The organism is Microbacterium sp. AG157 (assembly GCF_003385695.1).
GTDB classification, from domain to species: Bacteria; Actinomycetota; Actinomycetes; order Actinomycetales; family Microbacteriaceae; genus Microbacterium; species Microbacterium testaceum.
Window position 1 is genome coordinate 115,344 of record NZ_QRDK01000003.1, and the last position, 115,343, is coordinate 230,686.

General features: G+C 71.2%; 91 protein-coding genes (2 of these 91 cut by a window edge). 30 read left to right on the top strand and 61 right to left on the bottom strand.

What is annotated here, in order from left to right:
- Positions 1-145 carry the 5' portion of a Sec-independent protein translocase subunit TatA gene (locus tag DEU35_RS09980; RefSeq protein ID WP_103208363.1) on the bottom strand. 95 nt of this gene lie to the left of the window's left edge, so only the first 145 of its 240 coding nucleotides appear in the window; the start codon lies at positions 143-145; its stop codon lies off the left edge, out of view.
- A 417-nt stretch (positions 146-562) separates the two neighbouring features.
- Between DEU35_RS09980 and DEU35_RS09985 the strand changes: the two genes are divergently transcribed.
- The 4 genes from DEU35_RS09985 to DEU35_RS10000 all read left to right on the top strand — a co-directional run bounded on the left by DEU35_RS09985 (position 563) and on the right by DEU35_RS10000 (position 7,757).
- Positions 563-4,096, top strand: a complete 3,534-nt coding sequence (locus tag DEU35_RS09985) for a PQQ-dependent sugar dehydrogenase (RefSeq protein WP_116239415.1) — start codon at positions 563-565, stop codon at positions 4,094-4,096.
- Between the two features lie 134 nt (positions 4,097-4,230).
- On the top strand, positions 4,231-5,211 hold the full coding sequence (locus tag DEU35_RS09990) for a sugar phosphate isomerase/epimerase (RefSeq protein ID WP_116239702.1): 981 nt from the start codon (positions 4,231-4,233) through the stop codon (positions 5,209-5,211).
- Between the two features lie 17 nt (positions 5,212-5,228).
- Positions 5,229-6,500 (top strand): hypothetical protein, encoded by a 1,272-nt coding sequence (locus DEU35_RS09995; RefSeq protein WP_116239416.1) that lies wholly within the window; start codon positions 5,229-5,231, stop codon positions 6,498-6,500.
- 75 nt (positions 6,501-6,575) lie between these two features.
- Entirely contained in the window at positions 6,576-7,757 is a 1,182-nt protein-coding gene (locus DEU35_RS10000) for an NEW3 domain-containing protein (protein ID WP_116239417.1), read from the top strand.
- Positions 7,758-8,045: 288 nt separating this feature from the next.
- On the opposite strand, the gene DEU35_RS10005 is transcribed toward DEU35_RS10000, so the two are convergent.
- The 3 genes from DEU35_RS10005 to DEU35_RS10015 all read right to left on the bottom strand — a co-directional run bounded on the left by DEU35_RS10005 (position 8,046) and on the right by DEU35_RS10015 (position 11,848).
- Positions 8,046-9,227 (bottom strand): ROK family transcriptional regulator, encoded by a 1,182-nt coding sequence (locus tag DEU35_RS10005; RefSeq protein ID WP_103208612.1) that lies wholly within the window; start codon positions 9,225-9,227, stop codon positions 8,046-8,048.
- 99 nt (positions 9,228-9,326) lie between these two features.
- Positions 9,327-10,376: an ABC transporter permease gene (locus DEU35_RS10010; RefSeq protein WP_103208353.1), complete on the bottom strand. Its 1,050-nt coding sequence runs from the start codon at positions 10,374-10,376 to the stop codon at positions 9,327-9,329.
- On the bottom strand, positions 10,373-11,848 hold the full coding sequence (locus DEU35_RS10015) for a sugar ABC transporter ATP-binding protein (protein WP_103208351.1): 1,476 nt from the start codon (positions 11,846-11,848) through the stop codon (positions 10,373-10,375). Before DEU35_RS10015 ends, DEU35_RS10010 begins: the two co-directional genes overlap by 4 nt.
- 299 nt (positions 11,849-12,147) lie before the next feature.
- Here DEU35_RS10015 and DEU35_RS10020 point away from each other — a divergent pair, with 299 nt between their 5' ends.
- The 3 genes from DEU35_RS10020 (at position 12,148) to DEU35_RS10030 (ending at position 15,521) form a co-directional block, all read left to right on the top strand.
- Positions 12,148-13,197 carry a substrate-binding domain-containing protein gene (locus tag DEU35_RS10020; RefSeq protein WP_103208348.1) on the top strand — a complete coding sequence of 350 codons (1,050 nt, stop codon included), beginning with the start codon at positions 12,148-12,150 and terminating at the stop codon, positions 13,195-13,197.
- A gap of 90 nt (positions 13,198-13,287) precedes the next feature.
- Entirely contained in the window at positions 13,288-14,478 is a 1,191-nt protein-coding gene (locus tag DEU35_RS10025; RefSeq protein WP_103208610.1) for a Gfo/Idh/MocA family protein, read from the top strand.
- A gap of 38 nt (positions 14,479-14,516) precedes the next feature.
- Positions 14,517-15,521, top strand: coding sequence for a sugar phosphate isomerase/epimerase (locus DEU35_RS10030; protein ID WP_116239418.1), 1,005 nt, complete (start codon positions 14,517-14,519; stop codon positions 15,519-15,521).
- 243 nt (positions 15,522-15,764) lie between these two features.
- On the opposite strand, the gene DEU35_RS10035 is transcribed toward DEU35_RS10030, so the two are convergent.
- The 6 genes from DEU35_RS10035 to DEU35_RS10060 are packed head-to-tail and all read right to left on the bottom strand — an operon-like array spanning position 15,765 to position 23,000.
- A complete protein-coding gene (locus DEU35_RS10035; RefSeq protein WP_116239419.1) occupies positions 15,765-17,147 on the bottom strand; it encodes a nucleotide pyrophosphatase/phosphodiesterase family protein in 1,383 nt (460 codons plus the stop codon).
- Positions 17,144-18,307: a metabolite traffic protein EboE gene (gene eboE / locus DEU35_RS10040; RefSeq protein ID WP_116239420.1), complete on the bottom strand. Its 1,164-nt coding sequence runs from the start codon at positions 18,305-18,307 to the stop codon at positions 17,144-17,146. The genes DEU35_RS10035 and eboE overlap by 4 nt, the downstream gene beginning before the upstream one ends.
- Positions 18,308-18,309: 2 nt before the next feature.
- The gene (locus DEU35_RS10045) at positions 18,310-19,194 is read right to left on the bottom strand and encodes a TatD family hydrolase (protein ID WP_116239421.1); all 885 of its coding nucleotides are present in this window, start codon (positions 19,192-19,194) and stop codon (positions 18,310-18,312) included.
- 1 nt (position 19,195) lies between these two features.
- The gene (locus DEU35_RS17535; RefSeq protein WP_220340850.1) at positions 19,196-20,941 is read right to left on the bottom strand and encodes an EboA domain-containing protein; all 1,746 of its coding nucleotides are present in this window, start codon (positions 20,939-20,941) and stop codon (positions 19,196-19,198) included.
- Positions 20,938-21,804, bottom strand: coding sequence for an SCO3242 family prenyltransferase (locus tag DEU35_RS10055; protein ID WP_116239703.1), 867 nt, complete (start codon positions 21,802-21,804; stop codon positions 20,938-20,940). Before DEU35_RS10055 ends, DEU35_RS17535 begins: the two co-directional genes overlap by 4 nt.
- On the bottom strand, positions 21,801-23,000 hold the full coding sequence (locus DEU35_RS10060; RefSeq protein WP_116239422.1) for an inositol-3-phosphate synthase: 1,200 nt from the start codon (positions 22,998-23,000) through the stop codon (positions 21,801-21,803). The genes DEU35_RS10055 and DEU35_RS10060 overlap by 4 nt, the downstream gene beginning before the upstream one ends.
- 294 nt (positions 23,001-23,294) lie before the next feature.
- Between DEU35_RS10060 and DEU35_RS10065 the strand changes: the two genes are divergently transcribed.
- The gene (locus DEU35_RS10065; RefSeq protein WP_116239423.1) at positions 23,295-24,032 is read left to right on the top strand and encodes a ferritin-like domain-containing protein; all 738 of its coding nucleotides are present in this window, start codon (positions 23,295-23,297) and stop codon (positions 24,030-24,032) included.
- 94 nt (positions 24,033-24,126) lie between these two features.
- Here DEU35_RS10065 and DEU35_RS10070 read toward each other — a convergent pair whose 3' ends face one another.
- Together DEU35_RS10070 and DEU35_RS10075 are read right to left on the bottom strand one after the other, a co-directional pair.
- Positions 24,127-25,098 carry an acetylxylan esterase gene (locus DEU35_RS10070; RefSeq protein ID WP_116239424.1) on the bottom strand — a complete coding sequence of 324 codons (972 nt, stop codon included), beginning with the start codon at positions 25,096-25,098 and terminating at the stop codon, positions 24,127-24,129.
- Positions 25,095-26,093, bottom strand: a complete 999-nt coding sequence (locus tag DEU35_RS10075; protein WP_103208331.1) for an acetylxylan esterase — start codon at positions 26,091-26,093, stop codon at positions 25,095-25,097. The genes DEU35_RS10070 and DEU35_RS10075 overlap by 4 nt, the downstream gene beginning before the upstream one ends.
- A gap of 47 nt (positions 26,094-26,140) precedes the next feature.
- Here DEU35_RS10075 and DEU35_RS10080 point away from each other — a divergent pair, with 47 nt between their 5' ends.
- Positions 26,141-26,935 carry a DeoR/GlpR family DNA-binding transcription regulator gene (locus DEU35_RS10080; RefSeq protein ID WP_115917053.1) on the top strand — a complete coding sequence of 265 codons (795 nt, stop codon included), beginning with the start codon at positions 26,141-26,143 and terminating at the stop codon, positions 26,933-26,935.
- A 44-nt stretch (positions 26,936-26,979) separates the two neighbouring features.
- Here the strand turns inward: DEU35_RS10080 and DEU35_RS10085 are convergent, their stop codons facing one another.
- The 10 genes from DEU35_RS10085 to DEU35_RS10130 all read right to left on the bottom strand — a co-directional run bounded on the left by DEU35_RS10085 (position 26,980) and on the right by DEU35_RS10130 (position 40,427).
- On the bottom strand, positions 26,980-27,873 hold the full coding sequence (locus tag DEU35_RS10085; RefSeq protein WP_103208326.1) for a LacI family DNA-binding transcriptional regulator: 894 nt from the start codon (positions 27,871-27,873) through the stop codon (positions 26,980-26,982).
- A gap of 85 nt (positions 27,874-27,958) precedes the next feature.
- Positions 27,959-30,214 (bottom strand): FAD-dependent oxidoreductase, encoded by a 2,256-nt coding sequence (locus tag DEU35_RS10090; RefSeq protein ID WP_116239425.1) that lies wholly within the window; start codon positions 30,212-30,214, stop codon positions 27,959-27,961.
- A 65-nt stretch (positions 30,215-30,279) separates the two neighbouring features.
- Positions 30,280-32,100 (bottom strand): BNR-4 repeat-containing protein, encoded by a 1,821-nt coding sequence (locus DEU35_RS10095; protein ID WP_116239426.1) that lies wholly within the window; start codon positions 32,098-32,100, stop codon positions 30,280-30,282.
- A 1-nt stretch (position 32,101) separates the two neighbouring features.
- Positions 32,102-33,421, bottom strand: a complete 1,320-nt coding sequence (locus DEU35_RS10100; RefSeq protein WP_103208319.1) for an extracellular solute-binding protein — start codon at positions 33,419-33,421, stop codon at positions 32,102-32,104.
- A gap of 45 nt (positions 33,422-33,466) precedes the next feature.
- Entirely contained in the window at positions 33,467-34,396 is a 930-nt protein-coding gene (locus DEU35_RS10105) for a carbohydrate ABC transporter permease (protein ID WP_103208317.1), read from the bottom strand.
- On the bottom strand, positions 34,393-35,241 hold the full coding sequence (locus tag DEU35_RS10110) for a carbohydrate ABC transporter permease (RefSeq protein WP_103208315.1): 849 nt from the start codon (positions 35,239-35,241) through the stop codon (positions 34,393-34,395). Before DEU35_RS10110 ends, DEU35_RS10105 begins: the two co-directional genes overlap by 4 nt.
- A gap of 346 nt (positions 35,242-35,587) precedes the next feature.
- Entirely contained in the window at positions 35,588-36,436 is an 849-nt protein-coding gene (locus DEU35_RS10115) for an alpha/beta fold hydrolase (protein WP_116239427.1), read from the bottom strand.
- Between the two features lie 34 nt (positions 36,437-36,470).
- On the bottom strand, positions 36,471-37,112 hold the full coding sequence (locus tag DEU35_RS10120; RefSeq protein ID WP_103208311.1) for a carboxylesterase: 642 nt from the start codon (positions 37,110-37,112) through the stop codon (positions 36,471-36,473).
- A complete protein-coding gene (locus DEU35_RS10125; protein ID WP_146035552.1) occupies positions 37,109-38,431 on the bottom strand; it encodes a hypothetical protein in 1,323 nt (440 codons plus the stop codon). The genes DEU35_RS10120 and DEU35_RS10125 overlap by 4 nt, the downstream gene beginning before the upstream one ends.
- A gap of 211 nt (positions 38,432-38,642) precedes the next feature.
- Positions 38,643-40,427: a sigma-70 family RNA polymerase sigma factor gene (locus DEU35_RS10130; RefSeq protein ID WP_116239429.1), complete on the bottom strand. Its 1,785-nt coding sequence runs from the start codon at positions 40,425-40,427 to the stop codon at positions 38,643-38,645.
- Between the two features lie 278 nt (positions 40,428-40,705).
- Here DEU35_RS10130 and DEU35_RS10135 point away from each other — a divergent pair, with 278 nt between their 5' ends.
- The 4 genes from DEU35_RS10135 to DEU35_RS10150 all read left to right on the top strand — a co-directional run bounded on the left by DEU35_RS10135 (position 40,706) and on the right by DEU35_RS10150 (position 44,328).
- Positions 40,706-41,167 carry a MarR family winged helix-turn-helix transcriptional regulator gene (locus DEU35_RS10135; protein WP_246078316.1) on the top strand — a complete coding sequence of 154 codons (462 nt, stop codon included), beginning with the start codon at positions 40,706-40,708 and terminating at the stop codon, positions 41,165-41,167.
- Positions 41,164-42,537 (top strand): MFS transporter, encoded by a 1,374-nt coding sequence (locus DEU35_RS10140; RefSeq protein WP_116239430.1) that lies wholly within the window; start codon positions 41,164-41,166, stop codon positions 42,535-42,537. The genes DEU35_RS10135 and DEU35_RS10140 overlap by 4 nt, the downstream gene beginning before the upstream one ends.
- A 188-nt stretch (positions 42,538-42,725) precedes the next feature.
- Positions 42,726-43,316 (top strand): SipW-dependent-type signal peptide-containing protein, encoded by a 591-nt coding sequence (locus DEU35_RS10145; RefSeq protein WP_103208298.1) that lies wholly within the window; start codon positions 42,726-42,728, stop codon positions 43,314-43,316.
- A 4-nt stretch (positions 43,317-43,320) separates the two neighbouring features.
- Positions 43,321-44,328, top strand: a complete 1,008-nt coding sequence (locus DEU35_RS10150; protein WP_116239431.1) for a S24/S26 family peptidase — start codon at positions 43,321-43,323, stop codon at positions 44,326-44,328.
- Here the strand turns inward: DEU35_RS10150 and DEU35_RS10155 are convergent, their stop codons facing one another.
- The 8 genes from DEU35_RS10155 to DEU35_RS10190 form a co-directional block, all read right to left on the bottom strand.
- Positions 44,329-45,585, bottom strand: coding sequence for an alpha-hydroxy acid oxidase (locus DEU35_RS10155; protein ID WP_116239432.1), 1,257 nt, complete (start codon positions 45,583-45,585; stop codon positions 44,329-44,331).
- A gap of 357 nt (positions 45,586-45,942) precedes the next feature.
- The gene (locus DEU35_RS10160; protein WP_103208291.1) at positions 45,943-46,788 is read right to left on the bottom strand and encodes a transglutaminase family protein; all 846 of its coding nucleotides are present in this window, start codon (positions 46,786-46,788) and stop codon (positions 45,943-45,945) included.
- On the bottom strand, positions 46,785-47,717 hold the full coding sequence (locus tag DEU35_RS10165) for an alpha-E domain-containing protein (protein WP_103208289.1): 933 nt from the start codon (positions 47,715-47,717) through the stop codon (positions 46,785-46,787). The genes DEU35_RS10160 and DEU35_RS10165 overlap by 4 nt, the downstream gene beginning before the upstream one ends.
- Entirely contained in the window at positions 47,711-49,441 is a 1,731-nt protein-coding gene (locus DEU35_RS10170; RefSeq protein ID WP_116239433.1) for a circularly permuted type 2 ATP-grasp protein, read from the bottom strand. The genes DEU35_RS10165 and DEU35_RS10170 overlap by 7 nt, the downstream gene beginning before the upstream one ends.
- A 98-nt stretch (positions 49,442-49,539) precedes the next feature.
- Positions 49,540-50,721, bottom strand: a complete 1,182-nt coding sequence (locus DEU35_RS10175; RefSeq protein WP_103208285.1) for a zinc-dependent alcohol dehydrogenase — start codon at positions 50,719-50,721, stop codon at positions 49,540-49,542.
- 89 nt (positions 50,722-50,810) lie between these two features.
- Positions 50,811-51,521 (bottom strand): glycosyltransferase family 2 protein, encoded by a 711-nt coding sequence (locus DEU35_RS10180; protein ID WP_258027917.1) that lies wholly within the window; start codon positions 51,519-51,521, stop codon positions 50,811-50,813.
- Positions 51,522-51,526: 5 nt separating this feature from the next.
- Positions 51,527-52,894, bottom strand: coding sequence for a bifunctional PIG-L family deacetylase/class I SAM-dependent methyltransferase (locus DEU35_RS10185; protein WP_116239434.1), 1,368 nt, complete (start codon positions 52,892-52,894; stop codon positions 51,527-51,529).
- Positions 52,888-53,916: an acyl-CoA dehydrogenase gene (locus DEU35_RS10190; protein WP_116239435.1), complete on the bottom strand. Its 1,029-nt coding sequence runs from the start codon at positions 53,914-53,916 to the stop codon at positions 52,888-52,890. Before DEU35_RS10190 ends, DEU35_RS10185 begins: the two co-directional genes overlap by 7 nt.
- A gap of 163 nt (positions 53,917-54,079) precedes the next feature.
- Here DEU35_RS10190 and DEU35_RS10195 point away from each other — a divergent pair, with 163 nt between their 5' ends.
- On the top strand, positions 54,080-55,618 hold the full coding sequence (locus DEU35_RS10195) for a molybdopterin-dependent oxidoreductase (RefSeq protein ID WP_103208276.1): 1,539 nt from the start codon (positions 54,080-54,082) through the stop codon (positions 55,616-55,618).
- 123 nt (positions 55,619-55,741) lie between these two features.
- On the opposite strand, the gene rocD is transcribed toward DEU35_RS10195, so the two are convergent.
- The 4 genes from rocD to DEU35_RS10215 all read right to left on the bottom strand — a co-directional run bounded on the left by rocD (position 55,742) and on the right by DEU35_RS10215 (position 63,883).
- Complete coding sequence (gene rocD / locus DEU35_RS10200) at positions 55,742-56,959, bottom strand: ornithine--oxo-acid transaminase (protein ID WP_116239436.1); 1,218 nt, start codon at positions 56,957-56,959, stop codon at positions 55,742-55,744.
- A complete protein-coding gene (ddaH, locus tag DEU35_RS10205) occupies positions 56,956-57,840 on the bottom strand; it encodes a dimethylargininase (RefSeq protein WP_103208273.1) in 885 nt (294 codons plus the stop codon). The genes rocD and ddaH overlap by 4 nt, the downstream gene beginning before the upstream one ends.
- 272 nt (positions 57,841-58,112) lie before the next feature.
- Complete coding sequence (locus DEU35_RS10210) at positions 58,113-59,627, bottom strand: alpha-N-arabinofuranosidase (RefSeq protein WP_116239437.1); 1,515 nt, start codon at positions 59,625-59,627, stop codon at positions 58,113-58,115.
- Between the two features lie 545 nt (positions 59,628-60,172).
- The gene (locus tag DEU35_RS10215) at positions 60,173-63,883 is read right to left on the bottom strand and encodes an aldehyde dehydrogenase family protein (protein ID WP_116239438.1); all 3,711 of its coding nucleotides are present in this window, start codon (positions 63,881-63,883) and stop codon (positions 60,173-60,175) included.
- A gap of 256 nt (positions 63,884-64,139) precedes the next feature.
- On the opposite strand from DEU35_RS10215, the gene DEU35_RS10220 reads away from it, so the two are divergent.
- Positions 64,140-65,243 carry a S1 family peptidase gene (locus tag DEU35_RS10220; RefSeq protein ID WP_258027915.1) on the top strand — a complete coding sequence of 368 codons (1,104 nt, stop codon included), beginning with the start codon at positions 64,140-64,142 and terminating at the stop codon, positions 65,241-65,243.
- A gap of 175 nt (positions 65,244-65,418) precedes the next feature.
- Here DEU35_RS10220 and DEU35_RS10225 read toward each other — a convergent pair whose 3' ends face one another.
- Entirely contained in the window at positions 65,419-70,914 is a 5,496-nt protein-coding gene (locus tag DEU35_RS10225; RefSeq protein ID WP_116239439.1) for an alpha-L-arabinofuranosidase C-terminal domain-containing protein, read from the bottom strand.
- A 288-nt stretch (positions 70,915-71,202) separates the two neighbouring features.
- Between DEU35_RS10225 and DEU35_RS10230 the strand changes: the two genes are divergently transcribed.
- Complete coding sequence (locus DEU35_RS10230) at positions 71,203-72,300, top strand: S1 family peptidase (RefSeq protein ID WP_116239440.1); 1,098 nt, start codon at positions 71,203-71,205, stop codon at positions 72,298-72,300.
- A gap of 68 nt (positions 72,301-72,368) precedes the next feature.
- Positions 72,369-73,346: an acetylxylan esterase gene (locus tag DEU35_RS10235; RefSeq protein ID WP_174799710.1), complete on the top strand. Its 978-nt coding sequence runs from the start codon at positions 72,369-72,371 to the stop codon at positions 73,344-73,346.
- 80 nt (positions 73,347-73,426) lie between these two features.
- Here DEU35_RS10235 and DEU35_RS10240 read toward each other — a convergent pair whose 3' ends face one another.
- The gene (locus DEU35_RS10240; protein ID WP_103208260.1) at positions 73,427-73,987 is read right to left on the bottom strand and encodes an acyl-CoA thioesterase; all 561 of its coding nucleotides are present in this window, start codon (positions 73,985-73,987) and stop codon (positions 73,427-73,429) included.
- A 142-nt stretch (positions 73,988-74,129) separates the two neighbouring features.
- Between DEU35_RS10240 and DEU35_RS10245 the strand changes: the two genes are divergently transcribed.
- Together DEU35_RS10245 and cofE are read left to right on the top strand one after the other, a co-directional pair.
- A complete protein-coding gene (locus tag DEU35_RS10245) occupies positions 74,130-74,636 on the top strand; it encodes a GNAT family N-acetyltransferase (protein WP_103208257.1) in 507 nt (168 codons plus the stop codon).
- 1 nt (position 74,637) lies between these two features.
- Positions 74,638-75,420 (top strand): coenzyme F420-0:L-glutamate ligase, encoded by a 783-nt coding sequence (cofE, locus tag DEU35_RS10250; protein WP_116239441.1) that lies wholly within the window; start codon positions 74,638-74,640, stop codon positions 75,418-75,420.
- A gap of 99 nt (positions 75,421-75,519) precedes the next feature.
- Here cofE and DEU35_RS10255 read toward each other — a convergent pair whose 3' ends face one another.
- Genes DEU35_RS10255 through DEU35_RS10275 form a run of 5 tightly spaced genes read right to left on the bottom strand, consistent with a single transcriptional unit; the run spans position 75,520 to position 79,586 of the window.
- The gene (locus DEU35_RS10255; protein ID WP_116239442.1) at positions 75,520-76,128 is read right to left on the bottom strand and encodes an energy-coupling factor transporter transmembrane protein EcfT; all 609 of its coding nucleotides are present in this window, start codon (positions 76,126-76,128) and stop codon (positions 75,520-75,522) included.
- The gene (locus DEU35_RS10260; RefSeq protein ID WP_116239443.1) at positions 76,122-76,820 is read right to left on the bottom strand and encodes an energy-coupling factor ABC transporter ATP-binding protein; all 699 of its coding nucleotides are present in this window, start codon (positions 76,818-76,820) and stop codon (positions 76,122-76,124) included. The genes DEU35_RS10255 and DEU35_RS10260 overlap by 7 nt, the downstream gene beginning before the upstream one ends.
- Positions 76,817-77,923, bottom strand: coding sequence for a thiolase family protein (locus tag DEU35_RS10265; RefSeq protein ID WP_116239444.1), 1,107 nt, complete (start codon positions 77,921-77,923; stop codon positions 76,817-76,819). The genes DEU35_RS10260 and DEU35_RS10265 overlap by 4 nt, the downstream gene beginning before the upstream one ends.
- Positions 77,911-78,987 (bottom strand): class I adenylate-forming enzyme family protein, encoded by a 1,077-nt coding sequence (locus DEU35_RS10270; protein ID WP_116239705.1) that lies wholly within the window; start codon positions 78,985-78,987, stop codon positions 77,911-77,913. The genes DEU35_RS10265 and DEU35_RS10270 overlap by 13 nt, the downstream gene beginning before the upstream one ends.
- Positions 78,984-79,586: a biotin transporter BioY gene (locus DEU35_RS10275; RefSeq protein WP_103208245.1), complete on the bottom strand. Its 603-nt coding sequence runs from the start codon at positions 79,584-79,586 to the stop codon at positions 78,984-78,986. The genes DEU35_RS10270 and DEU35_RS10275 overlap by 4 nt, the downstream gene beginning before the upstream one ends.
- Positions 79,587-79,640: 54 nt before the next feature.
- On the opposite strand from DEU35_RS10275, the gene DEU35_RS10280 reads away from it, so the two are divergent.
- Positions 79,641-80,192 (top strand): TetR/AcrR family transcriptional regulator C-terminal domain-containing protein, encoded by a 552-nt coding sequence (locus DEU35_RS10280; protein WP_116239445.1) that lies wholly within the window; start codon positions 79,641-79,643, stop codon positions 80,190-80,192.
- Positions 80,193-80,358: 166 nt separating this feature from the next.
- On the opposite strand, the gene DEU35_RS10285 is transcribed toward DEU35_RS10280, so the two are convergent.
- The 3 genes from DEU35_RS10285 to DEU35_RS10295 form a co-directional block, all read right to left on the bottom strand.
- Positions 80,359-81,642: a cytochrome b/b6 domain-containing protein gene (locus tag DEU35_RS10285; RefSeq protein WP_258873500.1), complete on the bottom strand. Its 1,284-nt coding sequence runs from the start codon at positions 81,640-81,642 to the stop codon at positions 80,359-80,361.
- Between the two features lie 621 nt (positions 81,643-82,263).
- The gene (locus DEU35_RS10290) at positions 82,264-83,229 is read right to left on the bottom strand and encodes an electron transfer flavoprotein subunit alpha/FixB family protein (protein ID WP_116239447.1); all 966 of its coding nucleotides are present in this window, start codon (positions 83,227-83,229) and stop codon (positions 82,264-82,266) included.
- Complete coding sequence (locus DEU35_RS10295) at positions 83,229-84,005, bottom strand: electron transfer flavoprotein subunit beta/FixA family protein (protein ID WP_116239448.1); 777 nt, start codon at positions 84,003-84,005, stop codon at positions 83,229-83,231. Before DEU35_RS10295 ends, DEU35_RS10290 begins: the two co-directional genes overlap by 1 nt.
- A 144-nt stretch (positions 84,006-84,149) precedes the next feature.
- Between DEU35_RS10295 and DEU35_RS10300 the strand changes: the two genes are divergently transcribed.
- Entirely contained in the window at positions 84,150-84,677 is a 528-nt protein-coding gene (locus tag DEU35_RS10300) for a MarR family winged helix-turn-helix transcriptional regulator (protein ID WP_116239449.1), read from the top strand.
- 4 nt (positions 84,678-84,681) lie between these two features.
- On the opposite strand, the gene DEU35_RS10305 is transcribed toward DEU35_RS10300, so the two are convergent.
- The 3 genes from DEU35_RS10305 to DEU35_RS10315 form a co-directional block, all read right to left on the bottom strand.
- Positions 84,682-85,470 carry an enoyl-CoA hydratase-related protein gene (locus DEU35_RS10305; protein ID WP_103208233.1) on the bottom strand — a complete coding sequence of 263 codons (789 nt, stop codon included), beginning with the start codon at positions 85,468-85,470 and terminating at the stop codon, positions 84,682-84,684.
- A 214-nt stretch (positions 85,471-85,684) separates the two neighbouring features.
- The gene (locus tag DEU35_RS10310; RefSeq protein ID WP_103208230.1) at positions 85,685-86,863 is read right to left on the bottom strand and encodes an acyl-CoA dehydrogenase family protein; all 1,179 of its coding nucleotides are present in this window, start codon (positions 86,861-86,863) and stop codon (positions 85,685-85,687) included.
- An 80-nt stretch (positions 86,864-86,943) separates the two neighbouring features.
- Positions 86,944-87,681 (bottom strand): VIT family protein, encoded by a 738-nt coding sequence (locus tag DEU35_RS10315; protein ID WP_116239450.1) that lies wholly within the window; start codon positions 87,679-87,681, stop codon positions 86,944-86,946.
- A 160-nt stretch (positions 87,682-87,841) separates the two neighbouring features.
- On the opposite strand from DEU35_RS10315, the gene DEU35_RS10320 reads away from it, so the two are divergent.
- Positions 87,842-91,579: a choice-of-anchor I family protein gene (locus tag DEU35_RS10320; RefSeq protein ID WP_116239451.1), complete on the top strand. Its 3,738-nt coding sequence runs from the start codon at positions 87,842-87,844 to the stop codon at positions 91,577-91,579.
- 137 nt (positions 91,580-91,716) lie between these two features.
- Here DEU35_RS10320 and DEU35_RS10325 read toward each other — a convergent pair whose 3' ends face one another.
- Positions 91,717-92,433: a Type 1 glutamine amidotransferase-like domain-containing protein gene (locus DEU35_RS10325; protein WP_116239452.1), complete on the bottom strand. Its 717-nt coding sequence runs from the start codon at positions 92,431-92,433 to the stop codon at positions 91,717-91,719.
- Between the two features lie 49 nt (positions 92,434-92,482).
- Between DEU35_RS10325 and DEU35_RS10330 the strand changes: the two genes are divergently transcribed.
- On the top strand, positions 92,483-92,920 hold the full coding sequence (locus tag DEU35_RS10330) for a GNAT family N-acetyltransferase (RefSeq protein ID WP_103208219.1): 438 nt from the start codon (positions 92,483-92,485) through the stop codon (positions 92,918-92,920).
- 187 nt (positions 92,921-93,107) lie between these two features.
- Here DEU35_RS10330 and DEU35_RS10335 read toward each other — a convergent pair whose 3' ends face one another.
- The 5 genes from DEU35_RS10335 to DEU35_RS10355 form a co-directional block, all read right to left on the bottom strand.
- The gene (locus DEU35_RS10335) at positions 93,108-94,286 is read right to left on the bottom strand and encodes a thiolase family protein (protein ID WP_218026374.1); all 1,179 of its coding nucleotides are present in this window, start codon (positions 94,284-94,286) and stop codon (positions 93,108-93,110) included.
- Positions 94,286-95,470 carry a bifunctional 2-methylcitrate synthase/citrate synthase gene (locus DEU35_RS10340; RefSeq protein WP_116239453.1) on the bottom strand — a complete coding sequence of 395 codons (1,185 nt, stop codon included), beginning with the start codon at positions 95,468-95,470 and terminating at the stop codon, positions 94,286-94,288. The genes DEU35_RS10335 and DEU35_RS10340 overlap by 1 nt, the downstream gene beginning before the upstream one ends.
- 201 nt (positions 95,471-95,671) lie before the next feature.
- The gene (prpB, locus tag DEU35_RS10345; protein WP_116239454.1) at positions 95,672-96,571 is read right to left on the bottom strand and encodes a methylisocitrate lyase; all 900 of its coding nucleotides are present in this window, start codon (positions 96,569-96,571) and stop codon (positions 95,672-95,674) included.
- 130 nt (positions 96,572-96,701) lie between these two features.
- Positions 96,702-98,228: an MmgE/PrpD family protein gene (locus DEU35_RS10350; protein WP_103208209.1), complete on the bottom strand. Its 1,527-nt coding sequence runs from the start codon at positions 98,226-98,228 to the stop codon at positions 96,702-96,704.
- Positions 98,225-98,854 (bottom strand): GntR family transcriptional regulator, encoded by a 630-nt coding sequence (locus DEU35_RS10355; protein WP_116239455.1) that lies wholly within the window; start codon positions 98,852-98,854, stop codon positions 98,225-98,227. Before DEU35_RS10355 ends, DEU35_RS10350 begins: the two co-directional genes overlap by 4 nt.
- Positions 98,855-98,997: 143 nt before the next feature.
- Here DEU35_RS10355 and DEU35_RS10360 point away from each other — a divergent pair, with 143 nt between their 5' ends.
- Entirely contained in the window at positions 98,998-99,312 is a 315-nt protein-coding gene (locus DEU35_RS10360; RefSeq protein WP_116239456.1) for a YbjQ family protein, read from the top strand.
- Between the two features lie 17 nt (positions 99,313-99,329).
- Here DEU35_RS10360 and DEU35_RS10365 read toward each other — a convergent pair whose 3' ends face one another.
- Positions 99,330-99,899, bottom strand: a complete 570-nt coding sequence (locus DEU35_RS10365) for a TetR/AcrR family transcriptional regulator (RefSeq protein ID WP_258027912.1) — start codon at positions 99,897-99,899, stop codon at positions 99,330-99,332.
- A 113-nt stretch (positions 99,900-100,012) separates the two neighbouring features.
- Here DEU35_RS10365 and DEU35_RS10370 point away from each other — a divergent pair, with 113 nt between their 5' ends.
- Positions 100,013-100,987, top strand: a complete 975-nt coding sequence (locus DEU35_RS10370) for a zinc-binding dehydrogenase (RefSeq protein ID WP_116239457.1) — start codon at positions 100,013-100,015, stop codon at positions 100,985-100,987.
- 466 nt (positions 100,988-101,453) lie between these two features.
- Here DEU35_RS10370 and DEU35_RS10375 read toward each other — a convergent pair whose 3' ends face one another.
- The 5 genes from DEU35_RS10375 to DEU35_RS10395 all read right to left on the bottom strand — a co-directional run bounded on the left by DEU35_RS10375 (position 101,454) and on the right by DEU35_RS10395 (position 106,661).
- The gene (locus DEU35_RS10375; RefSeq protein ID WP_116239458.1) at positions 101,454-101,933 is read right to left on the bottom strand and encodes an NUDIX domain-containing protein; all 480 of its coding nucleotides are present in this window, start codon (positions 101,931-101,933) and stop codon (positions 101,454-101,456) included.
- On the bottom strand, positions 101,933-103,558 hold the full coding sequence (locus DEU35_RS10380) for a DUF4407 domain-containing protein (protein WP_116239459.1): 1,626 nt from the start codon (positions 103,556-103,558) through the stop codon (positions 101,933-101,935). Before DEU35_RS10380 ends, DEU35_RS10375 begins: the two co-directional genes overlap by 1 nt.
- A 263-nt stretch (positions 103,559-103,821) precedes the next feature.
- Positions 103,822-104,835: an aldo/keto reductase family protein gene (locus DEU35_RS10385; protein WP_116239460.1), complete on the bottom strand. Its 1,014-nt coding sequence runs from the start codon at positions 104,833-104,835 to the stop codon at positions 103,822-103,824.
- Between the two features lie 150 nt (positions 104,836-104,985).
- Positions 104,986-105,789, bottom strand: coding sequence for an ABC transporter permease (locus DEU35_RS10390; protein WP_258873502.1), 804 nt, complete (start codon positions 105,787-105,789; stop codon positions 104,986-104,988).
- Complete coding sequence (locus tag DEU35_RS10395) at positions 105,786-106,661, bottom strand: ABC transporter ATP-binding protein (protein ID WP_116239461.1); 876 nt, start codon at positions 106,659-106,661, stop codon at positions 105,786-105,788. The genes DEU35_RS10390 and DEU35_RS10395 overlap by 4 nt, the downstream gene beginning before the upstream one ends.
- Positions 106,662-106,907: 246 nt before the next feature.
- Here DEU35_RS10395 and DEU35_RS10400 point away from each other — a divergent pair, with 246 nt between their 5' ends.
- Genes DEU35_RS10400 through DEU35_RS10415 form a run of 4 tightly spaced genes read left to right on the top strand, consistent with a single transcriptional unit; the run spans position 106,908 to position 112,910 of the window.
- The gene (locus DEU35_RS10400) at positions 106,908-108,380 is read left to right on the top strand and encodes a glycosyltransferase family 2 protein (RefSeq protein WP_258873504.1); all 1,473 of its coding nucleotides are present in this window, start codon (positions 106,908-106,910) and stop codon (positions 108,378-108,380) included.
- Positions 108,377-110,362, top strand: a complete 1,986-nt coding sequence (locus DEU35_RS10405; RefSeq protein ID WP_116239462.1) for a phospholipid carrier-dependent glycosyltransferase — start codon at positions 108,377-108,379, stop codon at positions 110,360-110,362. Before DEU35_RS10400 ends, DEU35_RS10405 begins: the two co-directional genes overlap by 4 nt.
- 29 nt (positions 110,363-110,391) lie before the next feature.
- The gene (locus tag DEU35_RS10410) at positions 110,392-111,273 is read left to right on the top strand and encodes a DUF4397 domain-containing protein (protein WP_116239463.1); all 882 of its coding nucleotides are present in this window, start codon (positions 110,392-110,394) and stop codon (positions 111,271-111,273) included.
- Complete coding sequence (locus tag DEU35_RS10415) at positions 111,270-112,910, top strand: class F sortase (protein WP_116239464.1); 1,641 nt, start codon at positions 111,270-111,272, stop codon at positions 112,908-112,910. The genes DEU35_RS10410 and DEU35_RS10415 overlap by 4 nt, the downstream gene beginning before the upstream one ends.
- Positions 112,911-113,004: 94 nt before the next feature.
- Here DEU35_RS10415 and DEU35_RS10420 read toward each other — a convergent pair whose 3' ends face one another.
- The gene (locus DEU35_RS10420; RefSeq protein ID WP_258873505.1) at positions 113,005-113,352 is read right to left on the bottom strand and encodes a response regulator transcription factor; all 348 of its coding nucleotides are present in this window, start codon (positions 113,350-113,352) and stop codon (positions 113,005-113,007) included.
- Between the two features lie 185 nt (positions 113,353-113,537).
- On the opposite strand from DEU35_RS10420, the gene DEU35_RS10425 reads away from it, so the two are divergent.
- Complete coding sequence (locus DEU35_RS10425; protein WP_258873506.1) at positions 113,538-115,166, top strand: cell wall metabolism sensor histidine kinase WalK; 1,629 nt, start codon at positions 113,538-113,540, stop codon at positions 115,164-115,166.
- Between the two features lie 170 nt (positions 115,167-115,336).
- On the opposite strand, the gene rlmN is transcribed toward DEU35_RS10425, so the two are convergent.
- A protein-coding gene (gene rlmN, locus DEU35_RS10430) for a 23S rRNA (adenine(2503)-C(2))-methyltransferase RlmN (protein WP_116239467.1) crosses the window boundary here: on the bottom strand, positions 115,337-115,343 show its 3' portion. It continues 1,277 nt past the right edge of the window; only the last 7 of its 1,284 coding nucleotides appear in the window; its start codon lies off the right edge, out of view — the gene reads right to left on this strand; it ends in the stop codon at positions 115,337-115,339.

A 115,343-nucleotide genomic window follows, 5' to 3' on the forward strand; every position in this document is an offset into this window, starting at 1 on the left:
CCTTCATCGCCTTCAGCTCGCCCTTGAACAGCCGGGCCGATCTGCCGACACTCTGGGCGAGGGCCGGCAGCTTGGCCGCGCCGAACAAGAGGACGATCACCGCGAGAACGATCAGCAGATGCCATCCGGTCAGTCCATGGAGCATGGGGCCTCCTCGGCCGTGTCGGCCGCTCTGCCGACGGGTGGGGGATCGGCGCTCGTCGCACCGTTCGGCGATGCTAGCCCGCGACGAAGGCAGACCACAAGACTCGTGTTAGCCGTTCTTTTGTTGTGCGCACATTACGCATCTTTTGATTGACCTATGGAAAAACATCCGTCAAGATGACGACGAGCGACGTCCCGCACCGCAGGACGCCTCATCCCCCCGAGGCTCGCCGCGCGAACCGCCCTGAGAGGCGATGATCGGCGACCCCTCCCACTCGACGAAGAGTAAGGAGCACGCACCGCGTGTGGCCGACCGCCACCGCATGAAGAGCCCGGGCCGCCACGACCAGCCGTTGAGACCGACTGAGTGGCGACCCGGTGAAAACAACTCGAACGCATTCACAGGAGCTGTTTCACGATGAACTCTACTTCTCGGCATCCGGTCGTCCGGTCCCGGTTGACGGCGGTCCTCGCGGCCACCGCGCTGGGCCTGGGCGCCATCGCCGCAGCGCCCGTCCCCGCCTTCGCGCACGACGGGCACGACCACGGCACGACCGACCCCGGGGGCGACCACGGCGACCCCACCGACCCCGGCACCCCCGACCCCGGCGACACCGGCGAGAACGGCGGCGCTCTGGACTGGAGCAACTACGAGCGCGTGCTGCTGACCAAGGACGTGGGCGAGCCCATCGACCTCGCGGTCCTGCCCGACAAGCGCGTGCTGCACACCGCCCGCAACGGCGACGTGCGCCTGACCGACCCGGCGACGGGCGTCACGCGCGTCACCAACACGCTCGACGTCTACGCCAACTCCGAGGACGGCCTGCAGACGGTCGCCCTCGACCCGAACTTCGCCGAGAACAACTGGGTGTACCTCGTGTACTCCCCGCGCGACGCGGACGGCGACGGCGTGGCCGACACCCCGGCGGGCAACTCCCCCAACACGCTCCCCGCGGGCGCCGACGAGTCGTACTGGGACCAGTGGGTCGGCGTGAACCGTCTCGCCCGCTTCCAGTGGAACGGAGACGCCCTCGACCTCGCGAGCGAGCAGGTCGTCCTCGACGTCGAGGTCCAGCGCGGGCAGTGCTGCCACGTCGGTGCCGACATCGGCTTCGACGGCGACGGCAACCTCTACCTGAGCACGGGCGACAACACCCCGGCATCCACCCCGGGAGCCAACGGCTTCGCGCCCAACAACGACGCCCCCGGTTACAACCCCGGCTTCGACTCGCGCCGCGGCGCCGGCAACACCAACGACCTGCGCGGCAAGATCCTGCGCATCCACGTCGAGGACGACGGCTCGTACACGATCCCCGAGGGCAACCTCTTCGCCCCCGGAACCGAGCTCACCCGCCCCGAGATCTTCGTGATGGGCGTGCGCAACCCCTTCCGCATCGAGGTCGACATCGAGACCAACTCGCTGTCGTGGGGCGACTACGGCCCCGACGCGACGAAGGCCGTCGCCGAGACCGCGGGCCGCGGACCCATGGGCCTGGTGGAGTGGAACGCCATCAGCCTCGACGAGCCGCAGAACGCCGGCTGGCCCTACGTGCACGCCGACAACCAGGCGTACAACGACTGGGACTTCGCCACGGCGACGCCGGGTGCGTTCTTCGACCCGGACAACCTCAAGAACGAGTCGCGGTGGAACACCGGTCTCACCGATCTTCCCCCCGCGCAGCCCGCGACCCTCTGGTACGGCGACAACCCCGGCGACCAGCCGTGGGACGAGCTGGTGAACTTCGGAGCCGGTAACGGCCAGGGCCCCATGGGCGGCCCCGTCTACCACTACGACGAGAACAACCCCTCGCCCACGAAGCTCCCCCAGCACTGGGACCGCAAGGCGTTCATGGGCGAGTTCTCGCAGGACTACATCGCCGCGTTCACGCTCGACTGGGACACCTTCGAGGTCAGCGCGATCGAGGACTTCCTGCCCAACGCCGCTCTGAGCACCCTCGGTCAGCCGCCGCACGACAACCCCATGGACATGGAGATCGGGCCCGACGGCTCGATGTACGTGCTCGACTACGGCGACGGCTTCTTCCGCGCGAACCCCGATGCAGGCCTGTACCGCATCGACTACGTGGCCGGGAACAAGTCGCCCCAGGCGCGCTTCACCGCGACGCCCACCTCGTCGTCGCAGGCGCCCCTGACCGTCGAGTTCGACGCGTCGACCTCGACCGACCCCGACGGAGACACCCTCACCTACGAGTGGGACTTCGACGGCGACGGGGACTACGACGCCACCGGCGTCACCGCGTCGTACACGTACACCGAGCTGGGCAACTACAGCGCTCGCCTGCGCGTGTCCGACCCGGGTGGACGCTTCGGCCTGACCTCGCGCACCATCTCGGTGGGCAACCAGGCACCCGAGGTGACCGTGGCCTTCCCCGGCAACGGCGCGTTCTTCGACTGGGGTCAGGCGATCCCCTTCCAGGTGACGACGACGGATGCCGAGGACGGCGACGCCACGGACTGCTCGCGCGTGACGTGGACCTACGGTCTCGGCCACGACGAGCACGCCCACCCCGAGGTCTCGGGCACGGGCTGCACCGGCGTCTTCCGCACCGACCCGAACTCGCCCGAGCACGGCCCCGGCGCCCTGCTCTACGGCGCGGTCGTGGTCACCTACACCGACGCGGGCGCCAACGGACTGCCGGCGGCCACGGGCGAGGCGACCGTTCGCCTGAACCCCAAGCTGCAGCAGGCCGAGCACGCGATCCGCCGCGAGGGCGTCACGACGTACGCCGACGCCGGCGCCTCGGGCGGAAACGCCGTCCGCGGCCTCGGAGCGGGCGACTTCCTCGCCTTCGACCCGGTGAACTTCGCCGGGATCGACGGCGCCGTGGTCCGCGCGAGCGGTGCGGGAGAGGTGCAACTGCGCTGGGGCGCGGCCGACGCCGAGCCCTTCGCGACCGCCACCATCCCCGCGGGGAACGGCTGGCAGGACGTCGAGATCGCCCTCGACGCCCCCGAGGGCACCGGAGCGCTCTACGTCACCTCGGCCGACGAACTCGCCGTCGATGCGCTGACGATGGTCGGCGACGGCGTCGGAGACGTCACACCCCCGACGGTCGCGCACACGCTGGCCCCCGCCACCCCCACGGGTGTCGGCGGCGTGTTCAACGAGCCGGTGCGTTTCTCGGTGCAGGCCGCCGACAACGGCACGCTCGCGAGCGTCGAGTACTCCCGCGACAAAGGCGCGACCTGGGTGACCCTCGCGGCGAACCAGCAGTACGGGGTCACGTTCGACCAGGACGGCGCCTACGACATCCGCTACCGCGCCACCGACACCGGCGGCAACGTCTCGGAGCTCGGTTCGGTCTCGTTCACGATCGACCTCGACGCTCCCGATGAGCCGACCGTCGACACCCGCACGCTCGTCTCGCTCGGCTCCCCGCGCGTCACCTACGGCGCCCCCGGCGACGTGACGGTGTCGGTGCGCGGAGAGGGCGGCGCCCCCACGGGCGAGGTCGTGCTCACGGTCGGCGAGACCGAACTCGGTCGCGCGACGCTGGACGCCGACGGCAACGCCGTCGTCGTCCTCCCGGCGGACCTCCCGGTCGGCACGCACACCCTGCGGGCCACCTACGGGGCCGACGAGACCTTCAAGGGATCGGCCGGCATCGGTCGTCTCACGGTCTCGCAGGCGAAGTCGACGACCTCGGTCGCCGTCTCGCCGACGCCGGTCAAGCCCGCCGTGGCCGCCACCGCCACGGTCCAGGTGGCCTCGTCGACGGGCATCGTCCCGACCGGCGACGCCACGGTGACGATCCGCCGCAACAACGCGGTCGTCACCACCCTCACCGGCACGCTCGGCGCAGACGGCACCGTCCAGGTGACCCTGCCCAAGCTCAGCGCGGAGGGCACCTACCAGGTGCAGGCCTCTTACACCGGTTCGACCGGGATCGCGAAGAGCAGCGGCAGCGCGACCCTGACCGTCAAGAAGTAACACCCCGGTGGGGGTCGCGCACCGCGGCCCCCACCACCCCCACGGTCGTCCCCGGCCCCGGGGCGGACCCACCTCGAAGGAGAGTCATGAGTCACCACCACGACCACGCGCACCCCACGGTGCCGGATCGGCCCATGAGCCGGCGCACCCTGCTCAAGGCCCTGGCGGCATCGTCCGTCGCCATCGGCATCGGCGCCGCCGCCATGCCCGCCGCCGCCTCGGCATCCACCGCTCTCGGCGCCCGCGCCGCGGCGGCCGCTCCCCCGGTCAGCGCCGGCAAGCGCCTCGTCCCCGTCAACCGCATCGGCATCCAGCTCTACACCGTCCGAGACAAGGTCAGCTCGCTGGGCTTCCGTGCGGTGTTCGAGGAGCTGGCTCGCATCGGCTACTCGGAGATCGAGTTCGCGGGCTACACGCAGGGAGGCGTCGGCGCCATCACCCCGCAGGAGATCCGCCAGCTGCTCGACGACAACGGCCTGCGCGCGACCGGTGCCCACGTCAACCTCACCCCGGCCAACATCGACCAGCAGCTCGAGATCGCGCACGTGCTGGGCATGCCGCACCTGGGTCAGGGCGGGCCCATCGCCGGCGGGTACGGCGGACCCCTCGCCAAGGATGCCTGGATGCAGGCCATCGGCACGTGGAACCAGATGGGCGAGAAGGGGCGCGCAGCGGGAATCAAGCTCTACCTGCACAACCACGCGCAGGAATGGGGTTTCACGACCGACACGAACGAGCGCATCTACGACCTGTACTGGGCGAACCTCAACCCCGAGACGGTGTTCTTCGAGATGGACGTCTACTGGGCGCACGTCGGAAAGCACCTGTACCCGGGGTTCGAGCCGATCGACTACATCAAGCGCGACCCCCGTCGCTTCCCGATCCTCCATCTGAAGGACGGCAAGCTCAACCCGAGCAGCGCCAACGGGTACGACATCGTCGAGTTCGGCGCCGGGAACATCGATTACACGGCGTTCCTGTCGCAGCTGCGCGACCGCGGCCAGCGCTTCGGCATGTTCGAACAGGACAACGCCTCCACGGTGCCGGTCAACCCCGGTGACTCGCTCGCCAACGCCGACCGCAGCTACGACAACATCGCAGCCCTGCGCGGCTGAGCGACGAGGAAGAACCGATGAACAGAATCACGAAACTCACCACCGTCGGACTCCTCGTCATCGGGGGCAGCGTCGTCGCCGTCCCCGCGTACGCGGCCGACCTCACCTGCACCGACGACCTGGGCAGCCAGACCGTCTCGGGAAACCTGATCGTCCCCGGCGGAGCGGACTGCGTCCTGGGCGGAGCGACCGTCGAAGGCGACATCGTCGTCGAGGCGGGCGGGTGGCTGGATGCCACCTCGGTCACCGTCACCGGAGACGTCGTCGCCACCGACGCGTACGGCGTCTCGCTCGACGGCACGAGCGTCGCCGGCGACATCAGCGCCTACTCCGCCGACACCACGGTGGGCTTCCTCTACGTCAACGACCTGAAGGTCGGGGGCTCGGTGGAGGCCGGCGGCATCGACGTGGAGGTCGTCGACAGCGCGATCTCGGGCTCGCTTCTCACCCAGCGGGCGAACTACGTCGACGTCGTGCGCTCCTCGGTCGGCGCCGATGTGTCGGTCGACGGCTCGGGCTGGGGTGTGTCGATGACGGGAGCCGTCGTCAAGGGCGACGTCACCGTGAGCGGCAGCTCGCGCGACGTGCTGATCGGCGCCACCGCCGACGGCGGCTCCGACGCGTTCGCCAACTCGATCGGCGGGAATCTCTCGCTCACCGGGAACACCGCGAACCTGCGCGTGGCGAACACCACGGTGTACGGGGCTCTCGCACTCGACGGCAACTCCCCCGCCGCCGCGTTCGGTGCGGGCGTCCGCGCCGGTTCGACCACGGGCGACTACACGGGTGAGGCGCCGACCGCGCCTCCTGCCGGTGACCAGGCCATCGCGGTGACGGTTCCCGACCAGGGCTCGGGCGAGCTCACGTGGTCGATCGAGGGCACCTCGCGCCTGGTCGACCTGGGAGTGGCGACCGAGAACCTCGACCACTACGCCGCCTCCGGTGAGATCGTGCCGATCCGCGTGCAGGACACGCGGGCCGGCAACCCCGGGTGGTCGCTGACCGCTCAGGTGTCGAACTTCACCGCCGGCGGCCAGGAAGTGTCGAGCAAGTACCTCGGCTGGACGCCCGAGGTCCTCGAGACGCAGGGCGGTGCCGTCGCCGGCGCTCCCGTGCCCTCCGGCTTCGACAGCGGCCAGGGCCTGTCGGTCGCCCGCACCCTCGCTCAGGCGAACGACGGCCACGAGCGCGGCTCCTCGCTCGTGGGCGCCGACCTGGATCTCAAGCTCCCGCTCGAGACCCCCCGCGGTACCTACACCGCGACCGTGACGCTGACCGCCCTCAGCTGATCCCCCCTCCTGCCGGGGTCGCGCTCCCCGAGAACGCGGCCCCGGCGGGACCCCTTCCACACGAAAGCCACGCCCATGTCCCCGGCGAAGACCTCCCCCCGTTCCCTCCGTATTCTCGTGTCGTTCCTCGCCGGCCTCGCGCTGCTGCTGGGAACCCCCGTCGCCGCCTCCGCGGCCGCCGCTCCTTCCGCCGAGACCACGGTGACGTGGAGCGTCAAGCCCGCCGACACCGCGCAAGGGCGCGACCGGCCCAACTACGCGTACGACCTGCTGCCCGGGGGCACGGTCGGCGACGCCCTGTACGTCGCCAACCGCAGCCCCCAGCCGATCACCCTGCGCGTCTACGCCGCGGACGGCTTCCTCACCGAAGACGGAGCCCTCGACATCCTCGCCGGAGGCGCGGAGTCCACCGACCTCGGCAGCTGGGTCTCGATCGAATCGTCCGAGCTCACCCTCGACAGTGGCGCGAGCGCCGAGGTGCCCTTCACCGTCGCCGTCCCCGCCGACGCAGCTCCCGGCGACTACGCCGCCGGCATCGTGGCATCCATGCTCGTCACCGCCGACAACGGCACCGTCACCGAACGCCGTCTCGGCTCGCGCGTGCACCTGCGCGTGCAGGGCGACCTCGCCCCCTCTCTCGCCGTGGGCGAGGTGGCCGTCGACTACCACGGCACCGCGAACCCCGCCGAGGCCGGCTCCGCCACCGTCACCTACACCCTGACCAACACCGGCAACACCCGCCTCGACCCGAACGTCGAGGTCGCCCTGGGCGGTCCCTTCGGCTGGGCGCGCGTGACCGCGGCCGACGACGCCCCCGAGCTGCTCCCCGGCAGCTCGCTGGAGCGCACCGTCGAGGTCGCCGGGGTCGTGCCCCTCGTGCTGCTCTCGGCCGATGTGACGGCGACCTCGCAGGTGGTCTCGCGCACGCTCGCCGGCGCCGAGCCCTCCACCCTCGACCCCCTCGTCTCGCAGGGCGCCGCCGCCACCGCCGCCGTGCCGTGGACCGCGCTCGCGATCCTCGCCGTCATCGTCCTGCTCGTCGCCTGGCGCATCGTCGCGGCCCGGCGCCGCAGGGCCGCTCACGCGCGCGAGATCGCCGCCGCGGTGGCCGCCGCGCGGGCGGATGCCGCGGGGACGGATGCCGACGCGGACGCGGACGCCGGTCGCGAGACGGTGCCCGCGGGTGCCGTCGCCGAACCCGGTTCATCGAACGACGACGTCGGCCCCGCGACCCGCGCCTCGCGCCGGTCGCCCTGAGACCCGCTCGCGGCGTGGAGAGGGACACTCCGCGCCGCGAGCGACCCACGACGCCCGTCGTGCTGCGGCACGGTGGGCGTTGTTCGTGCCGCGGGCCCGCGTGCCGCGCGCACGACAGCGGACTCCACGCGATACGCCGGGTCGCCGGCATCCGGAACCGACGTGTCAGGGGAACACTCCGCCGCTGGGTACGGGGCACCGGGGCCCACGGACCGTCGCGACCCGCGGCGAGCGCGGCGCGCTCGACAGCGGACTCCACCGCGATCCGCGGCGCCCCGCCCGCGCGGGTCAGGCGCGTAGGAACGCGGCGTTCAGCGACTCGGGCGCCAGGGCGTGCTCGACGGCGAGCATGCTCGCGCCGATGACGGCGGCCTTCTCGGCGGCGACCGACTGCACGATCGACAGGTATTCGGTGGCGAGGGGCGTGGAGCGGGTGTAGACGACCTCGCGGACTCCCGCGATGAGGTGCTCGCCGACGCGGGCCATGGAGCCGCCGATCGCGATGACCGAGGGGTTCATGAGGCTCACGCAGGTGGTGAGCACCTCGCCGATGTCGCGGCCCGCCTGACGCACGGCCTGGATCGCGTCGATGTTGCCGCGCTTGACGAGGTCGACCACGTCGGAGCCGGTGTGGGCCTCGATCCCCTGCGCGCGCAGGGCACGGGCGATGGCGGGGCCGGATGCCAGGGCCTCGAGGCACCCGCGATTGCCGCACTGGCACGGGATGTCGGCGCCGCGCGCGACCTGGACGTGGCCGATGTCGCCGGCGATTCCCTGGGCGCCGCGCTGCAGGTGGCCGTCGGAGATGATGCCGGTGCCGATACCGGTGGCCACCTTCACGAACATGAAGTGGTCGACCGCGGGCCAGGCGATGCTGCGTTCGCCCAGGGCCATGATGTTGACGTCGTTGTCGACGAGGACCGGGACGGGCATGTGCTGGTAGATCCAGCCCGGAATGTCGAAGCGATCCCAGCCGGGCATGATCGGGGGGTTCACCGGCTGGCCGGTGGAGTGCTCGACGGGCCCCGGAACGCCGATGCCCATCGCGGCGACGTCGGAGGCCGAACGACCGGACTCGGTCAGCAGCGCGGTCGCCGTCTCGACGAGCCAGGTCAGCACGGGCTCGGGGCCGGTGGCGATGTCGATCTCGCCGGTGCGCTCGCTGAGCACCTTGCCGGTGAGGTCGGCGATCGCGACGGTCGCGTGCGACGCACCGAGGTCGACGGCGACGACGACCTTGGCCGCGGGGTTGATGGCGAACTGCGACGGGGGTCGACCGCCGGTGGACACCGCGTCGGCGACGGGGGTGATGAGGCCCATCCGCATGAGCTCGTCGACGCGGACGGCGACGGTCGATCGGGCGAGGCCAGTCGACTTGGCCAACTCCGCTCGCGTACGCGGTACGCCGTCTCGCAGCAGCTGGAACAACTGGCTCACGCCATTGACCGACTGCACGGAATCTGTCGTCATCCTCTTCACGCCCTCAGTACACCATTAGTAGCAATGCATTCCATCCACATGCCGACGGCGACTACGCGAATCACGCAGCCGCCGTCGGCATAAGTGTCGTCAGCCCCGTCCCGGGGGACGGGAGAAGCGCTGCTGCAGGAGCACCGCGACCACGATGATGACACCTTTCGCCACCGCCTGGACGGAAGACGAGAGATTGTTCTGGATGAACACGTTCGACAACGTCGCGAAGATGAGGACGCCGAACACCGTACCGGTGATCGTGCCCCGGCCGCCGACGAGCAGCGTGCCGCCCACGACGACCGCCGCGATGGCATCCAACTCGTAGAGCTGACCGTGCGTGGACGTGCCGGCCGTGGTGCGGCCGAGGATCATGACGGCCGCGATTCCCGCGCACAGACCCGTGATGGCGTAGAGCCACATCGTGTGGCGGCGCACGTCGATGCCGGCGAGGCGCGCGGCCTCGCGATTGCCGCCGACGGCCACGGTGCGCCGACCGAAGGTCGTGCGGTTCAAGAGCACCCAGCCGAGGGCCGCGACGATCGCGAAGATCCAGATGAGGATGTCGACGCCGAGGATGTCGGCGTTCATGAAGGTGATGAAGCCGCGGTCCTGCACGACGAGCGTGCGACGCTCGGCGAGGATCTCGGCCAGGCCTCGGGCACCAACGAGCATCGCGAGGGTGGCCATGAACGCCACGACGTTCCCGTAGGCGATGACGATGCCGTTGATGAGGCCCGCACCGACCCCCACCGCGAGCGCGATGACGACCATGACGCTCCAGTGCAGGTTGTCGGCGAGATCCTGGACCGCGGCGAGGGTCGCGACGACCGAGGCGAGGCCCATGACGGAGCCGACCGAAAGGTCGATGCCGCCCGCGATGATCACGAGGGTCATGCCGATGCTGATGACGCCGATGATCGAGGCCTGGCGGAGGATGACGAGCAGGTTGTCGACGCTGGTGAACGATCCGGGAGCGGTGACGGCGCCGACGATCACGATCACGAGCAGCGCGACGACGAGGCCGATGTTGCGACCGGCCGAGCCGGAGAGGAACCGGCGCCAGGCCGGCGCGGGAGCCGGAGCCGCGACAGCCCCGGTCTCTGTGGGGACCGTGCGCGCACGGGTCGGGGTGGTCTGCTCGCTCACGCGGCGGATCCTTTCATGACGAGATCGAGCACGCCGTGCTCGTCGATCTGGTGGGAGGGGAGGGTGCTCAGGATGCGGCCGTCGGCGACGACGAGGACGACGTCGGCGAGGCCGAGCACCTCTTCGATCTCGCTGGAGACGACGACGACGGCGTTGCCCGCGGCGGCGAGATCGCGGATGAGGGCGTAGATCTCGGCGCGAGCGCCGACGTCGACGCCGCGGGTGGGTTCGTCGAGCAGCAGCACCTCGGTGCCGTGCACGAGCCAGCGCGCGAGGAGGATCTTCTGCTGGTTGCCGCCGGACAGGGTGCGGGCGGGACGATCGGGGTCGGCGGGACGCAGTTCGAAGGCGTCGATCTGCTCCCGGGCGATCTTGCGGGCGGCGCGGTCGTCGAGGAAGCCGCCCTTGGCGAAGCGCTTCATCGAGGCGAGGGCGATGTTGACGAAGATCGGCTCGTCGAGGACGAGGCCCTGACTCTTGCGCTCCTCGGGGGACAGACCGATGCCGGCGTGCACGGCGGCTCGCACCGATCCGCGCGAGAGTGTCTTCTCGCGCACGCGCACGGTACCCGCGGTCGCGCGTCGGGCCCCGTAGACGGTCTCGAGGATCTCGGATCGACCCGAGCCGACCAGTCCCGCCAGCCCCACGACCTCGCCGGCGCGCACCGAGAACGACACGTCGGAGAAGACCCCGTCCAGGCCCAGGCCCTGCACGTCGAGCACGACCGGAGCATCGGATGCCACGGGCACGCGCTCCGGGAAGACGTTGGCGACCTCGCGCCCGGTCATGAGCCGAATGAGCTCCGCCTTGGGGGTGTCGGCGGCGGAGAGGCCGACCGCGGTGGTGCGTCCGTCTTTCAGGACGGTGATGCGGTCGCCGATCTCGCGGATCTCTTCGAGGCGGTGCGTGATGTAGACCACGGCGATGCCGGCGGCGGTCAGTTCGCGCACGACCGCGAAGAGGTTCTTGACCTCTTCGGTGTCGAGCACGGCCGAGGGCTCGTCCATGATGATGAGCTTGATGTCGTGCGACAGGGCGCGGGCCATGCTCACGATCTGCTTGTTCGCGGCGCTGAGCGAGCCCACCTCGGTGTTCGGTGAGAGGGTGGCGTGGCCGAGGCGTCGCAGCAGCTCCTTCGTCTGGCGGGCGGCCTCGGCGCGCTGCGTGAAGCCGCCGCGGGCGAGTTCGTGGCCCAGGAAGATGTTCTCGGCGATGGTGAGGCCGTCGACGACGTCGAGTTCCTGGTACATCGTCGCGATGCCGAGCTCGATGGCCGCGTCGGGGTCGGCGATCTCGACGCTCTCACCGAGCCAGACGATCTCGCCCTCGTCGGGGCGGTGCACTCCCGCGAGCGTCTTGATGAGAGTCGACTTGCCCGCGCCGTTCTGGCCCAGCACGCAGTGCACCTCTCCGGCGACGATGTCGAGATCGACACCGCGCAGGGCGCGAACGCCGGCGAAGGACTTGGTCACGCCTCGGACGGTGAGTAATGACGACTGATGGTCAACTTTGATCACGCGGCGAACATAACACGCCGCCTCGTCGTCGCGCGACCCGAATCAGGCCCGCGAGCTCTCGCCGGCCTCCCGCGTGCACGCGATCCACTTCCCCGCGGAAAGACGTCGTGGCCGGACTTATGCAGATTAAAAAACAAAAGATGCTCATCTGGACGACACTTCTGCTAGCTTGAGCCGCGTCAGAGTGGACCCTTCCTTCCGGAATGACCCGGGGCCGCGATGACCCCAGCTGCATCACATTTCAAGGAGGAAACATGCGCTCACAGTGGAAGTCGCGTTCGCGACTCGTCCTGACCGGCATCGCCGTCGTCGCCTCGGTCGGCCTGCTCGCCGGTTGCACCGGTTCGGGCGGCGACAACGACAGCATCGTCGGCCAGGGCACCACGACCGAGGAGAACGCCGCCACGGGCGACACCGTCACCATCGGCTTCTCCGGCCCCGCCGCCGACCACGGTTGGCTCGGCGCCATCAACTCCGGTGCGCTCGCCGCCGCCGAGAGCTTCCCCGACGTCGACCTGAAGGTCGCCGAGGGCACGAACGACGTCAACGCGCAGATCGCCGCTGTCGAGACGTTCATCAACGACGGCGTGGACGCCATCGTGCTCCTGCCGAGCGACGGCGCCGCGCTCACCGAGGTCGCGATCAAGGCGATGAACGCGGGCATCCCGGTCATCAACGTCGACCGCGAGTTCTCGAGCCCCTTCGCCGCTCGTTCGACGATCCTCGGCGACAACTACGGCATGGGCGTCAGCGCCGGCACCTACATCTGCGAGCAGCTCGAGGGCAACAGCAACGCCATCGTCGGCGAGATCGCGGGCATCGACTCGCTGCCCCTCACCCAGGACCGCTCCGCGGGCTTCGCCGACGCTCTGTCGGACTGCGGCCTCAAGGTCGGGCCGCGCGTCGCCGCGGACTTCACCGTGCAGGGCGGCGAGGCCTCGACCTCGCAGCTGCTGTCGGCCAACCCGAAGATCGACGCTCTGTGGAACCACGACGACGACCAGGGCATCGGCGTGCTCGCGGCCATCACGGCGGCCGGTCGCGACGAGTTCCTCATGGTGGGCGGCGCGGGCAGCCGGAACGCGATGGAGTCCATCCAGGCCGACGACAGTGTGCTGAAGGCGACGGTCATCTACCCGTCGACGCAGGCCGCCGACGGCATCGCGCTGGCACGCCTCATCGCCCAGGGCAAGACCGCGGGAGACCTCATCACGCCCAGCGTTCCCAACCGCATCGTGTTGGACGCCCCCGTGGTGACGAAGGACAACGTCGCGTCCTTCATCGACCTCGCGTTCCAGTCCTGACCGATCCGGGGCGTCCGCGTTCATCGCGGGCGCCCCGTCCCTCGTCCCCCAGAGAAAGACCTCATCGTGACCCAGCCCCTTCGCATCGCCATGATCGGTGCGGGATTCATGGGCGCCGCGCATTCCCAGGGATGGCGCGTCGCCCCTCGTTTCTTCGACCTCCCCCTCGCCCCCGAGATGAGCGTGCTCGTCGGGCGCGACATCGCCCGCACACGGGCGGCCGCCGACACCTGGGGCTGGCTCGAGAGTGCGACCGACTGGCGCGAGGTCATCCACCGCTCCGACATCGACGTCGTCGACATCGTGACGCCCGGCGACTCGCACGCCGAGATCGCCATCGCCGCCCTCGCCGCCGGCAAGCACGTCATCTGCGAGAAGCCCCTCGCCAACACCGTCGATGAAGCCCGCCGCATGGCCGAAGCCGCCGCGGCCGCGTCCGCCAGCGGCATCCGTTCCATGGTCGGCTTCACCTATCGGCGGCTTCCGGCCACCACCTTCGCTCGCGACCTCGTCGCCGCCGGGCGCCTCGGCGACATCCGCCAGGTGCGCGCCGAGTACCTGCAGGACTGGCTGAGCGACGCCGAGGCCCCGCTCACGTGGCGCCTGCAGAAGGACCGCGCCGGCTCCGGTGCCCTCGGCGACATCGGCGCCCATGCCGTCGACCTCACCGAGTTCATGACCGGGCAGCGGGTGACCCGCGTCGCCGGCATCCTCGAGACGATCGTCGCCGAGCGTCCCGTCCTCGCCTCCTCGTCCGGCCTCTCGGGGTCGGCGGGCACCGAGCGCGGATCCGTCACCGTCGACGACCTCGCCCTCTTCACCGGCCGCCTCGAGAGCGGCGCCCTCGCCTCGTTCGAGGCCTCGCGCTTCCGCCTGGGCCGCAAGAACGCCCTGCGCATCGAGATCGCGGGTTCGCTCGGCTCCCTGTCGTTCGACCTCGAGAGCCCGAACGAACTGCAGTTCTACGACGCCACCGCACCGTCCACCGAGCAGGGCTTCCGTCGAATCCTCGTCACCGAACCCGAGCACCCCTACGTCGCGGCGTGGTGGCCCACCGGCCACATGCTCGGCTACGAGCACGGCTTCTCGCACCAGGCGAAGGACTTCGTCGAAGCTGTCGCCGCGGGCACCGCACCGACCCCGTCGTTTGCCGACGGCCTGCACGTGCAGGAGGTTCTCGACGCCGTCGCACGCAGCTCCGAGAGCGAGGGCGTGTGGACCGGGGTCGACGCCGATCTCGCCGCCGCCCCTGCCGCCGACCGCGCGTTCGCGGCATCCTGAACCCGATCCCGCACCCGCACCGACGAAAGGACGACGCGATGACGCGACCGATCACTCTCTTCACCGGCCAGTGGGCCGATCTGCCCTTCGAGGAGGTTGCCCGTCTCGCCGGCGAATGGGGCTACGACGGCCTCGAGATCGCCTGCTGGGGAGACCACCTCGACCCCTGGCGCTGGGACGACGAGGCCTACGTGCAGGACAAGCTCGCCGTCCTCGAGCGCAACGGCCTGAAGGTCTGGACCATCTCGAACCACCTCAAAGGACAGGTGGTCTGCGACGATCCCATCGACCAGCGACACCGCGACATCGTCTCGGACCGCGTGTGGGGCGACGGCGACCCCGAGGGCGTACGCCAGCGCGCCGCCGAGGAGCTGAAGAACACCGCGCGCCTCGCCGCCAAGCTCGGGGTGAAAACGGTCACGGGCTTCACCGGATCGAGCATCTGGAAGTACGTCGCGATGTTCCCGCCCGCCACCGCAGCGATGGTGGATGCCGGCTATCAGGACTTCGCGGACCGGTGGAACCCGATCCTCGACGTGTTCGACGAGGTCGGCGTCCGATTCGCCCACGAGGTGCACCCCTCGGAGATCGCGTACGACTACTGGACGACGAAGCGCGCGCTCGAAGCCATCGGCCACCGCGCGGCGTTCGGGCTGAACTGGGACCCCTCGCACATGGTGTGGCAGGACATCGACCCGGTCGCGTTCCTGTGGGACTTCCAGGACAAGATCTTCCACGTGCACTGCAAGGACACCAAGAAGCGACTGGGCAACGGCCGCAACGGCCGACTGTCGTCGCACCTGCCGTGGGCCGACCCGCGCCGCGGCTGGGACTTCATCTCGACCGGCCACGGCGACGTGCCCTGGGAAGACGCGTTCCGCATGCTGAACGCGATCGGCTACGACGGTCCGCTGTCGGTCGAGTGGGAGGACGCGGGCATGGACCGCCTGGTCGGAGCGCCCGAGGCGCTCGGCTTCGTGCGGAAGCTGTCGTCGTACGAGCCGTCGGGGGCGGCGTTCGACGCGGCGTTCAGCCAGCGCTGATCCGGGGGGATCGGTCGGAAGCGAAACGAGGGGCCGGATGCCATGGCATCCGGCCCCTCCGCATGTGCGGGCCGTCCCCTTCGTCAAGGCGGACGCGCGGATCGCGCGACCCGCGGGGCGGCAGGGTCGCGCGCCACCGGAACAGCGGGATGCCACCGGAGCAGGACGCATCCGCCCCGAACGACCGGTTCTCGGCGCATCCCTGTTCTCGATGCACCGCCCGCGCCGCAGGCAACCCGCGCGTCAGACGCCCAGCCCGCGCAGCACCAGGTCGCGCACGCCCGCGGCAGGCAGCGCCTCGGTGTCGGGCAGCAGGCCGGCGTCGCTCGTGACGAGCATCGGCCCGTCGCGGCGCGACGACGACAGGCGCCCATGCGTCCCCCGGACGCACGACGGATCGAGCGGCACCGTGCTCATCGCGTAGCGCAGGCCCAGCCTCTTCTTCACGAGGTTCGCCCCGGCCTTGGCCTTCGCGAGCCGGTCGGCCGGGTCGAAGAACAGCTCGGCGGGGTCGTACCCCGGCTTGCGGTGGATGTCGACGCCCCGGGCGTACTCGGGCGCGCGGTCGTCGTCGAGCCAGAAGTAGTAGGTGAACCACGCCCCGGGCTCGGCCACGACGACCAGTTCGCCCGACCGCTCGTGGTCGAGGCCGTACCGCGCCTGCGCCTCGCGATCGAGCACCTCATCGACGCCCTCGAGCCCGCGCAACAGTGCCGTGACGCGCGGGAGGTCGGCGGCATCCGGAACGTACACGTGAGCGACCTGATGGTCGGCGACGGCGAACGCCCGTGAGGTCCAGGGGTCGAGCTGCTCGCGACCGTCCTGCACGTAGACCTCGAGCAGCCCGTCGCGGCGGAGGGCGCGGTTGATGTCGACCGGTCGGGACGCCTGCTCGATGCCGTACTCCGACACCGCGACGACCGTGTAGCCGCGCTCGGCCGCGTCGTCGAGCAGCGGGGCGATCGCGTCGTCGAGTTCGCGGGCCGCGCGGGCGGCTTCGGCGCCGTTCGGCCCGAAGCGCTGCAGGTCGTAGTCGAGGTGCGGCAGGTACGCCATCGCCAGGTCGGGCGCCGGACCCCACCGCTCGGTGATGACGCCGCGCGTCGCCTCGGCGAGCCACGCGCTGCTCTGGATGGTCGCGGTCGGCCCCCAGTACTGGAACAGCGGGAACTCCCCCAGCGCCCCCACGAGCTGGTCGTGCAGGGCCGCCGGTCGCACGTAGGCGTCGGGGCTCTTCCGCCCGTCGGCGTGGTAGATCGGGCGCGGCGTCACGGTGATGTCGGTCGTCGCCCCCATCGCGAACCACCAGCCGAGGTTGGCGGTCGTCAGCTCGGGGCGCGAGCGGCGGGCGGTCTCCCACACCTTCTCGCCCGCGACGAGCTTGTTGTGCTGGCGCCACAGCAGCGGGTCGCCGAGACCGCGGAAGTGCCAGCCGTTGCCGACGATCCCGTGCTCGCGCGGCATGGTGCCGGTGAGCATCGTCGATTGCACGCTGCACGTGACGGCCGGGAGGATCGTGTCGAGTCCGAGGTGGCCGCCCGCGCGACCGAGGGCGGTGAGCCGGGGCATCGCGGCGAGCGCGCGCGGCGTGAGCCCCACGATGTCCAGCAGCAGAACCTTGCTCATGCGCGGCTCCTTTCGTCGGTTCCGGATGCCGGGACCCCGGCGACGGCGCGCGGCAGGTGCGCGTGCACCCACCGCAGTTCGGCGGCGATGCCGCTGACGAGCGTCTCGGGCTGCAGGTCGTCGGGCAGTACCGACCAGGTGTAGGTCTCGACGTCGAGGTGCGCCGCGTCGCCGTGGGGCGCCGCGAGGACCGCATCGACGGCCGCGAGAAGCACCTCGGTCGTGGCGCGAAGCGGCGATGCGGGCCGGGCGTGCAGGGGGATGTGAACGTGCACGCGCCACGCGCGGTCGGTCGGCCACGGGTCGGTGGCGTCGAGCACCTCGGGCAGGTCGTCGGCCCGCCGCGTGCCCGCGGCCTCGCGCACCTGGTGCACGTAGCGCTCCTCGGCGAAGGGCCGCAGCGCCTCCGCCGTGCGGGGGTCGGCGGGATCGGGCACCTCGAGGGCGACCGAGGCCTGCACCTTGACGATCCGGATGCCGGCGGCGGTGGCCGCGGCGACTGCTCCGGCGGGGTCGGCGAACGAGACGGCGAGGTGGCAGGTGTCGAGGCACAGCCCGAGGCGCCCCTCGTGCGTGAGGTGCGGGCGCGCGTCGAGCCACGCGATCACGTCGGCGACGTCGTCGAGGATGCAGCCGGGCTCGGGCTCGATCGCGACGCGCACGGTGCGGCCGGTCTCGCGTTCGAGGGCGGCGAGGCCTTCGACCAGCCGCTCCAGGTTGTCGTGCGCGGCGCGGTCGGCCGCGGCATCCCACCCTGCTCTCCACCCGAGCGGGAGCGTCGAGATGCTCCCCTCGCCCCCGTCGGGGAGCAGGGCCGCGAGGGCGCGCGCGCAGTCCAGCGTGTACCGCAGCCGCTCGGGCGTGGTCCAGTCGGGGCGGTAGACCGCGAGCTTGACGACATCATCGTGGAACCCGCGGTACGGGAAGGCGTTCATGGTCCGCAGCTCCAGACCGTTGTGCTCGAGGGCGTCGGCGAGAACCGCCCGTGCCTGCGGGTCGTCGGAGAGGGCGGATGCCACGCCCACCGGCATCCACAGTCCGACGCCGAGGCGGTCGAGGCCCGCCGCCCGCCGGATCGGGCCCGCGTGCTCGTCGAGCTGGCGGACGATGCCCGGGAGGTCTTCGGCGGGGTGGACGTTGGTGCAGTACGACAGCTCCACCCTCAGGCCCCCTGGCGCGACGCCATGCCGCGCAGCACCGAATTGCCCTCGAACAGCTCGGGGCCCTGGTTCGCGGGGGCGAAGCCCTCGATCGGGTCGGTGTTCACACGGCCGCTCTGCGCGTAGAAGTCACGGGGATTGCGCCACAGGACGCGGTCGACGTCGTCGTCGCTGAAGCCGGCGTCGAGCATGGCGAGGCCCGTCTTCGCGGTCTTGAGCGGGTCGGAGCGGCCCCAGTCGGCCGCGGAGTTGACGATCACCCGGTCCAGGCCGATGCGCCGCATGATCGCGACCACGCGCTGTTCGTCCATCTTCGTGTCGGGGTAGATCGAGAAGCCCATCCAGGCGCCGCTGTCGGCGACCGCGTCGACGCAGGTCTCGTTGAGATGGTCGACGAGCACACGCTCCATCGCGATGCCCGACTCGGCGACCACGTCGAGCGTGCGCTGCGTGCCGACGGTCTTGTCGCGGTGCGGGGTGTGCACGAGGACGGGGAGGGCGAACTCGATGCCGAGGGCGAGGTGCTGACGGAGGATCTCGTCTTCTTCGGGGGTCATCGAGTCGTACCCGGTCTCACCGACGGCGACGACCCCGTCCTTGGCGAGGTAGGTCGGCAGCTCGGCCATCACCTCGCGGCAGCGCGCGTCGTTCGCCTCTTTGGGGTTCAACGCGATCGTGCAGTGGTGGCGGATGCCGAACTGCGCGGCGCGGAACCTCTCCCACCCGATCAGGGCGTCGAAGTAGTCGAGGAACGACCCCACGCTCGTGCGAGGTTGACCGAGCCAGAACGCCGGTTCCACGAGCGCGCGCACGCCCGCGTCGTACATGGCCTCGTAATCGTCGGTGGTGCGCGCCGACATGTGGATGTGGGGGTCGAAGATGCGCATGTCAGGCCCTTTCGCGAGCACGCAGGAGGAGCAGGTCGTCGGGCACGGGCCGGCCCGCGGCGCGACGCTCGGCCGCGAAGCGCTCGGCCATCGCGGCGAGTTCGTCGTCGGCGCGGACCTCCAGGCCCGAGACGACGGAGAGGGGGATGCCGAGGAACACGCACTTCAGCACGCCGTGGCGCCACGTGTGATCGTCGAGGTGCTCCGCGGCGAAGGTCCCGAGCGCGGCGGCGACGAGCCGGGTGTCGTTGGCACGGAGGGCGTCGACGACCAGCTCGAGACCGGCTTCGCGCCACGCGGCGGCGGGTGCGGCGAGCGCGTCGAGTCCGCGCAGCACGCCGCGGCGTTCGGCGTCGTCTCCGCGTCGGTACAGCGCGACCGCCACGGCGGGGTCGGCGCCGCTGTCGGCCAGGGTCGCGATGATCGCGGCGCGCGCGGCATCGTCGGCGGTCGGCGCGAAGGGCTCGGCGGAGAGGGGGTCGCGCCCCACCTCGCGCCCCGCCGAGGCGAACAGGTGCGGGGCGCGGGTGGCATCCGTCCGTATCTGCTCGATGGCGCGGGTGGTCCAGGTGTGTGCCGGCGGGGCCGCGGGTCCGGGAGCGGAGGAGATTCCGGGGGCGGAGGGCTCTGCGGAGGCCCGGGGCCCTCCCCCGGCCGAATCTCCTCCCCCCGCAGCCCCCACGGGACCCGCCCCGGGAGCGGAGGAGATTCGGGGAGCGGAGGACTCTGCGAGGGACCGGGGCCCTCCCCCGGCCGAAACTCCTCCCCCCGTAGCCCCCACGGGACCCGCCCCGGGAGCGGAGGAGATTCGGGCAGCGGAGGACTCTGCGGAGGACCAGGGCCCTCCCCCGGCCGAAACTCCTCCCCCCGCAGGCCCCGCGCTCGCCGTGCCCGCCGCGCCTTCCGCGGGCGCCGTTCGCTCCGCCGCCGCGACCAGCGCCGCCATGCTCGCGCGGGCCAGTTCCGGGGCCGCGTGCGCGTGCCGCGGCAGCTCGACCGCGATCACTCCGGCGTAGTCGATCTCGCGCAGCGTCGAGAGGGCGGCATCCAGATCGAGCTCACCCTCTCCGAAAGGCAGGTGCTCGTGCGCGGCGGGCAGCATGTCGTCGGCTTGGACGTTGCGCAGCAGCCCGCCCGCGGCGCGCAGGGCCCCGACCACTCCCGCCGGCTCGACGACCACGCAGTGCCCGAGATCGACGGTCAGGCCCAGGTTCGCGGGGTGGCCGAGGCGGGCGCGGAGCGCGAGAGCATCGGCCACGGTCTCGACGAGCATGCCGGGTTCGGGCTCGAGGGCGAGGGTGACGCCCGCGTCGGCGGCGAACGCGGTGATCTCGAGCAGACGCTCCTCGAGCAGCACGCGGGCCTGCTCGACCGAGACGTCGTCGGGCACGACTCCGCTCCACAGCGACACGCAGTCGGCATCGAGGACCGCGGCGATCTCGATGGCCCGGCGCAGGAAGGCCATCCGCGACCCGGCCTCGCGGTCGACCAGGGTCGGCCGGTGTTTGCGCAGCGGGTCGAGAAGGTAGCGGGCCCCCGTCTCGACGACCACACGCAGGCCGCGGCGACGCAGGTCGGCGGCGAGCGCCTGGGTCTGCGCGCGCCAGTCGGCGGCGAAGGGGTCGAGGTGCGGGTGACCGAGCGTGAGGGCCACGGCGCCGTAGCCGTGATGCTGCAGCACGTCGAGAGCGGCGGGCAGCGGGTGGTCGGTGAAGCCGTTGGTGCCGTATCCCCAGGTCCAGCTCATGTGATGTCTCCCGTCGATCGGCGGCGGCCGAGCACGCGGCCGAGGGTCTCGACGCCCAGCAGGGCGGCGGTGGCGAGCGGCGAGCCCGCGCGGGCGGCGAGGGCCGACTGCAGGGGGACGACCGAGCGGATGCCGGCGCGGGTCGCGTCTCGCGCTTCGGCGGCTCCGGGCCGGCGGGCCACGCGCAGCTGCCCGGGCAGGACCGCGGCGAGGTAGCGAGCCGCCCCGAGGAGGGCGGCGGGGCGGTTTCCCCGACCGAGCAGACCGGATGCCGCGACGGCGACGCTCACGGCCACGGCGGCGCGCCCGGTGGTCACGGTCGATCCGTCGACCTCGCCCCGCGAGATCGCGGTGACGGCGACGGTGTGCGCGGCGACGGCGCCCGCGGGAACCAGCGCCGAGCGCCACCCCGGGCCCGCGGCGCCCATCATCACGTCGAGCCCCCGGCACGCGGCCATGACCACGGGGCCTGCCGCGGTGGGCTTGAACACGGTGTCGTAGGCCCACAGCGCCCCGGCGAGAGCGATCGCGACCAGACCCGAGGAGCGACCGGCGACGAAGGCCGAGCCGACGCCCAGAACGGTGAGTCCCGCGCCGACCGCGAGGGCGCGGTCACGTCTGATCCGCCCCGAGGGAATGGGGCGTTCCGGGCGTTCGAGCGCGTCGAGGTCGGCATCCGCCCAGTCGTTCAGAGCCATGCCGGCGCTGTACAGGCAGACCGACGATGCCGCGAGGGCACCGATCCGCAGGGGGGCGGCCGCACCCGGCCCGCGCGCACTCAGCGCCCCGACGAGTGCGTCGCCGAGGACGGTGAGCGAGGCGGGGGCGCGGACGAGGTCGAGGTAGTCCGCGGCCCGGGTCACGGTGCGGCGACCCGAGCTGCCGCGACGGCGGCGGCGGTCTCGTGCACCCACGAGACGAAGCGGGCGGTCTGCTCGCCGAAGCCGTGGACGTCGCTGCCCCACGGGTCTTTGAAGAAGCAGCCGAGGGCGGTGACGACACCGGCGTGGCCGGCGCGGGTCGCGAGCGACAACGCACGGACGAGGTCGATGACCAGGGGCGCGGCGAGAGCGGAGTCGTACGCGCTCCACGTGGTCTGCAGCGTCACGCGGCTGCCGAGGAAACCGGTCGCGCTGACGTGGTCCCACGCGGTCTTGACGTCGCCGAGGTCGGGCACGTTGTCGATGTGCAGCGGGGTCACGACGTCGTCGCCGACCAGGGCGTGCAGGCCGCGATTCTTCGACACGAGCTTGGAGCGCACCGCCTCGGGATCGGCCAGGGTCGCGCCGTCGCCGCCGCCGAGCAGGTTCGTGCCGGCCCAGGACTGCACGCGGAAACCGCGGGCCGTGAACATCGGGGCCAGCACCGTGCGCAGCAGCGTCTCGCCGGTCTTGCCGTCCTGACCGGCGTAGGCGATGCCCGCGCGTTCGGCGCGGTCGCGCAGGACGGGGAGGTTGAGAGATGCCGAGGGGGTGAAGGCCGCGTAGGCGGCTCCGGCCGCGATCGCGGCGAGGGCGGCGCGCGAGCTGGGCGGCAGGACCCGCACGCCCGGCGTCGTGAGAGCCGTCTGCAGCAGCTCCTCGTCCTCGAATCCCGGGTGGTAGGGCGGCAGGGGCTCGGTGGACGAGACGTCGATCACGACGACCTCGCGCAACTCGTAGCGCTCGCGGAAGTCGATGATGTCGGCCGCGAGGAGGTCGATCTCCTCCTGCTGGGTCGCCGTCATCGTGGGGACGGGGCGGAGGTTCTGCTCGGTCTCGCGCAGGCGCTCGACGACCCGATCGACGAGTGCCGCGGGGAACATGCCCCCGGCGGCGAGCTGCCGCGCACGCTCTTCGAGCGGGGTGGTCGCGATGTCGTGTCCGCCGACGACGATGTCGGCGATCGCGGGGAACTCGTCGACGCGCACCGCGTCGGTCTCGGTCGTGAGGCCCACGGGGGTGGCGGCCCCCGTGGCGAGGGCGTGGATGCCGAGGGTCGCGGTCGTGGCGAGGGAGCCTCGCGCACCGATGAACCAGGCGCCGACGTCGGCGGTGCGGCGGGTGTCCGAAGTGTTCACGTGGGGGTCCGTTCTTCGTTGAGGGACGTCGATTGCCGGGCACGCGCGACGGCGCGACTCCGCGGGTGGGAGGTGTTCGGGTGGGACGCTCCCGTGGGGGGAGGGGGCGGCCCGGGGGTGATCGAGGGGGGACTCGTCGTCGAGGTGTCCTGGTCCTTCCGACAGTAGTGAGGCTTTTGCAGAAAGGCAACCAAAAGTTGTCGCATCAGGGCGCAATATTCGGAGCCAATTCGACGCCGGCCGCGGGGCGCATGTCGAGGCGGACCCGCGAGCCTCGCCTGCGACACTGCTCTCATGACGGCCAGCGACGACACGACAGCACCCGACACCGAGTTCGAGAAGTGGGTGACGCACTTCACCTCGAACCGTCGACGGCACGACGCGATCGAGGCGGAGATCGACGGGGAGACTCCCGCTCGCCTACCGAGCGAAGTCCGGGCCGCCCTCGTGCGGTCGTTTCAAAGGTTCGAGCTGGGTGAGGGTGGCGACGGGCTCCATCTGCTCCGCAAGGCAGCGGGCTGTAGTCCCGCCCAACGGGAGGCCCTGAGGCTCCTGGTGGCGGAGGAGCAGGAACACTCGGCGCTGTTCCGACGCGGCCTTCGGCACCTCGGGGCCGGCACGTTGACCGCTCATTGGTCCGACCTCGTCTTCACGCGACTTCGGCGCGCGCTCGGGCTGCGCACCGAGCTGGCCCTGTTCCTGACGGCCGAAGCCGTCGCCATGCCCTACTTCGTCGTCCTTGCGCGTTCCGGGCCCGACCCCGTGATCCGCGGAATCGGCATGCGCATCGCGCGGGACGAAGAGCATCACCTCGCTTTTCAGATCGCTCAGCTCCGGGGAGGGCTCGCCTCCCTCGCGACACCCGTGCGGGCGCTCGTCCTGCTCCTGTGGTGGGTGGTCGCCGTCGGAGCGGCGACCGTCGTGGCCATCGACCACGGATCCGCTCTGCGCGCGTGCGGCCTCCCCGTGCGGCGCTATTGGGGAGCAGCGCTGCGCTCTTTCCGTCGGGCCGTCGAGGCGACGGTGTCCTGAGCGGCGGCGCCGGTCACGCCCGCTGGTCTCGAACCCGACTCTCGTCCCGCGTCACTGTTCACTCCGCGCCGTCGCAGCGCTCCGGGGCGCCGCGTCAGCCGTGCACGGCGAGCGCGCGCAGCACCTCGAGCTGGTGCACCGGACCGCCACCCTCGTGGCCGTTCCACGGGTAGACGCGGATGCTCTTCTCACCCGCGTAGTGGTTGTACGCCGCATACACGGTCGACGGCGGGCACACGGCATCCCGAAGTCCGACCGAGAACAGCGCGGTGACATTCGCCCTCGCGGCGAAGTTCACGCCGTCGAAGTAGGAGAGCGTGCGGAAGACCTCCTCTTCCTGCCCGCGCCGGGTCTGCAGGTAGGTGACGATCTCGCTGTAGGGCGCGGCGTCGGTGATCGCGACGGCCCGACGCATGGCGCTCAGGAACGGGAAGTCGATCGCGGCGAACCGCAGCCCCTCGCTCAGCGCCGTCGCGGCGAGGGCGATGCCCCCACCCTGGCTGCCGCCCCACACGCTCACGCGCGTCGCGTCGATGGCCGGGTGCGCGCGCACGGCGTCGATCGCGAGCACCGCGTCGCAGAACACGCGCCGGTAGTACGAGCGGGCGGGGTCGTCGAGGCCCTCGGTGACGCGACCGGCGACGTGCGGAGCGCCGCCCACGGGGTCGGCGGTCGCACCGGGGAGCGCCCCGCTGGTCTGGCCTCGCGTGTCCATGACCATCACCGCGAAGCCGGCGGAGGGCAGGAGCGTGTGCTGGTGCGCGAGGCCGCGGCCCGAGTTGTAGCCGATGTATTGCACGACGCACGGCAGGGGGCCGGAGGCCCCGCGCGGGCGCAGCAGCCACGCCCGCACCTCGTGTCCCGCGAACCCCGCGAAGACGACGTCGTCGACCTCGACGCCGATCACACCGCTGTCGGCGGCGTCGACCGGGGTGAATCGCGCGGGCCATGCCGCCGCGCGCGCCTCGGCGAGCGTCTCGGTCCAGAACCGGTCGAAGTCGACGGGCTCCTCGCGTTCCGGGCAGAACGCCTCGAGCTCGGCCAGGGGCAGATCGAACTGGGTCACGGGTTCTCCTTCTCCCCGACGAGGCGCGAGAGCACCCCGTCGATGTGAGCGCGCGTGGCGGCGAAAGCCCGTATCCGGACCTCGTCGAGACCGGCGTACTCGCGATGGCCGTAGGGCTGCACGTCGAGCTCGAGCTCGGCCCCCGGCGCCTCGTCGATCGCATTCGCGACCGCGAACTGGCCGGGCGGGGGAACGTGGCGGTCGCGCAGCGCGCACTCCACGCGAACCGGCACGCGCAGGAAGGTCGCCGCCGTCGAAGCGTCGAAGAAGCGCAACACCTCGCGCGCCTCGGGGTGGGTGGCGACGTGGGCGCGCACCCGCTCCCCGCTGCCCTCGCACGGCAGGCGCAATCGCAGGTCGTACTGGCCGAAGCTCGGCACGATCAGCGTCGCGCCGACGAATCGGTCGTCCCACGGCAGGGCCAGCGCGCCGATCCCGCCCCCGAAGCTCTCGCCCACGTAATACAGGGGAACGGACCCGGCGAGCGCCCGCAGCGCCGACCCGGCGTGCCAGAGGTCGACGGCGCACCTGCCGAGGACGTACTCCTCGATCGAGTGGATGCCGTGGAGCACATGCCCCTCGGCGGGCGTCGGCGCCCCGAGACCGGCGTTGAGCACCCCTTGCCCCCGGGCGACGGGGAAGAACACCGCCGCATCGTCCGGGACGCGGTCGACGTCGGGCGCCTCTCGACCGCCGTAGCCGTGGCCGTGCACGATGCCCACGCGGGGCGGCACCCCGTCGACGGTCGTGGCGAACCACCCGCGCAGGCGCAGGCCGTCGGCGACGGTGTGCTCGACCAGGAACAGGGCACGGCCGGCGACCCGCCCCAGGGGGCTCATGCGGGGGTCGGGGTCGACCCGCATCGCCTCCGCCGCCCAGGCCCGCCAGCGCTCGGCGAACCCGACGGGCGGAGCGACCGGTGGCACCGCGCGCAGGGCCGGCAGCTCGAAGCCGTAGGCTCCATCGCCCGCGGGATCGGCGATGACGCCGTTCACGAGCGGACCGCCGTGGAAGACTGGAGGCCCGAACGAGAGGAGCGATCGTGCTCGCCGCCGAACGCCGATCCCGCCTCCTGGCCGAGGTCCGCCGCCAGGGCGCCGCCGCGGTCCCCGACCTGGCCGTGACCCTCGGCGTCAGCGAGATGACCGTCCGGCGCGATCTCGACGTGCTGGCGGCCGACGGCCGCGTCGACAAGGTGCGCGGCGGAGCCCGCAGCCCGCAGCCCGGAATCGGCGGCTCTCGCGACCTCGCCACGCAGGCCCGCCGCAACGGCGACGGCAAGCGTGCCATCGCCCGCCGCGCCGCCGAACTCGTCGAGGCGGGCATGTCGGTGGGTCTGGGCGGCGGATCCACGACCTGGGCGCTCGCCCGCGAGCTGCGCGGGATCGACGACCTCACGATCGTCACGAACTCGCTGCCCGTCGCCGACGTCTTCGCCCGCCCCGACCGGGCGGACGAGCCCTACACCCAGACCGTCGTGCTCACCGGCGGCGTCCGCACCCCGGCCGACGCGCTCGTCGGTCCGGTCGCGGTCGCTTCGCTCGAGCACCTCCATTGCGACATCGTCTTCCTCGGCGTCCGTGGGATCGACCTCACCGCGGGGTTGACGACCTCGAACCTGCTCGAGGCCGAGACGAACCGCGCGCTGGTCGCTGCGGGGGCCCGGGCGGTCGTGCTCGCCGACCACACGAAGTGGGGGGCGGTGGGACTCACCACGATCGTCGACCTGAACGAGGTCGACCTCGTCGTCACCGACGCGGGGCTCTCCCCCGAAGCCGAAGAGACACTGCGCGCGCACGTCGCCGAGCTCTGGGTGGCCGCCGACGGCGACGACTGAGACGCGCCCGCGTCCTCGAGAAGACCGGGCGGCGACAGCCGCGCTCACCGTGCCGTGCTCGCTCGCGCGATGACCGTGGCGTCGACCACGATGTGCCGGACCGGGACGTCGGCGCCCGGGCGAGCCGCCATCTGACGCTCGAGCTCGGCGAACGCCGCCTCGACGATGCCGTGGTCGTCGGGGGCGACCGACGACAGCGCCGGCACCGAGAACTGCGCCGCGTGCACGTTGTCGATACCGATCACCGCGACATCGCCGGGCACCGCGAGCCCGCGCTCGTGCAGCGCCGCCAGCACGCCGAAGGCCACGGAATCGTTCGAGCACACCACGCCGTCGAAGGCGATGCCGGAGTCGTGCAGACGCCGCAGCGCCTCCGCACCCTCTTCCGAGGTGAAGGCGTCGACCGGCACGATCAGGCCGGGCTCGTCGGCCAAGCCCAGGCGCGACACGGCGTCGCGGTAGCCGGCGAAGCGTTGGTCCGCGGCATCCGAGGGACGGGACACGCGAGGACCCAGGAAGGCGACCCGACCGCACCCGGAGGAGGCGAGGTGCGCCGTCGCCAGGTCCGCCGTGCGACGGTTGTCGATCGAGACGTGGGTGAAGGGGCTCACGGCGATGTGCTCGCCGAGCAGGACGAGGGGGCCCGGGTCGGTGCGCCGCGTCAGGTCTCCGACGGTCAAGGACCGAGGGATGTGGATCAGGCCGTCGGTCGCCGGGAGCCCCACCCCGTTCGCGACATCGATCTCTCGCTGGTGGTCGCCCTCGGTCTGCTGGATGAGGATCGACAGCCCGCGCGCCTCGGCGCCGCGTGCCAGCAGGGTCGTCAGCTCGGCGAAGTACGGCTCTTCGAGATTCGGCACCGCCAGCGCGACGATTCCCGTGCGCTCGCGACGCGACAGGGGGGAGATCCGCCGCGTCGCCGAGGGCGTGTCGGTCATGGCGGGGCTCCTCGTCGAGGACCGGGCGGTGCTCGCGCGCGCCGCGGGGCGGTCTGTTCTGGGGGCTACGGTATCGCGCGGCATGTCACTCCTGAACACGGAAGGCCACGATGCGGGCCTCCGGCGCGCCGTGGGTCGCCGTCACCACCACTCGCGCGGCGCTGATCGCGCCGAGCCCCTCGGGGAGCGGGTGCCGGCGGCGGCGACGTCTGTTCTGCGTCACCACCGCGACCTCGACCCATTCCTGCGCCCCGGCCGTCTGCGCCTCGACCCGGTAGGCCTCGACGAGCGAGGGCATCACGAGGTGGGGATCGCGATGGTGGTGGAGGGTGTTGAGCTCGACATCGGGGTCGTCGTCGAAGACCAGCACGACCTCGCGCGCGACGACCGGCTGCTCCCAGTCGAGACGGAGCCATGCGTCGCCCTCGGCCAGAGGAGCCGAGGCCCAGAGGTTCGGACCACCGAAGGGGCGCTGGTAGCCGCCGACCGCCCGCTCGGGCGCCAGCGCCTCTGACGGCGTGGGCACACCGAACTGCACCGACCGCCCCCGCAACGGCTTGGTCGGCCATTGCACGAGCAGCTCGTCGAGGCTCACCTGGACGTTCTGGTCGTCGGCATCCGAGGTGTGCACGAGGGTCAGGATGCCGGGAGGAAGCTCGTCCGACACGAACACGCTCACGCCGGGTCGGGCGCGCACGACGACGACCGCGTTGGCCGGGGCCTGCGGCTCCCACCGCACCGGGGCGTGCACCCACTGCGCCTGGCCCGCGGTCACGGCGACGGTGACCGCGTGCTCGAGGTGCTCGGGGACGACGTTCTGCGGGAGCCCCGTCGACCACACCTCGACCTCGAGATCGACGTCGTGCTCGGCGGTGACCCGCAGGTCGAAGCCATCGAGACGCGGGTGCACGGGCACGACGATGCCGAGGTCGTGCTCGAGCGGATGGGGCCGGACCGAAGCCGCCTCGCTCGGTCCGAGACCCGCGCGCACGCCCGAGGCCGTCACCCGCGCCGAGGCGGCGAGGTTCTGCGGGTCGGTGTCGGCCACGCCGATGAGCGGGGCGTCCTGTCGCAACAGCAGCTGCCGGAGTTCTTCACGGTGATTCTCGTAGAGCCCGCGGGGGCTCGTGTGATGAGCGAGGGCGAGGGATGCCGCGGTCCCCGCCGCCTCGCCCATCGCGGCGCACGTGGCCATGACGCGCGCGGCGCCGAACGCGATGTGGGTGGCCGAGACGTCGCGCCCCGCCATGAAGAGGTTCTCGACGTCGGCGGAGTAGAGGGAGCGGAACGGGATCTCGAAGACGCCGTTCGAGAAGCGCTGCACGGCGCCCGCACCGGTCGAGTACATCCCTTCTTTGGGGTGCAGGTCGATCGACCAGCCCCCGAAGGCCACGCCGTCGTCGAAGCGCGTCTGCTCGATGATGTCGCGCTGGTGCAGCGTGTAGTCGCCGACGAGGCGGCGGTACTCGCGCTTGCCGGGGACGTTGCCGATCCACTCCAGGTCGAGGTTGTCGGCGTCGAACTCGCCCGAGTTCTTGATGTGGTCCCAGATGCCCAGGATCACCGAGCGCAGTTCGTCGCGGATGCGCTCGTTGTCGTGCACGATGTCGAGCTCGCCGCCCCACTCGATCCACCAGTAGTGCGCTCCGCTGTCACCGCTTCGGATGATGCGCGACGACGGGATCGGGGTCTCGAGGATCGACTTCGCCGAATCGGGTGCGACGAAACGCACCGGATGCCCCACGTCCTTCGTGTAGAACAACAGCGTCGAGCCGAGGAAGGTGCGCTCGGCCTCTTCCGGCGCCCAGTCCTCGTCGAACTCCACCCGCGACTCCTTGCCGAGCCGCGCCCTCGCCCCGGAGAGGTGGCCGACGAGTCCGTCACCGGTGCAGTCGAGGAAGACCGGGGCGACGAAGCGCGTCTCGGTCTCGGCTCCCATGGTCCATCCCGTCACCGACTCGATGCGCCGCGCACCCTCGGGGCCGGTGGCGGCCACGTCGCGCACGTCGGTGTTGAGGTAGAGCGAGATGTTCGGCTCGGCACGCACGGCATCCAGCACCACGTCGTCCCAGTGGATGGGATTGCCGTCGGGGTTGCGGTACTGGTTCTCGAGGTACAGCTCGCCGATGATGCCGTTCTCGCGCGCCCAGCGCTGATTGCCGTGCGCGGTCGCCCCGCACACCCAGACACGGACCTCCGACGAGGAGTTCCCGCCCAGGACCGGTCGGTTGTTGATGAGGGCGACGCGCCGGTCGAGCCGGGCGGCGGCGATGGCGGCGGCGACTCCGGCGAGTCCTCCGCCGACGACGACCACGTCGTAGTCGGCCGTGTGTGAACGCATTCTGCGGGTGTCCTTCCTGGGGACGCGGGGGCGTCCGAATGTGATGCGGGGAGAGATCGACGGGCTCAGTCCACGGCGATCGCCTCGATCTCGAAGACCCGGGCGACGTCGGTGGTGGATGCCGACGGGTCGCTGATGAGCAGCCGCACGCCGTCCGCGACGACGCCGCCGGCCGGAACGGTCACGAGGCGCTGCGTGTTCGCGGTGACGGAGCCGAGACTCGTCCAGCCCGTGGGGGTGTGCACCTGCACCTCGAAGGAGCGCAGGACGGCGGCGGAGCCCGAGTCGGCGCTGTAACCGCTGCGCACGCGCACCTCGTCGAGCGTCGCCGGCGCGGTCAGGCTCAGCGAGATCCACGGAGCGGTGTCACCGACCGCCGAGATCCACCGGCTGGCGTCGCTGCAGACGCCGTCGACGGCGAGTGCGGGGCCGGTGCCGGCGCGCAGGCTCGACGAGGCGGTGGCCGTCGCGCCCAGCGCGACGTTCACGCCGCCCGGGTCGTCGCGGAGGTCCGAGACGAGGGTCGACAGCGAGGTGGCGGGACCGACGGCCGCGTCTCGAGGAACGACGGCGCGGGCGAGACGGGCGGGGGCCGCCGCAGGAGCGGAGAGGTAGACGACGTCGGCGTCATCGGTCGATCGCGTCTGCGCCCGCAGGCGCTGCTGACCCAGACGGGACTCACCGACAGCGGCATAGGTCCACGCGGCGGCCGCGTCGGCGCGCTCGGCGACGATTGCGCGGCTGCGCACCTCGCCGCAGACCTGGGCGGTGACGACGGTGTAGAGGCGCGTCGTCGACCCGGCGCGGGTGAGGTCGACGGCAGCCGACGTGGCGACGCCGTCGCCGAGGGCCGCGGAGTCCACGACCTTCTCGTCGATCCAGGACGATCCGTCCCACCGCACGAAGCGGGCGTCGTAGGCCGTGCGGTCCTTCTCGACGAAGCGGTAACCGATGCCCGCGAGAGCGGAGCCGTCGAGGGCGAGCTTCGCGGACTGCACCGCCGGGGTGTAGCTGCGGATCGTCTCGCCGGTGAGGAACGGTCGCCAGACGATCGCGCCCGTCGAGGCGGGGGTGATCGGGCCGGGGACCGTGGTGCCGGCAGCGTCCGCGAGCGACCCCGTCGCCGGATCGTAGACGGCGTACGAGCCGAGGTGGCGCGCGGGGTCGGCGGGGAACGGACCCCACTCCCACAGCACGTGCACGCGACCGTCGGGCGAGACCTCGAGGTCGTCGGGGTAGAAGGAGTAGCCCTTCGCCGCGGCGATGGTCGTCTCGCGCCCCCATGAGCCGGCATTCCGGTCGTAGTGGTAGAGCACGCCCTCGCGCGCACCGTCGGCATCCGTCCCGGTCCGCACCAGCACCCACGCGTCGCCGTCGGCTCCGCGGGCGGTCACGGGGTAGGTGATGTCGACGTCGAGATCGGGCATGGTCGAGGTGCGATCCACCATCGTGCTCACGTCGCCCGCGGTGTCGGAGCGGAAATAGTTCCACTGCTCGTTGTGCATCGAGACGAAGGCATGGATGACCCCGTCACCGTCGACGACGATGGAGGGCTGGTTGTGACCGTTGTCGTCGACGAAGGTGACGCACGCCGCTCCCGGGGAGGTGCGCAGGCACCCCTCGGCCCACGTGCCGTCGGCCGCACGCGAGGCGAGATGCACCTCGTGCCGCGCGGCCTGGGCCGCGGGGGCGTTGAAGGCGAAGTAGGTCACGTCCCCCACGACATCGAGGGGGTTCCACCACGCCGCCTGGTTCGACGAGTCGACCGCGAACGGGAGCTCTTCGACCGTCGGCACCCCACCGACGGCGTGTGCCGACGGCGCGACGACGAGCCCGAGGGTCAGCGCGGCGATCGCCGCCGCGCTCCCTCCGCGCAGAAACCGCACGTCAGCCGACCAGCTTCTGCGCGGCCTCGCCGGCCCGCTTCATCGCGTCCGCCGGCGAAGCGGATCCGATCAGCACGGCCTGGACGTTGTCGGCGATCGCCGACTCGATCTGCGAGTACGCGGTGAACTTCCACAGCGGGTTCGAGCTGGCCGTGGCCGTGATGCGCTCGCTGAACTGCGCGCCGAAGGTGTCGGCGGCGACCTCCGACGACGAGAGCGCCTCGGTGGTCGCCGGCGGCAGACCGCGCAGGGCGTAGTCGGCCAGGATCGCGTCGAGGTCGGACGTGGCGTACTGGGCGAAGTCGCCCGCGGTGGCCGCACCCGTTCCGTTGACCACGGCGATCGCGCCGCCCCAGACGAGCGCGCGCGGCGTGTCACCCGCCTTCAGCACCGGGCGCGACACGGGGGCGAGCTTGCTCGCGAGACTCGCGTCGGGCGATTCCTTCGTCACCGCGGCGCGGCCCACGGGGGCGTCGTCGTACATCGCGGCGCGCCCCTGTGCGAACAGGCTCCGCGCGTCGAAGCGATCGACGTCGGCGGCGATCAGGCCCTGGTCGTAGAGCCCCTTGTACCAGGTGACCGCTTCGATGCTGGCGTCGTCGCCGATCGTGACGGTGTCGCCGTCGACCAGCGGGCTGCCGAAGGTCTGCATCCAGATGAGGATGTCCTTCAGCTGCGCGGCCTTGGTCGAGGCGGCGTACGGGATGAGGCCGTTTCCGAGGCCCTTGAGCGCGACCAGGGTCTTCTCGAACTCGTCCACCGTCGTCGGGAACGCATCGGGGGCGACGCCGACCTTGCCGAGCGTCTCGGAGTTGGCGACGAGGCCGATCGCGCCGATGGTCCACGGCAGGGCGTACTGAACGCCGTCGAAGGTGGCCGCCTGCAGGGCCGAAGAGGTGTAGCCGCGACCGGACGCCAGGGCCGAGACGTCCTGCAGCTTGCCGGTGGCCGCGAGGCTTCCGAGCCAAGCGACGTCGACGTGCGCGGCGCCGGTGAACTGACCGCCCGTGACCTGCAGCATGAGCTGGTTGATGTACTCGTTGTACGGGAACGCCGTGCGCTTGATCGCGATGCCGCGAGCCTTCTCGTACGCCGCGAGGGTGCCCTCGAGCGCCGGCTTCGCCGACTCCTCGGTGAGCGACCACGACGAGAACGCGAAGTCGGTGGGATCGGCGCCGTTCAGGCCGGCCGCGCCCGCGGCGGGCCCGGCGCTGCCGGTGGGTACGCATCCGGCCAGGGCCGCGGCGGCGGCACCGATGCCGAACATCTGCAGCGCGCGACGGCGGGTGATCAACGGGTGGGGAAGCGATGAAGCTGACATAGGTGTCCTCCTTGACAGGTGAGCAGAAGAAAGGGAGTGGAGCGGTCAGCCCTTGACGGCACCGGCCGTCATACCGCTGACGAGGAAGCGCTGCAGCAGCATGAAGGCGATCGCCACGGGAAGCGACACCACGAGCGAGGCGGCCATGAGCTCGGGCCACGCCGTTGCCGCTTCGCCGACATAGGTGTTGACGAGGCCCGGGGGCAGCGTCTGCTTGTCGGGGCCGGCGAGGGTCAGGGCGAAGATGAAGTCGTTCCAACCGCGGACGAAGGCGAACAGGCCCGCGGCGACCAGACCGGGGGCCGCCAGCGGGAGCACGATCGAGTGGATCGTGCGCAGGCGCGAAGCGCCGTCGACCCGGGCCGCCTCGATCAGCTCGTCGGGGATGGTGTCGAAGAAGCCCTTCAGCATCCAGACGCACAGCGGCAGCGTGAAGGTCGTGAACGACAGCACCAGCGCCGTGTAGGTGTTGAGCAGACCGTAGGCGCTGAACACGCTGTAGAGGGTGACGAGCAGCAGGGCCTGCGGGAACATCTGAGAGGCCAGCACGAAGTACATCAGCTGGCGGCGCCCGCGGTACCGGAACTTCGAGAACGAGTACCCCATGTAGGCCGAGACGATCACCGACAGCAGAGCGGTGATGACCGAGACGATCACGCTGTTCTGCAGGTAGGTGAACAGCTGCGGGTTGGAGGTCAGCGAGGTGTAGGCGTCGAAGGTGATCTCGGTGGGGAACAGCTTCGGCGGGTACGAGAAGACCTGGTCCCGCGGGGTCAACGAGGTGGCGAGCAGCCAGTAGACCGGAAGCAGGGCGAAGCCGCCGCAGACGATCAGCGCGGCCCACGAGGCGAGTCGGACACCCGGGCGGTCGGAGCGCAGCCCCGAGCTCGGGCGACGACGACGCTCGGGCGCCGGAGCGACCACGGGCGGCACGTCGGGGGCGGGGGTGACGGTGGGCAGTGCGGTGCTGGTCATCGCTTCTCGCCCCTCTCGGAGAATCGGACGTAGACGACGACGAGCGCCATGAGCAGGATGAGCCAGAGCAGGCCGAGCGCACCGGCGTGACCGAGATCGAAGCCGTGGAAGGCCGTCTCGTACACCGAGGTCGCGAAGGTCTCGGTGGATCCGGCCGGACCTCCGCCGGTGAGCACGTAGATGATGTCAAAGTGCTGGAAGTTCCAGATGAACTCCAGCAGCAGCACGAGGCCGATGATCCCGCCGATCTGCGGGACGGTGATCGAGAAGAATCGGCGCACGGTACCGGCCCCGTCCATCTCGGCGGCCTCGTGCAGCTCCTTCGGTACCGTCTGCAGGCCGGCCAGGAGCATGACCATCATCCAGGGGAACGACTGCCAGGTCTTGGCCACGATCACGGCGAACATCGCGGTCCCGGGCTGGGCGAGCCACGCCTGCGGACTGACCCCGAGCGGCTCGAGGATCGCGTTCATCACGCCGTAGTTGGCGTTGAAGATCCACATCCACAGGAACGAGACGACGACCCCCGGAACGAGCCAGGGGATGAGCATGAGCCCGCGGAAGACCTTCGACCCGCGAATCTGCGTGTTCAGGGCCAGCGCCAGCGCGAAGCCGATGACGAACGGGGCGATCGTGGTGCCGAGCGTGAAGACCAGCGTCTGCCACAGCAGGCGAAGGAAGTCGTCCTGCAGCACGTCGACGATGTTCTGGAACCCGACGAACTCGCGACCGGGCAGCACCAGGCTCTGCCTGAAGAAGGCGGTCACCAAGGCCGAGACGAGGGGATACGCCACGACGACGGCCATGAGCGCCATGCCCGGCACCACCAACAGGACGGCGAACATGCCGTTGCCGAGCCGCTCCGGGCGCGAAGCCCGAGCCTGAACCCGCCTCGGCGATCTGTTGAGTTTGTCTGGTTCTGTTACTAATTGTGAGTTCGTCATCGTCACGTCCGTGTGCGCTTTCCTCAGCATTGAGGGACCCAGGGGCCCGTTTGCGGCGCCTCGCGCCGTCATCGACCGCTTCAGCTTGGCCGCTCACGGCCGCGGGGTCAATTCGTGAGAGGTAACGCTTGAATCACGGCGTGTTCGTACATGTTCGTACATGTTATTAACGTGTGAAATAGCACACGCGATGGACCGCGCGCGAACACAGCGACCCCGCGACGAAGAGCGGCGTGCGCCATCCGGGTCAGCGGCGCGATGGCATCCGTTCATCGAGCCAGGCCAGCAGGTCGGCCCGCACCTCGGCCTGGCACGTCTCGGCGAAGATCTCGTGCCGGGCACCCGGGTACACGAGCGTCGTGACGTCCGTCAACCCGGAACGACGCGTGTAGGCGTCCGCGAGCTTGTGCACGCTGCGCGGCCCACCGACGGTGTCGTCGCGACCGACCATGAGCAACAGGGGCACATCGCGCTCGAGGTCGCGTCGCGGTCGACCGAGAAGCTTCACCGTCTCGATGGGCCCGAACAGCCGCGCGAGCGGCGTGGAGGTCGTGAGCGGATCGGCGACGAAATCGAGACCCACCTGCTCGTCGCTCGACAGCCACTCCATGCCCGAGCCGCGCAGGTGCTTCCACGGGGCGTTCAGGTCGCCGGCGTTCAGCGAGCCGGGGACCCGCAGGGCCGAGCCGGTCATCACGACGGCGTCGAAGGCCTGGGGATGCCGATCCAGCAGCATCTGCGCGAGGAACGAGCCCCAGGAGTGACCGAGCAGCACCAGGGGAAGCGCCGGGTGCTCCTCGCGGATGCGCTGCGTCAGCGTCCAGACGGCGTCTCGGGCGGCTCCGAGCCCGCCGGGCCCGAGCCGGCCGAGCTTGCGGTGGTCATCGTCCCATTGGCGCAGACCCGTCCGGCCGTGACCCCGGTGATCGTCCGCGTAGACCGTGTACCCCGCGTCGACGAGCGCCTCGATCAGAGCGCCGTACCGCCCCGCGTGCTCCCCCACACCATGCAACAGCTGCACCACCGCCCGCGGCCCGGTCGCTTCGTGCACGTCGTAGACGATCGGGATGCCATAGGCGTCGACGAACTCGGGCATGGGGGGAGTCTAGGGCGGTGCCGCTCCGGTGACGCTAGGGCGTCGGCGTCGCCTGCGCGATGACCACGAGGTTGTCCCGCGCCGCGGTCCCCTCGCGCGGGACGCACGTGATCACGATGAGCCGCCCAGCCGCAGGGATCCACAGGTCTTCGTCGAAGGCCAGATCGGGTTTCGGGACACGGCGCACCTGCGTCACCGTGTACCTCGTGGTCGCGACGTCGATGAGGTCGCCGGCCCCGACCATCGTCGTGCCGGTGGTCGGGTCGATGAACGCGTTCCCCGGGGCGGATCCGCCCGACAGTGCGTGCATGGCCACCACCACGGTGCCGGTCGACGCGTCATCCAACGCCACGCTTCGATCGCGCACGACGTACGCCGAGGTGAATCCCGGCGGAGTGACCTCGCCGTCGACCGAGTCCAGCGACCCGAGGGCGACGTCGAGTCCGTGCGAAGCCGCGCGCAGCCGCATCCCCTCGTCATCGACGGCCCGCGACCGCGATGCCGGGGGTGGGCTCGCCCCCGGCTCGAACGCGACCGCGGCTCCCTCGAGATCGCGCGGCGTCGCCGACGCATCGGTCCCGGAGCCGACGAGGCTCCCGGCGACGACGGCGACGACGCCCGCGCACGCGAGGATGCCGACGACTGCCCACCGATGACCTCGGCGACGCGGCTTCACCGGCGTGCCCGCGACCGGAACGTGAGCAGGACGGCGAGACCGATCGCGGCCAACAGCGCGGTCAGGCCGGCGAACACCAGCAGACCCATCAGCCGCGACTCCGTGCTCACGGTGCCTCCGGTGTGGGCCGAGAGGCCGAGGGGTGCGGGCGCCGCAACCACCGACGGGGTCGGCGTGGCGATCGGCGTGGGTGCGGGGATCGGCGTGGGCGTCGCGCTCGGCACCGGCGTCGCGCTCGACACCGGCGTCGCGCTCGGCACCGGCGTGGGCGATGCACTCGGCGCAGGTGCCTGCCCTCCGCCCGTCCCCCCGCCCCCGTGGCGCACGACCTGACCGGTCACGGCGGTGTCGCTCGCGCCCGCGATGCTGATCTCGGCGCGGTTCTCGTAGCGTCCCGCGACTCCCTGATCGGTGACCCGAGCGGCGAAGCGCACGTCGTAGTAATGCCCGGCCTGCGCCGTGAACGTCACGGTGCGATCGGTCGCGGCGTACGTCGAACGGTCGACGGGTGCCCAGGCGCCGGGTGATTCCCGACCGTCGGCACCGGTGACCAGGCGAGGAGACGACCAGAGCTCGGCGTAGCGCACGCCGTTCAACTCGGCGAGGAGTTCTTGGTTCTCGGCGAGCACGTCGGTCACGGTGACGACCTCTCCCCCCGACAACCCGTCACGACCCGAACCGATCTGTACGACCCAGACGATGGTGCCGGCGGCGGCGTCGTACATACCCCACTTCCCCGCGCCGCGCCCGGGGAAGGCGCAGTTCTCGGTGCACACCCCGGGGCCGGTGCCCGTACCCGGATCGGGCGACGGCTGCACATCGATGGCGAGGGTATGGCCGCCGACATCGTAGGTGACGAGCCCTCCCCCGCCGGGCTCGTTGCGCACCGTCACCCAGAAGAAGAACGTGCCGTGCAGGTTCTCGGGGTGCGCCGTCAGGTAGTCCGCGGCGAACGTGCACTCCAGGGTCGACGCGTCGACGACGCATCGCCCCATGACCGCCCCCTGAGGATCGAGCAGCGGGAATCCGTCCGACCGGCCGGCGAGCTCCGGGGGCAGGGCCAGCGTGAACCCCGCGGGAACGGTCGGGTGGTCGGGCAACGACCAGGTACCGCGGATCTCGGCCGACGATCCCGACGCCACTGTCTCACTGGTGAAGTCCAGAGAGTCGATCGATGCCGTGGTGGCTCGCTCGACCGCGGCTCCCGACGCTGGGGCCGGCAAGGTGAACGAGGCACCGACGATGCCGAGAGCGGCCAATGCGGCCAACGACACGCGCGCCCAGGTGCGCGGTCTCACGGGCAAGGGGAATGAGGTCACGATGACTCCAATGCAGGACTGGTCTCAACTCCCGCACCGTCTCGAACGGTACGGCTTCCCCTGAGAGAGACGGCCCGACGTGTTTCATCACGCGATACGACCGAAGATTCTCGAGACGGCCCGTCACCGCGTCATCGCTCCGCGACAGCACCCCGTCATCGCACGGTGCCTGCAGACGGGGTCGCGCACCCTACGCGCCTGACGGTGTCGCTCAGCCGACGGGCGAGACCGTGAACGTCACCCGCGTCGTACCCGCGGCGCTTGCGTCGAGCCGCTGGTAGGCGACCTCGAGCTCGTGAATCCCCGGGGCGAGACCGATGAGCCCCGACGCCGTCGACCGCCCGATCCGTCGATCGAGAACTGCGGATGCCGGAATCTCCAGGCCGCGCGCCAGTTCCCGACCATCGAGACGGACCACGAGCCTGCTCGAGGCCCACCCGCGAACGCGGAGGGCGACGGGATCGACCCCCGACGCTGTCCCCTCCGTGGGCGCCTCGACGAGAGGAACGAACGCGAAGGGCGCAGACGACACAGTCGGCGAACGCCTCCCCTGCGGATCGATCGCGACGGCCGCCACTGCGGCATCCGTGGGGCGCAGATCCTCGATCCGCATCGACCATGCTCCGGATGCCGGCACCTCCGTCTCGACAGCGGCCTCAGGGCGGCCCTCGGGCCAGATGCGCACGCGCGCCCCCGGTGCTGCACGCCCCTCGATGAGCGGCGCGACGGTCGCCGCGGGATCCCACTCGTCATTCAGCGTCGGAGCCTCGGGCGCGAGGGCGGCCTCCGTCTCGGATGCGTCCGAGGGGGAAGCTTCCTCTGACGAGGACTCCACGGTCGATTGTCCGTCTTGCTGCGGAGCGAGCGGCGCGACGGGGGCCGATGGTTCCGGTGCCGCCGGCGACGGAACGGGGAGAGGCTGATCGGGCTCGGCGATCACGACGGTGTCCTCCGGGTCGGTGGCCGGCCCGACGACGTTCTCCGGGATCGATGCGTCGTCGAGGATGACCGGTGGAACGTCCGTCGGGTTCGCCCCCTCCGTGGTCACGCCGCCGTCGACGACGGAGCTCGCCGACGAGCCGAAGGACGCCGTCACGGCAACCCCCGCACCCGCCCCCGCCCCGACCAGGGCGACGATCGACGCGGCAACGACGAGCGACCGGCCCGGGGTCGTTCTCCGCTCCCCGGGAACTGTCTTCGCTTCGGGCACAGGACGCGCGCCCCACCCGACCGCAGCCGTGGCGGACAGTCCCCCGATGAGGAGAAGCAGAGCCGGCAGCACGCGCGCGACCGAGCGCACCTCCTCGACGAGCGGCGGGCACCAGGGGCACGTGGACACATGATCCTCGAACGACCGACGATCCCGGGCCGAGGCGGTTCCCTCTTCGACGGCACCGAAGACGGCGAGTGCGCGGCGGCAGTCGTCGGGGCGTCCCTCGAGTTCGAGGTGGGCTTGCATCCAGGCCGCGCGCAACGAGCGGCGCGCCCGGTAGGCCAGCGCCGACGTCGCGTGCGGCGAGAGCCCGAGCAGAGGAGCGACCCGGCGCGGCGGGAGGCGCTCGACGTCGACGTACCAGAGCACTGTCTGCCAGCGCTCCGGCAAGGCGCGAAACGCCCGCCCGAGCAGCGACTCACCGAGGCGGGTCGCGAACATCGCCGCGGGGTCGTTCTCGATCGTCGCTTCGTCGATGGAGTCGAGCTCCACGGCATCGGCGAAGCGTTGTCCGCGACGATGCTCCCGCGATGCGAGGTTGCGCACGACCGTGTACAGATAGGGCCGCATGAGCTCTTCGGGCCCGGAGCCCCGACGCAGCGCGAGCATGGTGCGCTCGAACGCCTCCGACGTGAGGTCGTCCGCCATCGATGGAGACGACACCACCGCTGCCAGCTTCGTGACGGGCTTGTGGTGCCGACGCCACAGCAGAGCGACGGCTTCGTCGTCTCCCCGGCGGATCCGAGCGATGAGCGCACGGTCGCTCGTTTCCGATACCGACATGCGCTTCCCCCTGCCACCGATTCGCGGCAGCCACCCGCGGTGTCGAGCGTCACCCCCCTCCGAACCGGCACGGGAGGACTTTCGGCCGCCAGACGTTCACGATAACGAAATTCACCTGATGGGTGAATGTGAGGGTGAAATTGCGCGACGAAAGGGGGGATCGCGGGTGACGGGAGGGCCGACAGCGATCCGTTCCGATGCGCACCACGAGCGCGACGCCGTTTCCCGGCAGCCCCATACCCTTAGCAAGGCTAATGAGATACCCTAAGAAAAGGAATATGAACGATCGCGTCGACGAATCCCCCCTTCCCGACCAGAATTCCGACCACAGCGCCGCAGCATCCGAGCTGCGCATGGCGACGTTCCGCCTCGCGCGACGCCTCCGGGCGCAGCGAGCAATCGACACCATGAGCGACGGGCAGTTCGCCGTCCTCGCCGCATTGACCGTGCACGGAGCGCACACGCTCGGCCAGCTGGCCGACCGCGAGCGCGTCACGGCTCCGTCGATGAATCGCACGGTGTCGCAGCTCGAGGAAGTGGGGTACCTGACGCGCATTCCCGACGAGGTCGATCGACGCCGCGTCACCATCGACCTCACCGATCTCGGACGCCGGATCGTCGACGAGACGGTCCGACGCCGGGACGCCTTCGTCGAGGAGGCTCTCGCCGAGCTCTCCCCCGAAGAACGACAGGTGCTGGCCCGCGCCACCACGATCATGAGGAAGGTGGCTGACAGATGAGCACGTCGATGTTCCGGTCGCTGTCGATCTTCAACTACCGCGTCTGGTTCATCGGAGCCCTCGTCTCGAACGTCGGCGCCTGGATGCAGTCCACGGCCCAGAACTGGGTGGTGCTGACGCAGCTCACGAACAACGACGCCGCCGCCATGGGCGTCACCATGGCCCTGCAGTTCGCTCCCCCGCTGCTCCTGGTCAGCGTCACCGGGTGGGTCGCCGACCGGTTCGACCGTCGCAGGCTCATCATGTGCACCCAGAGCGCCCTGCTGCTGCTGGCCGTGTCCCTGGGCATCCTGCTGCTGAGCGGAGCGATGACCCTGCCGTTGATGTTCGGGTTCGCGCTCGCGCTCGGAGTCGTCACGGCCTTCGACAACCCGGCGCGCCAGGCCTTCGTCTCCGACCTCGTCTCTCAAGAGAACGCGTCGAACGCCGTCGCCCTCAACGCCGCCTCGTTCAACATGGCGCGCCTGATCGGCCCGGCCGCCGCCGGCGTCATGATCGTGCTCGTCGGCACGGGCTGGGTCTTCCTCGTGAACGCCTTCACCTTCCTGGCGATGCTCGGCGCCCTGTTCCTCATGCGCCCGCACGAGCTCGTCGCCCGCCAACGCCGCGGAGGCCCCGCGCGTCTGGCCGACGGCTTCCGCTACGTGGCCCGGCGCCCCGATCTCGTGGTCATCTTCGTCATGGTGTTCCTGCTCGGGGCGTTCGGCATGAACTTCCCGATCTTCGCGTCCACGATGGCGCTCGAGTTCGGCCGCGGTGCCGACGGGTTCGGCCTGCTGAGCTCCTTCGTCGCCATCGGCTCCCTCGCCGGAGCACTCCTGGCCGCGCGCCGCGAGCGCGCCCGCATGCGCGTGGTCGTCCTCGGCTCGGGCGGCTTCGCCGTGGCATCCGCCCTCTCGGTCTTCGCTCCCAGCTACGGGGCCTATGCGGCCACGCTCGTACTGACCGGCTTCTGCGTCGTCACAACGCTGACGACCGCGAACGGCTACGTGCAGACCACGACCGACCCCGTGCTGCGCGGCCGCGTGCTGGCGCTGTACATGGCGATCCTCCTCGGCGGCACGCCCGTGGGGGCACCGATCGTCGGCGCCGTGGCGGCGGAGTTCGGCCCCCGCGTGGCGATCGGCCTGGCCGCGATCGTGGCCGTCATCGCGTGCGGGATCGGAGCGACCTGGACGGCGATGTCAGGCCGCCTGCACCGCCACGAGACCAAGCGCTTCCGCCTCACGCTCGACGAGACGCGCCCGATCACGACCATCGCGCCCGAACCCGAGGACTTCAGCGACGAGGTCGCCGGCACGACGCCGATCCCGCTGCCCCCGGGCGAGCGGTCGCCGCGCGCGACACCCCGCCCGCGCCACGGCGGCTGACACAGCTTCGCCCCAGCGGCGTCCCACGGGCGAGCGTCGGCGCGCGAACCGGGTGAGTCCATTCAGTCGCACTTCTGCCACGACGACGCAGGCGTTGTCAAGCCAACGGGCGCACCCGTCCGAGGCCCAGCAGCTCCCCTATTGTGCGGGTGTCCAATACGCACATCGATCTCGTGGGGAGATCCATCATGCCGAAGTTCACACGCCGTTCCTCTCGCATCGCCACCGCGATCGCCCTTCCCGCGGCTGTCGTCGCGGCGGGGCTGCTGGTGTCGACGAGTTCGTACGCCGCCTTCTCCGACACCGCCTCCAATGAACGCAACGGCTGGCGGGCGGGGACCGTCCAGCTCGACGACGACGCCGCCGGCCGCGCCTTGTTCACGGCCGGCAACGCCAAGCCGGGCGACGGGGCGACGACCTGCATCGCCGTCACCTCGACCGGAACCCTGGCCTCGCAGGTACGCCTCTACGCCGCGGATGCCTCGGGATCCGCGGGCCTGGCCGACCACCTGATCCTGCGCGTCGAGCAGGGAACCGGCGGCGGTTACGGCACCTGCAACGGCTTCACCTCGCAGAGCACCGTCTTCGACGGCCGCCTCTCGGGCTTCACCGGGGCACACACCTCGTACCGGTCGGGAGCAGCCACGTGGAGCCCGGGCGGGGGCGGAAGCGAGACGCGCACCTTCCGCATCACGTGGAGGCTCGCCGACGACGCGCCGAACGCGGTCCAGGGCGGCACCGCCTCGACCGCGTTCGTCTGGGAAGCGCAGAACAGCTGAGTCCGTGCGCTCCCGTCGCATCCTCCTCGTCGCGGGGGTGGCGGCGGCGCGGGCGGTCGTGGCGCTGGTGCTGGCGTTGGCGTTCTGGGCGGCGGCTCCCGTGGCCCTGGGGTGGCCGCCGACCACTGTGATGACGGCGTCCATGACGCCGGCCATCGAGGTGGGTGATGTCGTCGTGTCGCGGCCCGCCCCGCGGGAGGCGCTCCTTCCGGGACGTGTCGTGCTGGCGATCGACCCGGACTGGACCGACCGCCTGCGCCTGCACCGCGTCGCCGAGCTCGACCCCGACGGTGGCCTCGTCACGAAGGGCGACGCCAACCCCGACGCCGACTCGACGCCGCTGCACCCCGATGCCGTTCTCGGCATCGGGGTGCTGCGGGTGCCCGGGATCGGGCTGCCGATCGTGTGGCTGCGCACCGGAGAGGTCGTCCCGCTCGCGGTGAGTGTCGCGGGGTTCGCTCTGTGTCTCGCTGTCGCGCTGCGCCGGGGCGCCGACGACGACCCCGACGAGCCGAGTCCGCCGCGAGACGCCGCCGCGCACGCGCAACCGCTCACGCGTCGCGCTCTTCGCGCCCGCTCGTCGAGAACCCGCCGGCTCGGCCGCGCCCTCGGCCTCGCGGTCGCCGTCGCCCTGACCGGGGCGGCCGTGAGCACCCCGGCCTCGGCGTCGTTCAGCGGCGAGGCCGCGGCATCCGGAACCGTCACGGCCGGGCGCGCGACCGGCCCCTGGTCGCTCGGCTGTGACAACGACGGCGGAGCCGTGGTGACGTGGGCGTACGACGGGTGGGAGCCCCGCAGCTTCGACCTGCTGGTCGACGGGCGGGTCGTGGTCGATGACATCCCACCGTGGTTCCGAGCCGTTCGCGTGCCCAACGACGGCTCGTACTCCCTCTTCCGCACCGACACGGTGACGGTGCGGACGAACATCGGCGCGCACTGGTCGGCCGAGTCGAGCGAGAGCGTGCCCGTCGGCGGCGTCCTGTTCGGTTTCGGGCGGCCCTTCTGCCGGTGATCAGACGCGGGCGTCCTGCCCCTGTCCCCCCACCGGCACGAGGCGCGTCAGCTGCGTCACGTGCCGCGGCTCCAGCTCGGCGAGGGAGGAGACACCGAGCAGGGTCATCGTGCGCTCGATCTCGCTGCGCAAGATCGCGATCGTCCGGTCGACCCCCTGACGCCCGCCTGCCATGAGGCCGTAGAGGTACGCCCGTCCGATCAGGGTGAAGGTCGCCCCCAGAGCGACGGATGCCACGATGTCGGCGCCGTTCATGATGCCGGTGTCGACCATGACCGTCGCATCCTTGCCGACCTCGCGTACGACCTTCGGCAGCAGGTGGAAGGGGATGGGCGCACGGTCGAGCTGACGACCGCCGTGGTTCGACAGCACGATGCCGTCGACGCCGAGATCGACCAGACGCGCGGCGTCCTGGACGTTCTGCACGCCCTTGACGACGATCTTGCCGGGCCACATCCCGCGGATGATGTCGAGGTCGTCGTAGCCGATGGTGGGGTCCATCGCGGCGTTCAGCAGCTCGCCGACGGTTCCGCCCGTCGTGCTCAGCGACGCGAATTCGAGCTTCGGGGTGGTGAGGAAGTCGATCCACCACCAGGGGCGCGGGATCGCGTTGACGATGGTTCCGACGGTCAGCTGCGGCGGAATGGAGAAGCCGTTGCGCTTGTCGCGCAGGCGCGCCCCGGCGATGGGGGTGTCGACGGTGAACATGAGGGTGTCGAAGCCCGCCCGGGCGGCGCGTTCGACGAGCCCGTACGAGATCTCGCGCTGGCGCATCACGTACAGCTGGAACCAGTTGCGACCGACCGGGTTCGCGGCCTTGACGTCTTCGATCGAGGTGGTGCCGAGGGTCGAGAGGGTGAACGGGATGCCGGCGGCGGCCGCCGCAGACGCGCCCGCCGTCTCACCCTCGGTCTGCATGAGACGCGTGAAACCGGTGGGCGCGATGCCGAAGGGCAGCGCGGAGGGGGCGCCGAGGATCTCGCACGAGGTGTCGACGTCGGCGGCGGGCCGCAGGATGTCGGGGTGGAACTCGACGTCTTCGAACGCGCGGCGGGCGCGGTCGAGCGAGAGCTCGCCCTCGGCGGCACCGTCGGTGTAATCGAAGGCGGCCTTGGGTGTGCGCCTCTTGGCGATGGTCCGGAGGTCGGCGATGGTCAGCGCCGCGTCCAGGCGGCGCTTGCGCGCGTCGAATTCGGGCTTCTTGAACTGCATGAGCTCGAGGAGCTCGTTGACCTTGGGGAGCTGTCGCTGGACCATGGGAGACCCTCTCGTACGGTGTGGTCAGACCACACTACGCGCGAGAGAGCCCCCCGACCAGGGCCCGTGTGCGAGCACCGCCTCAACGCCCTCGACCGCACACCGCCCCGCGAGGAGTGGGCGCGCTACGCCGACCGCGGCGAGACCGCCGGCCTGCTCACCCTGTGCTGTGACGCCCAGCCGTTGCGAGACGCGCCGGCATTCGCGATCACCTGCGGCAATCCGTTCCGTCGTGCCGTGCCGTCACGCGGACGTCGTGTTCGACACACCGGTTCAGGATGCCGGCGCCCGGGCGGAGTGTCGAGCACGGACTCCGCATGACGGCCCGCGTCCGAGCCCGCGGCGTCGCCTCGGCGCTCAGGTCTCGCGCGTGATCGTGACCTTGACCTTCAGGTTGCTCTTGCCGGGGCCGGCGTACACACCGCGCAGCGGGGGCACGTCGTTGTAGTCGCGTCCGCGGCCCACCAGCACGTGCCGGTCGCCGATCTCGATGTTGTTGGTGGGGTCGAAGCCCTGCCAGTCGCCGGCGAACCACTCGACCCACGCGTGCGACTCCCCCGTCACCGCTTCGCCGACCTCGGCGGAGGGCTTCGGGTGCAGGTAGCCCGACACGTAGCGGGCCGGGATGCCGACCTCGCGCAGGGCCCCGATCGCGATGTGCGCGATGTCCTGGCAGACGCCTTTTCGCGCCTCCCACGCGTCGACCGCCGTGGAGTGCACGCCGGTGACGCCCTGCATGTAGTCGATGGCGTCGCCGATCGCCTCGGCGATCGCGTGCGCCGCGGGGCCCGGCCGGTCGTGCTGCGCCGCGATCGAGCGGGCGAGCTCCGCCACCTCGGGGTGCGGGGTCGTGCGACGGGTCTGCGTCAACTGCTCGACGGTCGTGATCGAGCGGGAGGCCTCGGCGGCCAGTTGCTCCCATGTGATGTCGGCGTGTTCGATGGGGCGCGGACGCACCTCGACGAGGGAGCGCGCGGTGATCGTGAGCGCCCCGTGCGGCGACAGCACATCGAACGCCGCCACCCGCGTGCCGAAGTAGTCGACGTACTGGTTGACCGAGGTCGACGGCTCGATGTCGAGCGACGAGCTCAGCACGAACTGGCTGTCGGTCGAGTGCGGGAGCATGCGGGCCTCGTTGTACGACGCGACGACGTCGCCCGGGTAGACGAACCCGGTCTGGTGTTCGATGCGAAGGCGTTTCATGAGATCTCCCCGATCCAGCTCGGCTCGGCCTGCGTCGGGAAGAAGCGCGACCGGATCGCCTCCGACGCTTCGCGGGTCACGGTCTGCACGCGCTGCATGTGCTCGGGCAGCTCCGCCAGGATGTCGCTGACCGGGCGGTACTCGAGATCGTTGCGGATCTGTCCGAGGGCCCGGAGAACGGTGTTGGAGTGGCCGACGCGGTCGGCGCGCGGATCGATGGCGCTCATGCAGTCCTCGGCGCGCTGGATCGAGTAGATGATCGAGCGCGGGAAGAGACGGTCGAGCAGGAGGAACTCGGCGGCATTGCGCGCGCTCGGCATCCCCCGGTACGTGCGCAGGTACGCCTCGTACGCGCCGCACGAGCGGAGGATCGTCGTCCACGACGGGCCCGACACCTCGGTGAGCGAGCGCGTCGCCAGCAGGCGCGCGGTCATATCGGTGCGCTCGATGCTGCGCCCGAGGGTGAAGAACTGCCAGGCCTCGTCGCGGTTCGTCGAGGAGTCGACGATGCCGATCGCCAGGGCCGCGCGCTCGCGCACCCACTGGAAGAACTCGTGCACCTTCTCGGTCTGCAGCCGTCGCGGCATCCGGGCGTTCGTGGTGTTGAGGATCTCCCACAGCTCGGTCGAGACGATCTCGCGCGCACGCCGGGCGTTCTCGCGCGCCGCGGTGAGCGAGTAGGCGATGCTCGAGGGGTTCATCCGATCGACCGCGAGACGGGCGAGGACATCGTCTCGTCGCACGGAGTCGACGTTCTCGGGCCACGCCGAACCCATGACGCTCAGGAGCGATCGGCACGCGGTGTCTTCGTCGATCCATGGATCTTCGAGCAGCAGCTGCAGGTGCACGTCGAGGATGCGAGCGGTTCCGTCGCTGCGCTCGATGTAGCGCCCGATCCAGAACAGCGATTCGGCGATACGACTCAGCACCCCGGCACCTCCTGCGACTGCTGCTGCTGCTCGGCCTGCGGACCGTGCTGCACCGCGGCATCCTGCTGCTGCTGCTCCTGCTGCTCTTTGCCGGAGGGGCCGTTACCCGGACGGGGGTCGCGGGGCGAGGTCGCGGGAGCGGGTTGGCCGTCGTAGATGATCGGAATCGCCTCGGTCACCGCGGCCTGGTCGGCGACGAGACCCGAGACGCCGTTGCCCTGACCGTACTCGACGTGGGAGGGCGCCGAGCCGCCGACGATCCAGGTGTCCTTCGAACCGCCGCCCTGACTGGAGTTCACCACGAGCTGCCCCTCGGGCAGCGCGACGCGGGTCAGGCCACCGGGGAGCACCCAGATGTCGTCTCCGTCGTTGACCGCGAAGGGGCGCAGGTCGGCGTGACGCGGACGCATTCCGTCTTCGACGAGGGTCGGGATGGTCGAGAGCATCACGACGGGCTGCGCGATCCATCCGCGCGGGTCGGCGAGCAAGCGCTTGCGCAGGGCGTCGAGCTCGGCGGGCGAGGCGTCGGGCCCCACGACCAGCCCCTTGCCACCCGAGCCGTCGACCGGCTTGACCACGAGTTCGGGCAGACGGTCGAGCACCTCTTCGAGGGCGCCCGGGTCTTCGAGACGCCAGGTGTCGACGTTCTTGAGAATGGGCTCTTCGGCGAGGTAGTACCGGATGAGATCCGGCACATACGTGTAGAGCAGCTTGTCGTCGGCGACGCCGTTGCCCACGGCATTGGCGATCGTGACGTTGCCCAGGCGCGCGGCGAGCATGAGGCCGGGCGCGCCCAGCATCGAGTCGGCGCGGAACTGCAGCGGGTCGAGGAAATCGTCGTCGACGCGGCGATAGATGACATCGACGCGCTGCGGGCCGCGAGTGGTGCGCATGAACACCTTGCCGCCGATGCACAGCAGGTCGCGGCCCTCGACGAGCTCGACGCCCATGAGGCGCGCGAGCAGCGTGTGCTCGAAGTACGCCGAGTTGTAGACGCCCGGCGTGAGCACGACGATGTTCGGGTCGTCGATCCCGGGCGGGGCCGACGCGCGGAGGGCGGCGAGCAGCTTGTTCGGATAGTCGCCGACGGGGCGCACCCGCATCGACACGAACAGCTCGGGAAGCGTCTGCGCCATGACGCGGCGGTTCGAGATCACGTACGAGACGCCGGAGGGCACGCGCACGTTGTCTTCGAGCACGCGCATCTCGCCGTGCTCGTCGCGGATGAGGTCGATGCCCGACACCTGGATCCGCACGCCGTTGGCGCTGCGGATGCCGGCCGCCTGACGGTAGAAGTACTGCGACGACGAGATGAGACCCGCGGGCAGGATGCCGTCGCGGACGCAGTGCTGATTGCCGTACGCGTCGTCGAGGAACGCCTCGAGGGCCTTGACGCGCTGCTTCACGCCGGCCTCGATGCGCGACCACTCGTCGTAGGCGATGACCCGGGGCACGGCATCCAGGGGGAACGGTCGTTCCTCGCCCGCGAAGTCGAACGTGACACCCTGCGCGAGATACGAACTGGCGAGCGACTCGGTGCGTCCGCGCAGCTCCTCCTGCGTCATCTGCGCGAGCGTCTGGTACAGCTCCCGGTACGCCTCACGAGACGGGGCGGCTTCTCCGGGACTCGCCGGAACGCCGAACATCTCGTCGAACGCCGGGATGCCGGAAGCGGTCTTGCGCGGCGCCAGCGTGGAGCCGTAACCGTCGAACAGGTCACCCATGCGACGACTCTACTCAGCGCCGTGTTGCGGACACGTTTCCCACCCGCGCTCTTGCGCCGCCGAGCACGGCGTGCGCACGAGCGGCTCCGTCGAACGGCTCAGGTGCCGGGGCGCAGCACCACCTTGATGCAGCCGTCCTGCTTCTTCTGGAACGTCTCGTACAGGCCCGGGGCGTCATCGAGCGGGGCGTGGTGCGTGACGAGGTCCATCACACCGAGCGGGTCGGCGGGGTCCTCGACCAGCGGCAGCAGGTCGTCGACCCAGCGCTTGACGTTGCACTGGCCCATCCGGAGGGCGATCTGCTTGTCGAACATCGTCTTCATCGGCAGCACGTCGGCCTCTCCGGCGTACACCCCGCTCAACGACACCGTGCCGCCGCGGCGGACGAGGTCGATCGAGGCGTACACCGCCGCCAAGCGGTCGAGCCCGGCCTTGTCCATGAGCTTCTGCGCGAGCGCGTCGGGGAGAAGGCCCACGGCCTTCTGCGCCAGCTCGACGCCCCCGTTGCCGTGGGCCTCCATGCCGACGGCATCCACCACACCGTCGGCCCCACGCCCCTCGGTGAGGTCGACCAGTTCGTCGACCACCGTGTCGGTCAGGTCGTAGGTCAGGATGCCGTGCCGCTCGGCCATGGCGCGCCGCTCGGGCTCGGGCTCGACCGCGAGCACGCGGTAGCCCAGGTGCACGCCGATACGGGCGGCGAACTGCCCCACCGGGCCGAGGCCCATCACCGCGAGCGTGCCGCCCTCGGGGACGTTCGCGTACTGCACGCCCTGCCACGCCGTGGGCACGATGTCGCTGAGGAAGAGGTAGCGATCGTCGGGCAGGTCGTCTCCGACGCGGATGTGGTTGTAATCGGCCAGCGGGACGCGCAAGTACTCGGCCTGACCGCCCGGTACCTGACCGTAGAGCTTCGTGTAGCCGAAGAGCGCCGCGCCGCTGCCGTACTCGCGCACCTGCGTTGTCTCGCACTGCGACTGCAGGCCGCGGCGGCACAGGAAGCAGTGGCCGCACGAGATGTTGAAGGGCACGACGATGCGGTCGCCGACGGCGAGATTCGTCACGGCCGAGCCCACCTCGACGACGACGCCCATCGGCTCGTGTCCGAGCACGTCGCCCTTGTCGATGAAGGGGCCGAACAGTTCGTACAGGTGCAGGTCGGAGCCGCAGATCGCGGTCGAGGTGATCTTCACGATCGCGTCGGTCGGCTCGAGGATCTCGGGGTCGGGGACCTCCTCGACGCTCACGTTGCGCGTGCCCTGCCAGGTCAGTGCCTTCATGGTGGTGCCTCTCGTTCCGGGGGGGGACGATCAGTCTGCGCCGCGAGCGCGCAACCGGCGAGGTGGTTGACGAGCCCCCGCGCGATGCGTCAGGCGCCGGGGGCCGCCAGGGGTGGAGCATCGACCCAGGAGTGCACCCGCGCGAGGAACGCGGCGTAGCCGGCGGGCGTGCGCCCCGTGAATCGGCCGGAGGTCTCGACCTCGTGCGCATCGCTCGCCCGCTCCCGGGCGCCGAGGGCCCGGGCCGCCCGGACGAGGGCCACGTCCTCGTGTTCGACGAGATCCGGGATGCCGCCCGCCCGGCCGTACGTGCTCGCGCGCACGCCGAGGTTGGCGCCGTGGACGTTCCCGGGCGGTGCGCCCCGATGGTGCGTGGCGCGCCAGTACGCGGCGTGGCGGGCGCTGAGGTCGGCGAAGTCGGGGCGCACGGTTCCGAGCACGAGGTCGACCCCGGTGTCGGCGAGATCGAGCTGGTGGGTGACCCAGTTCGGGGGCACGACGGTGTCGGCATCCGTCATCGCGATCCACGTGTCGACCGGGCTCGCCGAGAGCGTCCCGAGCGCGTGCGCGACACCGACCCGCCGCGCGGTGCCCACGCGGCGAGCGCCGATCTCGACCGTCTCGACGGGCCAGCGCCGCACCTGCGCGGCGGTGGTGTCGGTGCACGCATCGAGCACGACGACGACCGCGACGGCCAGGTCGGGCGTGCGCTTCTTCGCGCGAGAGACGGCCCGGTCGACCGATGCCAGGCAGCGCCCGATCAGCGCTTCCTCGTCGTGCGCCGGGATCACCACGGCCACCGCCCTCACGGGACGAGTCCGGACTCGGCCGCCACCGAACGCGCGCCCGGGTGCGCGTACACCTCGAGCACGAAGTCCTCCTCCTCGTGCCGCACGAGACGCACGAGATCGGGACGTGCGGCGAGCGCGGCGTGCACCTCGTCGCCGCTGCGGGGGTATTCGGCCACCGGGTGCCGCCAGTGACAGGCGACGAGGCGACCGTCGGCGCTGAGCGAGGCGGTGGCCGCGGTGAGCCCGCGGTCGAGATCGACGCCGGCCCAGTAGTAGGCCACCTCCGACAGCACGACGAGGTCGAACTCCCCCTCGGGCCATGCGTCGGGGAGCGTCGCGAGGCGGAGCTCGACGTTCTCGCGACCCGCGAGGCGCGTCCGCGCGCGCTCGAGGGCCGCGGGCGCGAGGTCGACGGCGAGCACCCGGTCGCTCCGGTCGGCCAGATGCACCGTCAGCGCCCCCGTCGAGCACCCCGCCTCGAGGGTCGAGCGGTAGTGGCGCCACGGGAGGGCGGCCAGGAGCACGGAACGTTTGCGCTCTTCGTACCAGCGCGAGTCGAAGCCCCAGGGATCGTCGTGGCGGGCGTACATGTCGTCGAAGTACTGCCTTCCGACGCTGCCCGCCGGGGTCGCGGGCGGCTCCGGGGCGATGAAGAGCTCGGCGTCGCGCTCGGCGTGCGCGCGCATGCCGGCGTGGATCGTCGCCTCATCCCCCGGGGCGCCCGACAGCGGCTCGAGCTGACTTCGGTGCGCGTCGAGGGCGCGGGTCTTGACCTCTCGCGAGCGGGGCTCGAGGGCGAGACGCTCGACGCGGTCCCACGGCACGTCGTCGAGGCCGCCCCAGTGCCAGAGCCAGATCGGGAAGGCGCGCGAGCGCACCCCGCGGGCGGCGCAGACCTGTTCCACGATCTCGCCGACGACCCGGTGGTCGCGATGCCCGTCTCCCCGCCACGGCGACAGCACCAGCACGCGCCGACCGGCCGCGGCGTCGAGCGTTTCGCGCAGCGCCGCGGTGATGGCATCCCGGTACTCCTCCGTCCCGCCATCCGGCAGGCCGAGGAAGATCGGATCGCCGACCAGGCCCACGATGCGCGCCGCATCGTGAAGCTCGCGGCGGCGCAGGAGCGCGAGGGTCGCGGGCCCGTGGGTGGGCGAACCGGGGTGAGAGCCCTCGCCGTCGGTCACGACGAGAAGATCGATCGGGATGCCGCGCGCGGCCGCGGTCGCGAGCAGACCCGCGGCTCCGAGGCTCTCGTCGTCGGGGTGCGCGGCGACCACGATCAGATGGTCGACGTCGAGATCGAGCGGGGGCAGGTCACGGCGGAGTGCGTCCGTCCAGACGCTCTCGTCGGTCCCGGGATCGCGGTGGTCGAAGCTCACCACGCGCCCGCCCCCGTCGCGACGTCGACGCCGATTCTCGCGACGTCGCGCTCGCCGTGATGCTGGCGCAGGTAGACCTGCAGGTCGGCGACGCGACGCGCGTACGCCTCGTCGGCGACGAGCGGCAGCGGTCCGAGCGCGTGCGCGGCCTCGGCGAGGGTCGTCTCGACGGCGTCGGCGACCACGGTGCGCGCGCGGGCGGCACGCAGGCCCGCGGATGCCGAGCCCCCGGCACCGAAGACCGTCGCCGTCTCGCGCAGCACGGCGCGCGCGGCCCAGAGGGCGGTGTCGGCACGCCCGAGATGCACGCGCGAGAGCTGATCGGCGCGGTCGGACGCGGCGGCCTCGCTCAACGCATCACGCAGCGGCAGGGCCCCACCCCACCAGCAGGCCGCGACTCCGACCCCGCCGTGCGCGAAGCCCGATCGACGCAGGTACCAGCCGGGCTCGCCCACGGGGACGGCGACCGCCCCGTCGACGTCGATCGGGGCGCTGACGACCCGGTCGAGTCCGCGGGCGTACCAGGGGCCGGTCCGCGAGGTGACACCCGGGGCGCGCAGGTCGAGCGCGAAGAGCTGTCGCCGTTCGTCGTCGACCCACGCGGTCACGAGGGCACGGTCGAGGTGGGCCGCGAGCGAGCACCAGGGCTTGGTTCCGCGCAGCGTCCAGGTTCCGGCATCCTGTCGAGCCTCGAGTCGCATGCCGGGGCCCTCCGCCGCGAAGACGCCCCACGACCCGCCGGGCTCGAGCGCGACGTCGATCCCCTCGCGGGCGGCTTCGCCGAGGATCGCGAGCGCGTCGAGGTGCGGCTCGAGCACGCGAGCGGCGGCGACGTCTCGCCTGGCCACGGACGCGAGGAGTTCCCAGGTCGCGGCGAGGGAGCGCGGAGGGGTCACGCTCGTCGCCCACGCGAGCGTGGCCGCGACGTCGCTGCCGAGCCCCTTGACGGCATCCGCCCTGCGAAGGGCCTCACGGACGTCGTCGAGGTCGGGGGCGTCGTCGGAGAGGAGGAGGGGGGATGGCAAAGCTCCGCGGTGTCTCACCGCGACAGCGTGGGGACCGCGGCGGGTTTCGGCGAGGACCTTGACACCGCCGCCCGTCTCGGGCAGAGCAGAGCGGCGGATGCCGGTTGGCTGTGAATACCGCGCGTCCGGCGCCGGGGTGCCCGGGGCTCCCTAGGCTCCCTTCGTGACCCCCGCATCTTTCCGCCGCCGCGATCTCGCGGCGATCGTCGCGTCGATCGCCGCCACCGTGTTCGGCGCCGGCCTCGGCGAGCTCGCCGCGGCGATCGTCTCGCCCACCGCGAGCCCGTTCGCCGTCATCGGCGGGGGCATGATCGACCTCGCCCCGGCCTGGGCGAAAGACCTGGCCATCGACCTGTTCGGTACGGGCGACAAGGCGGCCCTGCTCGTGGGAATCGCGGTGCTGCTGCTGATCGTCGCCGGCGTCGCCGGAGTTCTCGAACGGCGCAAGGCCCCGTGGGGGCGGGTCGTCCTCGTGGCGCTCGGGGTGATCGGCGCGATCGTCTCGATGACGCGGGCGGATGCCGGGACACTGTCGCCCCTCCCGTCGCTGGTCGCGGGAGCCGCCGCCGCCCTGGTGGCCGGGCTGCTGGTCGCCCGGCTCCGGCGACGGTCGACGAAGGCCCCGACCGACGACGGCGTCTCGCGCCGCAGCGTCCTCGCGCTGTCGGGGGTGGCCGTCATGGCCGGCGCCCTCGCCGCCGTCGGATCCGTCGCGGTGAGCGGGGGCGCGCGCGCCGTCAGCGCGGTGCGCTCCGCCCTGCGCCTGCCCTCCCCCGCGACGACCACGCCCGTTCCGGCCGGAGCCGACCTCGGGATCGACGGGCTCGGGCCGATCATCACTCCCGCGTCGGACTTCTACCGCATCGACACCGCTCTCGTCGTGCCGCAGGTGGACCCCGCGACCTGGACACTGCGGGTGCACGGCATGGTCGAGCAAGAGGTGGTGCTGCGGTGGGACGATCTGGTCGCCCTCCCCCAGAAGGAGACCGTCGCAACCCTCGTGTGCGTGTCGAACGAGGTGGGCGGATCGCTCATCGGCACCGCCCGCTGGCTGGGGGTGCCCCTTCGCGACATCCTCGAGCGCGCGAAGCCGACGACCGAGGCCGACATGGTGCTCTCGCACTCGGTCGACGGGTTCACGGCATCCACCCCCCTCGAAGCCCTCACCGACGACCGCAACGCCCTGCTGGCCATCGGCATGAACGGCGAACCCCTGCCGATCGAGCACGGCTTCCCCGTGCGGATGGTCGTGCCGGGGCTCTACGGCTACGTGTCGGCGACGAAGTGGGTCAGCGAGCTCGAGGTCACCCGCTACGACCGCGCCGAGGGGTACTGGACCTCGCGCGGCTGGTCGGAGCGCGGACCCGTGAAACTGCAGTCGCGCATCGACGTGCCCCGGTCGGGCGCGCGGGTCGGCGCGGGCGACACCGTCATCGCCGGAGTCGCCTGGCAGACGCACGTGGGCGTCTCGGGCGTCGAGGTGCAGATCGACGACGGTCCGTGGCAGGCAGCGACGCTCGCCAGCGCGATCTCGGCCGACACCTGGGTGCAGTGGAGCCTGCCGTGGAACGCCACGAGCGGATCGCACACCCTGCGCTGCCGGGCCGTCTCGGCCACGGGCGAGACGCAGACCGCCGACACGGCCGCCCCGGCACCCGACGGCGCGACCGGCTGGGATCAGCGCACGGTGTCGGTGGCCTGAGCCCGCTCGGAGGCGCGACGCCTGTCCGCGGCGCGACGGCCCGTGTCCCCCCTCGTGCAGAACATCCGCACGAAGGGGGACACGCACGCCTCGGCGCGGGCGCGACGCGGGGTCGTTCGGCGCTCAGGCCGACAGCACGTGCCGTACCTGCTCGACGGCCCAGTCCAGCTCGGTCGCGCGGATCGTCAGCGGCGGCGCGATGCGGATCGTCTGGCCGTGCGTGTCTTTCACGAGCACGCCGCGGGCGAGCAGCTTCTCGGCGATCTCGCGACCGGTGCCGTAGGCGGGGTCGATGTCGACGCCGGCCCAGAGCCCCGCGATACGCACGGTCGTGACGCCGTGGCCGATCAGCGACTGCAGCGACGCCTCGAGGTGCGCCCCCAGCGCCTTCGCGCGCGTCTGGAATTCTCCGGATGCCAGCATCTCGACGACCCGCAGACCCACGGCCGCGGCCAGCGGGTTGCCGCCGAAGGTCGAGCCGTGCTCCCCCGCGCGGATGACGCCGAGCACGTCCTCGTTCGCGACGACGGCCGACAGGGGCAGGATGCCGCCGCCGAGCGCCTTGCCGAGCAGATAGACGTCGGGCACGACGCCCTCGCGATCGCAGGCGAACGTCTCGCCCACGCGTCCCAGACCCGACTGGATCTCATCGGCGATGAAGAGCACGTCGTTCGCGGTGCAGATCTCGCGGACCCGCTGCAGGAACCCCTCGGGCGGGAGGACAACCCCGGCCTCGCCCTGGATGGGCTCGAGCAGCACGGCGGCGGTGTTCTCGTCGATCGCCGCAGCGATGGCATCCGCGTCGCCGTAGGGCACGTGCACGAAGCCCGGCGCATACGGACCGAAGTCGTCGTGCGCCGTGGGGTCGTCGCTGAAGCCGACGATCGTGGTGGTGCGGCCGTGGAAGTTGCCGTTCGCGACGATGATCGTCGCGGCGTCGGGGGCGATGCCCTTGGTGCGGTACCCCCAGGCACGCGCGACCTTGATGCCGGTCTCGACGGCCTCGGCGCCGGTGTTCATCGGTAGTACGAGGTCTTTGCCGCAGAGCTGCGCGAGCGCGGTGGCGAAGGGACCGAGCCGGTCGTTGTGGTACGCGCGACTGGTGAGGGTCAGGCGATCGAGCTGCTCTCGGGCGGCCGCGAGGATCGCGGGGTGACCGTGCCCAAAGTTGAGCGCGGAGTAGGCCGACAGCAGGTCGAGGTAGCGCTTGCCCTCGACGTCGGTGACCCACACGCCCTCGGCGCGCGAGACGACGACGGGCAGCGGGTGGTAGTTGTGGGCGAGGTGTGCGCCCTCTTCGGCGATCAGGCGGGCGCCGAGGTCGTCGACGGTGGTGCTCATCGCGAACCGCCGCGCAGCTCCAGCGTGCAGCACTTGATCCCGCCGCCGCCGAGCAGCAGCTCGGACAGGTCGACCTTCACGGGGGTGTACCCGCGCTCGCGCAGCTGCGCCTCGAAGCCCACCGCGCGCGGCGAGATGATGACGTTCTTGCCGTCGCTCGCCGAGTTCAGGCCGAACACCGCGCCGTCGCTGTCGGACACGCGGATGGCATCCGGGTACCGCTCGCGCAGGATCGCCTGGCTGCGCTCGTCGAACGCGGTGGGCAGGTACGCGATGTTCGCCTTTTCGACGCCGCCAGGGCCCTCGACGGGATCGAGCACCGCGATCGCGGTGTCGAGGTGGTAGAACCGCGGGTCGGTCAGCGTCAGCGACACGACCTCTCGCGAGAAGACCTCGCCCACCTCGCGGTGGCTGTCGCCGGTCGAGCGGAAGCCCGTGCCGGCGAGGATCGTGTCGCCCACGAGCAGGAAGTCGCCCTCGCCCTCGTTGACCTCGACCGGCTCGGCGACCTCGAAGCCGTTCGCGGCGAACCAGTCGATGAACGCGGGCGCCTCGGCGGCGCGCTCGCGGAAGCGGAACTTGGGGCCGTACGCGACCCCGTCGATCACGAAACCGCCGTTGGCCGTGTAGACCATGTCGGGCAGCCCCTCGAGCGGGTCGATGAGCTCGATCTCGTGGCCGAGCTCCGTGTAGGTGTCGTAGAGCGACTGCCACTGCGTCACCGCGAGGTTCGTGTCGGTGGGGCGCGAGGGCTCCATCCACGGGTTGATGCTGTAGCTGACCGTGAAGTGCTCGGGCCGGCACATGAGGTACCGGCGGTGCTGCTGCACGCGCTCGTCGGGCGTGGCCTCGGCGGTGGTGGCGACGGGGGTAGCGGACATCTCTGCTCCTCGGAGGAAAGGTGCGGCGGACGCTGTCCTGGGGCTCGGTGGCCCTTCGAACCCGCGCGGCACCCATCGACTGCATGTGGCGCCGTGCGGGGAAAGGTCGGTCCGAGCACGCCGGTGTCATTCTCGCACGCGTGTGCGCGTGGAGGCGAGCGGCACGGCACGGCGGTCCGCCCTGCCGCCGGTGGTCCCGCGAGAAAGCCCGGGCGTCGCACCTTGCGCGGAATGCGCACGCGAAGAGGGTCGTCCCACGAGACCCGCGTCCCTCAGCCCGTGCGCCGCAGCGACAGCGCGATCCACGCGACGGGCGGGAGGGACACCGACAGGATGCCGTTCACCAGGCGCGTCTCGACTGCCCGCGGCCGCACCCGCTCGGGCTCGTCGAGGGTGTTCGCGGCACCGGGGTCGTCGTCGTGGAGGAGGTGGGTCTCGACGACCTCCACCTCGCCGAGCGCGCTGACGTCGATGTCGACGGCGACGGGGTGTTCGAGCCCCCTGTGGACGACGAAGACCGCGGCGGTTCCGGCCGCGTCGTCGACGGTGGCCACGGCATCCACCGCGGGCACCGTCCCGTACCGAGCGGTGTCGAGCGTCGGGGCCTCGAGGGGCAGTCGCACCGCATGCCCCCGCGCGAGGCGCGACGTGATCGCGAAGGGGAAGAAGGTCGTCTGGCGCCAGGCGGGCCCGCCGGGCTCGGTCATGATCGGGGCGATGACGTTCACGAGTTGAGCGAGGGAGGCCGACGCCACCCGATCGGCGTGCTTCAGCAGCGAGATGAGCAGACCGCCGAAGACCACGGCATCCAGGACCGAGTACACGTCTTCGAGCAGGCGCGGGGCGACCGGCCAGTCGTCGATGGCGGTGGGCTTCACGGCGTCGACGCGGTCGATGTACCAGACGTTCCATTCGTCGAACGAGATGTCGATGCGCTTCGCGCTGCCGCGAGCCGCTCCGACGTGGTCGGCCGTGGCGACGACCGCCTCGATGAAGCGTTCCATGTCGACGGCGGAGGCGAGGAAGGATGCCGCGTCGCCGTCGTGCTCCTGGTAGTAGGCGTGACACGAGATCATGTCGACGTCGTCGTAGGTGTGCTCGAGCACGACGCGCTCCCAGTCGCCGAAGGTGGGCATCTGCGCACCCGACGAACCGCACACGACGAGTTCGATCGAGGGGTCGAGCTGGCGCATGCCCTTCGCCGTGCGGGAGGCGAGCTTTCCGTAGTCGTCGGCGGAGCGGTGGCCGAGCTGCCACGGGCCGTCCATCTCGTTGCCGAGGCACCACACGCGCACGTCGAACGGTGCGGCTCGGCCGTTGTCGATGCGGCGCTGCGACAGGGTCGAGCCGTCGGGGACGTTGGCGTATTCGAGCAGGTCGATCGCCTCGAGAGTGCCCCGCGTGCCGAGGTTGACCGCGAGCATGAGGTCGCTGCCGACGGCGTCGAGCCAGTCTGAGAACTCGTGCAGGCCCACCTCGTTCGTCTCGGTCGAGTGCCAGGCGAGATCGAGGCGGCGCGGGCGCGCGACGCGCGGCCCGACGCTGTCTTCCCAGCGGAATCCCGAGACGAAGTTGCCGCCGGGGTACCGGATCGTCGAGACACCCAGCTCGCGGACGAGCGCGATGACGTCGCGGCGGAACCCGCGCCCGTCGGCCTCGGGATGACCGGGCTCGTAGAGACCGTCGTAGATGTGGCGGCCGAGGTGCTCGACGAACCCGCCGAACAGGCGCCGGCGCACGGGGCCGATCGCGAAACGGGGGTCGACGGTCAGTCGGGCAGCGGTCATCGGTGCTCCTCGCGGTTCCGACGACGGTACCCCGGCGCGCGCGCAACGCTAAACGTTTTCGAAAACGCCGTGCTGCCGCGCCACAGCCGTCCGGTCGCCCTGCGAGACACCTGGACCGGAGGAGATTCAGGCACGGGAGGATGCCTCGACGGGCACGGACCCTCCCCCGGCAAAATCTCCTCCCGCCACACGTGCCCCCACGGGCGAGCGCGCGCCGGGCGTGCAACCCACCGGGCGCTCCGCGAGACACCTGGACCGGAGGAGATTCAGGCACGGGAGGATGCCTCGACGGGCACGGACCCTCCCCCGGCAAAATCTCCTCCCGCCACACGGGCCTCCGCGGGCGTGCGCCCCACGGGCGTGCAACCCACCGGTCGCACCGCGAGACACCCGGACCGGAGGAGATTCAGGCACGGGAGGATGCCTCGACGGGCACGGACCCTCCCCCGGCAAAATCTCCTCCCGCCACACGTGCCCCCACGGGCGAGCGCGCGCCGGGCGTGCAACCGAGCGGGCGCACCGGACGGGCGCGGGCGCGCGGCCGGTCAGATGACCGCGGCGCTCCAGGTGTCGACGGCACCGAAGCGGAACGCGCCGATCGACACCGCCTGCTCACGCAGGAACGGCAGGAGCTCCAGCCGCCCGGCCGTGGTCACCTCGTTCGCATACACGGTCAGGGAGACGTCGCCCCCGACCGTCTCGGCGACGGCCGTGCGCAGCGTCGCCACCGTCTCAGCGGGGCCCACGAGGCGCAGGCGCCCGGGGCGCGGGGCGGCGACGAGGTTCTCGGCGTCGCCGTCGGCGGCATCCGGGATGCCACCCGCCAGACGCTGCAGCCACTCGGCGTCGCTCTCGACCGAGACCGCGACCCCGCTGTCGCCCAGCAGGTGTCGGACGGCGGCGGGAAGACCCACCGGGGTACTGAGGCTGAAGGCCGAGCCCGAGCGCACCGCGGCCACCAGAACGCGCAGCACCGCCTCCCACGCGGCGTCCGCGGTGGCGCGGACGGCCACATCGACCGGTCGGTAGCGGCGGAGGTTGCGCTCGACGCCGAGTCGCGACACGTCGCGTACGCGCCCGAACTCGCGGTCCCACGCGACAGCGTCTGCGAGGGCACCGCGGCGGAGCCAGTCGAAGGCCTCGTACGACAGGGTCGGTTGAGCTGCTTCGATCAGCGCTGTGATGCGCGAATCGAGGCCGCGCAGGTGCAGGGTCGACGACGATGCCCCGCCCGACGACGGTCGCCACGATCCGAGCGTGACGAGACGGTTCGGCCCGCCCGACATCGCCCCGTCGCCCACCGACGCCTCGCCCCAGCCGCCGATCGGCTCGCGCTGCACGACCGCTCCGGTCGAGGGACGGTTGACCCGCAGCACGGCGGCCTCGACGGTATCGAGCCACAACTCGAGATCGGCCTCGTCGCGGGTATGGAGACCGGCGACGAAGCCCGACCCGATCGCGTTCTGCAGTTCGATCGCGCGGGTCACGGTGGGGGCGTGCAGGTTGCCGAGCACCGGCGCCGCCACCGCGGCCCGGGTGAGGTGCGACCCGGCGGTGACGCCCGTGCGCACGCCCGGCGACCAGAACCGGCCGGCCGTCTCGGGCCCGAGATCGAGCTCGCGCGGCTCCACGAGCCAGCGTTCGCCATCGCCGAGGACGGTCAGGGCGCGACGCACCTCGCCCACGGGTTCTTCGACGAGGGGGCCGATGTCGGAGAGCGGGTCGTCAGCGGGACCGACGCGCAACGACGACACCGCATCCTTGAGTTGCTCGGTGAAGCGCGACGAGCGCCCGAGCGCCCCGACGAGAATCACGAGCGATACGGCTGTGGCGGCCTGCCCCGCTCGGGCGAAGGCCCCGGCCACGATGTCGGCGACGGCGGCGTCCACGTCGGCGGAGGGGGCGACGATCGCGACGTTGCGCCCGGCGGTGAACGCCTGCAGGGGCAGAGCCGCTCGCCACGCAACGAAGCGCTCGGCCGTCGCGCGGGCTCCCGCGAGCAGCACGCGGTCGACGCCCGGGTGGGCGATGAGCGCGCGCCCCGACGCGTCCTCGTTGAGGTCGACGTAGACGAGCACGTCACGCGGCACTCCCGCGGCCCACAGCGCCTCGGCGATGACGGCACCCGAGCGTCGCGCGCGCGGCGAGGGCGTGAGCACCACCCCCGACCCGGCGGCCAGAGCGGCGAGAGTCTCGGCGGCGCAGAGTCCCACCGGGGCGTTCCACCGCGGAGCCACGACGCTCAGCCGGTCGGGCACGAACACGGCACCGGGCACGCGATCGAGCTCCTTCGCGGTTGCGGCGTAGTACGCGGCGGCGTCGACGGCCTGGCTGACCTCGGCGTCGGCCTCGGCGAGCAGGGCTCCTCCCTCGGACGCGAGCACCTCGACGAGCTCGGCGCGGCGCTGCTCGAGGCTGCGCGCGACCGACTGCAGCACGGCGGCGCGGTCGGCAGCGGCGAGCGCCCCCCACGGCTCGGCCGCGGCACGCACGCGATCGATCACTGCATCGAGTCCCGCTTGGTCGTCGACGCGCCCCGCGGCGGCCGTGGCATCCCCCGCGGTCGAGCCGGCGACGCGGCCGAGGACGGACAGCGCCCAGGCGCGGTCGGCGGGGACGGTCGGATCGGTGTCGGAGACGTTACGGAACCCGGGAGCGCCGCCCGCGAGCTCTGCGCTCTCACGGGCCGAGAACACGGCGGTGTCGACGAAAGCCTGTCCGCCGAACAGCATCTGCTGCACGTCGGGACCCAGGGCGGAGGTGTCCCCGGATGCCGCGGCCTCGCGCGCGATGCCCAGCACCGCCTGCGTGAGCCCCGGCTCGGCGGCATCGTCGTCGGCGCGCTCGCGCAGGATCGCCGGGAGCGCCTCGACATCGCGCTGCGGAATGCGCCCGCCGAGAGCCGGGAGCTCGGCGGCGGCCAGCGCGCGCCGGACGCGGGCAGCGATCGACGCGGTCTCGGGGGTGTGCTCGTCCGCGTCCTCGCCCCGCTCGTCTTCGGAGGCGGTGGGCGATTCGGGCACCGCAAGCGGCAGGGCGGGCGCACCGGCGACCACCGTCGCGTAGCTCGCGGCGAGGCGCGCGACGACGGCGTCGAGGTCATCGTGGTGCGCGGTCGGCGCCGTCCGAAGGTGCCCCTCTCCCGGGGTCCAGGGCGAGGTGTGCGGCAGGGCGAGGGCGAGTGCGGCCTCCGCGTCGGCCGCGAGGGCCAGGGCGAGGGCGGCGCGCTCGGGGTCGGCGGTCGCCAGCTCGACGGCGAAGCCCTCGAGCCCCCTCGAACTCAGCGCCTCGCGAAGGCTGCGAACGAGGGCGGCGTCAACGTCGTCTCGCGCCGTGACCGCCGGGGCGGGCCACCCGTGGCGCGCCGCCGACACGGTATCCGGGGTCTCGATGAGGGCGTCGCTCAGACGCAGCGTCAGGCGGGCGCCGCCCGCGGAGGTGCGCACGCGCGCCCACGCCGACAGCTCACGGACGGCCTCGGGCGTCTCCCCGACGGCCGCGGGCAACTGGATGCCGGCTCGGAGTTCGACGAGACGCGGTTCCTCGAGCACGCGCGTGAGCACCCCGACGGTGAGGTCGACGTCGTCGCGTCCCTCCGCGATCAGCGTCACGTGGGTGCGCGCGGCGAGCGCGTCGAGGAAGACCGGCAGCAACCGCTCGGCGGCGTGCTCGACCTCGGCATCGAACGCCCACGGCGACGGCGTGACGACGACATCGGAGATCGCGAGCGAGATCCGCGACACGTCGTCGCGGGACAGCAGCGACCGGATGCCGTCGAGCCGGCGCCGTGCGCCGGCATCGCCGACGATCGCGGGCCCGACCAGACGCACCTCGACCGCGGAGCCCAGGGCCTCGAGGGCCGGGCTGAGCCGCTCGGGGCGCACGTCGAGCACGAGGGCGGCGAGGAGGTCGCGCATCGCGCGGCGAGCGAGGGGCACCGCGGGACTCGGGAGCACGGGCGCGACGGCGCCGCCGATCTGCAGCGCTCCGCGCACGAACCACGGGAGGGAGGCGGGGAGGTCGTCGGCGAGCCGATGCAGCGCCGAAGCGGCGGAGGTGAGCGACTCCGGGCGCGAGACACCGTCGATCGCGGCGGCCAGGAACGCGGCGACGGCAGGGTCCGCGGGCAGGTCGCCGAGACGAGGCACGGTCCCCGGGACCGTCCGCCGCGAGAACGTCGCGGCGATGCGAGCGGCACGAGAGGGGAGGCCGGGAGAGAGCGCGGGAACGGGGGCGCCGGAGTCGTTCGTGCTCATGCTCGTCAGCCTAATTACCGCGTGCACGGCGCCCCGGCGGCCCGCCGCGCAACCCGCGGATCAGCGGCCGGGTCCCCGGTCGCGAGAGGACCGATGCCCTGTCCCCCGAATGGTCGACATTTATGCACTCTGATCATAAATTCACAGGAAATCCTTCGCATTTCGTCCGGTTCGTGTTTCTATGGCGGTGGGTACCCCGCCATTTATCCCCCTGGATGGAAGGTCACTCCACGTGAACCGCATATCGAAAACCGTCGTGGGTGCAGCAGCCCTCGGCCTGTTCCTGACCACCGCCGCCACCGCTCCCGCGCTGGCCCAGACCCCCACGTCATCGCCCGACGCGGCCGTCGACGGAGTCGACGCGCAGCTGCTCGAAGCGATGGCCGCCGATCTCGGCACCGACGTGTCGGGCGCGCAGGACGTCCTGCGTTTCCAGGCCGACGCGGCCGGGACCGCCGACGACGTCGCCGCCGCCGCCGGTGACGCCTTCGCCGGAACCTGGCTCGACGAATCGACGCGCACCGTCTACGCCGCGGCCACCACGGACGCCGCTCGCGAAGCGGCCGCCGACGCCGGGGCCGTCCCCGTCGCCGCGGAGCACTCGCTCGACGACCTCGAGGCGATCGCCGCGAAGCTCGAGGCGAGCCCCGCACTGCCCGACGTCATCCCCTCATGGTGGATCGACGTCGAGCAGAACGACCTCGTCGTCGACGTGGTCGCCGGCGGCGATCAGGCCGCGGCCGACTTCGTCGCGACCCTCGGCGCCCCTGCCGACGCCGTCCGCCTGGAAACCGGTGCCGAAGCGCCCGAGACCTTCGCGACGATCCAGGGCGGCATCGCCTACAACATCAACAACCAGAGCCGCTGCTCGGTGGGCTTCGCGGTGCAGGGCGGTTTCGTCACCGCCGGCCACTGCGGCGACGCGGGCGACAGCACCACCTACGGCACGTTCCAGGGCTCCTCGTTCCCCGGCAACGACTACGCCTGGGTCAGCACGCCCAACCACACCCCGGTCGGCTCGGTGTCGAACTACTCCGGCGGCTCCGTCGCCGTGAAGGGCTCGACGGCCGCCGCCGTCGGCGCGACCGTCTGCCGCTCGGGCTCGACCACCGGTTGGCACTGCGGCCAGATCCAGGGCTACAACTCCACGGTGCGCTACGCCGAGGGGTCGGTCTCGGGCCTGATCCGCACGAACGTCTGCGCCGAGCCGGGTGACTCCGGCGGCTCGCTCCTCGCGGGCAACCAGGCACAGGGCGTCACCTCCGGCGGTTCGGGCGACTGCACGAACGGCGGTACGACGTACTTCCAGCCCGTGAACGAGATCCTGCAGAACTACGGCCTGCGCCTGCTGACCAGCTGATCCCCTCCGGGTACCCCCGACGCCCGGTCGCCTCACGGCGGCCGGGCGTCGTTCTTTTCCTCACCCGATCAGGACGCCGCGGTCGCCTCACGGCGGCCGGGCGTCGTGCTCTCGCGTCTGCCGACGGGGATGCCGCGATCACGCGAACGCGGCGGCGGCATCCCCCGGTCTCGGCTCAGCCGATCGCGCCGCGGCGGCGCCTCAGAACCGCACCGATCAGCACCGCGAGCAGGCCGAGGGCGAGGGCACCACCCCCGACCGCGCCGCCGGTCACCGCGAGCGGCGAGGGCACCGAACCGGTCGAACCGCCCGGAGCCGGCGGAAGCACCGGAGAGGCGCCGTCAGCACCGGCCCGCACCTCGATGGCCACTGCGGCTTCGACGCCGCCGATACGCGCGATCACCCGATGCGCGCCCGCCGGGGTGTCGGCCGGGATCGTGACGTTCACGAGGAACGACCCGTTCGCGTCGGTGCGGACGGCCCCCAGCTGCACGGGAGTGGAACGCAGCTCGAGCTCACCGTCGGCGTTCGCCGGCCAGCCCAATCCCGACACCGTGATCACTCCGCCCGCGACGAAGTCGCCCGAGACCGACAGCGTCGGGTCTCCCGCGTTCGCGCCGATCGAGGTCGAGCCCGTCCCACTGACGTTGCCGGCCACGTCGACCGCGCGGTACGACACGGTCGTGGCCCCGTCACCGACGGCCACGGCCGCCTGCGCGCCGGCCGTCGTCGTCCAGGTCGCCGCGTCGCCGAGGCGGTACTCCACGCGCGCCACCCCCGAACCGCTGTCGCTCGCCGCGAGCGTGACGCTCCGAGCCGCGGCATCCGTCGTCGCCGTCGTCACCGGGGCGGTGCGGTCGAACTTCACCGCGGCCGTCACGGGGGTCGAGACGTTCTTCGACGCGTCGGTCGCCCGGAACGCGAGGTTCCAGGTCCCCTCCGCCGGGGTCACCGCACCGGTATATGCCGCCCAGGTCGTCCCCCCGTCGGTGCTGACCTCGAGGCGCGGTGCGGCGTCGACGTCGTCGGTGGCCGTGGCGGTGACGGACGGCTGCGAAACGAACCAGCCTTCGGCCCCGTCCGGCACGGCCGGCGTGGTCTGCACCGCCACCGTGGGCGCCGTCGTGTCGGCCTCGCGGGTGTGCATCCGCACGAACGTGACCGAGTACGGCTCGAAGGAGTGGGTGAAGCTGCTCGAGACCGCCATCTGCGAGGTCTTCGGTGCCACCGGCGTCTCGGTCGCGGTGTTCAGCGCCGAGGGGGCCGCCGCCAGGGTGGTCACGTCGGCCGTGGGCAGGACGCCGATCCCGCCGAGGTCGATCGTGGTCTCGGCGGCCTTGGCCTGGGCGTTGACGACCTTGAGCAGCACGTCACCGGTGGCGTCGTCCCGCGTCATGACCTGGGCGAAGGGTTCGACCTCGGTGTTGGTGAACTGTCCCTGCTGCACCCCGTCGGCGAACAGCGTCACCTGCGCGCCGCGCACCTGGATGCGCAGGTCGTAGGTGCGGTTCGTCTCGACGCGCGACAGGCCCGTGTCGGTGACGATCGACTTGGCGCCGCCCACGGCCTTCTCCACGACGCTGCGGGTGTTGCCCCAGCCGCCCAGGTTCCACCACATGTAGTCGGCGGATCCCTTCACCCCGAACCCGACGAGGAAGCCCTCGGCGCCGGCGAGCTTGGTGGCCTTGAGCGACACGTCGTAGTCGGTGGCGTCCATCGCGGGACCGGCGACGAGCGTGTTGTTCGCCGTCGTCGACGACTGCACGTAGCTGCCATCGGCCGCCGACCAGGAGCCCGCGCCCGCGAGCTTCGTCCACCCCTCGTCGTTCTTGTCGGCGAAGTCGTCGGAGAAGAGCGTCTTCCCGTCGGGCGTCGTGACCTTCACGTCGTCGTAGCGAGCGGAGGTGCTCCAGGTCGACAGGCCCACGGCACCGGAGACAGCGGTGGATGCCAGATCCCCGCCCGCCGTGGTCGGGATGACCCGGTCGCCGACGTTGCTCATGAAGAGCTTCTGCACCTCGTAGTTCGCCGAACCCCACACCTGGTCGCGGTCGAACCAGATGAGGTCGGGGCGCCACTGCACGTTGCTGGTGTCGGCCAGCAGCGGCGCGTACGACGCCATCTTGACCACGTCGGCGTTGCGTTCGAGGCCCGTCATGTACGCCGCCTCCGACAGGGCGTTGAAGAAGCGGTTGTCGCGCGAGGCGTACTCGCCGATCCACACCGCGGGTCCGCCCCGGTCGTACGAGTCGTACCGCTGGTTGTGCGAGAGGAACCATGAGGGGTCGCGGTAGTAGTGCTCGTCGACCATGTCGACCTTCTCGGCCCTGTTCTGCTCCCAGTGCTTCTCGAAGCTCGCGCCCTCGGCGTCGGGGCCCGAGTTGCTGATGAGGATCATGTCGGGATACTTCGCTTCGATGGCATCCCGGAACTGCACGAAGTTCGCCATGAACGCCTCGGGGTAGTTCTCCTCGTTGCCGATCTCGATGCGGTCGAGACCGAAGGGCGCGGGGTGGCCCATGTCGGCGCGGAGCTTGCCCCACGTCGTGTCGACGCCGCCGTTGGCGAACTCGATGAGGTCGAGGGTGTCCTGGATATGGCGCTGCAGCAGAGCCGGGTCGGTCGGCTGCAGGGCCTGACCGCAGCCGTTCATCAGAGCGGGGACGTCGGGCACGGGCTTTGCGCCGATGTCTTCCGCGAACTGGAAGTACTCGTAGTACCCGAGGCCCAGCGACTGGTTGTAGCCCCAGAAGTTGGCGTTGGTCGCGCGGGTCTCGACCGGGCCGACGCTGTCTTTCCACTGGTACGAGCGGGCGCGCTCGTAGTTCGAGTCGGCCGAGTAGTCCTCGTGGCTGTTGACGTTGACGATGCAGCCGCCCGGGAAGCGCACGAACTTCGGGTGCAGGTCGGCGATCTTCTGCGCGATGTCCTTGCGCAGGCCGTTCTCACGGCCCTTGAAGGTGTCGCGCGGGAACACCGAGACCTCGTCGAGGCGGAGCGTTCCCGCCCCTGCCGCCTGCACGAGCACGCGCGCGGCGTCGGTCGTGGCCGTCGCCGTGACGGAGCCGCGGTACTTCACCCAGCCGTCTCCCCCCACGGTCGCGGTGAAGGGATTCGACAGCACGGTGCCGTCGGCGGAGCGCAGCACGAGCGAGACGGGGCTTCCGGCGGTCGCGGTGGTGCGCGCCCAGAACGACACGTCGTAGACGCCGTCCTTCGTCAGGGCCACCCCGGTGTCGAAGCCGGCGTTCTCGACGCCGTACGTTCCCACACCGCTGTTCAGGTCGAGCTGCAGGTAGGTGCGGTTGCGCTCGTTCATGCGCTTGTCGTCGTCGACCGGCTTCGCCGATCCCGCACCGCCGCCGAGCGCCACGGGCGTCCACGCGGTCATCCCGGTGAAGCTGCGGTTGTCGACGGGCAGGAACTCGAACGAGCGGTTGCGCACGAGCTCGGCGTACAGGCCGCCGTCGGCCGCGTTGTTGATGTCCTCGAAGAAGACGCCGTACATCGCGTCGTCGATCTCGGCGCCGTCCTTGCCCGGGTCGGCCGTGATCGAGTAGTCCGCGGTCTCGTCCGTCGGGTACGCCGCGAGCAGCCTCTGCTGCTCGGCCGCGCTGATCGGCAGGACGGTCCCGTGACGCGGACGCGGCGGGAGGGTGGCATCCAGAACCGAGGTCCAGGTGCCCGACGCGATGTCGCGGGTCTCGAACATCATGTAGCCCTGGCCGCCGTGGTAGCTCGGCTGGTCGATCAGCATGTACCAGTGACCGGCTTCGGCGTTGTCGGCGAACACCGTCGGGCCCTCGCCGTTGGTGAAGGTCCCGCCCCAGGGGTTGGGCTGACCGACGCCGATCTGCTCCTTCACGAGCTGCCAGCCGGGGCTCGAGGTCGTGGTCGGAAGGGCTCCGGTGACGGTCGCGGTGAGCGTGGTCGAGCGCTCCTGGCGCACGGTCATCGACGCCTCGTCCTTGATGAAGCGGTAGTACGTGTCGCCATCGCGCACGACGGTGGCGTCGATCGTGCCCTTACCCGCGCCGCGCTGGACGTCGACCCACGGCTGCGGCTCGCTGAAGGTGACGAAGTCGCGCGTGGTGACCATCATCATGCGGTTGTAGGTGTCCGATGCCTTGCGACCCGCGGTGGACGCGCTCGGGTACAGGTTCGATGCCCAGTAGACGACGTACTCACCGCGGTCGGCGTCCCACGTGGCCTCGGGAGCCCAGGTGTTGCCTGCCAGCTCGCTCGACACGGTGATCTGCCGGAGCGGGCTCCAGGTCGCGAGGTCGTCGGACTGCCAGACGTTGAGCTTTCGGCTGCCGACCTCTTGCGCGCGGCCGAAGTCGCCGTTGTAGAGGTCGAACATGTTCAGATCGGTCGACAGCATGTAGAAGCGGTCGCCGTCGGGCGAGCGCATGACGAAGGGGTCGCGGATCCCCTTCTCGCCCTGGTCGGAGGTGAGCACGGGCTGGCCGTCGTTCAGGGTCAGCCAGTTCTTCGGGTCGTCACCACGGCTCGTGGCGAAAGAGATCTCCTCGTCCGTCGTCGTGCTCTCCCCGGTGAAGAACGGGAAGAAGTAGCCCTCGAGCTTCTGTTGCGCAGGCTTCGGCTGCACGACGAGATCGAAGGTGCGCGTGGTCTCACTCGACCCCTTCGCGATCGTCGCGGTGAGCGTCACCGTCACGGCCGCCGACCCGGTGGCCGGCCGTGTGACCTCGCCGGTCGGGGTGACGACCTGCGCGTTCGACGACGACCACGCCACCGACGTGCCGTTCGCCCCGGTCGCGGGAAGGGTCACGTTGCCGCGCACGTCGTCGGCATCCGGGATCGAGAGGGCCTTCGCGGCGGCGTCGACGTCGTGCTCGTTCGTCGGGGTGCCCTGTGCGACGAGCGCCTTCACCTCGGCGTCGGTCAGCGCGCTGTCGAAGATCGCGACGTCGCGCACGCCGCCCTTCCACACCCGATCGGGGTAGGACGAACGACCGATGTAGCCCACGAGGCCGGAGCCGAAGTCGGCGATCGATCGCGAGGTGGCGACGGTGCCGATCTTCGTCTCGCCGAGGTAGGCGGTGATCGAGGTGGGCGTGATGACCGTCGTATAAAGGGCCCACTCCGCGGTGGCGGTCGGGCCCGGGATGCCGCGGGTGCCGTCGGTCGGAGCGATTCCGCGTTCGAGGGTCCAGGGCTGGGCGATCCGCGGCCCGTCCGTCAGCACCGACTTGACCTGCCCGGCCGGGTTGGCGGGGTTGAGCAACCAGTACTGCTGGGGGAGGTTCTCCGTGGTGCCGAAGAACATCGCCGCCTGGTTGCCGGAGCCGGTGCGGTCCTGGAGCCAGGCGGAGACGGTGACGGTGCTGCGGCCGTCGAAGAGCCCCGGCGGCAGTTCGACATAGGCCGCCGACGATCCGTTCGCACCACCGGGGAGCGAAAGCGCATCGCCGTCGACGATCGCGCCGGTCCCGCGAATGACCGCGTCGCGACCGTGACCCGAGGCGTCGGGGACCGTGGTGCCCGAGACGGCGGCGAAGTCGTACGACGCCAGGGGTGTCGGCACGGGCGCCGCCGAGGCGGCAGCACCGGGAACGAGGCCGGCCAGAACGACGGCGGCGGCCGCGGCGATCGCTCCCACGCGGCGCACCGGCCCCTTGGGCAGATGGGGTCGTGACAGCACCATGGTCGTCCTCCTTGACGATGGGTGGCCGACTGAGGCCAGCGGCGACTGCGCTCCATGTGAGCGCTCACTATGCGTAGTCTCTGAGACCGCGAGGGAGAAAGTCAACGCTCAGATGCCCTTTTCCGTGCGTGTCCCTGATGCGATGTGAGGCTTCACAGAGGTAACGACCAGCTGGGAGAAATCTGGGCGATTGTCGTTTCCCGGCCAGGAAGGTGTTTTACTGCGGACGGGTACCCCAACCATTTATCCCCCTGGATGGAAGGTCACTCCGTGAACCGCATATCGAAAATGGCCGTGAGCGCATCCGCTCTCGGGTTGATCGCCGTTTCGGCGGCGGCTGCGCCCGCGCTGGCCCAACCGGCATTTGCCGTACCCTCACCTTCCTCCGAGACACAGCTGCTCGACGCCATGGCCGAAGCCCTCGGCACCGATGTCGCCGGCGCGCAGGACGTCTTGCGCTTCCAGGCCGACGCCACCGCCCTCACCACCACCGTCGCATCGGTCGTCGGCGACGCCTACGCCGGCGCGTGGATCGACGAGAGCAGTCGCACCGTCTATGCCGCCGCCACCAGCGACGCCGCCCGCGCGCTCGTGGCGAGCGCCGGTGCGACCCCCATCCCCGCCGACCACTCCCTGAGCGAGTTGGAGGGTCTCACCGCGCGCATCAGCGGTGCCGACCGCCCCGCGGGAGTCGCCTCGTGGCACGTCGACGTCGCCGCCAACGACGTCGTCGTCGAAGCCCTCCCCGGCTCCGAGACGAACGTGACGGCCTTCGTGACCGCCCTCGGCGCCCCCGCCGACGCGGTGCGCGTCGAGACGGCCGGCGGTGTTCCACAGACGTTCGACGACCTTCGCGGCGGCATCGCGTATTTCATCGAGAACCAGTACCGGTGCTCGATCGGTTTCGGCGTCGTGGGCGGCTTCGTCACCGCCGGCCACTGCGGCAGCCAGGGCGAGAGCACGAACTACGGCACCTTCGCGGGTTCGTCGTTCCCCGGCAACGACTACGCCTGGGTCTCGACGCCGAACCACACCCCGCTGGGCGAGGTCGTCGACTGGTCGGGCGGCAACGTGGCGGTCGCGGGCTCCACACCCGCGCCCGTCGGAGCGACGGTCTGCCGGTCCGGGTCGACCACCGGGTGGCATTGCGGTGAGATCCTCGCGTACGACACGTCGGTGCAGTACGGCAGCAACACCGTCAACGGTCTCATCGAGACCACCGTGTGCGCCGAGCCCGGCGACTCGGGCGGTTCGCTCCTCGCCGGCGATCAGGCGCAGGGCGTGACCTCCGGCGGATGGGGCGACTGCAGCAGCGGCGGGCAGACCTGGTTCCAGCCGGTGAACGAGATCCTCGACGCCTACGGCCTCACTCTGCTCACCAGCTGAGCCTCTCGTGACGCCCCGGCCGCCCTCGCGCGGTAGGGGCGTCGCCGTGCCCGCTACTGTCGATTCTCATGGCCGTGACCTTCACCGATATGCCCGTCGACCTGCTGCGCGCGTACCGCCCCTCCCTGGTCGAGCCCGCCGGTTTCGACGACTTCTGGAGCGAGACCCTGGCGACGGCGCGGGATGCCGCCCGCCCGGCATCCCTCACCCCGGTCGAGGCCCCGGTCACCGCGCTCAGCGTTCACGATCTGACGTTCACCGGCTTCGCGGGCGATGAGATCCGCGGGTGGGTCGTGCGTCCACACGGCGACGACGTCCTCCCCGCCGTCATCGAGTACATCGGCTACGGCGGTGGTCGCGGGCTCCCCGGCGAGAAGCTGTCGTGGGCGGCGGCCGGGTACGTCCACGTCATCATGGACACGCGCGGCCAGGGATCCACGTGGAGCACCGGCGACACCCCCGACCCGCACGGCTCGGCGGCCGCGTTCCCCGGTGTCATGACGCGCGGCATCCTCGACCCGCGCGACTACTACTACCGCCGCCTCTATACCGACGCCGCACGTCTGGTCGATGTGGTGCGCGAGCTCCCCGGCGTCGATCCCTCGCGCGTGGCCGTCACCGGGGGCAGCCAGGGCGGGGCACTGTCGATCGCGGCGGCTGCCCTCAGCGGCGGTGCGGTGGCGGCGGTCATGCCCGACGTGCCATTCCTGTGCGACATCCCGAACGCGATCGTTCGCACGCCGTCAGCACCCTTCACAGAGATCACGCGCTACCTGGCGGTGCACCGCGACGACGCCGAGCGCGCGCTGCACACTCTCTCGCACATCGACGGCGCGATCCTCGCGCGCCGCATCAGCGCGCCCGCCTACTTCTCCGTCGGCTTCATGGACGATGTCGTGCTGCCATCGGGAGTATTCGCGGCGTTCCACGCACTGACCTCCGACGACGCGGCGATCGAGGAGTACACCTACAACGGCCACGAGGGCGGCGGCCACCGCCACTGGATGAAACAGGTGGCCTGGCTCGACGCGCGCTTCGGCCGGTAAGGACGGCACCGAGCACCGGTCGGCCCCGCCTCAGCGGCGCGTCCACGGCGCGTCCCACCGCGCCGGCGAGGGGTGACCCCTCACTCCCAGACGCTGGGCGCGGGCCGCTTCGTCGACGGCAGCGCCGACCCCGCGGCCCAGTCGTGCACCCACTGCTCGATGTCGGGCAGCCCCTCGGGGCGGCCGACCGCGGCGAAGAGCTCGTCGTGCGGGACCGTGCCACCGGTGCGGCGCAGGATACGGGCGCGGATCATGGCGCGGGCGTAGATCTCACCGTTCACCAGCGCGCGGTGTTCCAGGTAGACGGCGCGGTCGTCGTGTCCGATCAGTCGCGTCTCGAGCTCGAACCGCTGCCCGAGTTCGAGAGAACGACGGAACGTGATGGTCTCGGCGGCGACCACCGCGTACCAGCCCTGCGCGGTCATCGCGGCCAGCAGCCCGGTGCGCGTCAGCAGATCCCAGCGCCCGAGGTCGAACAGCGACAGATAGCGGCCGTTGTTCAGGTGGCGCAGCAGATCGATGTCGGTGGGGAGCACGCGGATCGACATGCGGGCCACGGTGTTCGGATCGATGGGGCCTTCGCGACGAAGACGACGGCGAGCACGAGCCAGCACCAGCAGGGTGCGCCAGAGGACGTTCACGAGGGGCGAGCGTAGCGATGCGACGACGGATCGGCGATCCCGTTGTGGGTTCACCACAAGATGGCCGCGTCGATGTATAGCGCATTCGACGGGCCCCTCGGCTCGATTTCACCCGCGACGACCCCCCGCGTAGAGTCGCGCCATGACTGCGGAAGCCCGAACCGACATCGTCGTCCGTCCGGTAAGAGATGTGGATGCCGAGGCCCTCGGCCGCGTGCACGCCACCTGCTGGCACGAGACCTACGACCACCTGATCAGCAAGGCCGCCCTCGAGGCGGTCTCTCCGCGACGCATGGCCGAACTCTGGACCCACTGGGCCGCCCAGGGCGAGGACTACCGCATGCACGCGGCCCTCGTCGACGGCGAGATCGTCGGCTTTGTCGGCTCGGGCCCCGCCCGTGACGACGACGCTCCCCGCGAGCGCGAGCTGTACTTCATCTACCTGCTCGACGCGTACCACGGCACCGGCATCGGCCAGCAGCTGTTCGACGCCGCGATCGACGGCGGCGAGGGCGTGTACCTCTGGGTCGCCGACGACAATCCGCGCGCGCACCGCTTCTACACGCGCAACGGCTTCGCGCTCGACGGTGCCTCCCAGGTGCAGCCCTTCCTCGGCGAAGAGCTCACCGAGGTGCGCTTCGTCCGCTGACGTGCTGCAGATCTGGGCCCTCGACGGCATCCGCGAGATCACCCCGGGCGACGACCTCGTCCGGGTGATCCTGGATGCCACGACCGAGCCCCTGCGTGACGGTGCCGGCGGGTCGCTCCGCGACGGTGACATCGTGGTCGTCACGAGCAAGATCGTGTCGAAGGCCGAGGGCCGGATCATCCATGCCTCGGACCGCGAGGACGCCATCACGCGCGAGACCGTGCGTCTCGTGGCATCCCGCACCTCTCCCACCGGGCACGTGACGCGCATCGTCGAGAACCCTCTCGGGATCGTCTCGGCGGCCGCCGGGGTCGACGCCAGCAACACCCCCGAGGGCACCGTGCTGCTGCTGCCGGTCGATCCCGACGCGTCCGCGCGCGCCCTGGCGACCGGGCTGCGCGCCGCGACGGGGGCCCACGTGGGCGTGATCGTCACCGACACCCTCGGCCGCGCCTGGCGCGAGGGCCAGACCGACCACGCCATCGGCGCGGGCGGCGTGCACGTGTTCGAAGATCTCCGTGGGACGACGGATGCCGAGGGCCGCCCCCTCGTGGTGACCCTGCCGTGCGTGGCCGACGAGATCGCCGCGGCCACCGACCTCGTCAAGGGCAAGGCCGCACGACGGCCCGTGGCGATCGTGCGCGGGCGCGGAGACCTGGTGGGCGACCTCGACCTGCCCGGCGCCCGCTCGATCGTGCGCGATCCCGTCCGCGACATGTTCCGCCAAGGCGCCGACGAGGCCTATGCCGAGGGCTTCGCGGCCGGTCGGGCCGCCGCGGGGTAGAGGCTGTTCCGCCGCGGCCGCCCCGGTGAGCCTCCGTGCGCGAGGTCGCTCGTCCGGCGCGAGAGCGGATCATGCGACGTCGGTCGCCGCGGACAGGCCTCAACGGATGCCGCGCGCCGCGAGAGCGTCGCCGAGGTCATCGGCGTGACGCAGGGCGACCACCAGAAAGGGCAGGGCGCCGCGCGCGAATGACGGGCGCAGTCCCCGTGCGCGCTGCGCCTCGCGCACCTCGGCGGCGAGGCGCGCGAGAACAGGGATCGTCGTCAGCGTCACGGTCAGCAGGAGTGCTACCCGTACCGGATCGATGCCGATCAGACCGAGCGGCGTCATCCCGCGTTCCATCGCGTCGAGCATCGACGACACCCGCGTCGTCAGCGGCAGCAGCCCCACCACGAGCAGTGCCGACACCACCCGTGCCGTGTTGACCGCGGCGGACTCGGGCCCGAGGAAGATCAGTTGGCCCACGCCGGTGAGCACGACGACCCCGCGCAACGCCCACCCCTGCCTCGCCAGTTCGCGGACGCCGGACACGACCCCCATCCCGGCACCGAGGTACAGCACCGCCGGCACGACGACGGCGATCAGCGCCCCCGCCCACGAGAACGGCAAGGCCGCGAGCAGGAGCGCGACGACCGTCAGGAGCGTGATCTTCGGGCCCGCCGGCATCCGATGCATCCATCCGCCGCCCGGGCGGTACAGGCTCAGCACGACAGCGCCGTGTCATAGGCGTCTACGACGTCTGCGGCGACCCCGGATGCCACGACCCGCCCGTCCGCGAACAGCACCGCCGCCTCGCACCGGCGCGCGAGAGCCAGGTCGTGGGTGACGAGGACGAGCGTGTGCCCGGTGTCGGCGAGCAGATGACCGGCGACCGTTCGAGCGTTACGGGCGTCGAGAAAGGCTGTCGGCTCGTCGGCCACGACCACCCGGGGCCGGCGCACGAAGGCCCCGCACAATGCCAGCAGCTGCTTCTGCCCACCGGACAGATCGTGCGCGGCCCGGTCGCCGAGGCCGCCGAGGCCGAAACGGACCAGTGCCTCGCTGACGCGCAGATCGCGCTCCGCCCGCGCCAGGCGCTCGGGCCGGAGCGAGAGCGCGACGTCTTCCGACACCGTGGGCATGACGATCTGCGCGTCAGGATTGCTCAGCACCAGGGCGACGCGACGGCGATGCCCCGCGGCGTCCGTGTCGGGGTCCCGCCCGCAGACCTCGAGCGCGCCCTCGGTGCGGCGGACGAGCCCGGCCACGACTCGAGCGAATGTCGACTTGCCCGAGCCGTTGTCGCCCACCACGGCGATCGTGCGGGCGTCGAGGTCGAGAGTCACGTCGCGCAGCACCACGCGGTCGTCGAGGCGCACGCCGAGACCCGCGCAGCGCAGGGTCGCACCCGGGCCCGTCACCGCACGACCTCGAACACCGCGGCGATGCCCAGGCCGCCGCCCACCGACGCCGCGGCCACACCGTAGGCGCCCGCGGGCGCTCCGGCACGCACGAGACGGCTGAACAATCGCACGACGGCGACCGCGCCACTCGCGCCCCACGGGTGTCCCAGCGCGAGGGCGCCGCCATCGGCGCAGACCCGTGGATCGTCGTCGGCGAGCCCGAGGCGCGACAACACCGCGATGCTCTGCGCGGCGAACGCCTCGACGATCTCGAAGGCGGCGACCTCGACCAGCTCGACGCCCGCGTCGGTCAGGGCAGCCTCGACGGCGAATGCCGCGCCGACACCCGGGAGGGCGGGGTCGCAGCCGACGACGGCGGACCCGCGCAGCGCCAGCCCCGTCGCTGCTCCCGCTGGCGCGATCGCCACCGCCGCGGCGCCGTCCCCGATCCGCGTCGAGGTGCCCGCGGTGACCGTGCCTCCGGGGAACAGCGGCGCCAGCCGCGCCAGCACCGTCGCACCGGTACCCGCAGCTTCGTCCTCGCGCACGCCGTCGACCGCGACGATCTCCGCGACGAGACGACCCGCCGACCGCGCGGCCGCGGCCCGTGCGTGACTGCGCTCGGCGCACGCGTCCTGCCGCGCCCGCGTGAGCCCGTCGTGGCGGGCGAGATCCTCGGCGGCACGGAGCATATCGGGGTCGGCGAACCCCGCGGGGGCGAACGGCGCCCGGGCGTATGCGGTGCCGTCGATGCTGCGAACGGGCGCGGTCGAGGCGCTCTCGACGCCTCCCGCCACGCGGTGACGGCCGTCCGTGCGCACCGCGAGAGCGGCGTCCAGGATCGCGGAGAGCCCGCTGCCGCACTGCCGGTCGACGGCGCCGCCCGGCACGGTCGGCCCCAGACCCGCCGCGAGAGCCGACAGCCGGCCGGGGTTCCCCCCGGGGCCCATGCAGTTGCCCATCACCACGTCGGCGATCGGGGGTGCCCCCGCGTCGGCGACGACCGCCGCGACGACGGCGCCGCCCAGACGAGCCACGTCGGCGCGCGCGAGTCCGCGTCCGCGCACGGCGAGCGCGCTGCGGCGGGCGGCGACGACGACCGGGTCCGTCACGGACACCACGGGGCGTCCTCGACCTGACGTGCGATCTCGGCACGCGCGGGCTTGCCCGACGGCGTGCGCGGAATCTCACCGACGAACCACCGTCGCGGTCGATGCGAGGGCGCGAGACGTTCCCCTGCCTCGGCGCGCAGATCGATCGCGGCACCGGCGTCGATCTCGACGAGGGCCGCGACGAGAGCGCCGACGCCGGGGCGCGGCATCCCGAACACGACGGCGTCCCGCACACCGGGGATCTCGCGCAGCGACACCTCGACGTCTTCGGGGACGACCGTCGCGGACGCGCTGAGGATGGCCCCGTCGCGACGGCCGCGCAACCGGAGCCGGCCGTCGTCCCACTCCGCCCGGTCGCCGACGGTCGCCCACCTGCCCGCGCGGTGCAAGGGGCCGTCCGATCCGAGATATCCGGATGCCACGAACGCCGATCGCACCCACACCTCGCCGCCGCGCACGTCGAGCTCCGCACCCGGGAAGGCCCGGAGGCCGTCGCCGAGGTCGACCGCGACGAAGGAGAGTTCGGCGGCGCCGTAGTAGGCGATCACGCGGATGCCCGCTGCTTCGGCGCGGGCGCGCAGCGCCGGGTCCACGGCCGAGCCGCCCACCAGCGCCACTCGCATCGCGTCCGGAGCACCGCGGTCGAGGACGGCCCGCAGGTTCTCGGGGGTGCCGTGCAGGCAGGTCGCTGCGGCGTCGACACCGAGCCGCACGCGCGGCCCCCCGGCGGCCGCGTGGGCCAGCGAGAAGAGGGTGAGCGACGCGGCGGGCGGGGACGGCAGCGCGAGGATGTCGTCGGGACCGACGTCGAGCAGATCCGCCACCGTGTCGAAGGATGCCTCCCAGGACTCGGCCGTCCGCAGCACGATGCGTGCCGCCCCGCTGCTCCCCGAGGTCAGGGTCGCCCACGCCGTCCCGGCCGGCACGGCCGTTCCGGATGCCCGCCTCGCGATGCCCGCGCGCTGCGAATCGCTCCATCGCGGATCGGCGATGAGGACGGCGTCCCCCGCCGCCCGGACGTCACGGATCCGCTCGGACAGGCCGCGAGCGGCCCCGTCCACGACGACGATCATGCCGCGGCGCCCACCCGGGTGCGGTCGGGCGCGGGTGCGATGCGCCACGCGCGACGGAAACCCCGGGGGTACGCCCGCACGAGCACGGTGACGATCACCGTCGCGAGGGTCGCCTTGACGATGTCGCCGGGGAGGAAGACGAGGCTGGTGACCGCGGTGTCACCCAGCGGGAGACGCGTGACCGCGCTCTGCACCGGGATGCCCAGGGCGTAGATCGCGCCGATTCCCCCGGCGACCATCGCCAGGGCCGTTCGCCACGCGACCGGACGACGACCGCCCGCGTGCACGATCAGCCCCACCACGACAGCACCCAGGATCCACCCGATCGCGTAGCCGGCCGACGGCCCGAGGAAGACTCCCAGGCCGCCGCGGCCTCCGGCCAGAAGAGGGAGTCCCGCCGCGACGAGTGCCAGGAGCACCGTGACCGCGAGTGCCCCGAACCACGGGCCCAGCACGGCGCCGGCGAGCATGACGCCGAGCGTCTGGGCCGTGATGGGCACGCCGCCCACGAGCGGGAAGCTGCCCGGCAACCCGAGCACCGCGATGAGGGCCGCGAAGACGGCGATGCGGGCGAGGTCGGTGACATCGGGGGTGCGCATGGGCTTCCTTCCTGAACGCTGTTCACCTGAACGGCGTTCACTATACTCATTCGCATGGCTCCCCGTGGACACTCCGCAGACGATGTCGCTCGAACGGCCTTGCGAATCCTCGACGATCACGGCCTCCCCGACCTCACGATGCGACGGCTCGCGACAGCGCTCGAGGTGCAGCCGAGCGCTCTCTACTGGCACTTCCCCAACAAGCAGGCGTTGCTCGCCGAGTTGTCCGATCGGATCGTGAGGCGCATGGCATCCGGCACCTCCGACGACCTGCGCACGCGGGCCGGCGCCCTGCGCGACGCCCTACTGGCCTATCGCGACGGCGCCGAGGTCGTCTCCAGCACGCTCGCCCTCGGCCTCGGCTCGACGCTCGCGCACGACCGGCTCGCCGACGCCGTCGCCGCCGACGGCTTCGCCCCCGACACCGCCCGGCGGGTCGCCACCACGGTGCTGCACTACGTGCTCGGATTCGTCTGGCACGAACAGCAGCGCCTGCAGTACGACAGCGCCGGTGTACGCGAGGGCACGACCGGGCTCGCGAGCGACGACTTCGACTTCGGCCTCGAGCTCATCGTCGCGGGACTGCGCGCGCGCCGGCGGGTCTGACCGACGCCCGGCCCCTCGGCGGCGAGGACGCGGGTGTGCCGCGGGCCGCGCGGCGGGCGAAGCCGCGGGAGCGACGAGGCCGCAGGCGGTCATTCGCGATGTCGTGGCCGTCGACGAACGGGCGCGTCTTCGAGAGTCTTCGGCGGGCTTCCGCTCGGGTGGCGGGTCAGCGCTGTTTGACCTCGCCGAACAGGCGCGCGATCGGCACGAGCACCGCGGGGCGCGCGGCCACCCATGCTGCGGCCATCACGACGAGGGATGCCGCGAAGATCAGCAACCCGGTCGGGTCACTGCTGAACGCCTCCGGGTCGACCGACCCGCGCGCGGCGTACATGTGGTTCAGATTGCGCAGGGCGCCGGTGGCGAGCACGAGCGCGACGTGCACGATGATGAACGCGACGAAGAAGAGCATGGTGGGGAAGTGGACCTTGCGGGCCCACTCGATCGGGTACAGGCGGTTCAGCTTCTCGGCGTTCTTCGGCCACACACCCGACAGGCGCACACCGCTGACGATCGCGAGAGGCGCCGCGACGAAGGTGATCGCGAAGTACGACAGCTGCTGCAGGCTGTTGTAGTTCACCCAGCCGTTCTCGGTGGGCCAGTCGAGAGAGGCGTACTGCAGGGCGGCCGAGAGCGCGTTGGGGAAGACGTCCCACGAGGTGGGCACGATCCGCATCCACTGCCCGGTGACGAACAGCAGCACCACGAAGACGACGCCGTTCGCGATCCACAGGATGTCGAGCGCCTGGTGGAACCACAGCGCGAGACTGATGCGGCGCTTCTTGTTGCTCCGCGGCGACCAGAACGCCGCAGGCCTCTTCTCGCGGCGCACCTGCCAGCCGGTGCGGATGATGAGCAGCAGGAAGAAGCTGTTGAGGAAATGCGACCAGTTCAGCCAGGCCGGGAGCCCGACCGGCGCCGACGCGGGCAGCGGGTACTCACCGGGGAACGCGGCGAGGAACTCGCGCCCCGGGCCGATCGCGAGCACGAAGCGCGCGAGCAGCACGACGATGCCGACGAGGGCGAGCGCGAAGACGCCGAGCACCGCGGTCGAACCGAGCACCTGGACGGGCGAGTAGTCGCCGAGCGCGACACGAGCCCCGGGCCGCGGCGGGGTCGCCGCCGCACGCTTCTGCCCCGCGACCCCCGCCGTCGCTGCGTGGCTTCGGGCCGCAGCTCCCGGCCAGACCGTGCGGGGAACGGTCAGCGCCGGGCGCGCGGGCGCCGACGCGGAGGGGATGCCGCTCTGCGCCGCCGGAATGCGATTCGCCTGGGGGCTACCGGGCGGCGCAGTCGGACCCGCCGGCGCGCGCCCGGTCGGGGCAGCCCCACCCTGATCGGATCCGCGCGACATCGCAGGGTTCCCGGCATCCCGTTCGCTCGTCGTCATGGCTTCCGCGGCCCCGGCCTCCGCACCGAAAGCGGATTCGCTCTCCAGAATCGGACGCACCGGCACCGCCGATCCGATTCCGCCGCGATTCTCCGATTCTGCGGCGTCGCGAGGGCGCGCGGCCCCGGACGGATTCGCGGATGCCGGCGGCCAGGGCTCCCCGCCCGGCTCGCGGGGCAGACCCCGGCGCACGGCATCCGCCCCCGGGGCCGAGGGGGACGACTGCGGCTTGGTCTCCGCATTGACGGGCTCGGGCGGGGGCGCGGGCGCGGGAAGTGACGGTGCCGGGGAGCGCACACCGGAGCGGCCGGACGGAACAGTGGATGCCGGCGGCCAGGGCTCCCCGCCCGGCTCGCGCGGGAGCCCCCGGCGCACACCGGTCGCCGCGGGATCCGATGTCGCGCTCTCGTGTTCCGGTCCGATCACGCGACTTCCGGCCTCAACGGATTCGGAAGCGTGCACCGGATTCGGACGCGGAGTCGCCTCTGATCCGAATTCATCGCGCGGACCCGAATCCGCTGCGGGTGAGCCGGCGCCCCGCTTCTCGACGGCAGACGCGGCACCATCCGCGGCATCCTGAGGCGGACGCGCCGCGGACGCGCCAGGGCCCGCGGGCGGCCAGGGCTCCCCACCGGGGACGCGCGGCAGCCCGCGACGCGGAGTGCGGGGTGTGGACGCCATCTACTTCTTGTGGGCCTCTAGCGCGCTGATGAGTTGCGGGACGACGGTGAACAGGTCTCCGACGATACCGAAGTCGGCGATGTCGAAGATGGGCGCCTCGGGGTTCTTGTCGATCGCGACGATCGTGCGAGCGGTCTGCATGCCCGCGCGGTGCTGGATCGCACCCGAGATCCCCAGGGCGACGTACAGCCTCGGCGAGACCGACACTCCCGTCTGCCCGACCTGCGCGGTCGCGGGCACGTACCCCGCGTCGACGGCCGCACGCGAGGCGCCGACGGCGGCCCCGAGCGCATCGGCGAGCTGCTCGACCAGGGCGAAGTCCTCTTTCGATCCCACGCCCCGCCCACCCGCGACGACGACGTCCGCACCGCGCAGCTCGGGCCGCGTCGAGGGCGCCGACGTCTCGGAGAACGCCTCGACGCGCGCGGAGGGGATTCCGGATGCCGACTCCTCGAGGGCCCGCACGGCGAGCGGCTGCGCGTCGAGGCGACCCTCGACGGAACCGTGCCGCAGGGTCGCGACGAGGGGTCCGAAGGTGGGCGCGCCGTCGACGGTGAAAGCGCCGCCGAACGCCGAATGGTGGGCGACGACCCCGAGATCGTCGCGGGAGACGCCGACCACGTCCGTCGCAAGCGGCAGGCGCAACCGCACCGCGAGGCGGGCCACGATGTCGCGGGATTCGACCGCGTTGGACGCCAGCACGAGGTCGGGACCCTCGGCCGCCACCGCGGCGGCGAGCGCGTCGACCGCCGGACCGGTCAGCGCGGTCGGGTCGACCGCGGCGGTGAGCACGCGCACCGCACCGAGTTGTGCGGCCTCTTCGGCGGAGCGCTCGAGCGCGGCGTCGGGGGCCGCGATCACCGCGACCGGCTCCCCCACCGCGGCGGCGGCCACCAGCAGCCCGGGAGACGAGGCCGCGAGCGCACCGGAGGGCAGCACCTCGAGCAGCACCAGAGTGACGCTCATCACGCCACCCCCTCGGCCACGAGGAAGGCCGCGAGCTTCTCACCGGCGTCGCCCTCGTCGACGATCGTGGTCCCGGCCGCGCGCGGCGGCCTCTCGGCGACCGACAGCATGATGTACCGGGCCTGGGCAGGGTCTTCGACCTCGACGCCGAGTTCGCCGGCATCCAGCGTCTCGTACGACTTCTTCTTGGCGGCCATGATGCCCTTGAACGTCGTGAACCGCCCCTCGGGGAGCGCCTCGGTCACCGAGACCACCGCCGGCAGCGATGCCGACACCCGCATCGTCCCGGCGTCGCTCACGCGCTCGCCGGACACGGCGTCGTCGGTGACCTCGAGACTCGACAACGCGGTCAGCTGCGGCACACCGAGGAGCTCGGCGACCATGGCGGGAACGACTCCCCCGCCGCCGTCGGTGGAGAGGTTGCCCGCGATCACCAGGTCGAAACCCGTGCGCCGAACCGCGGCCGCGAGGACGTCGGCCGTCAGCAGCAGATCGGCACCGCGCAGGCCGTCGTCGACGACGTGCACGGCCGAGGTCGCGCCCATCGCGAGGGCCTTGCGCACGGTCGCGGCGGCCGAGGCGGGAGCCATCGTGAGCACGACGACCTCGGTGCCGGGGTGCGCGTCGGCGTGGGCGAGGGCGGCTTCGACCGCGCGCTCGTCGATCTCGTCGAGCACGGGGGCCGATGCGGCGCGGTCGGCGAGACCTGTCTCGAGGTCGAGGCGACGCTCACCCCACGTGTCGGGAACTTCTTTGACCAGCACCACGATCTTCATCGACCTGGCTCCTTCGGTGAGGGGACGGATGCCGCGATCCCGCGGCGGCGGTCGAGCCCGCGGCGAGAGGGCTCCGACCACCTCAGCCATCGCCCCGCAGCGCGCACCGCGGGCGAACGGTACCGTGAAACGCGAGGAGGACCGATGACGCGACGACTGCCTGTCGACCCGATCGCCGAGGCGAAGCGCCAGTGGCTCGCGCACGGATGGGACGACGCCGCCGACGGCATGACGGTGGTGACCTCGGTGATCCGTGCGCACCAGTTGCTCATGGCATCCATCGATCGGGCGTTGAAGCCGTTCGACCTGTCGTTCTCGCGGTTCGAGATGCTGCGGCTGCTCGCCTTCACTCGCGAGGGGCGGATGCCGATGGCCAGCGCCATCGCGCGCCTGCAGGTGCATCCGACGAGCGTCACCAACACGGTCGAGCGCCTCGCGCGCGACGGCTTCGTGACGCGCGAGCCGCACCCCACCGACGGGCGCGCGGCGCTGCTCGCGCTCACCCCGGACGGGCGACGGCGGGTCGATGAGGCCACGACGGCCCTGAACGAGGTGTTCGCCGACCTGGGTCTCGACGACGACGACGCGACGGCGCTCGTGCGGATCATCGCGCGCTTCCGCAAGGGTGCCGGCGACTTCGCCGACCCCTCACCGGTTCCCGATCCGCTCTGAGCTCTCATCGGTGCGTGAACGACGGCGCCCGCTTCTCGCGGAACGCCGCCATCCCCTCCTTCTGGTCGGCGGTGTCGAACAGCGCCGCAAAAGCCTGACGCTCGAACCGCACCCCCTCGGCGAGTGTCGACTCGAGCGCGACGTCGAGCGCCGCCTTCGCCGCGTACAGCGCGGGGAGGGGCTTCTCGGCGATCGTCTGCGCCACCTTCTCGGCCTCGTCGAGCAACTCCGCCGCGGGCACGATGCGTGAGACGAGCCCGGCCCGCTCGGCCTCGGCGGCGTCGATCATGCGGCCGGTGAGCACCAGCTCGGCGGCCTTGTAGTACCCCAGCGCCCGCACGAGCCGCTGCGTCCCGCCCATGCCCGGAATCACACCGAGCTGCACCTCGGGCTGTCCGAACTTCGCCCGATCGGATGCCAGGATCACATCGCACATGAGAGCGAGCTCGCACCCGCCGCCCAGGGCGTACCCCGAGACCGCGGCGATCACGGGCGTACGGACGGCGGCGAAGCGCGCCCAGGCGCCGAAGTGGTCGGTGAGCATCATGTCGAGACCCGACTTCTGCTCCATCTCTTTGATGTCGGCGCCCGCGGCGAAGGCCTTCTCGCTCCCGGTCACCACGATCGCGCCGACGCCCTCGTCGGCGTCGAACGCCTCGGCCGCCGCGACGACCTCGGTCATGGTTCGCGTGTTCAGCGCGTTCAGGGCCTCGGGACGATCGAGGGTGATCCACCCGACGCGTCCACGCTGCTCGACGCGGATCGTCTCGTATCCGGCATCCGGCTCGGTCATGGTGACTCCCGTCGTCTCGAGTGATGATCGCAGCGGTTTCGCCCGCCCTCGAATGCTCGCACGCCCCACCGACATCGACCGAGGGTCTTGCCTCGCCGCGTCGGCGTCTGCGCCCTACACGGCGACCCGGGCCGTTCGGGGCCCGTTCCTCTTCGCGGGGCGGGACGCACACGCCCCGTAGGGCGGATCCGCCCCGAATCGAAGAGGGGGCACCTCAGGCCGCCAGGACGCTGCGACCCACGATGAGCCGCATGATCTCGTTCGTCCCCTCGAGGATCTGGTGCACACGCAGATCGCGAACGACCTTCTCGATGCCGTAGTCCTGCAGGTAGCCGTATCCGCCGTGCAACTGCAGCGACTCGTTGGCGACGCGGAAGCCGACGTCGGTCGCGAACCTCTTCGCCATGGCGCACCGGGTCGCGGCATCCGGAGTCTTCGCATCCAGGGCGGACGCCGCATCGCGCACGAGCAGTCGTGCGGCTTCGAGCTCGGTCGCCATGTCGGCCACCGCGAACACGACCGACTGCTTCTCGGCGAGGGCCTCGCCGAAGGTGAAACGCTCGTGCACGTAGGCGATCGCGCGATCGAGCGCCCAGCGCGCCCCGCCGATCGAGCACGTGGCGATGTTCAGGCGACCGCCGTTGAGGGCGTTCATCGCGATCGAGAAGCCGCGTCCCTCGCCGCCGAGGAGGTTCTCGGCGGGCACGCGCACCTCGTCGAGGATGACGGGACGGGTGGGCTGCGCGTTCCAGCCCATCTTCTTCTCGTTCGCTCCGAACGACAGTCCTTCGGAGTCGGCGGGCACGAGGAAGGCGCTGATGCCGCGCGCTCCCGGCTCCCCCGTGCGAGCCATGACGACGTAGACCGACGCCTCGCCGGCGCCCGAGATGAACTGCTTGACCCCCGTCAGCACGTAGGTGTCGCCGTGCCGGATCGCCGAGGTGGTGATGGCCGCGGCGTCGGACCCGGCGCCGGGCTCGGTGAGGCAGTAGGCGCCGAGATCTTCCATGGCCACCAGCGACGGCAGCCACCGCTCGCGCTGCTCGGCGGTGCCGTAGGTGTCGATCATCCACGCGACCATGTTGTGGATCGTGATGTAGGCCGTGACCGTCGGGTCGCCGTAGGCGAGCTCCTCGAAGATCGCCACCGCGTCGACGCGCGACAACCCGGCGCCGCCCACGTCGTCGTTGACGTAGACGCCGCCGAGACCCAGCTCCCCCGCGCGGCGCAGCACGTCGCGGGGGAAGTGCTTCTCGGCATCCCATTCGAGGGTGCGCGGGGCGAACTCGGTCGCCGCGAAGTCGCGCACCGCGTCGAGGATGGCATCGCGCTCGTCGGAACTCAGGGTGCCGGTCGACGGGGCGTCGAGCGCGGGAGCAGGGGTGGTGTCCATGCGGCTCTCCTTCGGAAAGCGACGGCGTCGTCGCTCCCCTCAGATTACCTGGACGTCCTACTAATTGATAGAGGTACCGACTACGAGGCGGAGACCCCGAACAACGCGCCGACCGCGTAGGTCGCGGCGAGCGCGAGCGCACCGCCGATCACCGTGCGCAGCACCGCCCGCCCGCGCCGCGCCCCACCGAGCACGGCGGCGACGTAGCCCGTGATCGCGAGCGCGATGAGCACGGCGACGAAGGTGAGCGGAACGCGGATCTCGACCGGCGCGAGCAGGATCGTCGCGAGCGGCAAGAGGGCGCCGATGGTGAAGGCGACCGCCGAGGCGAAGGCCGCGGCCCACGGGCTCACGACGTCTTCGGCGTCGATGTTCAGCTCGACCGAGAGGTGGGCCTTGAGGGCGTCGGATGCCGTGAGCTCGTTCGCCACGCGCGTCGCTGTGTCACGCGAGAGCCCCTGGGCCTCGTACATGCCCACGAGCTCGGCGAGTTCGGCCTCGGGGTCATCGGCGAGCTCACGCCTCTCTTTCTGGATGAGGGCGTGCTCGCTGTCGCGCTGGCTCGACACGGAGACGTACTCACCGAGTGCCATCGAGATGGCGCCACCGACGAGGGCGGCGAGACCCGCGACGAGCACCGGACCGGTGTCGCTCGTGGCGCCCGCGACACCGACCACGACCGCGGCGGTCGAGACGATGCCGTCGTTGGCGCCGAGCACGCCGGCGCGCAACCAGTTCAGTCTCTGCGAGAGCCCCTGGCGATGGGGCTCATCGGAGTGGGACCCCGGGGGCGTCGCCGCGGGCGCGTTCTCGGTCATGCGACGAGCGTACGACCGCATCCGTCCCGACGGGCCGATGACGGTTCACGGCCGTCGCGTTCCCTCCCCGTTCACCGGGTCGTCACGAACTCCAGGCAAAATCCACAGGATCGCGCCGCCCGCGCGGGTCGCTCCCCCACCCGAATCCGAGGACACAGCCATGCCTTCGACCTTCCTCCGCCGCGCCGCCGCGTTCACCGCGACGACCGCGGCGGTGTGCGCGCTCGCCCTGTCGAGCACCACCGCGGCCTCCGCCGCAATCGTCCCTCAGCCCGTCTCGAACAGCGTCACCGGCGCCGCGATCAGCGTCACCCCGGTCGGCTCGTACGACACCGGCGTTTACGACGCCTCCGCCGCTGAGATCGTCCAGGCGTACCGCGACCGCCTGCTCGTCGTCAACGCCCAGGCGGGCACCGTGACGGTGCTCGACAACAGCGACCCCGAGAAGCCCGTCAAGCTGTTCGACATCTCGTCGAACGGTGTCGCCAACTCGGTCGCGGTCCGCGACGACGGCCTCGGCGTCATCGCCTTCGAAGCCAAGACGAAGACCGATCCCGGTCACCTGGTCTTCTTCGACGCCAACAAGACGGATGCCGCGAGTGCGAAGCTCGGCGAGGTCGCCGTCGGCGCTCTTCCCGACATGGTGACCTTTTCGAAGGACGGCTCCTACGCCGTCGTCGCCAACGAGGGCGAGCCGGCGGCGGACTTCTCGGTCGACCCCGAGGGCTCGGTCAGCGTCATCGCGCTGTCGTCCGCCCTGTCCGCCCCCGCGCAGAGCGCCGTCAAGACGGCGGGCTTCCGCGCCTTCGAGCCCGGCGGGAGCAAGACGCTCGACTCCAAGGTGCGCATCTTCGGCCCCGACGTCGCCGCCCCGGGTCAGGATGCCGCGACCCTGTCGACGAACCGCGTCTCGCGCAACCTCGAGCCGGAGTACATCACCACCGACGGCACCGTGGCCTACGTCACCCTGCAGGAGAACAACGCCGTCGCGACGGTGGATCTGACGAAGGCCGAGGTGACCGGCATCCTGCCCCTCGGGTACAAGGACTGGAGCAAGGTCGGACTCGACCCGAGCGACAAAGACGGCACGACGGCTGTCAACAGCATCCGCCCCGTCGCCGGCCTCAAGGGCCTGTACATGCCTGACGGCATCGCCTCGTATTCGGCGAGCACCAACGGGAAGGCCACGACCTACCTCGTCACCGCCAACGAGGGCGACGGGCGCAAGTGGGGCTCCTTCGACGATGAGGCGCGCATCAAGGCCTTCGGCAAGAACGGCCTGGCGCCCATCTGCGCCTCGAGCCCGCTCGCGGGCCAGACGGCCGATGACGCCGCCGGTCGCCTCAAGGTCGTCACCGACCTCGGCAAGACAGCGGACGGCTGCTACAGCGAGCTCTACGCCTACGGCGGGCGCTCCTTTTCGATCTGGGACACCACGGGTGCTCTCGTCTTCGACTCGGGCGATCAGTTCGAGAAGAAGCTCAAGGACGTCGCCCCGCAGCTGTTCAACGTCTCGAACGACAACAACACCCTCGACGACCGCAGCGACGACAAGGGCCCCGAGCCCGAGAACGTCACCATCGGCGTGGTCGACGGCCGCACCTACGCCTTCATCGGTCTCGAGCGCGCGGGTGGCGTGATGGTCTACGACATCACCGACCCGACCAAGGCGACGTATGTCACGTACGTCAACAACCGCAACGCCTCCGCCGACGTCAAGACGGCCTCGGCCGGCGACCTCGGCCCCGAGGGCATCGCCTTCGTCTCGGCCCTGCGCTCGCCGACCGGTGTGCCGCTGCTGGTCACGGGCAACGAGGTCTCGGGCACCACCACCGTGTTCGAGGTCCGCCCGACGCAGCCGAAGACGCCCGACCTGCAGATCCTCACGATCAACGACTTCCACGGCCGTCTGCTGCAGGAGACCGGGGGCGTCGCCGGGGCCGCGGTGCTCGCCGGCGCCGTCGAGAAGTACCGCCAGCAGAACCCGAACACGCTGTTCGTGTCGGCGGGCGACAACATCGGCGCGAGCGCCTTCGAGTCGTTCATCGACCAGGACACCCCGACCATCAAGGCTCTGAAGGCCGCGACGCTCGATGTCAGCGCGGTGGGCAACCACGAGTTCGACCGCGGCTTCGCCGACCTCACCGGTCGGGTCATCCCCGCCTACGGCAACAACTCGGGAGCCCTCAGCGACTTCGCCCTCGGGGCGAACGTCTACAACAAGGGCACGAAGACCCCCGCCCTGAAGCCGTACACGATCAAGCAGGTCGGCAACACGAAGGTCGCGTTCGTCGGCACCGTGACGCCTCAGACCGCGGGCATGGTCGACCCGTCGAAGATCACCACGATCGAGTTCGGCGACGAGACCGAGGCCGTCAACCGCGAGGCGAAGAACGCCCGCGCGGCGGGTGCCGACATCGTCATCGTCCTCGTCCACGACGGCTCCGAGAGCACGGACTGCACCACGATCGCGACCGAGTCGACCGACTTCGGCGCCGTCGTCCGCGGCGCCTCAGCCGATGTGAACGCGATCGTCTCGGCGCACACGCACCAGAAGTACTCGTGCACCATCGGGGGACGCTCAGTCATCCAGACCGGCTCGTACGGCACGAACCTGGGCACGCTCGACATCGATCTGGATGCCACCGGCAAGCTCGCATCGATCACGCCCGGCGTGCGTGCGCTGCTCGACCCCGCGGTGACGCAGTACATCGCGTACCCGCAGATCGCGACCGCGAAGATCGTGGCGGATGCCAAGACCACCGCCGACACGAAGGGCAAGGTCGAGGTCGGCACGATCACCGCCGACATCACCCGCGCGAAGAACAGCTCGGGTGCCGAGGACCGCGGTGCCTACTCCACGCTCGGCAACACCGTCGCGGACGTGTACCTCTGGGCCACGAGCGAGAACCCCTCGTTCAACGGGCAGGACGCGCAGATCGCGTTCATGAACCCCGGCGGTCTGCGGGCCGACCTGCTCTACGGCTCTGACAACGGCTCCGTGTCGTACCGCGAGGCGGCCAACGTGCAGCCCTTCGGCAACACGCTGGTGACGCTGTCGCTCACGGGTGCGCAGCTGAAGCAGCTGCTCGAGCAGCAGTGGCAGCCGGGGAAGCCGCGTCCGGTCCTCGCGCTGGGAGTGTCGAAGGGCTTCACCTTCGAGTACGACCCCGCCGCGGCGCAGGACAAGCGCATCGGCAAGATCCAGCTGAACGGAAAGCCGATCGTCAAAACGGAGTCCTACCGCGTCGTGACCAACTCGTTCCTCGCGGCGGGAGGCGACAACTTCGGCATCTTCGCGCAGGGAACGAACAAGGCCGACTCGGGTCAGATCGACCTGCAGGCCACGGTCGACTACTTCACCGCGAAGAAGAGCGTCGCACCCTCGCCGCTCGGCCGGGCGTACCTGACAGGTTCCCAGCCCGTCGACGAGGGAACCGGCACGCCGAGCCCGACGCCCACGACGAACCCCACGGGTCAGCCCACCGGCAGCCCCACGGCTTCGCCGTCGGCCTCCGCGAGCATCACGGCGAGCGCGACGCGCGTCGAGCAGGGCGGGTCGTTCTCGGTCACCGTGTCGGGGCTCAACGCCGGCGAGCAGCTGACGGCGACGCTCAACAGCACGCCGATCGTGATCACCGGCATCCCCGCCGCCGACGCCTCCGGCACCGTGACCTTCCGGGTGAACGTGCCCGCGGCTCTCGAGCCCGGAGCGCACACGGTGGTCATCACGCGCGCCGACGGCACCGTGCTCCCGGCTCTCGCGGTCGAGGTGGTCCGCAAGGGCGCCCTGGCGGCGACGGGCGCGCAAGCGCCGTGGGGCATCGCCCTCGCGGGCGGGTTCCTCGTTGTCGCGGGCGGTCTCGCCTTCGCGCTGCGCCGCCGCCGCACCGCCTGACGCATCGCCTGCCGAAACGGCCCTCACCCCTCGGGGTGGGGGCCGTTTCCCGTCCGCGAGTCACCGGCGCCTGTCGCTTCGGAGCCCCACGAGCGACGACTCCCGGCGACGCGCGCGGCGAGGCCGGACGCGAAGAGTCAGGCGCGGAGCACCTGGACGTGGACCCCGGATGCCGCGGACTCCACGCGCCAGACCTGCCCCGCGCCGCGGACGGCCGGGGCCGCCTGCGCCGAGATCACCAGGGCGGTGTTCTCGTCGATCGCCACCCCGTCGGAGACGAGCCCGGCATCGACAGCAGCGACCAGACGGGAAAGGGTCCCCCACTGGGCGGCGTGCACGTCGACGGCGAAGTCCAGCAGCCCGAGGCCCCCGCGGACCTCGAGCTCGTCGAGCTCTTCGCCGGCGTTCTCCGACACGACCTCGACCCCGCCCAGACGGTATCCGCCGACCAGTGCCGGACCCGCGGCGATCGCGGAGCCGGCAGAGAACCCGGCGTACGGCATTCCGTCGCGGACGCGCTCGGGCACGGCATCCCGAATCTGCGCGAAAGCATCCAGGTAGGCCGGGGTGAGGCCGCCGCCGACGAACAGCGCGTCGGCGGCGAGCGCCGAGGCATCGAAGACCTCGCCCTCGACGATCGTCTCGACGCGGATCTCGGCGGGCACCGCCTGCGCTGCGTCCAACATGTCGCGGTGGAGGGCGATCCTGGTGTCGTCGCCGGCCTCGAGCACGAGCAGCAGCGCGATCACGGGCGAGCGGTCACCGGCACGCTCGCGCGCCTCGAGGACGAAGGGACGCAGCAGGTCGCCGCAGCGGGCGACATCGCGCCCGCCGCCGAGAAGGAACACGCTCATACGCCCAGTATCGCGGGCACATCCGCGTCGCGATTCCTAGACTCGACGGATGGACATCCGTCTGCGACCGAGCGTGCCCGACGACATCGAGTGGCTCGTCGAACTGCGCGCCGAGGTGCTGCGCACCGATCTCGAGCGCCTCGGCCGCTACGACGAGCACCGTGTGCGCGCGCGCATGCGCGCGGGTTTCCGTCCCGAGTTCACGCGCGTCATCGTCGTCGACGGGGCGGATGCCGGCTCCCTCACCGTCCGTCCGGACGGGGCCTCGCGCTGGCTCGAGCACTTCTATCTGGCATCCGCTCTGCAGGGTCGGGGAGTGGGCGGTCTGGTCCTGTCTCGGGTGCTGGCGGAGCCGTGGGACGGGCCGACGCGACTGAACGTGCTGCAGGGCAGCCCCGCCCGTCGCCTGTACGAACGTGCGGGCTTCGAACTCGACTCCGAGGACGAGATCGACGTGTACATGGTTCAGCGGCCACCGCGGGCGTGACTGTCCAGCGGATAAGACGCTCCGTCCCAGCGAACCTCCCGCCGCGTCCGGGAACCGTCCATCCGCGGCGGGGGTTTTCCGACCGCCCTGCGGATCCCACCCCCGGCACGCCGCCCGGCCACCCCGCCGACCCGGCATGTCGCAGACGAGCTCCGCAGGGCATCCCGCCGAGGGCGGATCGACCGGCTCAGTACCGCCGCAGCAGCGCCGCCAGGGCTTGGCCGCCTCCGATGCACATCGTCACGACCGCGTACTCGAGGTCGCGACGACGCAGGTCGAGGGCCGCGCGCACGGTCAGAATCGCGCCGGTCGCGCCCACGGGGTGACCGAGGGCGATCGCCCCGCCGTAGGGGTTCACCTTCTCGGGGTCGAGGCCCGCGTCGCGGATCACCGCGACGGCCTGCGCGGCGAACGCCTCGTTCAGCTCGATCACGTCGACATCGGCGGGGGTGAGCCCCGTCTGCTCCCACAACCGCTGCAGGGCGATGACGGGGGCGTACCCCATGATCTCGGGGTCGACGCCCGCGGTGGTCACGGCCTCCAGCGTCGCGAGCCCCGTCAGGCCGCGCTCGCGCACGTCGTCCTCGCGCATCAGCACGGTCGCCGCGGCGCCGTCGTTGATGCCCGAGGAGTTGCCCGCGGTGACCGACCCGTCCTTCTCGAAAGCGGGCCGCAGACCGGCGAGGGCCTCCATCGTCGTTCCGGGGCGCGGGTGCTCGTCGACCGAGACCTCGACGGGCTTCCGGCCGCCGGTGGTCACGGGCACGATCTCTTCCGCGAAGGCCGCGCGCGCGGCATCCGTCGCCGCCCGGCGCTGGCTCTCGACGGCGAAGGCGTCCTGCTCCTCGCGCGAGACGGAGTATCGGGATGCCACGACCTCGGCCGTCGTGCCCATGTGCCGGCCGCTGAAGGGGTCGGTGAGGATCGCGAGCGTGCCGTCGAGCAGGGTCCGGTCGCCGAGTCGGGAGTTGCCGCGGGCACCGTAGTCGAGGAAGGGCGTGCGCGACATGCTCTCATCGCCCCCGGCCACGGCCACGTCGATCCCGCCCCAGCGCAGTTCTTGAGCCGCCGACCAGATCGCCTGCAGGCCCGAGCCGCACAGGCGATTGACGGTGAAGGCGGGCACACGCGTGGGCAGCCCCGCGGCGAGCGCGACGCGGCGAGCGTTGTAAGCGTCGGGGCCGTTCTGGGCGATGCAGCCCATGACGACCTCGTCGACGTCCTCGGCCGACACGCCTCCGCGGCGGAGCGCCTCGGTCACCGCGACTGCGCCGAGCTCGTACGCGTCGACCCCCGACAGCGAGCCGCCGAACGAGCCGATCGGCGTCCGCGCGCCCGAGACGAGGACGATCTTCTGCGTCGACATCAGCCCGCCGCTTCCTCGGGGCGCTCCTGGGCCTCGACGTCGGCGGCATCCGGAACGTATCCCTGGACGTGGCGCTCGTCGGCACCCACGTATTCCGAGAGGGGGCGGATGAGGGCGTTCGACGCCTGCTGCTCGCGGATGTGCGCGGTCCAGCCGGTCACGCGCGCGGCGACGAAGAGGGGTGTGAAGGTGAGCGTGTCGAAGCCCATCAGGTCGTACGCCGGGCCCGAGGGGTAGTCGAGGTTGGGGTAGATGCCCTTGCGCTCGACGAACTGCGACTCGAGCGCGTCGTAGAGGGCGGCGACGTCGGGGCGGTCGTAGTGCTCCACCAGGGTGTCGAGAGCGGCTTTCATCGTGGGCACGCGCGAGTCGCCGCGCTTGTAGACGCGGTGGCCGAAGCCCATGATCTTGCGCTTCTCGGCGAGGGCGGTGTCGAGCCACGGCCCGACGTTCTCGGCCGAGCCGATCTCGGTGAACACGTGCAGCACGGCCTCGTTCGCGCCGCCGTGCAACGGGCCCTTGAGGGCGCCGATCGCGCCGACGACCGCGGAGTACAGGTCGCTGAGGGTCGACGCGATCACGCGCGCGGTGAAGGTCGAGGCGTTGAAGGAGTGCTCGGCATACAGGATCATCGAGCGGGTGAACGCGTCGACGACGACCTCGTCAGCCTCCTCGCCGAACGTCATCCACAGGAAGTTGGCCGCGTAGTCCAGGTCGTCGCGGGGCTCGATGAGTTCCTCGCCCCGGCGGCGGCGCTGACCGTACGCGACCACGGCGGGCAGCTGCGCCCACAGGCGGATCGATCGCCCGAGGTTCTCTTCGGGGGTGCCCACGGCATCCATGACGTTCGAGATCCCGGCCGTCTCACGCGCGCCGATGACGCTGACGGCGGTGCGCACCTCGTCCATCGGGTGGGCGCTGGTCGGCAGCAGGTCGATCGCGGCGCGGACGTCGTCGGTCAGCGCCCGGTGCTGACGCTCGGTGCGGCGCAGGGCGGCGAGCTGTTCGGCATCCGGAAGCTCCCCGTTCCACAGCAGGGACGCCACCGCCTCGAAAGGCTGCGTGGCCGCGAGCTCCTGCACGGGGTAGCCGCGGTACAGCAGGCTGTTCGTCTCGGGGTTCACCTTGCTGACGGCGGTCTCGTCGACCGTGACCCCGGCCAGGCCCTTCTTGATGTCGGTCATCGTCTCTCCCTTGAGTCGTAAGCGATCTTCACACGGCGGCGCCGGTGGTTCTCCCGACCATGTCCCACTTTCGGCGGTCTTCCGGTCACTCCCGAACGACCGTGTCCCACTTTGTGCTGCGTGGAAGCCCTCCGGGCAGCCGGAAGTGGGACATGGTCTGCGCGAATCGGGACATGGTCACCCCACCCACGCGAACCCGCCTCAGCGCTCGACCGTGAAGTCGAACACGTCGGCGTCGAAGCGGGTATAGCCCTCGTAGTCGATGAGGTCGTACAGGTCGGCGCGATGCTGCATCGCGCCGAGCTGGTCGCGCAGGTGGCCCTCGGATGCCAGGGCGTCGAGGCCGCGGCCCGCCGCGCCCATCGCGAGTCGGAGCAGCGACACCGGCCAGATCACCAGGTTCACCCCGGCGTCTCGCAACTGCTGCGTCGAGAACAGCTCGCTCTTGCCGAACTCGGTCATGTTCGCCAGGATCGGCACGTCGAGCGCCGAACGCATGGCCTCGAACTCGCCGAGGTTGCGCATCGCCTCGGGGAAGATCGCGTCGGCGCCCGCGTCGACCAGGGCTTTCGCGCGGTCGATGGCGGCATCCAGTCCCTCCACCGCCCGCACGTCGGTGCGCGCCATGATGAGGAAGTCGGGGTCGCGCCGGGCGTCGACCGCGGCGCGGATGCGCTTGATCGCGGTATCGGCGTCGACGACGCTCTTGCCGTCGAGGTGGCCGCACCGCTTCGGGTTGACCTGGTCCTCGATGTGGGTGCCGGCGAGCCCCGCGTCCTCGAGCGTCTGGATCGTGCGGGCGACGTTCATCGGCTCGCCGAACCCGGTGTCGGCGTCGATGATCGCCGGCAGTTCCGTCATGCGCGCGATCTGCTGTCCGCGGCCGGCGACCTCGGTGAGGGTCGTGAGCCCGATGTCGGGCAGCCCCAGGTCGGCCGAGATCACCGCGCCCGAGATGTAGACGCCGTCGAAACCCTTGCGCTCGATGAGGCGGGCCGACAGCGGGTTGAAGGCTCCCGGCATCCGGACGAGGTCACCGGATGCCAGCTTCTCGCGGAGGACGCGCCGCTTCTGGGCGGCGGTGGTCTGGGCGTAGAGCATCAGCGGGTTCCTTCCGTCCGGGAGGCAGAACTCCTGAAGAACTGCGTCGCGGCGGAGTATCGCCCGCGGAACCACGCGGGACGCGTGCCGTGGGCCGCGGAATTCTCAGGAGTCACGCACGGCCCGACCATCAGAACAGCCCCTTCGGCGCGGGCGCGAGCGCCAGCACGCCGGGCTTCGCGACGATCGTCAGCTGCATGACCTCGGCGGGGGTCAGCTCGGGCAAGCGCTGCACGAGCTCGAGGAAGCGCTCGATCTCGTCGGGCTGCAGCACGGGCTCGGCGAGCAGACGGAACTTGCGCACGTAGTCCTCGCGGGCGAAGGGCCGGGCGCCGAGCGGGTGGGCGTCGGCGACGGCGATCTCGTCCTCCACGGTCGAGCCGTCGGTCAGGGTGATGACGACGCGGCCGCCGAACGCCTTCTCCTGAGGGTCTTCCGAGTGGTAGCGCCGCGTCCACTCGGCATCCTCGGCGGTGGTGACCTTGTGCCACAGCTCGACGGTGTCGGCACGGCCCGCCCGCTCGGGGGTGTACGAGTCGACGTGGTGCCACGCGCCGTCCTGCAGGGCCACGGCGAAGATGTACGGGATCGAGTGATCGAGCGTCTCGCGCGACGCGGTGGGGTCGTACTTCTGCGGATCGTTCGCGCCCGAGCCGATGACGTAGTGCGTGTGGTGGCTGGTGTGCAGGACGATGGATGCCACGTTCGCGGGGTCGCGCAGATCGGGGCGCTCCGTGCCGAGGCGACGGGCCAGGTCGATCCAGGCCTGCGCCTGGTACTCGGCCGAATGCTCCTTCGTGTACGAATCCAGGATGCCGCGCTTGCTCTCGCCCTCACCCGGAAGGGGCACGTCGTACGAGGCGTCGGGGCCGTCGAGCATCCACGCGATCACGCCGTCCTCTCCCTCGTAGATCGGGGAGGGGCTGGTCTCACCGCGCATCGCCCGGTCGACGGCCTCGATCGCCATCTTCCCGGCGAAGGCGGGAGCGTGCGCCTTCCAGGTCGAGATCTCGCCCTTGCGCGACTGGCGGGTGGCGGTGGTGGTGTGCAGGGCCTGGCCGATGGCCTGGTAGATCGTCTCCTGGTCGAGGTCGAGCAGGGTGCCGATGCCGGCGGCCGCGGCGGGACCGAGGTGGGCGACGTGGTCGATCTTGTGCTTGTGCAGCGAGATGGCGCGCACGAGGTCGATCTGGATCTCGTAGGCCGTGGCGAGAGCGCGCACGAGGGCGGCGCCGTCGCGACCGGTGTGCTGGGCGACGGCCAGCACGGGCGGGATGTTGTCGCCGGGGTGCGAGTAGTCCGCGGCGAGGAAGGTGTCGTGGTAGTCGAGTTCGCGCACGGCCACGCCGTTCGCCCATGCCGCCCACTCGGGGCTCGTACGGCGCTCGAGCAGGCAGCCGAAGACCGTGGCGCCCGGTCCGCCGATCGAGACGGCGTGGTCGAGCGCCTGCTGGCGTGCCGCGCTCACGGGCTGACGCGTGAGCGAGGCGGCGGCGACGGCGGCGTTGTCGATCAGGCGGTTGACGATCATCTCGGTCACGTCGTCGTCGACGGCCACCGGGTCGACCGCGACGCGCGCGAGTGCCCAGGCGAGCTGACCCTCACGGGCGAGGTTCTCGTCGCTGCGGTGCACGCGCACGTGGTGGGTGATCGTCATGAGGGGTCCTCCGTGAGGGCTTCGAGGATGGTGGTGAGGGCGTTGTGCAGGTGCACGTGGGTGGCGTGCGCGGCGAGTTCGGGGTCGCCGGCGCCGATCGCTCTCGCGATCAGTTCATGCTCCCCCGTCGACGCCGAGAGGCGAAGGGGGTTGTCTCGCGCCATGCGTCGCACCCGTACGAGGTGAGTGCGGACGCTCCGGAGCGCTGAGGAGAGGTAGGCGTTGTCGACGGCGTCGTCGATCGCGGAATCGAAGCGGGAGATCAGGGCGTAGTACGCGTCGGCATCGGCCGTGTCGACGGCGGCGAACTCGGTCGCGAGGCCTCGGAACTCCCCGCGATCGCCCCGTCGGGCGGCCAACCGCGCGGCCTCGGTCTCGAGCGCCCGGCGCAGGTCGAAGAGAGAGCGGATGTCGTCGGCGTCGATGCCGGCGACCACCGTCACGCGCGCCGACGCCTGGGCGACGAGGCCGTCGGATGCCAACCGGCGCAGCGCCTCGCGAAGAGGGGTGCGACTGACTCCGAGGCGGGTGGACTGCTCCACTTCGCCGAGCACGGTTCCGGGCGTCAGCGCCCCGGTCTGTATCTCGTCGAGGAGGGTCGCGTAGGCGCGTTCACTCGCCCGCATGCTGCCCCCTCGCCGTCACTCGTCCAGTGTATACACTCCGCGTGCGCAGTGGGGATTTCGGCACCCTGAGTGCGGTGTAGGTATACACAAAGCGACGCACATCACCCCTCGCGGCATAGCACGTCACCTGCCACACTGGTCGCATGCTCGTCACGACCATGAACGATGTCCCCGGCCGTCAGATCGTCGAAGTGTACGGCGAAGTGACCGGCCTCACCGTGCGCGCTCGCAACATCGGGGGGCAGTTCGGCGCCGGCCTCAAATCGATCTTCGGCGGCGAGCTGCAGGGTCTCACGCAACAGCTGCAGGAGAGCCGCGACGAAGCGAAGCAGCGTCTCGTCGAGGCGGCCCAGGCCGTCGGGGCCGACGCGGTGATCGCGATGCGCTTCGACACCAGCGAGGTTGCGCAGAACTTCCAAGAGGTCGTCGCCTATGGCACGGCCGTGAAGCTGGGCTGAGACCGCCCGGTGCGGATTCAGCCCCACGACTCCAGGGTCGAGGGGATGGATGCCAACGTCGCCAACGCCGCGTCACGATCGGCGCGCGCGAGGGTGAGGCCGGCCACCACGAGCGAGGCGCACACCGCGGCGAGGGCGTCCACGGCATCCGGGGCCAGATCCGGACGCCGGTCGGCGACCGCCGAGCGGATCGCGGCGCGCATCTCGGCGGCGTAGTCCGAGACGAGCGCGCGCACCTCGGCGTCGTCGCTCGCGAGGGGAGAGGAACCGGCGTTGAGCAGCAGACACCCCAGGCGAGCGCGCGGGGCATCGGCCTCGATGGCCGAGCGCATGTCTTCGACGTAGGCCTCCAGGGCGCCGGGGTCTCCCCCACCCAGTGGGCGCAGGCGTGTGCGGACCACATCGTCGAGGTAGGCCGAGAGGACGGCGTCGAACAGTCCGCGCTTGCTGCCGAAGGCGTTGTACAGGCTCGAGCGGGTGAGGCCCGTGGCTTCCTCGAGCTCGGCGATCCCCGTCTCGGCGTACCCGCGCCGCCAGAACACGTCACGCGCGGCGTCGACGACGGCGGAGCGCTCGAAGCTCGGCATCCGGCCCATGTTCTTCCTCCGCCTTTCGGCTGTCCCACGTCTTCCGGGTTGCATTCGCAGGCCCGAGGTCTATATTAGACCGGCCGTTACAAAATAACCACAGGAGGCATTTCATGCGCGCAGTCATCCACCACGAGTTCGGCGAGCCGGCCGACGTCGTCGGAACCGAAGAGGTCGAGACCCCGACCCCCGGGCCCGGCGAGGTGCGCCTGCGCGTGCTGATGTCGCCGATCCACAACCACGATCTGTGGACCATCCGCGGCACCTACGGCTTCAAGCCCGAGCTGCCCGCCCGCGCCGGCACCGAGGCCGTGGGCGTCATCGAGGAGCTCGGCGAAGGTGTCGACGGCCTGACCGTCGGCCAGCGCGTCGCCACCGGCGGCACGTTCGGCGTGTGGGCCGAGCAGGTCGTCGCCAAGGCCGCGGGCCTCATCCCCGTCTCCGAGGGCCTGAGCGACGAGGTCGCCTCGCAGCTCGTCTCGATGCCTTTCAGCGCCATCAGCCTGCTGCACTCGCTCGATCTGAAGGCCGGCGACTGGATCGTGCAGAACACCGCCAACGGCGCCGTCGGCCGTATGGTCGCGCAGATCGCCAAGGCTCGCGGCGTCAACGTCGTCGGTCTCGTGCGCCGCCAGAGCGCCGTCGAGGAGCTCGCCGCCCAGGGCATCGACAACGTCGTATCGACCGACGCCGACGACTGGCGCGACCAGGCCCTCGCCCTCGTCGGCGACGGCACGGTCGTCGCGGGTGTCGACTCCGTCGGCGGACCCGCCGCCGGCCAGGTGCTGTCGCTGCTGAGCGAGAACGGCACGCTCGTGATCTTCGGATCGATGGGCGCCGGCAAGCTCGAGCTCGGCGCCGGAGACCTCATCTTCCGCCAGGCCACCGTCAAGGGCTTCTGGGGCAGTGTCGTCAGCAAGACGATGGATGCCGAGACCCGCGGCGCCCTGTTCGGCGAACTGTCGCGCTACCTCGCCGACGGCACGCTGACCCTCCCCGTGGCCGCCACCTTCGGTCTCGATGAGATCGTCGAGGCCGTCACCGCGAGCGACGCGCCCCGCGTCGGCAAGGTGCTGCTGCGCCCGTGACCGCGTCGCGCCGCGGGGCTCGCGTCCCGCGGCGCGCGGGGCCGAGCCCCTCTTGAGTGTCCAGAACACCCGGACGATTTTTCGGAACGTCCGGGTGTTCTGGACACTCGTGCGTTCGGGGCGCGACGCGGCACGCACCCGGACGGATCAGCGGCCCGGGGCCGTCGCCGCGCGTAACTCCTGAAAGAACGGCATACGCGGGGCACGGCGGGCCCTCTCCCGGGGCCGCCGCGGAGACGAAACGCCCGTGTTCAGGAGTGACGCACCGTCCGACGGCCTCGAGCGACGCGCCGCGACGGACCGTCCGTGCGCGACGAGCAGCCCGCGCCCCGGGCGGCCGGGCGTATGGAACTCCTGAGAAGCGCGGAGCGCGCCATCCGTTCACCAGGAGAAGCGGCGCGATGAGCGGGCTGCGCCGCGGTTTCTCCGGAGTACCGCACGACCTCCACCCCCATCGGGGAACGCCTCAATCGCCGCCCAGGCCCTCGAGGGCGACGGCGAGCGCCTCGATCGCGGGGCGCTGCCCCTTCACGAGCGCCTCGCGCGCGGCATCCAGGCCCACCCACTCGGCGCGGTCGACCTCGGGGAACGTCGCGGTCCTGCCGGAGCGTGGCGGCCACGCCATCTCGAAAGTGCCGAAGGTGAAGTCGGATGCCGTGAACCCGGCGCCATCCCCCACGAAGACGACCACCTTCTTGCCGCTCGAGTACGCGAAGGTCCCGAGTTCAGCCCACGCGACCTCGGGCGGCTCGACGCCGAGCTCCTCGCGGAACTCGCGGCGCGCGGCATCCAGAGCCCCCTCGGACTCGGGATCGAACTCGCCCTTCGGGATCGACCAGGCGCCGACGTCCTTCGTGGCCCAGAACGGTCCGCCCATGTGCGCGATGAACACCTGCGGCTCCGGCGTCAGCCGGTACAGCAGCAGTCCCGCGCTCCACACGACCATCAGGTGACGCTGGCCGGCACGCGGTTCGCCTCGTCGGCGATGATGTCGGCGCGCTTGCGGAACGTGCGCGCCGACACCCGGTCCAGGGCGATCTGACCGCGCATCTTCTCGGCCTTCTCGTAGAGCGAGGGACCGCCGAAGCCGGTGAGCACCTTCACGAGCACCGGCAGCAGCTCGATCATGAAGAACAGCGCGGCGATCAGGTAGTGCGCCCAGCGCAGCGTCGGCTCGCGGTCCGACAGGCGCTCGAGAGCCGTGATCTGACTGAGCAGACCCACCGCTCCCGCGTTGCCGTCGGCGACCGACGAGGCCCGCGCGTTGTAGGCGGTGAGCGCGGATTCGTACTGGGCGCGAGCGGCGGGGAGCTGGTCTTCGGCCTGCTGCTTGTTCTGGTCGGCCGACGAGGCGGCGGCCTCGGCCCCGGCGGAGTTCGCGGCGGCGAGGGTCGACTGCGCCTGCGCGAGCTGAGTCGACAGCGAGTCGTACGCCGACTGCGCCTGGGCGAGCTGCGCCTGCGCCGCATCGGAGCTCGCGCCGTTGCCGGCGACGCCCGTACAGCCCGGGACCGTCCCGGCGCCCTGACCGGTGAGCTCGCACTGGTACACCGCGCGCGCCTGGTCGATGACGGTCTGCTGCGCGGCGAGCTGCTGCGTCAGCTGGTCGACGCTCTGCTGCGCCGCGGCGGATTCGGCCGAGGTCGACGAGGTTCCGGTCACGATGCCGGTCGCCGCCTGGTTCTCGAGCGCCGAGACCTGCGCGCTCGCGGCGTCGAGCGCCTGCTTCTCGGGGCCGCTGGTCACGGCATCCTGGTCGGTGAGGGCCTGCGTGACGTTGGTGGAGTTCACCTCGCGCACGATGTCGTTCTGGAACACCTGCAAAACCAGGGGCTCCGCCACGACGATGCCGATGAGAGCGGCCATGATCACGCGGGGCATGGCCAACCCGAGCAGACGGAAGAAGTTCTTCGTCGAACGCATCGTCGAGGTGAGGAAGCGGTCGAGGTTGAAGATGATGAGGCCCCACACGATCGCGAGAGGCACGGCGAGCCACAGGCTCACGCGCACGCCCGTGAGCAGCGCGAACATCATCGACAGCGACGAGACGAGGGCGGTTCCCGCGAGCACGAGGAACATCTGCACGAAGCGCGGCACCTCTTCGGGCACTTCGTCGAGCACGTCGTTGTCCGCGCCGCCGAGTACAGCCATGCGGCGGATGAGCGATAGCCGCGGGCGGCGCGGATCGTGACGGCGCAGGCGGGGCTGGCGCGGCTCGGATGCCACGGGCAGGGATGCCGCGGGCTCGGGCGCCTCGTCGTCGGGAAGGACAGCCGTCTCGTCGTCGACGGCGCGCGCACGCTCGGCGCGGTCGATCACGACGGTGTCGCGGGCGTCGGTGTCGCGGGCGTCGGTGTCGCTCGGGTCGGAGACGAAGGGGTCGCCTGAGTCGTCGTCGGCGGGCGGGGCACCCCACGGCTCGGCGGTGTGATCCTGGGGTTCGGCGGGACGGTTCGCCGCGTTCTGCGCGGCGAGGATGTCGTCGAGATACTGCTCGCGTTCCTCGTCCGTCGTGAACTCGATTCGACCGTCGGAGCCGAAGCGGCCGGGTCGGTGAGCGGAAAAGGACATTCGCACAGAGTACGACGCCCGCCCTGCTCTCTCCTGAGCGGGGCCTGAGGCACGGCCGGGCGCGGCATGTGCGCGCGAGGTGACGCTGGCGGGCTGCGAGCATCGGCACACGAGATCACGTGACGTGGGCCAGCGCACGCGCCGTGACGCGTGGTCTCGCCGACGTCACGTGATCTGGGCCGCACCGGGGGGCGCGACGGCCCCCCGCACCCCAGGGCACGCGACGACGGGCCGGGCGCGAACGCCCGACCCGTCCGAACGCACTACGCCACGCGCTGCTTCGGCGACACCTCGTACGTGTTCTCGGCGTCCGAGAACACCGCGTCGCCGAGCGCCTCGTCGATGGCGCTGAGGGTGTCGGCATCGAGGGTCACTCCCGACGCCTTCACGGTGTCCGCGAGCTGCTCGGGGCGCGAGGCGCCGACCAGGGCTGCCGCGATGTTCGGGTTCTGCAGCACCCACGCGATCGCGAGCTGGGGCATCGAGAGCCCGGCTTCGTCGGCGATGGGCGTGAGGCGCTGCACGGCCTCGAGCGTGTCGTCGGCGAGGAAGCGCTTGATGAACGTCGCGCCGCTCTTCTCGTCGGTCGCGCGCGAGCCCTCGGGCACGGGCTGACCGGGCAGGTACTTGCCGCTGAGTACGCCCTGCGCCATGGGGGACCAGACGATCTGCGAGATGCCGAGCTCCTCGCTCGCCGGCACGACCTTGCCCTCGATCACGCGCCACAGCATGGAGTACTGCGGCTGGTTCGAGATGAGCTGGATGCCGAGCTGCTTCGCGAGCGCGTGCCCGTCACGCAGCTGTTCGGCCGTCCACTCCGAGACGCCGATGTAGAGCGCCTTGCCCTGGCGCACGACGTCGGCGAACGCCTGGAAGGTCTCTTCGAGCGGCGTCTCGTAGTCGAAGCGGTGCGCCTGGTAGAGGTCGACGTAGTCGGTGCCGAGGCGCTTCAGCGACCCGTTGATGGAGTCCATGATGTGCTTGCGGCTGAGGCCGGTGTCGTTCGGCCCCTTGGGGCCGGTGGGGAAGTACACCTTCGTGAAGATCTCGAGGGACTCACGCCGCTGCCCCTCGAGGGCCTTGCCGAGCACGGTCTCCGCCGCTCCGTTGGCGTAGGCGTCGGCGGTGTCGAACGTCGTGATGCCCGCGTCGAGGGCGGCGTGCACCGTGGCGATCGCCGCGTCGTCACCGACCTGCGAGCCGTGGGTCACCCAGTTGCCGAGGGTGATCTCCGAGATCTTGAATCCACTGTTGCCGAGATAGCGATAAGCGACCATTCCTCCACGCTAGACCCGGCCACCGACACCGGGGCCGCGGCATCCCTGCCCCCTCACGCATAAACGCTTCCCGCGCACGCAAACGCGAGCACAGCGTGTTTATGGTCGCGAAAAGCGTTTATGCGTGGGGGTGCGAGGACAGCCGCGACATCACGCGTCCTTCCGGATCCACCGGAACGTCAACCGCACGAGCGCGAGCCCCAGCACCAACCAGAGTCCCGTCACCAACAGGATCAGCGGGTGGTCCCACGACCCCGACGGCTCCCCCGCGGCGAACCCCTCGGGCAGGAACACCGAACGGAACCCCTGCGCGAGCCACTTGAGGGGGAAGACGCTCGCGACGTTCTGGAGCCACTCGGGCAGGGCTGCGAAGTTGATGTACACGCCCGAGATGAACTGCAGCAGCAACACGATCGGGATGACGACTCCCGTGGCGCTGCGACCGGTCCGCGGCAGCGCCGACAGGCCGATGCCGAGGATCGCGCAGGTCGTCACGCCCAGCAGGAAGACCCACGCGAACGTCAGCCACCGCTCCGGCTCGGTCGGCAGGGGCACGCCGAAGAACACCGCGGCGACGACGATGAGCAGCACCGACTGCAGGAAGCCGGTCACCAGCACCTGACCGAGCTTGCCGATGAAGTACGACACCGGGCTGAGCGGGGTGCCGCCGAGGCGTTTGAGCGTGCCGTCGCTGCGCTCCATCGCGATGTCGATCGACATGTTCTGCAGGCCCGACAGCAGCACACCCGCGGCGAGCATCGCGGGGAGGTAGAACTGCGCGGCATCCACTTCGTCTCCGGGCGGACCGAAGGTCTGAGAGTCGAACGCGACAGCGAAGATCAGCAGGATCATGACCGGGAAGAGGAAGGTGAAGAACACCGAATCGCCCTGGCGGAAGTACGAGCGCACCTCGAAGGCGATGCGCGCGGCGCCCAGCCGCAGCACGCGGCTCACGCGACGCCTCCCGCCGCGGTGATGCGACGCGCCTCGTCGCCGAGGAACGACAGGTACACGTCCTCGAGGCTCGGGCGCACGACCTCGAGCCGCTCCGGTTCGCCGAGGCGGGCGTAGAGCGCCGCCACCACCGCCCCGGGGTCCTGCGTGCGCTCCTCGCGCACCTCGCCGCCCTCGCGCCACCGCACGACGGGCACACGCGCCGACGGTCCTCCGAGCTCGTCGATACGACCGACGGATGCCATCTGCCCGCCGACGATGATCGCTGCGCGCTCCGCCAGCTCGGCGGCTTCGTCGAGATAGTGCGTCGTCAGCAGAATGGTGGTGCCCTCGCCCTGCAGGTCACGGATGAGGTCCCAGAACTGCCGCCGCACCTCGGGGTCGAAACCCGTGGTCGGCTCGTCGAGGAACAGCAGCTCGGGTCGGCCGATGATTCCGAGGGCGACGTCCACGCGGCGACGCTGACCGCCCGAGAGCTTGCGCACCGACACCTTCGCCTTCTCGCTCAACCCCACCGCCGCGATCACCTCGTCGACGTTCCTCGGGTGCGGGTAGAACGAGGCGAAGTGCGCGAGCAGCTCCCGCACGCTCGCGGTGGGCGCCTCGCCCGTGTTCTGCAGCACGATGCCGAGCCGCGCCTTCCAGTCGAGACCGCCGCGGTGCGGGTCGACGCCGAGCACGCGCACCTCGCCGCTCGTGCGGTCACGGTAGCCCTCGAGGATCTCGATGACGGTGCTCTTGCCGGCGCCGTTGGGGCCGAGCAGCGCGAACGTCTCGCCTCGGCGGATGTCGAAGCCGACGCCGCGCAAGGCTTCGAGGCCGCCGCGGTAGGTCTTGCGCAGGTTCTCGACCTCGACGACGTTCTCGCTCATGTCCTCAGTCTGAGGGAGGGGCGTCATGACCGGAACGACGAGCCGGTGGAGTCGGCGTCCACCGATCGGTGGATGCCCGCCGCGCGACGGCCTCGACCTCCGACCCTGGCAATCCCCTGTGCTGTCCAAACCATTCCCCCCGCCTGCTCACGAACCACCTGTGCGCGACGTTTTCGCCCCCGGTCGTCGTGCATCCCCCTTACCGCCCTCGAACCGTCCACGTGGACGCTGGAGGTTCCTTTGTCGTTGCTGCCCTCCCCCCTCTCGCAGACCGCCCCGAACCCGACGCCCGAGCCCCTGCTGACCCCGGTCGCCCCCGCGCCCGGACAGGGCTCGACCGGCGTCACCGACACCGTCATCCCCGCCCAACCCGGTACGTCGACCACCGGCGGGTTCCTTCCCGACTGGTCGATCGGCGAATGGCTCGGCTACAGCGGCGTCATCGTGCTCGCGCTCGCCCTGACCGTCGTCGCCACGACGACGCTGTGGTGGATGCTGCACGCGTGGCGCTCCGCCGACGACCTGCGGGCCACGCAGTTCAGTTCGTCCCCGCGCCCCGCACGACACCGCTTCACGCTCCTCGTCCCCGGTCGACACGAGGAAGAGGTCATGGGCCAGACCCTCGACCGCCTCGCTCAGCAGGACCACCCCGATTTCGAGATCATCGCGATCGTCGGGCACGACGACCCGGGCACCGAGCTCGTGGTCCGCCAGGCGGCCGCGCGGCATCCGCACCTCATCAAGGTCGTGGTCGACGACAGCGTGCCCAAGAACAAGCCCAAGGCGCTCAATCGCGCTCTGCAGATCGCCACGGGAGATGTGGTCGGCGTCTTCGACGCCGAAGACGAGGTGCACCCCGGACTGCTCACCGTCGTCGACTCCAAGTTCCAGGAGACCGGTGCCGACGTGGTGCAGGGCGGCGTCCAGCTCATGAACTTCGAGACCAGCTGGTGGTCGCTGCGCAACGTCCTCGAGTACTACTTCTGGTTCCGCTCGCGCCTGCACTTCCACGCCCGGTCCAAGTTCATTCCGCTGGGCGGGAACACGGTCTTCGTCACCCGCGACCGCCTCGCGTGGTCGAGGGGCTGGGACGACCAGTGCCTGGCCGAGGACTGCGAGCTCGGCGTGCGTCTGTCCAGCGACGGCGCGAAGGTCGTGGTGGCGTACAACCCCGAATACGTCACGCGGGAGGAGACCCCGCCCACGCTGAAGTCGCTCTACAAGCAGCGCACGCGCTGGAACCAGGGGTTCCTGCAGGTGCTCGGCAAAGGCGAATGGAAGGCACTGCCGACTCTGCGCCAGCGCATGTACGCCCGTTACCTGCTGAACATGCCGTTCCTGCAGGCGGCGACCGGACTGCTGATCCCCATCTCGATCGCGTTCATCCTGCTGGTGAAGGTGCCGACTCCCGTCGCCCTCATCACGTTCCTCCCCTTGGTGCCCACGGTCGTCACGCTCGTCGCCGAGGCGGCTGGGCTGACGGAGTTCGGGCGCGTGTACGACAAGAAGGTGCGCGTGCGCGACTACGTCCGGCTCGTCCTCGGGCTCATCCCGTACCAGGTGTTCCTCGCCGCTGCGGCCGTGCGCTCGGTCGTGCGACAGCTCAAGGGCGACGGCAGCTGGGAGAAGACCGAGCACACGGGTGCCCACCGGGATGCCGTTGCTGTTCCGACCCCGACGCCCGCACTCGCGACCGCGACGATGGAGGCGACCCGATGACCTCCACCCTCGATCGCACGTTCCCCGCCCCCGCCTCCCGTCGCGCCGAGCGGGTGTCCGAGACCCGACAGCCGCGGTGGCGCGACCGTCTGATCGATGCCGCATGGCTTCTGCCGCCGCTGCTCATCGGCATCCTGGTCAACGCCCTCAACCTGGGCGGCTCACCCCAGCGCATCGACGACGAGGGCACCTACACCGCCCAGGCGTGGAGCCTCGGCAATCTGGGCGAGCTGACGCACTACACCTACTGGTACGACCACCCGCCCCTCGGATGGATCCAGATCGCCGCGTGGGCGGGGCTCACCGACGCGTGGGACCGCTACGACGTCGCGGTCATCGCCGCTCGCGAGGCGATGCTCGCGGCGACGGCGATCGCCGCGGTGCTGCTGTGGTGCCTCGTGCGCCGCATCGGGTTCGCCCGGCTCACGGCATCCGTCGCCGTGGCGATCTTCCTGCTGTCGCCGCTGGCCGTGCAGTTCCACCGTCAGGTGTACCTCGACAACATCGCGACCGCGTGGCTGCTGGCTGCGCTGCTGCTCGCGATGAGCCGGCGCGCCCAGCTGATCGGCTACATCGGTGCGGCGGCGGCCCTGGGCGTGGCCGTCCTCACGAAAGAGACCTACCTGCTGGCGCTCCCGCTGGTGGCGTGGCTCATGTGGCGCGGCGCCGATCGCACCACCCGTCGGTACACGCTGTCGGTCGCGGCATCCGTGCTCGGCCTGATCGGCCTGACCTACGTGGCGTTCGCCCTGGTGAAAGGCGAGGTGACCCCGGCACCGGGTCGGGTGAGCCTATGGGACGGGCTGGCCTTCCAGCTGTCGTCTCGAGAGGGGAGCGGCTCGCTCTTCGACCCCGAGAGCCTCATGTCGCGCACCGTCGGCCTGTGGTGGCAACTCGACGCCGTGCTCATCGTGACCGCGCTCGCCGCCGCCGTCGCCGCGCTGTTCGTGCGGCGCCTTCGCCCGTGGGCGATCGCGCTGCTCGCCCTGACGGCGTTCATGTTCCGCGGGGGCTACCTGCCCGTGCCTTACGTCATCATGCTGCTGCCGTTCGCCGCGATCGTCGTCGCCGGCATGGGTCAGCGGGCACTCGAAGCGCTGCGCTCGAACGCCGTGCTGCAGCGGTTCACCGGTGTCGCGCTGGCTTCCGGCCTGATCGTGGCGCTCTGTGCGGCGGGACCCCTCTGGGCCGCGCAACTGCGAGGCTTCCTGCTCGCGGACCTCGATCGACCGCTCCGCGACGCGGAGGCCTGGATGACCCAGAACGCGCCCGGAGATGCGCGCATGCTCGTCGACGACGCGATGTGGGTCGACCTGGTCCGCTCCGGGTTCGATCGCGAGAACGTCGTCTGGTACTACAAGGCCGACACCGACACCGATGTGCAGGAGCTCGCCCCCGACGGATGGCGCGACTACGACTACGTCATCACGACCGACTCGATGCGCACCTTCCCGACCGAGTTCCCGACCGTTCGCCAGGCGATCGAGAACAGTGCAGTCGTGGCGTCGTTCGGTGACGGCGCGCAGAAGGTCGACGTCCGTCTGGTCGACACCGACCAGGCCGCCCTCGCTCAGGCCGCCGACGGCGACCTGTACGCCGCGCGGTCCGTCGCGGGCCAGCAGGTCCTGCGCAACACCGACGTCGGAGTCCCCGGCGAGGAGCAGGATCTGCTCACCTCCGGGGTCGTCGACGGTCGCATCCTGCTCACGCTCGGCCAGTTGTCGTCGTCGGGACGGATCGACGTGGCTGATCTCGCGCAGCTCGAGGGCGACCCCTCGGGTGTGCATCGCCAGCTCGTCGTCAGCGCGTTCGCGGGTCAGGACGCGCGAGGGGATGCCGCCGGGGCCGACGCCCTGCTGCGCTTCTACGAGTCGCTCTCCGGGCCGTTGCGTCCGGTGTCCGTCGAGCGCGGTGACGCCGGTGTGGTGATCACGTTCTCGCCCGACGAACCGGTCGACCTGCTCCCCCGTCCCTCCACCTGATCCTCTCTTCCCCCCACGAAAGGACCCTCATGTTCCCCCTGACTGCCTCTGTTCTCTCCCGTCGTCCCGCTCGGCTCGCCGCCATCGGTGCCACCGCCCTGATCGCGGCGGGGATCGGGATCGCCACCGCTCCCGCCGCGTCGGCCGCTGCCGCCGAGCCCGGCGGGTGGGCGCGGGTGGCGCACCTGTCGCCGGACACCAAGTCGGTCGACGTCCAGCTGACGGCGCTGGCCGGTGGCGCCGTCGTGTACGAGCTCGACGACGTCGCCTACGGCGCGGTGAGCCCGTACATCCCCCTGGCCGATGGCACGTACGTCGTGTCGATGGTGCCCTCCGACGCGGCCGACGGCACGCAGCCGGTCGTGCAGCAGTCCATCGACGTCGCCGAAGGCGAGCCGCTGACCGTCGCCGCCTACGGCCGCAACGCCGATCTGAAGACGACCGTGTTCGAGGACGACCTCTCCGCCCCGGCCGACGGCCAGGCGCGGGTGCGGGTCGTGCAGGCCTCCACGGTCGAGCCGACCGTGAACGTCGACACCGCCGAAGGACGCCCCATCGCCCGCGATGTGCCGGCGGGAGCGGCGACCGATTACGCCGCGGTGCCGGCGGGATCGTGGAACCTCGAGCTGACCGGCGCGGACGAGTCCGCGACCTCGGCCGTCGACCTGCCGGCGGGGTCGGTCTCGACCCTGTTCGTGTTGGACGACGCCCGCGGCGCGCTCACCGCGCAGGCGATCACCGACTCGGCGACGCTGGCCGACATGCCCGTCGGCGGCATCCACACCGGCGGCGGCGGCACCGCGGTCGCCGCGGTGAATCCGATCGGCGTCGGCGCGGCTGCGGCTGCGGTGCTCGGAGTGTCGGCCCTGATCGCGGTGCGCCGCCGCCGCGAGGTCGAGGCGGACGCGTGAGGGGCGCCCGCCGAACGCTCGCGGCCAGCGCGCTCGCGACCACTCTCGGCCTGACGATGGCGGCGTGCAGCGTCCCCGCCGAACCGGGTCCGGACACCGGCGACCGCACCGTCGAGACGGCGAAGGCCTTCCTCGACGAGTACGTCGACGGTGGTCGGGTCGTCCGCACCGACCAGGGTGGCGACACGGTCAGCGAGGGGCAGGCGTACGGCCTGCTCCTCGCCGTCGCCGCCGACGATCCCTCGCGGTTCGACAGCATCTGGGACTGGACGACCACCCACCTCCAGCGCGACGACTCCCTCCTGGCGTGGCAGTGGAAGGACGGGGCCGTCATCGACGAGCAGCCGGCCTCCGACGCCGACCTCGACGCCGCGCGCGCCCTCGTGCTCGCGGGCGACGCCTTCGGCCGCGATGACCTCCGCGAGCAGGGTGTGGCTCTCGGCGCGGCCGTGCTGGACGAGATGACGGTCGAGACCGCGCTCGGGCGCATCCTGCTGCCGGGCCCGTGGGCGACGGCATCCCCCCACGCCTACAACCCGTCGTATGCGTCTCCGGCTGCGTTCGACGTGCTCTCTCGCGCGTCGGGCGACCCCCGGTGGAACGAGGTGGCCGAGGGAAGCAGGGCGGTGACGAGCGCCTTGCTGGATGCCAACCCCCTGCCGACCAACTGGGCCACCGTCTCCGCCGACGGCGCCGTCGCCCTCGCGGGCTCCGCGGGGGGCGGGGGCGAGCCGGCGTACGGCTACGACGCGGCGCGCACGACCATCCGGTTCGCGGAGGCGTGCGGTACGGCCGATCGCGCCCTCGCCGCGCGCGTGGCCGGGGCGCTGCCGGGGCAGGACACGCTCGCCGCCGAGCTCGACGCCGGGTCGGGGGCGCTGACGTCGGATCAGCATCCCGTCGCGTACGCCGCGCGGGCAGCGGCGTTCGCCGCGGAGGGGCGATCCGACGACGCGCGCGAGGATCTCCGGCGCGCGGCCGACACCGCGGCATCCACCCCCACCTACTACGGCTCGGCGTGGACCGCGCTGTCGACGGCGATGCTCACCGACGACGTCCTCGGGGGGTGCCCTCCGCTCGAGGATGACGAGACCGCGGCGGTCGCGACGGGGGCCGGGGCAACGACGGCGACGACAGCGCCCGGGGTGGGCGCTGCCGGCGGTTTCCAGGACCCGGTCTCTCCCGCGGCGGCCAGCACGGCCGTGCCCGTGCACATCTCGATCCCCGCGATCGGGGTGGACTCGGATCTCATCGGTCTCGACCGTGGGGCCGACGGGTGGATCCAGTCACCGCAGGATTACGACGCGGTCGGCTGGTACGAGAAGGGCGTCCTCCCCGGGGAAGTGGGCCCCGCGGTGATCGCGGGGCATGTCGACTCCCCCACCGGCCCGGCGGTGTTCTTCGACCTCCCGCGTCTGACGCCCGGCGACACCGTATCGGTCCGACGGGCCGACGGTTCGACCGCCGACTTCGTGGTGACCGGGCTGCAGACCGTGGAGAAGAACAGCTTCCCCACCGAGTCGGTGTACGCGCCGACGCCCACACCGCAGCTGAGAATCGTGACGTGCGCCGGCGCCTGGGATCCGGCCAGCGGGCACTACGTCGACAACCTGGTGGTCACGGCCGTCGCGGCCTGACGACCACCTCCCTCGCACCCGGCACGGTCGTTCTTCCGCCTCTCCTCGACGATCGCCACGGGAGAAGCGCCGTCCGGCGGCGAAGAGAGGCGCGTCAGCTCGCGAGCAGGTCTCGGACCTGGGCGACGATGGCGCGGGGTCGGAAGGGCTTCTCGATGACCTCGTCGACCCCGGTGTCGTACGCGCGTCGCTGGTCATCGGCCAGAGTACGGGCGGTGAGCATGAGAATGGTGGGCTGGACGATCTCGGTCGCGGCACGGATCTCCGCGCAGGCTTGGATGCCGTCTTTCACGGGCATCATCCAATCGAGCAGAACGATGCGAGGTTGTTCGCGACGAACGGCTTCGACACCTTCTTCGCCATTACTGGCACGGACGGCGGTGATATCGGCGCGTTCCAGCCCCATCAGCAGCAGGCCGGCAATGTCATCGTCGTCATCCACGACCACTACTGAAGCTCCCATATGGGATATCTTGCAGCAACATCACCTCGGCAGGCACGAAACCCGCCTCCCCTCGAGCCAGGCGTGGAAAAATGACGCCGCGGGATTGGTGGAACCCTAGGAGAAATACGGTGCCAGAGAGAGCATTTTGGACTCCTTTGCGGCCGAACCAGATTTTCGTACGTTTGCAACTGCCCTTTCTGGTGGGCGTGACGGTCGCCTCGATCGCCACCGTGCTGGCCGTGCCGGAGCTCTCGCATTCCCCTCTCCTGTGGGCGGGTCTTTCTGCGCTGACCATCGCGTCCGGGGTGTTCCTCCTCCCGAGCAAGAATTGGATGATGACCGCGTGGGTCGCCGTGATCCCGATGTTGGACGTGATCTGCATCGCCGGTGTCCGCACGGCCTTGCTCGCCTACCTCCCCACCGTGGGAATGCTCTGCCTGCTTCCTTTCGCCTGGATCGCGTACCGGTTCCGTTGGCCCGGGCTCACGGTGGTGCTCGTCTCGGGCGCCCTGATCGCGGCGTTACCGTTTGCTCTGGGAGTCCGTCCGGCGACAACGCTGCTGGCGATCGTCAATGTGCTGGCATTGCCGTTCATCGCGACGGGGATATCGCTGGCGATCCACCTGGGCGCGCGGAGTTTCGAGAAGAGACGTGCAATCGCCGAGGAGGCCACCGCGGCGCTGCGTGGCGCCCTGAACGAGTCGAACGAGACGCAACTGCTGCTTCGGTCGGTCCTCGACACGGTCACGGGCGCCGTGGCGTACTACAACGCCCGCGACGAGCTGATCCTGGCCAACTCCACCGCGGAGAAGATGGTGGACATCGTCGGATTCCGGCTGGATATCCCCCCGTTCGCAGGACCTGATGTCCTCGCGGCCGATCGAAAGACACCTATTTCCCTCGATCAGCAGATCATTCCGCGTGCCCTGAGAGGTGAAGTCATCGCCAGCCATATGGAATGGCTGGGCCAGCCCGGGAACCAGATCGCGATCATGGCGTCCTCACGGCGGGTGCACCGTGAGGACGGGACCCTTCTGGGCACGGTCATCGTCGCGTACGACGTCACAGAACTCGCAAATGCGATCGAGGTTCGAGAGGAATTCCTCACGACGGTCTCGCACGAATTGCGGACGCCGCTCACCTCGATCATCGGATACACCGAGGAGATCGTGGACGTCCTCGGAGAGCGCGCGCAGCACTTGGGCATCGACGCCTGGTTGGCGACGATCGAGCGCAATGCCGACACCCTCATGAAGCGTGTGAACGACCTCCTCCATGTCGCCGATGCCGAACTGGTCCTGGAGCGTCAGCAGACGGATGTCGACGTCATCGTGCGGCGCGCGGTCGAGCAGTTCACCGTGGTCGCCGAGCGGACCGGCATCGTGCTCGATACGCGTGTGGAAACGGACCTGCTCGCCGACGTCGACCCGAGGCGTTTCGGGCAAGCCGTCGAGAACCTGGTGGGCAACGCCCTCAAGTTCACCGCCCGAGGGGGAACGGTCACGGTCCGCGCCCACCGGCAGGAGAGCGACACGATCTGCGTCTCGGTGGCCGATACGGGTATCGGAATGACCCCGGACGAGCAACGCCGTATCTTCGACAGGTTCTATCGAGCTCAGGCGGTCAGAGAGAACGCCCTCCAGGGCATCGGAGTGGGCTTGTCGATCGTGAAGACCATCGTCGACGCGCACGGGGGAAAGATCGCCGTCGTCAGCGCGCCCGGCGCCGGGACCACCGTGCAGATCGACGTGCCGATGAACCCGGCCGTCGCGACCTCGCACGCGCACGCCGTGGCGATCACGCCGCACTGACACGCCTCGCCAGCGGCCGCGTCTCCCACCGACCGCAGCAAGGCGAACGAGGAAGGGTCGTCTCCGGCGGTTCTTCGAGTCGGGATGCGCGGGCGTGGTCGGAGTTCGTCAAGATCCGCGACGACGACGAATGCCCCCGGCCGTGCGGCCAGGGGCATTCGGGATCAGACTCAACCG

What these genes read in the sequence shown, in the direction of transcription:
- DEU35_RS10140 (WP_116239430.1), top strand. Translation starts at nt 41,164, where the DNA reads ATGAGCACGTCGATGTTCCGGTCGCTGTCGATCTTCAACTACCGCGTC.
- DEU35_RS10305 (WP_103208233.1), bottom strand. Translation starts at nt 85,470, where the DNA reads ATGACCGAGCCGGATGCCGGATACGAGACGATCCGCGTCGAGCAGCGT.
- DEU35_RS10280 (WP_116239445.1), top strand. Translation starts at nt 79,641, where the DNA reads ATGGCTCCCCGTGGACACTCCGCAGACGATGTCGCTCGAACGGCCTTG.
- DEU35_RS10230 (WP_116239440.1), top strand. Translation starts at nt 71,203, where the DNA reads ATGGCCGTGAGCGCATCCGCTCTCGGGTTGATCGCCGTTTCGGCGGCG.
- DEU35_RS10130 (WP_116239429.1), bottom strand. Translation starts at nt 40,427, where the DNA reads ATGTCGGTATCGGAAACGAGCGACCGTGCGCTCATCGCTCGGATCCGC.
- DEU35_RS10325 (WP_116239452.1), bottom strand. Translation starts at nt 92,433, where the DNA reads ATGAGCGTGTTCCTTCTCGGCGGCGGGCGCGATGTCGCCCGCTGCGGC.
- DEU35_RS10160 (WP_103208291.1), bottom strand. Translation starts at nt 46,788, where the DNA reads ATGAAACGCCTTCGCATCGAACACCAGACCGGGTTCGTCTACCCGGGC.
- DEU35_RS10275 (WP_103208245.1), bottom strand. Translation starts at nt 79,586, where the DNA reads ATGCGCACCCCCGATGTCACCGACCTCGCCCGCATCGCCGTCTTCGCG.
- DEU35_RS10405 (WP_116239462.1), top strand. Translation starts at nt 108,377, where the DNA reads ATGACCTCCACCCTCGATCGCACGTTCCCCGCCCCCGCCTCCCGTCGC.
- DEU35_RS10145 (WP_103208298.1), top strand. Translation starts at nt 42,726, where the DNA reads ATGCCGAAGTTCACACGCCGTTCCTCTCGCATCGCCACCGCGATCGCC.
- DEU35_RS10245 (WP_103208257.1), top strand. Translation starts at nt 74,130, where the DNA reads ATGACTGCGGAAGCCCGAACCGACATCGTCGTCCGTCCGGTAAGAGAT.
- DEU35_RS10090 (WP_116239425.1), bottom strand. Translation starts at nt 30,214, where the DNA reads ATGCGTTCACACACGGCCGACTACGACGTGGTCGTCGTCGGCGGAGGA.
- DEU35_RS10395 (WP_116239461.1), bottom strand. Translation starts at nt 106,661, where the DNA reads ATGAGCGAGAACGTCGTCGAGGTCGAGAACCTGCGCAAGACCTACCGC.
- DEU35_RS10175 (WP_103208285.1), bottom strand. Translation starts at nt 50,721, where the DNA reads ATGAAGGCACTGACCTGGCAGGGCACGCGCAACGTGAGCGTCGAGGAG.
- DEU35_RS10030 (WP_116239418.1), top strand. Translation starts at nt 14,517, where the DNA reads ATGACGCGACCGATCACTCTCTTCACCGGCCAGTGGGCCGATCTGCCC.
- prpB (WP_116239454.1), bottom strand. Translation starts at nt 96,571, where the DNA reads ATGCTCTACGCCCAGACCACCGCCGCCCAGAAGCGGCGCGTCCTCCGC.
- DEU35_RS10020 (WP_103208348.1), top strand. Translation starts at nt 12,148, where the DNA reads ATGCGCTCACAGTGGAAGTCGCGTTCGCGACTCGTCCTGACCGGCATC.
- DEU35_RS17535 (WP_220340850.1), bottom strand. Translation starts at nt 20,941, where the DNA reads ATGAGCTGGACCTGGGGATACGGCACCAACGGCTTCACCGACCACCCG.
- DEU35_RS10385 (WP_116239460.1), bottom strand. Translation starts at nt 104,835, where the DNA reads ATGGTCGCTTATCGCTATCTCGGCAACAGTGGATTCAAGATCTCGGAG.
- DEU35_RS10085 (WP_103208326.1), bottom strand. Translation starts at nt 27,873, where the DNA reads ATGACCGACACGCCCTCGGCGACGCGGCGGATCTCCCCCCTGTCGCGT.
- DEU35_RS10045 (WP_116239421.1), bottom strand. Translation starts at nt 19,194, where the DNA reads ATGCGCATCTTCGACCCCCACATCCACATGTCGGCGCGCACCACCGAC.
- DEU35_RS10110 (WP_103208315.1), bottom strand. Translation starts at nt 35,241, where the DNA reads ATGTTCGCCGTCCTGTTGGTGGTGCCGGGCATGGCGCTCATGGCCGTC.
- DEU35_RS10035 (WP_116239419.1), bottom strand. Translation starts at nt 17,147, where the DNA reads ATGAGCAAGGTTCTGCTGCTGGACATCGTGGGGCTCACGCCGCGCGCG.
- DEU35_RS10375 (WP_116239458.1), bottom strand. Translation starts at nt 101,933, where the DNA reads ATGGTCGTGTGGAGCGCGGGACTGCTGCTGTACCGGCTGACGCCGGAG.
- DEU35_RS10135 (WP_246078316.1), top strand. Translation starts at nt 40,706, where the DNA reads ATGAACGATCGCGTCGACGAATCCCCCCTTCCCGACCAGAATTCCGAC.
- DEU35_RS10300 (WP_116239449.1), top strand. Translation starts at nt 84,150, where the DNA reads ATGACGCGACGACTGCCTGTCGACCCGATCGCCGAGGCGAAGCGCCAG.
- DEU35_RS10290 (WP_116239447.1), bottom strand. Translation starts at nt 83,229, where the DNA reads ATGAGCGTCACTCTGGTGCTGCTCGAGGTGCTGCCCTCCGGTGCGCTC.
- DEU35_RS10235 (WP_174799710.1), top strand. Translation starts at nt 72,369, where the DNA reads ATGGCCGTGACCTTCACCGATATGCCCGTCGACCTGCTGCGCGCGTAC.
- DEU35_RS10170 (WP_116239433.1), bottom strand. Translation starts at nt 49,441, where the DNA reads ATGGGTGACCTGTTCGACGGTTACGGCTCCACGCTGGCGCCGCGCAAG.
- DEU35_RS10340 (WP_116239453.1), bottom strand. Translation starts at nt 95,470, where the DNA reads ATGACCGACATCAAGAAGGGCCTGGCCGGGGTCACGGTCGACGAGACC.
- ddaH (WP_103208273.1), bottom strand. Translation starts at nt 57,840, where the DNA reads ATGTCCGCTACCCCCGTCGCCACCACCGCCGAGGCCACGCCCGACGAG.
- DEU35_RS10215 (WP_116239438.1), bottom strand. Translation starts at nt 63,883, where the DNA reads ATGAGCACGAACGACTCCGGCGCCCCCGTTCCCGCGCTCTCTCCCGGC.
- DEU35_RS10360 (WP_116239456.1), top strand. Translation starts at nt 98,998, where the DNA reads ATGCTCGTCACGACCATGAACGATGTCCCCGGCCGTCAGATCGTCGAA.
- DEU35_RS10410 (WP_116239463.1), top strand. Translation starts at nt 110,392, where the DNA reads ATGTTCCCCCTGACTGCCTCTGTTCTCTCCCGTCGTCCCGCTCGGCTC.
- DEU35_RS10210 (WP_116239437.1), bottom strand. Translation starts at nt 59,627, where the DNA reads ATGACCGCTGCCCGACTGACCGTCGACCCCCGTTTCGCGATCGGCCCC.
- rocD (WP_116239436.1), bottom strand. Translation starts at nt 56,959, where the DNA reads ATGAGCACCACCGTCGACGACCTCGGCGCCCGCCTGATCGCCGAAGAG.
- DEU35_RS10000 (WP_116239417.1), top strand. Translation starts at nt 6,576, where the DNA reads ATGTCCCCGGCGAAGACCTCCCCCCGTTCCCTCCGTATTCTCGTGTCG.
- DEU35_RS10105 (WP_103208317.1), bottom strand. Translation starts at nt 34,396, where the DNA reads ATGACCAGCACCGCACTGCCCACCGTCACCCCCGCCCCCGACGTGCCG.
- DEU35_RS10365 (WP_258027912.1), bottom strand. Translation starts at nt 99,899, where the DNA reads ATGCCGAGCTTCGAGCGCTCCGCCGTCGTCGACGCCGCGCGTGACGTG.
- DEU35_RS10335 (WP_218026374.1), bottom strand. Translation starts at nt 94,286, where the DNA reads ATGTCGACGCAGAAGATCGTCCTCGTCTCGGGCGCGCGGACGCCGATC.
- DEU35_RS10315 (WP_116239450.1), bottom strand. Translation starts at nt 87,681, where the DNA reads ATGACCGAGAACGCGCCCGCGGCGACGCCCCCGGGGTCCCACTCCGAT.
- DEU35_RS10005 (WP_103208612.1), bottom strand. Translation starts at nt 9,227, where the DNA reads ATGACGACAGATTCCGTGCAGTCGGTCAATGGCGTGAGCCAGTTGTTC.
- DEU35_RS10380 (WP_116239459.1), bottom strand. Translation starts at nt 103,558, where the DNA reads ATGTCCTTTTCCGCTCACCGACCCGGCCGCTTCGGCTCCGACGGTCGA.
- DEU35_RS09995 (WP_116239416.1), top strand. Translation starts at nt 5,229, where the DNA reads ATGAACAGAATCACGAAACTCACCACCGTCGGACTCCTCGTCATCGGG.
- DEU35_RS10355 (WP_116239455.1), bottom strand. Translation starts at nt 98,854, where the DNA reads ATGCGGGCGAGTGAACGCGCCTACGCGACCCTCCTCGACGAGATACAG.
- DEU35_RS10225 (WP_116239439.1), bottom strand. Translation starts at nt 70,914, where the DNA reads ATGGTGCTGTCACGACCCCATCTGCCCAAGGGGCCGGTGCGCCGCGTG.
- DEU35_RS10295 (WP_116239448.1), bottom strand. Translation starts at nt 84,005, where the DNA reads ATGAAGATCGTGGTGCTGGTCAAAGAAGTTCCCGACACGTGGGGTGAG.
- DEU35_RS10320 (WP_116239451.1), top strand. Translation starts at nt 87,842, where the DNA reads ATGCCTTCGACCTTCCTCCGCCGCGCCGCCGCGTTCACCGCGACGACC.
- DEU35_RS09990 (WP_116239702.1), top strand. Translation starts at nt 4,231, where the DNA reads ATGAGCCGGCGCACCCTGCTCAAGGCCCTGGCGGCATCGTCCGTCGCC.
- DEU35_RS10065 (WP_116239423.1), top strand. Translation starts at nt 23,295, where the DNA reads ATGACGGCCAGCGACGACACGACAGCACCCGACACCGAGTTCGAGAAG.
- DEU35_RS10350 (WP_103208209.1), bottom strand. Translation starts at nt 98,228, where the DNA reads ATGACGATCACCCACCACGTGCGCGTGCACCGCAGCGACGAGAACCTC.
- DEU35_RS10100 (WP_103208319.1), bottom strand. Translation starts at nt 33,421, where the DNA reads ATGTCAGCTTCATCGCTTCCCCACCCGTTGATCACCCGCCGTCGCGCG.
- DEU35_RS09985 (WP_116239415.1), top strand. Translation starts at nt 563, where the DNA reads ATGAACTCTACTTCTCGGCATCCGGTCGTCCGGTCCCGGTTGACGGCG.
- DEU35_RS10270 (WP_116239705.1), bottom strand. Translation starts at nt 78,987, where the DNA reads ATGATCGTCGTCGTGGACGGGGCCGCTCGCGGCCTGTCCGAGCGGATC.
- DEU35_RS10310 (WP_103208230.1), bottom strand. Translation starts at nt 86,863, where the DNA reads ATGGACACCACCCCTGCTCCCGCGCTCGACGCCCCGTCGACCGGCACC.
- DEU35_RS10155 (WP_116239432.1), bottom strand. Translation starts at nt 45,585, where the DNA reads ATGGTCCAGCGACAGCTCCCCAAGGTCAACGAGCTCCTCGAGCTCATG.
- DEU35_RS10370 (WP_116239457.1), top strand. Translation starts at nt 100,013, where the DNA reads ATGCGCGCAGTCATCCACCACGAGTTCGGCGAGCCGGCCGACGTCGTC.
- DEU35_RS10025 (WP_103208610.1), top strand. Translation starts at nt 13,288, where the DNA reads ATGATCGGTGCGGGATTCATGGGCGCCGCGCATTCCCAGGGATGGCGC.
- DEU35_RS10115 (WP_116239427.1), bottom strand. Translation starts at nt 36,436, where the DNA reads ATGCCCGAGTTCGTCGACGCCTATGGCATCCCGATCGTCTACGACGTG.
- DEU35_RS10330 (WP_103208219.1), top strand. Translation starts at nt 92,483, where the DNA reads ATGGACATCCGTCTGCGACCGAGCGTGCCCGACGACATCGAGTGGCTC.